We start from the raw sequence: 115,343 nt of genomic DNA on the forward strand, positions 1-115,343 counted from the left end.
TCACCTGGTTTTTCTGTTCCTTCACCTGGTTTTTCTGTTCCTTCACCTGGTTTTTCTGTTCCTTCACCTGGTTTTTCTGTTCCTTCACCTGGTTTTTCCGGACCTTTTTCTGTATCTTTTTTATTTGTAATTTGAAGCTTTACAACTTCAATTTTTTCATTAGAAATCGTAAATTTCATTTCCTTATCAGATAAAGTATATCCTTCTGGCGCTTGGATTTCTTTTAAAGTGTAATCTCCTGGTTCTAACTTCTTAGAAGTCGCTTTACCGCTCTTGTTTGTTGTTAATGTGTCGATTTTTGTTCCGTCTTTCCAAATTTCAAACACTGCGCCTGCTAATATTTTATTTGTATTATTAGCGTCTACCTTTGTAATTTCTAATTGACCTGTAATTTCTTCTTTCACTTTTTCATTCGTAACTTCTTGTTTTACTACTTCGTTCGCTACAACGTTTACTTCTACTGTTACTTCTAACGCCTTATAACCTTCTGGCGCTTTTGTTTCCTCTAACGTGTACTTTCCTGGCACTAAGTTTTCGAATTTCACAACACCTTCTTTATTCGTTGTTTTCGCTTCTCCAACTACTTGACCAGCTTCGTTCTTTAATTTAAATTCTGCACCTGCTAGAACTGTTCCACTCTCTGCATCCTTTTTGATTACTTGTAAGCTTCCTAGTTCTTTCGCATTTTCTATTTGTACTTCTACTAACTTGCTTGCTTCCACAACGACTTCAATTTCTTCTTTTAACAATTTATATCCTTGTGGTGCTTTCGTTTCTTTTAATGTATACTTTCCTGGTTCTAATTTCTGTGAAACTACTTTACCAGTTTTATCTGTTCGTAACGTATCTACTTTTTTACCATCTTTATACACTTCGAATTCTGCATCTGATAATACTTTCGTTTTATCTTCCGCATCTACTTTCACGATTTCAAATTGACCCGTTACTTTTTCGGAGATCTTTTTATTCACCACATCTACAGTCACTACTTTATTAGCCTCTACATCAACAGAAACTGAACTAGATGATAATTCATATCCTTTCGGTGCTTCTACTTCTTTTAATGTATAGCTTCCAACTGGAAGTTGTTTCGATAAGGCTTCACCTTTATCATCTGTAACAATTGTTTCCACAACTTTCCCATCTTTATCGATAACATCAAATTTTGCACCTGGTAGAAGTTGACCAGATTCACTATCTTTTTTCAATAATTTAAATTGGCCATTCTCTACTTTTCTCGTATTCTTCATAACAAGTTCAATTACGTTTGTATTATCAATTGTTACTTTGACTGGTGTATCAACTTTTATATATCCTTCTGGTGCATTTATTTCTTTTACAAAATAGTCACCAAGTGGTAAATCTTTAACTTCCGCAATACCCTTTTCGTTTGTTGTAACAGTAGCCACAACGTTATTATCTTTGTCTATAACATCAAATTTTGCGTCTTTTAAAACAATGTTTTCATCGTTTTCATCAACTTTTTTAATTTGTAAATGTCCTTTTTCAGTTGCTGGCTTATTCCACTTTGGCCAGTTAAATTTAAAGTTATGAACCTCAAAACCATCTCTTTGGTGTAATCCTCCAACATAGGCTTGTCCATTAATAGAACCACCTTTTGTTTCTACAACTGCATTAGGTGCAAACACACTACCTACTACACCATAACCTTTAGTTGTTATCTTTGTAGCATTAGGAAATACCCAAATTACCTTACTAGCTAACTCAGTAAAAGATGAATTAGGATCGTATGCTTGAGATGTATTAATTAAATCCGTCGCCATCCCAGTATTTCTTGTATCATACAAAATTGCACCGCCACCAAAACTCACTTCTTCTGCATCTGAATAAATAACAATAAAGTCTTTATTCTCTACATTCGGAAGAAAAACGTCTTTTACATCAAATGTTTTCTTTCCAGTTTGGCCTGAAGAGACATAAATATTAGGGTTATTTACATCTTCACCGATGCCAAAGCTCATATTAGGTTTTGGCTTATCAGTCTGTAGTTTACTTGCATCCCCGATTACACCATCAACGTCTTTTCTAAATTCTTTAAACTTAGCATCAATCTCCGCTTGCTCTTTATAAGAGATACGGTCATATGATGTTTTCATTGCGCCATCTGGGTCACCGTCTTTTGTCATCGCCACTGTTCCATCTTGAATAATTACTTGTCCTGCTCCCGCTTTCGTAAATTGACCGCCTAGTAATAATGATGGATATCCTTCATCTACCCAAGTTGCTCCAGCTAAGTTATTTGCTCCAGTTGCAGCCGCTACGACTGTATAACTTGATGCGTTCATATTTTTCTGAACAGCCATCGCACCTTCAATATCCGCACTCGTTGCACTATGATCTCCAAAAATGATGGCGTTGTAATAAGATACATCACCTAAACCTTTTAATTCTGTTGTAGCTGCCTCTGCTTTAAATGGTAAATGGATTAAAAAATTCATACATATTAGTAATACAACTATTAAACTACTACTTAACTTTTTAATTTTTTGATTAAATGATTTCCTCAAGAAATTCATTCCCCCTTTTAAACTTCCTAAAACCACAAAAAGAAGTACATATCATATGTACCAAACCTTACTCACATTAACTTAAAATAATCCATTTAAATAAAACAAAGAAACACTACAACTACTTAATAAGATTGCTACAATTCATTTTTGAAATAATACGTGAACTAAACTGTCATGCGGAAATACTTTTACGTATGGGAGCCCAATAAAATTAATCTGAAGAATATTTCATGTGGTGTAACTGTTTTGGCAACATCATCCACTTTACATTAGTTTTCTAAAGGATTCAAGTGAATTGTATAGATTTCATACACAATTCATATTTTAAAACGCTTTCACTGTTTTTAATAAGATAAACAAAAAAACGTAGCCAAAAAGCTACGTTTTTCTTTCATCGTTTCGGTGTATTTTTATGATTCTTCAAAAACGGAAGCGGGAATTGCTTACGGAAATGCTCTTTAATCATATACTCTACACCGTTTTCGCTATTTGAACGTGTAATCCAATCTGCTGCTTGCTTTAATTCTACAGGCGAGTTCCCCATCGCTACCCCAAGTCCCACGTTTTCAATAACCTCTAAATCTTCCATACTATCTCCAATCGCAACCATTTCATTTAGCGAAATATTTAAATGCTCTCCAAGCAATTGTAATCCACGTAATTTTGATACATTTTGCGGTAAAATTTCTATTCGTTTTGAATCACATTCAACATACTCTACATCTTGGAACGCTTTTCTTAATGTATTTAGCCCGCGTTCTTTTTCACCTTTAGTTTGGAAAAGAACATCAATTTTTGGCGCCGCTACCGGATGGTCACGAAGCGCGTCACCTAACGAATCTACAAATTGAACTGGATAAAATAACGGGTCTGCACTTGATAATACAGTGCGCGCAATTAAGTTTGGTGTATTTCTCTCACGATTTCCGATTGAAAACCGTTCATGAGAAATACGTACGTTACAATCAAAGTGCTCTAACACTTGCACAATGTTAAAAGTCTTCTCTTCAGATAATCTTCTTTGAACGTACGGCTTATCTAACGTTGCTGAAACGAAAGCACCACCATGTGTCACTAATATAGAATCTAATTTTAACGCCTTTGCTACTTTATGAGCGGATTGAAAATTACGACTCGTAAATAACGTAACGTATACATCTTTTCTTTTCACAAATTCAATTGTTTCTCTTAATCCTTTTGCAATTTTTCCATTGTTGTATAGTAGTGTCCCATCTATATTAAGAGCTAGTAAGCGATAAATCATGTCGCACTCCCCCTCTTCGCTGTTGTACTCTATCCATAATTTATGAAATAAACCCGATAAATAGAACGAGTTAGAATTACTACTGAAAATTTGGTTTACTATATACATATACACTTAGTAAAGGAGATAGTACAATGCAGGCACCTCCTTCCTTTTATGAAGGCGATACGTTAGAAGTCGCAAAAAAATTACTCGGGCAAAAACTTGTTCATATTGTAGACGGAATAAAGCGAAGCGGAATCATTGTAGAAGTAGAAGCATATAAAGGCCCAGATGATAAGGCCGCACATAGTTACGGAGGCAGACGAACAGATCGCACAGAAGTTATGTTTGGTGCACCAGGGCATGCTTACGTATATTTAATTTACGGTATGTATCATTGCTTTAACGTTATTACAGCGCCAGTGGGCACCCCGCAAGGTGTTCTCATTCGAGCTCTTGAGCCGGTAGATGGAATAGAAGAAATAAAACTAGCGCGCTACAATAAGAGCGAAATTACAAAAGCGCAGTACAAAAATTTAACGAACGGTCCTGGCAAACTATGCCGTGCCCTCGGAATTACTTTAGAAGAACGCGGTGTATCGTTACAAAGTGATACGTTACATATTGAATTAGTTCCAAAAGAAGAACACATATCATCACAATATAAAATAACAGCGGGACCTCGTATTAACATCGACTATGCAGAAGAAGCTGCACATTATCCGTGGCGTTTTTATTATGAGGGGCATCCGTTTGTTTCAAAGAAATAAACGATATCGACTTACCGACAAATAAAAGAAGACTGTTCCAAAGTGGAACAGTCTTCTCCTTTTACTCTGCACCTTCCGCAGTTGCAATATTATCCTCTAAGTTTTCTCTTGATAATTCAGCCGCCATAAAATCTGCTGTTTCTGGAAGTGCTAAATGCATATGAGCTTTTTGACAAATTTGGATCGTGCAGTTTTCTACAACATAGTCGAAAACATGTCCGCCTCCGCTTCTTTCATCATCAATGTAATGTAAGTGGAATCCAGCTACCCCAATACCTTGTGCGTAATCTGGTGTCCAAAATCCAGCAAGCGTACCTTCTGTATTTTCAAATGAAAAGATTGGCTGTGATTTCGTCACTTCAACGAGCGGTGTATACGGTTTTTCTTGTCTTGGAACAGTTCTCGTCCTTACTTCACGGAACGTACCGTCCATTCGAGTAGCGTAAAATAAGTTTTTACTTGGCATTAATTCATGTAATAACGCTTCAACTTCTTCACGATTCATCGGACGCTCTACCGTATAACTCATTTCTTTTTCAAAAAACGTTACAGTTGCAAATGGCGTTGTTTCTTCTGGCTCTACTTTTTCCGCTGAACCGTCTGAACGTAAATGATAAAATTCATTATCAAATGCAATCATTTCACCGTCTAATTGATCAAATGTGCCGATGCCAAAATCACCATGTTTTTTCAAATCTTCAAAGCTAATTACACCATCATATATACCATCTAATAGCGCAAGCATTGTAGATGTTTGATATACTTCATTACTCATTTTCGTTTTTTTTGCATCAATATCAATTAATTGCGCAACAGTCATCTCAAATCTGCCTCCATTAGTTTAATTGGTTTGGTAATAATTTTTCGCTTAATTTAATGTTGTCACGATAGTCAATTGGAATATCAATAATGACAGGGCCGTCTGCTGCTAATGCTTCTTTTAATACCCCTTCTAATTCATCAGGCGTGTTAACACGAAGACCTAACGCCCCGAAACTTTCCGCATATTTCACAAGATCAACATCGCCAAACTCTGTAGCGGATGTTCTGCCGTATTTCATCATTTGTTGGAATGCAACCATATCATATGTGCCGTCTCTCCAAACAAGATGGACGATTGGAGAATTTAAACGTACTGCCGTTTCTAACTCCATCGCTGAGAATAAGAAACCACCGTCACCTGATACGGAAACTACTTTTTTACCTGGTTCTACTAAAGTCGCTGCGATTGCCCAAGGAAGTGCAACACCTAACGTTTGCATACCGTTACTAAATAATAATCTACGTGGTTCATAAGAACGGAAACATCTCGCCATCCAAATAGAATGGGAACCGATGTCACATGTAACGGTTGTATCGTCACTAATTAAAGAACGAAGTGTACGAATCACTTGAAGTGGATGCGTAACACCTTCTGAAGGACGATTTGGAACTTCTGCTTGTTCTGATAATTTTGCGCGTAATCGTTCTAATACCGCTTCTGATTTCGTACTTAATACAAGTTTCGGTAATTTCTCCGCGATGCTATTTACCGTTAAGGCAATATCACCAATTAATTCACGCTCTGGTTGGTAATCATGGTCGATATCTGCTTGATGGTCGTCAAGATGAATAATCGTTCTGTCGCCAAGTTTATTCCAGAACTTTGGATCATACTCGATTGGATCATAACCGATAGAAATAACAAGGTCTGCTTCTTCTAGTAAAATATCACCTGGTTGGTTACGGAATAATCCAACGCGGCCGAAGAAATGATCTTCTAACTCACGTGAAATCGCACCAGCTGCTTGATATGTTTCAACGACAGGAAGTTCTGTATCCGCAATTAATTTACGAACAGCTTTCGTCACTTCATTTGTGCTCGCTCTCATACCGAGTAAAATAACTGGTAATTTCGCTGATTTTATTTTTTCTACTACATATGTAATATCATTTGTGGGAGCGATTCCAAGCTGTGGCTTAGAAAGCGCACCGATAGACTCTACAGTTGTTTCCGCAGTCATAACGTCTTGCGGAAGACTTACTAAAGTAGCTCCCGGATTTGTGGAAGTCGCACTTCGAAATGCATTACTAAGTGCTTCTGGCACATTATCAGGATGCTCTACTTCTACGCTATATTTTGTGATTGGTTCGAATAGTGCAGCATTATCCATAGATTGATGCGTACGTTTTAATCGATCCGTACGCGGTACTGCACCAGCTAAAGCAACAACGGGATCACTCTCCGCATTCGCAGTAACAAGACCTGTCGCTAAATTTGATGTCCCTGGTCCTGAAGTTACAAGACATACGCCCGGTTTCCCTGTTAATCTACCAATAGCAGCTGCCATAAATGCTGCATTTTGTTCATGACGACAAACAATTAACTCTGGTCCTCTTTCTTGCAATACATCAAATACAGAGTCAATCTTTGCTCCTGGAATACCGAAAACATGTGTAACACCTTGTTTAATTAAACAATCAACAACAAGATCTGCTCCTTTTGTTTTTGTCTTCACGTCGTTTGCTTTTACACCTGTACTCAAAACTAATCATCCCTTTATTTCATAATGTGTGTAATAAAGATTTTTAATTTCACCTAGTTAATTAATGTGGTGAAGTATCATTTATCATTATATTACAAATGCATTATTTTTCCAACAATATGAATTCGACATTATTTTGACAAGATTCAAAGAATGCGCTTACAACCTTTTGTTTATCTTAAAATAACATTTTTATATTTCTCCTAAAAATGCACAAAAACACTTCCATCTATTTATATTATTAACGATTTTATAGTACCTTGCAAAGAATAATAGTAAGTGATATATTTGTAAATAACAGAATAACCATTATTTGGAATTTTATTCACGATTAGTATATCGCCTTTCAAAAAGTAAATATAGATTGTGTGTGCTGTTTAGAAAAAAGATAGGATTTTCAGCCATAATTCATCATTTTATAAAGGAAAGTGATTGTTATGAACAAAAGTGAATTTTTAGAGCAACTTAGTTCCTCTCTGCAGAATATGCCTAATTCAGAAAAGGAAGATATTATCTCGGAGTACGAAACTCATTTTATTAGTGGTAAACAAGATGGAATATCTGAAGAGGAAATTTCTAAAAAACTAGGAAACCCTAAAACTATCGCTAAAGAACTTAACGTTTCATATGCAATAAGCAACGCTGACAATAGGCGCAGCCTAAAAAACATTATGACAGCACTGTTTTCTGTTATGAGCTTAAGTGTTTTAAACTTTATATTTATCATTATCGCCTTTTTCGTATTACTCTTTCTATTACCACTTCTTCTAGCACTTATAATTGCTACACCGTTATTAATTATTTCACCTATATTATTAATAGGGTTAGGATTCTTTAAAGGGTTTCATCAAATCAGTTATTCTGATGTTTACAATGTATTCATAGCTTTTTGCATCGGCTTACTAATATCCGTCATATGTTATCAAATGATAAAACATATATACTCACTTTTGGTTAAGTATTTAAAATGGAATTTAGCTATTTTACAAAGATACTAATGAATGTAAAAGGAGATTACTATGAAAAAGTATATTTTATATCCACTCATGTTACTTACAATTTTATTTCTATCAGCTTGTTCAAGCAGTGCACAACCTAAGGAAGATAACGATGTTACTATTAAAGTTCCAGAAAATATATTTAGTTCCTCAAAGAAAAATGAAACTATTAATGAAGACGAAATGAAACAAAATATAAAAAATTATATAGATTATAGTTGGGAGTTATCTGAAAATATTATCCCTCTCGCTTCAACAAATTCTGATAAGAGTTTCACAGAATCTGACCGAGAAAAATTACAAAAACTAATTGATTTAGCGAAGCAAAACGATATGAATTTCCATGAGTTTATTAGTAATAATAATTTACCTAATGATTATAAAAAACCTTCAAAAGAAATCTATGAATTTATGTCATCATCTACGGATATTTTCGTAGAGCTAGATCAAGAATTAGACAAACTCGCCCAAGATGGTAACTTATTCAAGGCCAATTTTTCTTTTACAAAGCGCTTTGAGAAAATAAATGGGAGGAAACAAAAAGAGATTGAAAAGTTTTTGAACGATAAAAATATTAAAACTTCAATTAACAGCAATAAAAAAAATTAACCGATGTGTTACATATCCCTTTCAAAATAATCAATAAGAAATGGCTATTTTGAAACGGAGTTTTTGTGATATAACTATTAAATTCCCTAAACAAAAAAGACGCTCCCCTAGGAGCGTCTTCCACTATTACGCTTGTTGTTGCGCGCTATATAATTCTTCAAGTGGCTTCATGATAATTTTGTTAACGTCACCGATTACAACGTTTAGGCGTTGCTCAGTTTCCATTAATTTTGTAATTTTAGCATCTTGTTGAATGCGAGCTACAACTTCTTGTGCTTGTTGGTTGTCTTCTTCAGTGATTTCTTGGCCTTGCATCATTTTTTGTTGTAGGCTAAGTTGCATTGTACGGAACTCATCGAATAAGTTCTTTGAAGCTGTGTCAGCTTGAACTGCTGCGTAGCTCTCTTTTAAAGTTTTGAAGTCATCGTTTTCAGCGATTGCTTTTTGTAATTCATATGCAACATCATGAATGTTCTTTGTCATTTTATTTTTCCTCCTTTAGAAGGCTAGCGCTTTTCATACGCACTGCCTTTTCAGTGCATTTACATACGCACCTCTTCTTACCATATCAAACTATGCAAGAGATGTGAAGAAATTTCACTTTTATTTCTATGTACTCACCTTATTATCTAAGAAACAATAGTAACAATCCTTGTACGAGCCCGATCATTCCGCCTAATAACGCTCCTAAATACGTAATCATTTTTAATTCATTTTTCGTAATAGACAGAACTAAGTCTTCTAATCTTTCTGTTGAGAATGTAGACACTTCTTGCTGGACAATTTCCGCAAGGTGTAGATTGTTTAGTATACTCTCTACGTTTTCTGTTCCCCACTTTAAGCCTTTCGTTACTACACTTGGAACCACTTTTTCAATAATTGTTTCTCGAACTGGTTCACATACTTGCTGAACAGATTGATTTAAAAACTTACTCACTGTTTCCTCTACTTTAACTGCTGACAGCACGGAGCTTACAATCATTTCTTTCTCTACAAATGCTTCTAATTCTTTTACATCTCTTCCTTTTAACTTTTCCCACTCTTTTTGCAGTACGTCAGTTAAAAGCTGCTTTGTAGCATCTTGCCCTAAAAACTTAATAACTTCTGGCTGCACACGATCCACAACACTTACATTTCCTAAAAACATCCCAACTAAGTTAAGTAGCGTTCCACGAGAAGCAAAGAAATCATCAATCATTTTTGAAAGACGCGCTTTCCCTTCTTCACTTTCAAAAAAGCTAATTCCTCGCTCTAAAATAAACGCCGAGGCATTCGGAATCGCATTCTCTATCTTTTCATGTACAGAATGAGGTAAAGCCTGTTCCCATGTATATGTATAATACTCTGCTAAAAATGCATGAATTTTTTCTGTAATCACATGTTCGATTTTTCGAGTCGCTTCTTCTTCTACATGTGCTACATTCCATTTTTCTAACATATATCGCAGTGATTGTTCATTCGTAATTACTTTATCCACTTCCACTTGCGCCCAGTGAATTAAACCTTTTTGAAACTCTTCATTTGTTAGCTTTTTTCCGATTCCTTCTGGTGTTAACAAATGTTCTACAACCATTTTTCCTAATTGAACAGCAAGTTCATCACGCCGCTTCGGAATTAACCCTGGTGTAAATGGAACTTGAAACTTTCCGATATAAATAGGACGATGAGGACGAAATAACATTTTTATCGCTAAATGATTCGTATATCCTCCAATAATTGCTCCGAGTCCTGTCGTCGTTAACATATTTAACCATATATTCATTACAATCAACCTTTCACTTCTCCAAAACTATAGCATATCATCATACGGACAAAAGTATAATGGTATAAAAACGTATTTGCAATATATAGCTTCGCCTATTATGCAAATAGTAGTAAAGGAGTGATTTCGTTGGTTCTCGGCCTTTTAACTTCTAAACTTCATTATGAGCAAACGTATTACACCGAAATCGCTAAACGCGCTCGGCTTTATCATAATGTCGTTGCCCAGTTTACGCCATTTTGTATTGATCCTAAAACAGACCTTGTTTCTGGTCTTATTTACGATACAGATACAGGAAAATGGAAAAAGCAAACATTCCCTATTCCTTCTTATATATATGATCGTTATTCTTTTCAAGAGGAAACAGACTTTGAAAAAGTAAAATCAATTATTCACTCTTTGCACAATCGTCCTTCCACTACCTTTTTAAATAACACACTTATTAATTCAAGTGAACTACATGATTTATTTCTCACTAATAAAAAACTGTCTCCTTATATACCAAAATTTGAAATTGCGACGATACAAAACATTTTCAAACTGTTGTTAAAAACTAAAGATATTATTATACGCCCCACTAATATACATTCTAAAGATAACTTATATCGAGTCGCTTACAAAAATAAAACGTTTCAGATCGATACAGTAAATGAAAAATACCATACTTCTATTCCACTCAAACGCACAGACGAATTTATATCTTGGTGTAAATCTAACATACGTTCATCACGTTACATAGCGCACACTATGCTACAACCACCAAATCAATTAACATATCCACTGCACATTCGAACCATTTTGCAAAAAAACAAAGAACAAACTTGGAATGTTATCGGTCAATTTATACAAAAAAGCTCATTTCCTAATCAGCTTTTACCCTCAACAACAGACGATGATTCATTACATTCATTTTCAAAAATTAAATACGTACTATCTAGTACAGGTGTGCAACTATTACACGACGCTTTACACGACATTATAAATGAAGTATTCCAAACACTAGATCAGTCTTATTCTTCGTTATTTGAACTAGAACTTTCCACAATTATGGATCAAAAAGGTGCAATCTGGCTTATGTATGTCAACACGATCCCTCCTTACGAACAATACATTCGTCATAGTGATTCATTAGCTGAAAAGATATTTCACGGACCACTTAAATTCAGTCGCTTTACACCATAATGAAAGGAGGTAAACCTATTTTGAAAGAACATATATATACATTAAACATTTCAGATGAACATCCAAATAGTATTACTTTACCTTACGTTTTTTCTATTACGCCACCTATTACATCCCTCTCCTTCGGCATACGTCATATAGCAAGTGAAGAAGTAAAAATTCATTATTCCTTTACTCGCGAAATTATTATTGGAAAACATATTGCCGATAAACTTTTACTACCTCAATCAACTACTATTCATGCATTCACACAAAACCAAACAATTATTTTCGGACCATTAATCGGCATTTTCACAACTGGCTTTAACGATGATTCTTCTAATCCTTTAGGAAATCGTTCAATTGCTCTCAGTGAGTTGTTAACACCACCATTCTCATTACGACCGTTCGTATTCGTCTTTGGCGTTCAACATATAAACTGGGAAGAAGAAACGATTGAAGGATATTTCTTTCGAGAGAAACAATGGATAAAGAAAAAGGTCCCTTTACCAAACGTCATTTACGATCGATTACCGAATCGACAAGCGGAAAATTATAAACCAATCGTCAGAGCAAAAAGAAAGTTAGAACAAGACTACTCCATTCCATGGTTTAACCCAGGTTTTTTCAACAAATGGGAAGTTCATCAACTTCTTATGAAAGACGAATCAATTAGACCCTTATTACCAAACACAGAAGCATTTCAGCATTTTGAACAAGTAGAACGGTTTCTTGGCACGTATAAATCTGTGTACATGAAACCAATACACGGGAGCTTCGGTAGAAATATTCATCAAATATTTTATTCTCAAACAGAGAATTGCTACTACTGTCGTTATCGCGAAAATGAAGAAAATAAACTAAGAAAGTATCAATCATTAGAAACTCTTCTAAACCACGTATTAAAAGGACATGATTTAAAAAAGTTTATCGTACAGCAAGGTATTTCGTTACTTCGCTTTGATGGTCAACCTGTTGATTTCCGCATTCATACAAATAAAAATCATTTCGGTAATTGGATAGTTAGTGCAATCGTCGCCAAAATCGCCGGCAAAGGCAGTTTAACAACTCATGTAAATAGCGGCGGTGATACAAAGTTGCTACAAGAGCTTTTTCCAGATTCAACGAAGCAAGTTCAAATTGAAAATAAATTAAAACAAACAGCTCTGCAAATAAGTTATGCACTCGACGAGCAAGTAACTGGAAACATCGGTGAGATTGGTTTCGATATCGGTTTAGACACAAAGGAAAATCCGTGGTTATTTGAAGCCAACTCTAAACCTGGGCGAACTGTATTCCAAGATGCCAAATTAAAAGAACAAAGTGAACTGACACGCCAGTTATTTTACGAATATGCCATCTACTTAACTGAACATTCTTTACGTGATACAAAAGAAAAAATGTCCCAAATAAAATCCGGGACTTCATCAAACACCGAATGTATCCCTTCTCCTATGATTCACTCACAAATGCAAAAACAAAAACTTCCACCTAGATAATAAGGTGGAAGTTTTCTATTTACACAAGTTTTACTACAACCTCAGTTTCCACATTACATACTCCGCAATAAAAAATATGATTGCAATATTCATTTGAATTATTATGCGTTAAACCATCTACTGCACTTAATAATTCTTGATCCATATAGGCACTATAATCGTCTATATAATCTACAGACTTCCCATAATCTTGGAGTATACTTTGGCAATTTTGACAAGAATATGTTTGTGATTCTAATGCGTTGCAAAGCGGGCAAATCCCCATCATGATTCCTCCATACTTTATCGTTTAAAGCCTCTCTTTTTTAGAGTGAAGAGAGCAACCTATCCAGACATAGGAGTGCCCACTCCATCCCTACTTAAAAATAGAACTATAAAGTTGCTACCGATTTCATTTTTATTTCAATAAATCATAAATAAGAAGCTAATAATTAGCCTACAAGTAGCAGGCTACAATGAGAAAATTATATTTAATATCCTCCTTAGTTTGGCCTGTTTTCTTAAAAATACAACGATTACTCTTATTTCATAATTTACGAAATCAATAAGTTTTTTTGACAAAATTTACAAATTATTATTTTGTATATCTTTCTAGGTAACATCCATACTATGAGTACAAACTTAATTACCGATGGATTAGCGCCAATCGGGGCGATAATCTGGTTCAACTCCAGCTAGTCCAACCAAAAAAACTTTTATAACTCTAAGGAGGATATATTCCTATGGCAAACCAAAATTCTTCAAATCAATTAGTAGTACCAGGTGCAACAGCTGCAATCGATCAAATGAAGTACGAAATCGCTCAAGAATTTGGTGTACAATTAGGAGCAGATTCTACGGCTCGCGCTAACGGTTCAGTTGGTGGAGAAATCACAAAACGTCTAGTTGCAATGGCTGAGCAAAGCCTTGGCGGATTCCACAAATAAATATATATGGCAAAAAGGTCTCAAGGCATATGCCTTGAGACCTTCCTTAATTTATTGCAACATTTGTAAAAACTTCTTCGTACGTTCTTCTTTTGGATTTGTAAATACTTCTTCTGGTGTACCTTGTTCGACAACGACACCGCCATCCATGAAAATAACGCGGTTTGCAATTTGATGTGCAAAGCGCATTTCGTGCGTTACAATTACCATCGTCATGCCTTCTTTAGCAAGTTCTTTCATTACTTTCAGAACTTCTTGAACGAGTTCAGGATCAAGCGCTGATGTCGGCTCATCAAATAGTAACACTTCCGGCTCCATCGCAAGCGCACGCGCAATTCCAACGCGCTGTTGTTGTCCGCCTGATAATTGGAACGGATATAAATCCACTTTATCTGCTAAACCAACTTTTTCAAGGAAATAGTGTGCTTTTTTCTTTGCTTCTTCTTTCCCCATCTTTTTCACTGTAACGAGCCCTTCCATTACATTTTGAAGTGCTGTTAAATGCGGGAATAAATTATGGTGCTGGAATACCATACCTGTTTGCGTACGAAGATTAACAATATCTTTCTTCGTTACTTTTTGAGAGAAGTTAAGCTCTTTATTACCGATACGAATATTACCAGCGTTTGGTGTTTCTAATACATTGAGACAACGTAAGAATGTCGTTTTACCAGATCCAGACGGCCCAATAATAACAACAACCTCGCCCTTCTCAACTGTTAAATCTATATGCTTTAGTACGGTATTATCTCCGAAACTTTTTTGTAAGTGCTGAATTGAAATCATAAAAACAAAAACTCCTTTTGTAAAAGGATTATTTTAATGTGTAGCGTTCTGAACGCTTTTCTAACATCTGTTGTACGATTGATAATAAGAAACAAATAACCCAATAAATAAGACCTGCTTCAAAATAAACAATTAAAAACTCGTAGTTCATCGCCGCAATTTCCTGCGCTTTTCGGAACATTTCTGTTACTAAAATTAACGATGCTAACGAAGTATCCTTCACTAAGCTAATAAATGTATTCGAAAGCGGCGGGATTGATACGCGCGTTGCTTGTGGTAAAATAACACGTTTTAATGCTTGTGGATATGTCATCCCAATTGTATAAGCTGCTTCCCACTGCCCTTTCGGAATGGAAAGGATAGAAGCACGAATAATTTCAGATGCATATGCACCGACATTTAATGAAAATCCAACAACTGCTGCTGTATATGGCTCAACTTCAATATTAAGAGTTGGAAGTCCATAGAAAATAATAAATAATTGTACAAGAAGTGGCGTTCCGCGAATGATAGATACATAGATACGAGCAATCCATTGTAAAATACGACTACCAGAAATACGTGCGAGCGCTGTTAACGTTGCCAGTATAATCCCGATAATAAATGTAATAAGCGTTAATGGAATTGTTGTAAAAACAGCTTCCTTCAGCATAGGCATGAAGGAAGTCTGCATAATATCTATCCAAGTAGACAATCGATCTGAAACTAATGCACTACTTAGATACATTTTCACCGAACCATTTTTTCGTTATTTTGTCATACGTACCGTCTTTTTTCATATCTTCTAACGCTTTATCTACTTCTTGTACAAGCTTAGTGCTACCTTTACGGAATAAGAATCCACTTTCTGAAGCTTCTTTTTCAGTATCTACAATTTTAATTTTTGCATCTTTTTTCGTTTCTAAATAATTTAATACTGATAACTTATCATTAATTGTAAAATCAACGCGTCCTGAAGCTAATAATTCTGCCGCTTGGCTAAATCCTTCTACACCAATAATTTCCGCACCGTTTTTCTTAGCAATATCTGCATAGTTACTCGTTAAAGATTGTGCTCCTTTTAAACCTTTTACATCAGCAAATGTAGCAGGCTTATCTTTATCTTTTGCAATAACTAATGCCGCTGAAGATGAAACGTACGGTTTAGAGAAATCATATTTCTTTTGACGGTCTTCACGAATACCAACTTCGTTTGCAACCATATCGAAACGTTTTGCATCTAAACCAGCAAGTAAGCTATCCCATTGTGTTTCTTTAAATACAGGTTTTACACCTAAACGTTTTGCAACTTCTTCTGATAGTTCAACGTCAAATCCAGTTAATTTATTGCTTGAATCATGGAATGTGAACGGTGCGTATGTACCTTCTGTTCCAATTACAAGTTCACCGCTTTGTTTTATCTTTTGTAACGCGTCTTGACTAGCTGTATCTTTTTTCTCTTCTTTACCGCAGCCGGCTACAATCCCGATCGCTAATGTAGTTACTGCAAGCACTGAAAATAATTTCTTCATGATAGTAATCCTCCAAGTATTCTGATAGGAATTTAAAAACTATATTGATTGTATGCAATCTTGAACAATTTTTCAATGAAAATGTTCTTATTTAGTTTATCCTTTTTCTTCATAATCAAACAAAAGGGAAAAATAACGCTACATACAAAAAATAAGTAACATTTTTTAATATAGCATTTATTGTACGAAAGGTAAAATAATACTTCTTATTTAACTGCCCTGATTCACTAAAAAAAGAACTTGTGAAAATCACAAGTTCTCTCCCATACCTATTAAGCGCTCTGGTTCCCTTCCATTTGCGTTTTGTACATATCATAATAACGCCCGCGCTTTTTCATTAGCTCATCATGAGACCCTTTTTCTAAAATGGTTCCTCTATCAAGCACAATAATTTGATCTGCGCTTTTAATTGTTGAAAGTCGGTGAGCGATAATAAATGTCGTTCTTCCTTTTTTCACAACTTCTAGCGCTTGTTGAATCATCGCCTCTGTTTCTGTATCGATACTAGATGTCGCTTCATCTAAAATTAAAATGGCTGGGTCAAAAGCGAGCGCCCTAGCAAACGATATAAGCTGACGTTCTCCAGTGGAAAGCGTACTTCCCTTTTCTGTAATTTCTTCATTTATATTGTTCGCAAATCTTTCAGCACCAACATCATGCAATGCTTTTATAATACGCTCTTTTGAAATTTTTTCGTTTTCTAAGCTTACATTGGAAGCGACCGTCCCGCTAAATAAAAACGGATCTTGCAGTACGATTCCCATATGTTCACGAGTTGCTTGTTTCGGCATCTCTTTTACATCATGACCATCAATCGTAAGCTTTCCTTTTTCAAACTCGTAAAACTGAAAGAGTACGTTCATAATAGAACTTTTTCCTGATCCAGTATGACCGACAAGTGCCACGGTCTCCCCTTGTTTCGCTTCAAAAGAAATATTTTTTAACACTTCATCTTTCCCATTATAAGAAAACGATACATTATCAAACTTCACATTTCCTTGTAAGCGAGGCATACGCTCTTCTTCTACTGCTTCTCCTTTTTCCTCTAACAATTCAAAAACACGCTCTGATGCAACACGCGATTGTTCTAAGTTAGCAAGCTGATTCACCATATTTGTAATCGGTGAGAACAATCGTGTTAAATAATCAACGAACGCATACAGTATCCCTAGAGAAATGACGCCTGTAGCACTTAATGAAGCGCCACCGAAATACCAAATCACACCTGTGAAAGCGATATTTCTTAATACGGATACTAAATTATGAGAAGTTGCTGCATTTAAATTCAAAATTTTATTTTGATACTTAAAATAATCGCCATTTAATTCTTCAAACTCTTTTTTCGTTTCACGCTCTTGACGGAACGCTTGAATAATTGGCATCCCTTGAATGGATTCATTTACTGTTCCGTTAATATCAGATAAACGAGAGCGCATTTTATGATTGTATACAGACGCGTATTTTCTATAAAGAATCGCCCAAACAATTAAAATTGGGATAATTAATAAACATAATGAAGCGAGCTTCACATCTAATAAAAATAGCGCAGCAAATATCCCAATAATATAGATGATACTAGAAACGAATGTTGCCAACACCGTTACATATAAATCACGAATGGCCTCTGTATCATTCGTCACACGCGAAACAATTTTCCCCGCCGGTAAATGATCAAAGTACCGAATTGGCAACGTTTGAATATGAGAAAAAACATCTTCCCTCATAATTTGAATAATTTTGTTCGCTGCCTTTTGCAAGAAGAACTGCTTTCCGTATGCAAATAATGATACGACTACTAATAAAGCAAAATAGCCACCACCAAGTAATAATAGACGGTTTATTTCTGGCTTATAAAATGCAAATACTTCTTCCTTTGTTAATGCTTTCGCTTTATAAACTTGCACCGCCTTACCATTTTGAACGGTAATCATATCCCCTTTTACAGTACGTGATCCTTCTACATTTACTTTATTCGGTACAAAATAATATTGAAAACCGACTTGCATCACGCGTACTTCTTTTCCTTTTTTCTCGCCTTGTTCAAAGCGATCACTTCGCTTATAAAAAGCCCCATTATACGAAACAGCATCTTCACTCTGTTCTGTTTCATACCAAGGTTTCTCTATCCCGACGATATGATCGTCAATCATCGTTTTAGCGACGAAAGGACCAGCAAGCTCTGCGATGACGAAAATAAATAACATTAACATCGCAGCAAAAATCGTCCCTTTCACTTTCATCGCGTATTGAAACAATCGTTTTGAAACGCTCATATTTTCACCCCACTATCTGCACTTTCACTTTCACCTTGTTGTCTTTCAAACTGTTCGGCATACCAGCCTCCCTTTTGGATAAGCTGAGCATGCGTACCTTCTTCTATAACTGCGCCTTCATCCATAACGAGAATCCAATCCGCATGTTGCACTGCTGATAAACGATGCGTCGTAATAATCGTCGTCTTTCCGCTTCTTTCCGTTCTTATATTTTCAATGATCGCTGCTTCCGTACGAGCATCTACAGCTGATAAAGAATCGTCCAAAATTAAAATTTCTGGATTTTGAATAACAGCTCTTGCAATCGAGATCCTTTGTTTTTGCCCTCCTGATAAAGAAACACCTTTCTCTCCAACGAGCGTTTCTAACCCTTCTGGTAAAAACTCTAAATCCTTTTTAAACGCAGCAATTTCAATTGCTTTCTCTAGTTCTTCTTCAGTCGCTTCCCTATTTCCGAATAAAATATTTTCTCGCGCTGTTTTTGAGAACAAAATATGCTCCTGCGGTACATAACCAATCCAGCCGAGTACATTTTCATTCGTCATTTTATCTAATGTCACATCAGAAACTGCAATATCTCCATCTCCAAGTGGATATTGACGAAGAAGCTGACGTACAAGCGTCGTTTTCCCGCTTCCTGTTTTTCCGACAACCCCAAGCGTCTCCCCTTGTTTTAAGGTAAACGAAACCTTTTTTAAATTTGTTTCAGTTGATGAAGGATATGAAAAGGTAACGTCATCAAACTGAATATAATCCGGCTCTTGCACAAGCTTTGGATGTTTCGGATCCTTTACATCTGGTTCATACGCTAACGTTTCATTCACACGGTCAAGCGAAGCATTTCCTCTTTGCATAACATTAATTAATTCACCAATTGCAAACATCGGCCAAATCATCATCCCTAAATACACGTTAAATGAAACAAGTTCACCAAGTGTTACCTTTGATTGAAATACAAGATATGCCCCGTACACTAAACCGATTAAATAACTAAGGCCAACAAGCATTTTCACAGTTGGTTGGAATAATGCGTCAATTCTCGCTACTTTCATATTTTTTTCGTAGACGTCATCTCCTAAGTGATGAAATCTTTCCTCATCTGCATTCTCTTGTACGTATGCACGAATAACACGCACACCAGCGATTGATTCAAGCACTTTATCGTTCATATCACCGAATGCATCTTGCGCAACGGTAAATCTTTCATGCAATTTCTTTCCATATATATTCATCGCATACGCCATAATTGGAAGCGGAATAAGCGCTGCAAATGTAAGCTCCCAACTAATTGTAAATCCCATCATAAAAACGATCGTAAGCATGTATAAACTAGAATCCACAAGCGTTAATATACCAAAACCAGCTGTCATAGCGATTGCTTTTAAATCATTCGTTGCCCTCGCCATTAAGTCGCCAGTACGATTTTTTTGATAAAAAGTCGGCGTCATCTTAAGTAAATGCCCCATAAATTTAGAGCGCATCGTTTTCTCAAGTACAAATGCACCTCCAAACAATTGATGTTGCCATACGAAAGTAAGACCATACCCAACGATTGTAACCCCTATTAAAATAAGAATAGATTGCATAATTGCTTCGTTCGATAACGTTCCTGTTTTTATATTATCTATCGTAACCCCTAACACTTTCGGGGGAATAACTTCAACTATATTCACAATTAAAAGAGCTCCAATGGCAATACTATATCTCTTCCAGTGCTCCCTAAAAAACCATTTTAACTTTAGTAATACTGATAACAATGTAACCTCTCCCTTCTCGTTCTCGTTTACCTCTCATTTCTTTATCCACTATCCAGACCCATCACATTTACATTTCGTAACCCATACAATCTCATCACATTTTTCCACCTTCCAAAGTTTTTTATCGGAACTAAACAAGGGAAAATAAACAAAAAAAAGCATACCGCCGCTTGACGATATGCACAGGAATGCATAAAAAGCGTACGTTACGATATACGCAACGTACGCTTTTTATAAGACAAAGATGCCCTATATATCCGTACGGGTTGCGTAATGATATGAATGTTTTCTGCCATTTAACAGAGCTAAGCCCATTACATTTACGATTACAATCATTACGCACACCCCCTTCATTTATTTTCCATTTATAATCTTACAACTTTATTGAGTATTCTGTCAATTATTTTTTCACACTTCAAATAAAAATATATGATACACCATTTTGAAATAAGGGAATGTTCTGTAAGAAAGGGCATACAAAATAAAAAAAGAATAAGAAATCGTTTTCACAAACATTTCATTTGAAAAATGTTATCAAACCCCCTACAATCACCTTATACTCACTCTTACAAGTTGCTATTTTAGGAGGACTAATCATGACAACTAGCAATACGTACAAATTTTATTTAAACGGAGAATGGAGAGAAAGCTCTTCAGGAGAAACAATCGAAATTCCATCTCCATACTTACACGAAGTAATTGGACAAGTACAAGCAATTACTCGCGGAGAAGTGGATGAAGCAATTGCATCTGCAAAAGAAGCTCAAAAATCATGGGCTGAAGCTTCCCTACAAGATCGCGCAAAATACTTATATAAATGGGCTGATGAGCTCGTAAATATGCAGGATGAAATTGCCGATATCATTATGAAAGAAGTCGGTAAAGGATATAAAGATGCGAAGAAAGAAGTTGTTCGTACAGCTGACTTCATTCGTTACACGATCGAAGAAGCTTTACATATGCACGGAGAAAGCATGATGGGCGATAGCTTCCCGGGCGGTACAAAATCTAAACTTGCGATTATCCAACGCGCACCACTTGGTGTTGTATTAGCAATCGCACCATTTAACTACCCAGTAAACTTATCTGCTGCAAAACTTGCACCAGCATTAATTATGGGTAACGCTGTTATTTTCAAACCAGCAACTCAAGGTGCAATTAGTGGTATTAAAATGGTTGAAGCACTTCACAAAGCTGGCCTTCCAAAAGGTCTTGTAAACGTAGCTACAGGACGCGGTTCTGTAATTGGTGACTACTTAGTAGAGCACGAAGGCATCAATATGGTATCGTTCACAGGTGGTACAAACACAGGTAAACATTTAGCGAAAAAAGCTTCAATGATTCCACTTGTATTAGAACTTGGTGGTAAAGATCCTGGTATCGTTCGTGAAGATGCTGACTTACAAGATGCTGCAAACCATATCGTAAGCGGTGCATTCTCTTACTCTGGTCAACGTTGTACAGCTATTAAACGTGTACTTGTACACGAAAACGTAGCGGACGAGCTTGTTAGCTTATTAAAAGCGCAAGTAGCTGAACTATCAGTTGGATCTCCAGAACAAGACAGCACAATCGTTCCATTAATTGACGACAAATCTGCTGACTTCGTTCAAGGTTTAGTTGACGACGCTGTTGAAAAAGGTGCTACGATCGTTATCGGTAACAAACGTGAGCGTAACTTAATTTACCCAACATTAATCGATCACGTAACAGAAGAGATGAAAGTTGCTTGGGAAGAGCCATTCGGTCCAATCCTTCCAATCATCCGTGTTTCTTCAGATGAACAGGCAATTGAAATTGCTAACAAATCAGAATTCGGTCTGCAAGCAAGTGTCTTCACTAAAGACATTAACAAAGCATTTGCAATTGCTAACAAAATCGAAACTGGTTCTGTACAAATTAACGGACGCACAGAGCGCGGCCCTGACCATTTCCCATTCATCGGTGTAAAAGGTTCAGGTATGGGCGCACAAGGTATTCGTAAGAGCCTTGAGTCTATGACACGTGAAAAAGTAACTGTATTAAACTTAGTTTAATCTTATAAAAAGAAGCTGATCTATAAATAGATCAGCTTCTTTTCTATATAAATACTTCCGAAAAACGGAGTATTTCGTTCTACTTCCGATTTGGTTTTCCAAATCGAACTAAAACATGCCATAATAATTTTAATTCCTGAAGCACTTCTTCATAAGTTCCACGATCACTCCAAGATAATGGATTGCGCTTCAAATCCACTACAGCAGAGCCAATTATATTTGCATCGATACAATGATTCCGTGCAATGCGTCTTGCTAAAGATGGCATTTTTGAACCTCTAAAATCCATTGGAACTTCGTCTACCATAAGTACAAAACCGATGTGCCAATACAAATCAATCGCATACTTCAGGCAAATTTCTTCTAAAACTTTTCCTACATCCGTACCCTTAAATGAAGGATCTGCAACAAGCGCCTCCACGTCTTCTTTAAGAGAAATCTCTCCATGAATCTGCGCTTCAATATAATGATTAAGATTACGGGCTGGCTCTTTGCTTACTAAATCTATAAACGGCCTTTTCAGGTTAGCTAGTAAATGATTAATTAATATTGTTGGCGTCAAATTCCCTTCACCAATTGCAAAATCTCTTACGAATGTCTCTTCCAAAAGAGCAGCTAAAATCATATCAAACTCCTCATAAGTCCCCTTTTCTTTCGGATCTTGATGCGAATCTAAATATGTATATGTAGAGCGCGAAGAAACTTTTGGAGATAAGAGAAAATAACATGAACCAAAACGCGGAGCCGGCCCATCTGGATGTAACATTAAATTTAGCGCTCCGTATTTTGGCCGTTGATCATTCGTTACGCCTTCTAATTGATATGCCCCTCCAAATATTCTCTTTTCCCAAAGGTCACGTTCACCACCAGGATAAGCAGATACGCTTCCATTAGATAGCAATGTTTCAAACTGACTTTTATATACTCCTTGCTCAAACAGTGCTTCAGCAACACTTTTCATATTCGAATCTAGTCTGTCTGGATGAAAATGTAAAGCAATCCTTGCATGAGATTTTAAATTAGCGACAGCTTCTTCAAATATTTCATCTGTAATATTAGACATTTTAAGTATATGATTAATCGTTGCTTTAGCCCCACGTTTTTCGTTCTCTGCATATTTTGAAATATACTCTAAAGCAAATAATTGAGATCTTAATAATTCCATAATCCAATCTCCCCTTTAATTGAACTGCCCTTAAACACTTCAATTAAAAGCTTATTCTTTCCTTCTTATGAAACGAACCTCATTTATTTAAAAAAGTAATTTACTAAATCTTAATTATGTATACACGCATTTTTCATAGGCAAATGTACACATTCTACAGAAATTTGATACCCTAGCCATCGCTCAGCAATATGTTCAAATGATAAAACAGATCCCGTTGTAAAAAAGCGATGCTTCAAATTCAGATTGTCAGACAAAATTCCTTTGTGCTGTAAAATGGTACTTAACTCTATCGCTGTTTCTTCTGCAGAACTAATAATCGTTACAGCCTCTCCTAACTCACTTTTAATCACAAACTCTTCTCTATAATCTGATTATTACTATATCCATTGACGTATAAAAATTCATTTGTTACTCTTAAAGACGTTAATTTAATATTTAAATCCTCATTCGTATCTCGGTGAGGTAGAGGTTGCAATCATTAAGAGTATCATTTCAGGAGATGTAGTGGCATTGATGAAGGAATGAGAAAGGAATGGTTGCCGAAGTAAGTCGTGTCCACCATGCACGCTTGCTGGGTCTGCATTTAATAAGTGCAGAACTGTCACAAACGTTTCGTTTGTGGAGAGCTATCGAGAGGTATGTCGTGGGTTTCTTATAAGATAGAAAGCATGTAGCGGCAGATTACGTGCTTTTTTTGTTTTGTTTGGGACTTCTCTTCCTGACTCAGGAAGACATACATATCTCCTCGCTTGACTTGGTTATACTAACTTTGGAGGTATTTTTCTATGCAACAAAAAAAATGGGGCTTTTGGGTACTAACAGCTTTCGTTGTCGGTAACATGGTTGGCGCTGGTATTTTCATGGTACCAAGTACGTTGGCACAAACAGCAAGCCCACTCGGTGTCACTTTAGCTTGGTTAACTACAGGGTTTGGTGTTTTAATGCTAGCTCTTGTTTTCGGTAATTTAGCAATTCGTCGTCCTGATTTAACGACAGGGCCACAAAGTCATGCATATGCTTTATTCTCAACACCAAAAAAGAAAAAAATGGCTGGCTTCAGTATGGTATGGGGATATTGGGTTGCAAACTGGGCAAGTAACGTTGCCATCATTACATCATTTGCGGGATATTTATCACTCTTCTTCCCAATTATGAAAGATACGCGACTACTATTTTCAATCGGCTCGTTTAACGTAGAAGTCGGAAAACTAATTACATTTACGATTTGTTCCATCTTACTTTGGGGAACTCATATTATATTAACAAACGGTGTAAGCGGAGCTGGAAAACTAAACTTCTTAGCAACAACAACGAAAGTAACTGGATTCCTTTTATTCATCGTCGTTACGTTATTTGCATTCGAAGCTTCTAAGTTTGGACAATGGTACACACCGATGATTGATAAATCAGGTGCATCACATGGTCTTCTTTCACAAGTAAATTTAGCTGCTCTTACAACGCTTTGGGCGTTTATCGGAATTGAATCAGCCGTTCTTTTATCAAACCGTGCTGTTTCTCCAAAAACGGTAAAACGTGCAACAGTTGCGGGATTACTTATTACAGTTGCGATTTACTTAGGAATTACAATTTTAACAATGGGTGTACTTCACGTTGATAAATTACATGCTTCTGAACGTCCATTAGCAGATGCACTAAATGCTGCAATGGGTCACGGCGGCGGGAAACTGATGGCATTACTTGCTCTTACTTCCCTGTTCGGTTCTATCTTAGGCTGGATTTTATTAAGCTCAGAAGTACCTTATCAAGCAGCAAAAGAAGGTTTCTTCCCTTCCTTCTTCACGAAAACAAATAAAAAAGGAAGTCCAATTTACTCATTACGATTAACAAACATTATGTCGCAAGTATTCCTATTCTCAACATTATCAGGAACCATTGCGGAAGCTTATACATTCGTTATTACCGTATCAACACTGGCCTACCTCATTCCATATCTCGTTTCACCAATCTTCCAGTTAAAACTAGTCGCAACTGGTGAAACATATAAAAATGAAATGCGGGCAAGAATTACAGATGGCATAGTCGCAGTTATCGCACTTTGCTACGCACTATGGGTTATTAAAACTGGCGCATCCGATATAAAAACGTTCCTTCTCGGAATTGGTTTATTCGTAATTGGATTTGCTTTCTATCCATTAATGAATCGTGATCAGAAAAAAAATAACAAAAAGAAAAACGGGCAAGTTGCATAACGCAATTTGCTCGTTTTTTCTTTTGTAAAACATATATAATAGAACAAAGAGGTGAAAAACATGTCAATCGAATCGCTATGGAGCAGTCGCTTCCAACAACATATTCAAAATATCATTACATACTTTGCACGTATGATTAACGGTTTACTATATAGCTTTATCTTTATTTCATGCGTTGGTGCATATTATTATGCTCAGTTTCTAAAAGCATCTCCTTCTAAAGGAATATCTTTAATAATTATAACGATTGTACTTACATTCATTATAACGAGATGCCCTATCCGTACATTTATTCAAAAACCTGATGCTGTCTATTTACTAGCACTAGAAGAGAAACTAACATCTTATTTCAAAAAATCTCTTCTATACAATTACATCATTCAGCTTTTCCCATTGTTATTTACGTTCCTTATTCTCGTTCCACTTGCTATGCAATCATTACAATTAACTGTACCTTTTTTATGTACAATCTTTATCGTGTTAATGATTACGAAAGCCTGGAACATGTACATACATTGGATATGGCGTGATAGTCACGAAAAAAATATATGGCTGATCATTCGTATTACTTGTAACGCCCTAATCATTTACATGCTGTTTTATTCCGCAAATGTTCTCATATTGGGCGGACTACTCTTACTACTTGCTTTCCTACTTCTATATACGAAAAAACAGCCTACAAAACGAATACCGTGGGATTACATAATTGAGCAAGAAGAAAAAATGAACGTTCGTTTTTATCAATTTGCTAGCATTTTCACCGATGTTCCGCAACTGAATAAACAAGTAAATAAAAGAAAATGGCTTACAAATTGGATTGAACCTTTATTACATAAAAAACGAGCAACTTTCTTCTACTTACATACACTAGCATTTTTACGTGGAAATGATTATTTCGGTATATATATTCGCTTAGGATTGATCGGTGCTTTCGCCTTATATTTCATACCAAATATATACGTAAAAAGTGCTATCACTTACATCGTTCTATATATGATCTCTATGCAGCTTCGTTCACTATGGAAATATTTTTCGGGAAATATTATTGCAGCATTATATCCAATCCATACTGAAGAAAGAATGAAACAATTTCTTAGCTTAATCTTTATATTGCTAAGTATTCAACTCATTGTATTTTCGAGTGTTATACTCATTGCTACAGGTCAATTTTTACATAGCCTTATCATTATGATTGTCGGGTTACTCTGGATCAAATTTATTATTGTACCAAAAACGAAGCAACGCGTTTCTTCGTTTTAACGAAAAGAAATATCTTAAACTCCAAGGAGAAAATAAATTATCCTTGGCTTTTTTATTTTGCTTCCTCAAACAAGAATCACTGAAACAACCGATATTTATGATTTTTACATACAAAAACGATAATACATGTTTACGACCTAATAAAAAGGGTATCTATTAATTAACAGAGTAAAGGAGGGGCCTATATTGTGAATAAAAAAACGGAACAATTGAAGCATCACGTTACTGACAATCAATGCAAACATGCTTTAACAACAAATCAAGGGGTAAAAATAGCTGAAGATGAATTTTCTTTAAAGATGGGCTTAAGAGGCCCAACCTTAATGGAGGATTTTCACTTTCGTGAGAAAATGACCCATTTTGATCACGAACGAATTCCCGAAAGGATTGTTCATGCACGCGGGGTTGGCGCTCATGGTTATTTTCAGCTTTATGAATCTTTAGAAACATATACGAAAGCAGATTTTCTTACTAATCCTTCAAAGAAAACACCTGTATTTGTACGGTTCTCAACCGTTCAAGGTTCTAAAGGATCCAACGACACAGTAAGAGATGTACGCGGATTCGCCACAAAATTTTATACAGATGAAGGAAACTATGATTTAGTGGGTAATAATATGCCGGTATTCTTTATCCAAGATGCTATTAAATTTCCTGATTTTGTCCATGCAGTTAAACCAGAACCACATAATGATATTCCTCAAGGAGCTAGCGCTCATGATACCTTTTGGGACTTTGTTGCGCATAATCCTGAGTCCACTCATATGGTCATGTGGCAAATGAGCGACCGAGCTATTCCGCGTAGTTTACGAATGATGGAAGGTTTTGGAGTTCACACATTTCGACTCATTAACGCAGAAGGAAAAGCCCATTTCGTAAAGTTTCACTGGAAACCTACCCTCGGGGTTCATTCATTAGTATGGGATGAAGCTCAAAAGATTGCCGGGAAAAATCCTGATTTTCATCGTCAAGATTTATACGAAGCAATTGAAAAAGGGGATTATCCTGAATGGGAGCTTGGATTACAGCTAATTCCAGAAGAAGATGAACATAAATTTGATTTTGATATTTTAGATCCAACGAAATTATGGCCAGAAGAAGAAGTTCCCGTAAAATTAGTTGGTAAAATGACACTGAACAAAAATGTTGATAACTTCTTTGCTGAAACAGAGCAGGTAGCTTTTCACCCTGGTCATGTCGTACCAGGTATTGATTTTTCAAATGACCCTCTTCTGCAAGGAAGATTATTCTCCTATACAGATACACAATTATCTCGTTTAGGGGGCCCTAATTTCCATCAAATCCCTATCAATCAGCCCGTATGTCCTTTTCATAATAATCAACGTGATGGTATGCATCAAATGCAGATTCATCGCGGTCAAACAAGCTATCATCCTAATGGATTAAATAACAATCAACCTGCAACCGTCCAAGCCGAACAAGGAGGATATGAACATTATCAAGAAAAGATTGATGGGCATAAAATTAGAGGTCGCAGTAAAAGCTTTCTTAACTTCTATTCTCAGGCTAAACTTTTCTACAATAGTATGAGCCCTATTGAAAAGCAGCACATAAAAGAAGCTTTTTGCTTTGAAGTTGGGAAGTGTAAATCAGACATGGTGAAGGCAAATGTAATTGCTCTTCTAAACCACGTCGATCGTCAATTAGCACAAGAAGTCGCTAACATTATTGGAGCTCCTTTACCTAAGGAAAATCACGAAGTAAATTCAGATGCAAAATCACCTGCACTAAGTATGTCCAATACTATTTTTAAATCTGATTCCAAAAATGTTGCAATTCTATTAAATGGTGACCCAAGCGTCTCACTTCTGTCCGAATGGATTCAAGCTTTTGTACAACACCGAATTAACTATAGCATCATAGATAATAAAATTTATCAGTTCAATGATTCCATTAAAGTAACTGATACTTATACAACAACAGACTCCTCCCTTTTTGATGCAGTATTAGTGTTTAGTAGTGAGTCTGTCATTCAACCCCCTGTTTTAGAATTTGCAGAAACTACTTTTAAACATTTTAAACCGATAGCTCATGTCCTTAGTAATCCTCATGCTTTGGACCATAGTAAGATTAAACTGGATGGAGCAGGAGTTTACAACTTAACAAATACTTCAATTGAATCATTTATAGAAGGCATTGCCCAAGGAAGATTCTGGAGCCGATAATATAATATAAGGAGCGGATTAGAATGAGTAAAAAAATTGCTATTTTAATAACGGATTATTTCGAGGATACAGAATACACAGCGCCAGTAGAAGCTTTTAAACAAAAGGGATATGAATTCACAACTATTGAAATGGAAAAAGGGAAAACGGTACACGGTAAGCAAGGGAAAAGTGAAGTCGTGATTGATAAAAGTATTGATGATGTTTCTCCAGAGAATTTTGATGCCCTCTTCATACCAGGTGGATTTTCTCCAGATATACTTCGTGCCGATGAACGTTTTGTTCGCTTTAGTAAAGCATTTATGGATGCGGAAAAACCTGTTTTCGCTATTTGTCACGGACCTCAGCTACTCATCACTGCACAAACACTTGAAGGACGCGATGTAACTGGATATAAATCTATTGAAGTCGATTTAAAAAATGCCGGCGGGAACTTTCATGACAAAGAGGTTGTCGTATGTCAAAATCAGCTAGTAACAAGTAGACAGCCAGAGGACATCCCAGCGTTTATTGAAGAATCGTTGCGTATATTAGGATAACTACTTTGGTTAACTAACCTCCTTGTATTTACATGAAAATAATTAATTAGCCCTCACCAACTGGTCGTTTACAGGAAAACCGACCACCACAAATAGCAAGATAAATAAAAAGAGGGGAATCCAAAAGTTCAGTTTTAATAATCTTTTGGATTCCCCTCTTTTCTCGCCCAAAAATTCCTTATCACTTTTCATAGGCAGTTCTCATATAGTGAAAATGACTATATAATTCCTATCCATAAGTTAAATAATGATTTCGCACATATATAAATACAAAAGATGGGAGCCCTATTTATGAATAACAATCCACCTTCAACGCCCCAAGACAACTCCGAAAACAATAGCCGTGATATCACACTGCAAACATTAAGGGTCATCGGACTCGTCGTCCTTATTAGTGGTTATATCCTCGTTGCGCTCTCTGAAGTAGGTGAGCTGAAAGTCTTATTAACAAACCCAAATAGCAATCCTGATTTAGCTGAAGTTGATCCGTTTTAAAAGCCATATGAAAAGCGATTTCTAGCATCGCTTTTCATATCGTTTTATCCAATCTGAGAAACCTCCCCCTCATACTGCTCTTTCCCTATCGCCTTCATAAATAATAAAATACTGCTCATACCAACGATAAAGTACAGAGCACTCATACCCCAAGATGCAATAAATGAACCTAGCATAACACCTAATGCCCCGTTCATTTTTGCCACTTGAAAGACCATTCCGTTAATCGCCATATAAGAACCTCTTGCCTCATTTGGCACCATATCTGCCATAATAGATTGACGCACTGGCACATACATCATCTCGCCTACTGTTTGGAAAAGCCCTGCAATTAATAAAATCCATAAGCTATTGCTCGTTCCGAGTATTGTAAATCCAATCGTGTAAATAAATAAGCCTACATATAAGATTTTCAAATCGTTGAAGTTTTTCAGCATTTTAATAAGAAGTGCTGAACATAACACAACTAAAATTGTATTCTCTGCAGAAATCCAGCTCAACATGCGAATCCCTGTTAAATCAAACGTAAAACCATTCCCGAATAAAAAGTGCACCGTTTCAAATTCCTTCTGCAAGCGAACACCTAAATAATTATTAATTTGAAACTCTAAAGACAATGTACATATACTTGCTGCACAAAAAATTAAAAAAGCTCTATCTTTCATTACAACTTTATAACTATCCGTCATATCTTTTAATACATTTTTCTTCTCTACTGTTTTTCTAGCCACATACACCTCTTCCATATATACTGCCATTACATATAGAGTAATAATCGCAACAAGAGTTAATACGATAAACAATTGTAATCTATAGTTTTCAAATAGTAATCCACCAAATATCGCTCCAATTGCAATGGATAAGTTAATAGCCCAGTAATTAATGCTGTACATCACTTTTCGATTTTCAGGTGTACTCACATCAATTAACATCGCCTCTGTCGCAGGATTCATAAGTCCAGACCCTAAACTATTCACTAACATAAACACAAATGTTAGCCATGGTGAGTCAACGTAATCCGAATTCGCAACTCCCATACAAGCAATGGAAATGACTTGTATACTTTGACCGATAATCATAACCTTTTTACGCCCAAGCCGGTCTCCAACATATCCACCGTATAAACCAATTACTAATGAAGCTATGACATTAATAAGTAGTAACGCACCAGCAATCGCACTACCTAACTTTATGGAAAAATAAATCGCCATAAATGGAAAAATCATCGTAGACACAGTACGTGTTAAAAACGATGTTATAATTCTAATTTTTATATTTCGATGCATACTCCAAAATCCCATTGTTTCCCCTCCTTATGCTTACTTATTTTACTTTGAAAAAAAGGAAGAAAAAGGTTAGAATATTCTAAAGAGTTTCCCCTTTTATGATAGAAGGAAGTGTATATATGAAAATTATGGACTATTACATTAGACTAAGACTACATGCACAAGATCAACAACATATGCGAAATAGCTTACAAGAATTAGCGGATGTTTTATATTGCAGTACGAAAAACGTAAAGATTTTATTAAAGAAAATGAGCGAGGAGCAATTAATTAGCTGGACTCCAGGGCGAGGCCGCGGAAATAAAACGGAAATTCTATTTATACATAATTTCGTAGAAGCGATTGAGTCCTATACAGATGAACTGTTAGCGCAAGAAAAATTAAAAGATATCTTTCTTCTTTTAAAAGAACCCCTCCCCCTCGCACTTCAAAAAAAGATAGAAAATAAACTACATCATCATTTTGGATACGAACCTTCAAATGATATGTACGACGTATTAAAGATTCCTATATCGAGAAAGATATTCCCATTAGATCCGGCTTTTGTGGCTGTAACTACAGAGAGTCATCTTACGAGTCAAATTTTTGATACATTAGTTGTCTATAACGATGTTACTGAAAAAATGGAGCCTCACATTGCGCATACGTGGGAATTAAGTGAAGATGGACTTACGTGGACTTTTTATTTACGAAAGGATGTATATTTTCATAACGAAACAGTTTTAACTTCTAAAGATGTACAATTTTCATTTGAAAGACTAAAGCAAGTTCAATCCCCTTTCGAATGGTTAACAGAAGAAATTGTTCAAATTGAAACACCATCACCACTGCAAATTCGATTCCATTTAGCAAAACCAAATTTATTTTTCTTACACTATGTAAGTTCAATGCAGCTCGCAATTTTACCGCGTGATACGAGTATTCAAAATCATCATTATATAGGTACTGGACCTTTCAAACTTGCTCATTACTCTGAAGATAATATCGTACTCGAAGCGTTCACCCATTATTTTAAAGAGCGCGCGTTATTAGACCGTATTGAATTTTGGGGTATTCCTGACCATGTGCAAATAGATGCTGATTATGAACTACCAAACGAAGAAGAAAATGAAAGGCATGATATACAAATAGAAGAAATAGGTTGTATTTATGCTAGCTTCAACTTTACAAAACCTGGTCCTCATCACGACATTTACTTTCGAAAAGCTTGGAGAGAACTATATGATGTTGAAATGATACTTCGTAACATAGAGGGTAGACGGACAATTGCTGCATCAAGCTTTTTCCCTGATAGAAGCCGCCTTGCAACAAGAAGATCCTACTCTTTAGAAAAGGCAAAAGAGTATTTGAAAAAGAGTACATATAATGGAGAAACGATACATATTTACTTCTTCGCATTTAAAGATAGTGCAAATGATGCATATTTCTTAAAAGAACGATGTGAAAGTTTAGGTATACAAGTAGAGCTTCACCCATTTCCCATTTCAGATTATATGAATCGCTCTATTGATAAACATGCTGATATTATTTTCATGGGAGAAGTATTTGCTGCCAATCATGAAATTGCATTCTTAAATGTATTTAAAAATAAAAGTTGCTTCGTAAATCGATTCATGGACCCGCACTACGAAAAACAAATTAACTGTTTACTAGATACATTTTTACTAGAAGAAAATAAAGAAAAGCGCTATGAACTCATGTATGAGATTGAAGAGTTTTTACAAGCAGAACACATCATTTTATTTAACTATCACGTTCTAAAAAGAAAAACATACCCTTCTTCTTTAAAAAACGTAACAATTGATTCATTCGGTTGGGCAAATTTTGCGAAGTTATGGATACAGCCATCCATGTCTTAAAATATGAGTCATTATAAAAGGAGAAGGTACTACATCCTTAGTAGTACCTTCTTCACATACTATTATTTAATTACTCCATCTAAGTGATCTTTCAAGTTCACTAAAAACTTCTCTATATCCGGATTCTTCACCACATCATAACAAGCAAAACTCTTTAACGGACTCATACCGAGAAACTTTTGCACGCGATGTAAATGACTAAGCGCTGATTCTAAACTTTCTCCTTCAAAGAACTTTGTCTTATCTCCAAATGCTTTTTCAGGTGCATTCCAAGTTGTAGAGAACATATACTCTTTCTCTTTTAATAAACCACCTGTTCCATATTCATCTGCACCTTTAAAGAACAAACCGTATTCATATACTTCATCCATATACGTTTTAAATAAGCCTGGAACACTAAACCAGTAAATTGGTGTTTGATAAATCACAACATCAGCCCATAAAAACTTATCTTGTTCTTCTTTAATATTGTAACCATCTTGAATCGTTGTTGTTTTCACATGATGATTCTCGTCTAATACAGTAACCATATAATCTACTAACGTTTTATTTAATCGTCCTTCCTTTGTACCGTATTTTTCATGTCCATTTATAATAAATATATTTTTCATCGTTTTTCTCTCCCCTATATGATCTACTCTTCAGCTATTAAGCCGAGTTGCTGCTGTAGTGTAAGATTATCTTCTAAATGCCAATCTTCTGTTATCTTTCCGTCTTTCACATGTAAAATATCAATTGCAAAAAAATTAATTTTCTTACCATTATGCGTTCCTGTAAAAGAAAGACGGGCTGTTACTTTATCACCAACAACTAATAAGTCTTCAATCTCACAATGTATATCAGGCACAACTTTACGAAAATTTTGCGCTGCAAACTTTAATCCTTCAATGCCTTGTGGTCGCCCTTTCGGCAATGTATTATCGAAGAAATCTTTAGTAACAGTCTGCGGAATAAGTTCCTCCTTACCTGTATCCCAAAATGCATAAAAACGCTGCGCCGCATGAACCATTTCTGTCGCTTCTTTTTTACTTAGTGAGGGATCAATTGTCATTACTTTTGGCTTTGGCATTTCTTTTAATAACTGAACTTCAGTTTTTTGTTCCACACCACATGCTACAAGCACAATACAAATAACAAACAAACTAAGAAATCCAAATAACTTTTTTATCCCCATGGAAATCACCACCTCCTTATATAAATCCTTTTTGTTTCGTATTGCTATTGTATATGCACTAACTTCCTTTATGGAAGTAGTGATATTTTTTTCATATAGTTACCAAAAGTATAGTTTTGTGATACTATAAAGCAAATTCATCCAAAAAAATTTTATGGAGGCTAGTTCCATGAACGATATAAATCCAGTTGAATTAACGAAAGGTTTACCGGGCATACCTTGTCCTATCGCTAAAACGCTTGATGTAATTAGTACAAAATGGACGTTTTTAATCATTCGTGATCTTCTTATCGAAGGAACATTACGCTTTAGTGATTTACAAAAATCAATGGATGGTATTAGTCCAAAAACATTATCGCTTCGACTAAAAGAATTAGAGTCTCAAGGCATTATAACGAGAAAAGTATATCCAGAAGTTCCGCCTCGTGTAGAGTACACATTAACGGATAAAGGAAAGCAATTAGAGGGGATTTTTATTGAATTAAAACGTTTTGGGTTAAGTTTATAAAATGAAACTTTAATCAGGATAAAACAAAAACCCCTTACCGTCGTAAGGGGTTTTATTACTTCGCAAAACTTTCAGCCAACTGTTTCTCTCTCCACATAAATGTAATGCCGAGACCAACTATTAAAACAACGCCTGAAAATGCATATGGATAATGAATATTCATATCAAATAATATTCCGCCCATCGCTGGTCCTGCGATATTTCCTAAACTCGTATAAGTCGAGTTCATACCAGCGACGAATCCTTGCTCTTTTCCGGCTGCTTTTGATAAAAATGTCGTTAAAGCTGGACGAAGTAAATCAAATGCTAAGAAAATGAAGCAAGTAACGAGAAGTACAATCCAATAATTAAAGACTACAGTTGAGACGAATGCTAATACTGCACCTACAATTAAACATATTTGAATTAACACTTTCTCACCGAACATGTCTACCAATTTGCCAAACATAAATACTTGCACAACTACCCCAAAGATTGAACTAATTGTAATAATTGCTGCGATATCTTTCGGCGAGAAGCCAAATTTATGATCAGAGAACAAGCTAAACACTGTTTCATACGCTGATAATCCGAATGCGAGTACAAATACGATAATAAATGCAATTGCATACATTGGATGTAATGATTTCTTTAAATCACCAATAAAACTTGATTCCTTCGTATTAGAAGAAATCTCTGCAAGTTCTTCTTTCGTTAACGGTTCTTTTAAAATAAAGATCGAAATCACACATGCTATAAAAGCAATTACTGCTGCAACGAAAAACGGCACACGTATACCGTATTCTGCAATAAATCCGCCGATTCCAGGACCTATAATGAATCCAGTACTAATAGCCGCAGATAAGTATCCCATCGCCTTTGGACGTTCCTGAATAGATGTAATATCCGCAACATATGCCGTAACACCAGGCATAATAAAAGCAGCACTAATTCCGCCTAATACCCTTGCTACATAAAGCATCCATACATCTTTTCCTAATCCAAAAAGAAGCTCTGAAACACCAAAAATAAATAATCCAATGATTATCATTTTCTTTCTACCGTAAAGATCAACCCACCGGCCTGTAATAGGTGAAGTAATGAGCTGTGCCATTGCAAACACTGCAACGAGATATCCCATCGTCTTCCCTGTTAAATGCATATCATTCATAAAGGACGGCATAACCGGAATGATTAATCCAATCCCTAGAAAAGCGATAAATATATTACTCAAAAGAATGACCAATACCATCTTTTGTTCTTTTATCGGTTTCTTCACTTTTTAACACCTCTTCCCGTAAGTTCCTCTCAAAAAATAATGCTCAAGAAGCTTTTTCTTTATCCTTCTATTTGTGGGCTGGTCATGAGTAGAGATGCCCCCTACTCGTTAGAATTTCACACTATCCTTCCACACATACATACGCATTAGGTGAATGACTATCATTCAGTTTTCCTCAAAAATGAACCTACCTTTTCAGACAGGTTCATCTCACTATTTCTTTATATGTAGTGCATGTGTTAAAAAATCTAGTACTTCTGCCTTTTGCAAATCGACTTGCTCATCATCTTTATGATCATATAAATACACTTGTTCCGCTGCTGATTCAACTAGAGCGATAAATAACTTCGCTGTTCGCTCTGCGTGAACCGAATCACGAATTTCACCGGCTTCTTTTGCCTCATTTAAAAATTCACTTAGCCACATATAAAGGGGCTCATACACAGCTTCCCATTCTTTTATATGTTCTGTAGATGCAAGACCAGCATACATTAAAGCTTGTATTTCACGATATTCAGCTATAAAGTGAAACACCGCATCTATTACTTGCGTCACTTTACTTAAGAAAGGCGCATCGTTTTGCACTTTTTCTTTCACTGCAAGTATCATCTTTTCAACCATCACTTCTGCTATTGCAGGCATAACAGATAACTTAGAAGGAAAATATAAATAGAAAGTTCCTTGCGCAATGCCAGCTAATTTCACGATATCAGAAATCTTCGTTTTTTCGACGCCCTTTTCCTGAAACACTTCAATAGCTGCATAGACAATTTTCTCTTTTTTATTCATCATCTAAACCCTTTCACACGCATATTGAATGACTGTCACTCATTTTATAAGATAATCGATTGTACTGTCAATGATAGTGAACTCTAAGAGGAAATCATTTTTTTATAATAAAATCTCCTAATAAACAATTAGGAGATAAAAATACAATATATCTTTAAGAAAGTGCCTTTAATCCTGTCACTCCACATACAATAAGAAACACACTAATGATACGCGCTTTACTTTTCGACTCACCAAACAAGAACATGTTTAACAAAACTGCACCTGCTGTTCCGATACCAATCCAAACCGCATACGCGACACTTACTTGTAAAAATAAGAAGGAAGTATACAAAAATGCGAAGGATGTAGCAAACCCACCTATATAAATCGCACCATTGGCTAATGTCTTATCTTTACTATACATTTTAAGTCCTATCACACCGACTATTTCACTAATTGCAGCACAAAATACGAAAAACCAACCCATTTTTAAGCAACTCCTTCCACAGTTTCTTCTTTATTGTCAGCTAACTTTAAACCGATAACGCCGGCTACTACCATAAGAATGAAGAATAGTTTGCCTGCGCTGAAACTTCCACCGAAAAGAAATACATCCATTAAGAAAGTACCTACCGTACCAGCTCCAGCGAAAATAGCATATACAGTTCCTGTTGCAAGATGTTCACACGCTTTAGAAAGGAAGTGAAAATCAACAGCAATAACTCCTAAAATAATAATCCAATGCCACCAAGTATCGGCCGTATTAAAACCAAACACCCAAAAAATTTCAAAGATACATGTTAATATGACATATAACCAAGCTCTATTTTTCATACCTCTCACCCTTCATGACTGACTATCAGTCATTTTTATTTTAAAAAAATATACTCTTTCATCAATACTATATAAAAACAACTATCATCCTCATTTACCATTGTATTTGTTCCATTTCTAAGCTAACTGCATCCTGTCACACGAAAATGACTGAATGTCATTCATATATATTGTACATGAACATTTTAAAAATTGTCAATGCCGAAAGTTTATTTAAAATTTCTTTCATCCTATTTGTATATTTCCTAATAATCTGTCAATAATGCTAGTAACATAATATTTTCTCCACTCCCCCTTGGAGAGATCCCTTGAATGGAGCAGTTAGCTTTTGCTAGCTGCTCTTTTTTATTTATCCATACACTATGATGAAATACTCATAGATCAAATCCATTTTTCATCACATAACAACCATCTATTTATTTTCCAATGAGCCTTTGTATGCACGAATTTTATTCTCAAGCATCTTCTCTGTAACCTCTAAGTTTTCTCTTTGAATCTGAATAGATTTCCTATGATCTTCTAGGAGCTGTAAACGAGCTTCTGTTGTATGCGCCCCTTCTGTATATAATCTAGCGTATTCTCTTATTTTCGCTATTGGCATTTGCGTTTGTTTTAATTTCATTACAAACTGCAACCACTTTATATGTGACTCTTCGTAAAGTCGATTTCCATTTGTATCACGATTTGCAATCAATATATTTTCCTTTTCATAATAACGTAGTGTATGTGTGCTCAATCCTAATAATTTTGCTACCTCACTAATTGTATACATACTAAACTCCCTCCACATGCTTATCCTTATATATTTTATGAACGTATCAAATTTATAAAAAACATTTGACTTAGAGTATACTCTAACAAATACAATCTAACCATAAATAAATTTGAATTTAGGGGGATTTTATATGAAATACACTGTTATTACTGGTGCAAGTTCCGGAATTGGTTATGAAGCAGCTTTAGCATTTGCATCTCGCGGGAAAAATTTAGTACTTGTAGCTCGAAGACAAGAAGAATTAGATGGATTAAAATTGAAAATTAACGAAATGCATCCAGAGTTAGATGTTGTCATTCGACGAACTGATTTATCTGTTACTGAAGATGTTTATAAACTTTATGAAAGCCTACAAGCTTTTCAAATTGAAACGTGGATTAATAACGCAGGTTTTGGTAATTTCGCCTCAATTGCCGAACAAAATTTAAATAAAATCGAGACGATGTTGCATGTCAATATAGAAGCACTAACAATACTCTCTTCTCTTTTCGTTCGAGATTATTCAATGGTTGACGGAACACAGCTTATTAACGTTTCATCGGGCGGCGGATACACGATTGTTGCTGATGCTGTTACGTATTGCGCTACAAAATTTTATGTAAGTGCCTTTACAGAAGGGCTGTCTCACGAACTGAAAGAACAAGGCGCAAAACTGCAAGCAAAGGTTTTAGCACCTGGGGCAACTGAAACAGAATTTGCAAAACGTTCATTTGGTATTGATGAGTTCGAATACGATAATGTTGTACCGAAATTCCACACTGCAAAACAAATGGCACAATTTATGCTCGACCTTTATGATAATGATAAAGTTGTAGGAATTGTCGACGGTTTAACGTATAACTATGAACTTAAAGATCCACTTTATAATTTTGCCGTAAGACAAACGAATTCAAATTCTTAATAACCTGTCCATTTCTTATGTAAATATATGTTCCCACTATATCTGTAAATAATAGTGGGAACTTTTTCTCTATAAATTTTTTATCCAACATACCGAACCATCGCCACTTCATCACAATAATCCATCTTTGGACAATGTCTACAATCAATCCATACTTTCTCTGGCAACGCTTCTTTATTTATAAAATCAAATCCACACTTTTGAAAAAATACTGTTTCATATGTTAAGGAAATTACTCTTCTTACATTTATTTTCGTAGCTTCCTCCATTACATGATTTACGAGCATACGTCCTATCCCTTTCCCTGCATATGTATGCGAAACTACTAACGATCGTATTTCTGCAAGATCTTCTCCTAACACATGCAATCCAGCAACTCCAACAATTCTCTCGTCTTCTTTCATAACATATAAACATTGCAAATATTGATAAAGAGACAAAAGAGAACGTGGTAAAACAACTCCCTCTTTTGCATAAACCTCAATAAGACTATAAATTTCTTTCACATCACTGGTCACCGCATTACAGATTTTCATATTACATCCCCTTGCCCCTCAATATTAATATTTATAACTTTAAATGAATTTTAATTCATAATTTCATATAATAATACAGCTCTCTTTTCTCCTCGTCAATCACTTTATACAAACAAAAAACCAAGCAATCTAATCGATGCTCGGTTCCTCATCTCGTATCGGTAATACTGTTGAATATTTAATTTCACGAAGTGCCAAACTCGTCTGTATACGTGTAATACCAAGCTTATTCAGCTTTCTAATAAACTGCTCTAGTTCTTTACGATCACGATTTGCAACCTTTAATAAATAATCGTACTCTCCTGTTAAACAGTGACATTCTAACACTTCCGGCATCGATTCTAATTCTTTCTCCAACACTTCTAACTTGTCAAATTGATGAATATTCGTACTCATAAAAATAAAGCATAATAAATCAAACCCAAGCTTTTCTTGATTTAAAATCGCAACTTGCTTATCGATGAAACCTTCCCCATCTAACCTTTTTATTCTTGCATGCATCGCAGCCGGTGATAAATTAACGCGACGTGCCAGCTCTGCATTACTTACTTGTGAATCCTTCTGCAATATATCTAAAATTTGTACATCCAAATCATCCAACACTTTAATAACAGACGACTCCATTACAATTCCTCCTTTTTTCTTACCGATGATTATTCGAAAAAACAACTTATAATTTATATAAAACTGAATATCTTTCTGTAAATATCATTTTAAACTAAAGATTTTATCGAGTTTTCACCATTATACAAAATAATGTATTACACAATAAAGAAAAATGCTAAAATTATTTACAATTCGTATTGATTACAAAAAAGGGGATTTTATCATGCCTTATTTTTACGTCTTTTTACTATTACTAACGAGCTTATTATGGGGAGGAAATTTCGTCGTTGGAAAATCACTCGTCGATCATGCATCACCGATGACATTGACAAATTTAAGATGGATGATTGCGATTGTTTGTTTATTACCAATGGTATGGCTTAAAGAAAAGAAAATCCTTCCACCACGTACCGCAATAATTCCGTTAATATTAATGGGAATTTCAGGAGTCGCTCTTTTTAACATCTTTCAATTTTTAGCATTAGAAAAAACATCCGCTACGAATGTAGGGCTTATTTCTACATTGAATGCAATTTCAATCGCATTATTTTCAGTATTATTTCTAAAAGAAAAAGTAAATACACTTCAAATCCTATCCATGATTCTTTCATTCTTCGGGGTCATCCTCGTCCTATTAAAAGGTGATTTCTCGCTTTTATTTTCACTACATTTTAATAGCGGTGATTTATGGATGATTGCAGCGGTTTGTATTTGGGGAATCTATTCTGTTTGTAGTAAATGGGCAACAAAAACAACTACACCACTTATGGCAACGTTGTACTCTGGTATTTTCGGCGTTATTTTATTACTACCGTTTAACATAGGTAGCTTCACTGTTTCAAATATAAATACTTCTTTCATCACATCACTTTTATATACTGGGCTTATTTCGACAGTTCTTTGTATGGTATTTTGGAATATTGGCGTACAAAAATTAGGCGCAACTACATCAGGTATTTTTCTAAACTTCAATCCAATTTTCACAGCCATTTTAGCATTCATATTTCTCGGAGAAGAATTAACGTGGATACAAATTTTAGGGACAATTGTCGTTGTAACAGGATGTTATTTATTTTCTCATTTCAAAACTGTTGCCGTTCAGCCAACTAGACCTTTAATACGAAAACATTCTTAATGAAAAAACATCGTCATCTAGGTTGGCGATGTTTTTATTTACTCTTCATTTCTCTTATATACTGCTTTTCCTCTTCTGGCGATAAACGTTCCGTCGCCTTGCCAGTATCTCCACCTTGAAGGCTCCATAAAAAGTTATGCTCCTCAACAGTTTGAGAAAAATCTCCTTTTTCCCACCTATTTATAATAGAAAATAACTTCATTTTATATTGAAAACCTGTACTATTTTCAATATCTCTTTTTACATTAGAAATTTCCTTTTTTGTCATCTCTACAAATCCCCATTTTTCAGAGGATTTTACCTTTTGGTGCACCATTTTATGCATAGTAGAAATAATTTCACCTTCACTAATTTGCGGAGCTTCTTCTGCAGCTTTTTTCTCTTTTTCGTTTGCCGCTCGCTCGGTTTGAATATTTTTATTTTCTTTTTCCACATATGCAAGCAATTTCTTTCCGCCAACTATAGACGAGAAAATTACTATAATTGTAATGCATATACCTACGATCCATTTAAAAAGCATTAGCTCTTCATTGCTTCCTTAACAATATAACTATCTACATACTGCTTAAACTTCACGATTTTTCCGTTCTCCAGTTGCCATACATGAACAAATTCTGCTTCAAATGATTTTCCTGTTTCTTTATAAACTCCAGAATACATACCTTCAGCAATAATTACATCTTTTCCGCTTACTTCATGATACATATTTACACTTGCTTTATAATCATCCCATTCTGATCCTAAACGGCTAAATACATTTTTCATTATAGCTTCTACGCCTTTATATGTTCCGCCGTACGGGAAACCTTCTGCCTCTGTCCATTCCACTTTTTCAGAGAGGGCTTCTGCTAAATGCTTTGCATTTGAAGAAGCTGATCCTTCATACGTGCTTTTAATAATTTCTAAATTTGATTTAGGCATATTACTTCCTCCCGTTTATTTTTACACAAGATGTAACACACGTAGTTACATCTCGTGTAAAAAAATATTTAAATTGTTTTACTCTTAATCTATTAGTTGTAATCATTATAGTTACAATATTTCTTCAAGTCAACATTTATAAATAAAATTTACTTCGTTTTCATTACTTTCTCTTTTAAGAAACGATCTACATATCCTTCTGCTTTTACTACGAATAAATACGCACCCATTGATAATAATGCAAGATCTAATTCATATCCTGGATTCTTTCCATCTCCTAATAAACCTGCTGCTCCATTTACCTTTACGATAGCTCCAGCTAAAATAAGAGCGAATAACAATCCTACATATCGTACACCTAAACCGATAATTAATAATATACCACCAACTAATTCTACAGTTGCTACGCCATATGCAAGGCCACCTGGTAAACCGATGCTTGTAAACCATCCTGCTACGTTATCGATACCTGATTGAAACTTTGCTAAACCGTGTGCAAAGAACGTAACTCCTAACACGATACGAATAATTAAATTCCCAATATATTGATTCATTTTGAACTCTCCTTTTTGTTTTGTTATGGTGAACTTTTATTTACAAGTCAAAACAATACGGTATTTTATTTCATTCGTCAAATACTTTTTTAAAGAAAACAAAAAACATTATCCGTTTTACGGATAATGTTTTCTTACAAAATAGCGCTAATTCAAGCTTTTATTCTATCGCATAAAAAAAGTTGAAACATTTTTCCAGCGCCAATATAAGGCAGTAAAGACACGTCCTCTTCTACAACCATTCCAACAACATTCACTTTCTCATCTACAGATAAATCATTTATGGCAACTTGCATCTCCCCTGCATATCTACCATACAATTCATTATCAATTGTAATACTCCCTTTCTTTCTTACAATTGTATGCATCGGCTTTATCACCACTCTATTTCCTTCCCTTGATTCTACAGATCGAATAACATCACGAGCCGGATCTAGTCTATTTGTATGCACTTGCTCTACCAATTTTAATACTTCTTTATCAGTTATAAATGATTTGTAACGCAATGGAATAATCCCTCTACTTGCACTAGCTACTTCTTGCATACTTTTTAAACTTGCGCTTATATCTCCAATCAATACTTTATCAACACCACAATCTTGAACAAGTTCTAAGTACGCTTCAAGTGGGCGCATATTGCGATGTTTTTCTAACGTTGGTAACCCTTCATATAACGGCCCTCGTTTTTCACCATCTCCTGGAATAAATGCCATTGTCTTTATTCCGCACTTCTGTAAATATTGATTTTGTTTTTGTAAGAAAGACTTTGCTAGTCCTGTCTCTGGGCGCGGGTAAAAATTATGCCATGCTTCTACATTCTCTACTCTTATATGTTCTGCAAGTAATTCTTTCCAAAATGATTTTGTAATCGTACTCGCATTTAAAGCTACTTTCATCTTATGAGATACGCTTGCAATTTCTTTTGGCGCAATGCCGTAATCCATTCTTAAACCGGTAATGCCCCAGTTCAATAACTCTTCCACATTTTCATATGTTAGCCCTAAATGGTGTAACGATTTTGGAGAAACATCAACCATTAGCTCCATTTCATGTGCAAGAGCTTGTCTCCCTAATATTTGAATTAACTCTTTATACGTATTTGGATCATCTTCTGGAATGTGCAGTGATGTAAAAATAGATGTAAACCCATTTTCCTTCGCTACTTTTAACCACTCTTCTTGTTTCTCTACTCGTTCTTTTGAAAGATAAATGGAAACTCCGATCATATAAATCTCCCCTTCTATTAATAGAAAAAGAGAAAGGAATCCCTTTCTCTATATGTTTTCTGCCATTTCTTCTTTAAATCCGAAGAAGTACGTAAAGATAAATCCGAAAGCATATGCAATTACTAAACCTAAGAAATATAGTAAATATTTATTGTCAGCAATTAACGGAATTAAAGATAGCCCTGATACGCCAATTCCAAGAGAAGCTGTTTGCATAACTGCTTGGAATGCACCACCGACAGCCGCTCCTAAACAAGCAGTAATAAACGGTTTCCCAAGTGGTAATGTAACCCCGTATAATAGCGGCTCACCAATTCCTAAAAAGCCAACTGGCAATCCACCTTTAATTACATTTCGAAGTCGTTTGTTTTTTGTTTTCACATAAATCGCAATTGCTGCGCCCACTTGGCCAGCACCAGCCATTGCTAGTACTGGTAATAAAGGTGTTACGTGTGTTTGATTAATAAATTCCATATGAATTGGTGTTAAACCGTGATGCAATCCGACCATAACGAGAGGTAAAAATGTTCCCGCAAGTACTGCGCCAGCAAATGCTCCGCCAATATTTAAAATCGCATTAATTCCGCTCGTAATACCATCTGATAAGAAACCTGCTAATGGCTGAATTGCTAACATCGTTACGATACTTACAACTAATACAGTAATGAGTGGTGTCACGATTATATCAACTGCATTCGGCACTGCTTTTCGAACTTGTCTTTCCACTACAACCATAAGCCATGCTGCAAAAATAACTGCGAATAATCCGCCCCGTCCGGGCACTAATGCTTCACCAAACAATTTTACGTTTGCCATCGCCGGGTTGAAAATTAAAATGCCAGCAATTGCCCCAAGAACCGGTGTCCCGCCGAACTCTTTCGCTGTATTCCAACCAACTAAAATTCCTAAGAATGTAAAGATACCGCCGCCAATGAGTAGTAACATTTGTAACCACGTTGCATTTGGATCAGCACCAGCGTTTTTCGCAAAGTTAGCAACCCCGTTTATAATTCCTGACGCAACAAGTCCTGGAATTAACGGAATGAAAATACTTCCTATTTTTCGTAAAAAGTTTTTCACTGGTGTATTATTTTTCTTCTTAATCTCTGATTTCATCTCTTGCCCAATATCTTCAAGGTGATGATCTGCTATCTCACCAATTCGTAGTCCTGTTAAGCCTTCCATTTCAGCTGCTACTTTATTTACTGTTCCTGGACCAACGACAACTTGAAGCGTCTCATCTTCTATAACACCCATAACGCCTTCAACTTTTTTTAAAAGGTCCATATTTACTTTACTTTCATCATGAAGCGTTAATCGTAGTCTCGTCATACAATGAGCAATACTACGAATATTTTTTATTCCTCCAAGTTGCTCCGAAATTTCCTTGGCCATTCTCTCTTCTTTCTTCATAATAGAATCCCCCTCCCTATTATTTTATAGTGCTTTCTTCACAAACCCTTTTGCGCATTTTAGTTTCTCCAGTGCTTCCCCATATTCGCACTGCAACAACACCATAACAATTGCAGCTTTTACGTTACGTTCTGCCTTTTCATAATACTCTGTCGCTACTTCATAACTAGCGCCTGTTGCTTCCACAATAATTCGTTTTGACCGTTCTACTAACTTTTCATTTGTGGATTGAACATCTACCATTAAGTTTTTATATACTTTTCCTACACCAATCATCGAAGCTGTTGAAATCATATTCAACACTAATTTTTGTGCTGTACCAGCTTTTAAACGCGTTGATCCTGTTAATATTTCTGCACCTGTCTCTACTTCCACATTTAACTTTGCATATTTACTTATTTCAGCATTTTTATTACAAGAAATACTCGCTGTACTCGCTCCTACGCTCTGTGCGTATTTCAAGCCGCCAATTACGTAAGGAGTTCTGCCACTTGCAGCAATTCCAATCACTGTATCTTTCTCATTTAATCCAATACTTTTTAAATCTTCTTCTGCTAACTCTTCGCGATCTTCGGCACCTTCCACCGCTTTAGTAAACGCTTTCAATCCACCTGCTATAAATCCTTGCACCATTTTATCATCCGTGCCAAATGTCGGCGGACATTCCACTGCATCTAGAATACCTAAACGACCACTCGTACCAGCACCAATGTAAATTAAACGTCCCTCTTCTTCAAAAGATTTAATAACAGTCTGTACAACCTTTTCAATTTGTTCTATCTCTTTTTCAACTGCTAACGCAACAGTTCGATCTTCTTCATTCATACTTTGCAACACTTCTTTTATGCTCATCTCATCCAAATTCATTGTTTTCTCATTACGATGTTCTGTCGATAAATTTTCTAACATATTGCCACCCTCTTTGAAATTATATTTCACACTTTTATTATAACTTTAAGAAACTAAAAATCAATTACTCTTTCTTATTTTATGAAATAAAATTTCACGACATGACATATTTTTGTCAAAGATCATAAAGTGAAACTTTAATCAGTGTGGGTTTTGTTCATCCCCACTGATTATTAGCCCGCACCAATCGGGCATTTACGGGCAGTTGATCCCCACCTAACTTTCTTTGCTTCCGCTGAATTTTGAAGTGAGGGTCTTACTGCACGGCAAATAGGGGGATAAAAAAAGATGAGTCTCCTCATCTTTTCTTCTACTTTAACTTCCGTAACCGCAACGCTTCTTCTCGCGTCTCCATAAATTGATTCAATACTTTATTACCAATTCGATTGAAAGTAATCACATATAAAGCATCGATCATATTCAATTGCGTCATTCTCGAAGCAATACTCGCAATACGATGATCTTGTTCTACATCTGGCATACAAAGGCGAATATCCGCTTCTTTATATAACGGTGATGATTGATCTAGTTTCGTAATTCCAATAACAGTTGCACCTTGTCTCTTTGCATACTGCGCCATTTCAAGCACATCTTTCGTTCGACCAGATGTTGAAATCGCAACAAATATATCGCCTTCTTTTAAATTCGTCACAAGCGGCAACATCATATGAAAATCAGATAGCATCATCGCTGTAAATCCGAGCCTTGTAAATTTATAAGCTCCGTCCATCGCCGGAGTAGCTGATCCGCCTACTCCATAAAAGATAATTTTATCGGCATTTACAATACGATCTGCAGCTTTTTCAAGTTCTTTTTTATCTATCGCCGTCACGCTCGCCTCAATTGCAGCTTTATTCACATAAGTAACTTTATTAAATAAATCATACGGTCCATCTTCTGTATTCATCACTGAAAAATCGTTAATATTATAATCAGCAATCGTTAATTCACGAACGAGTGCTATCTTAAATGCTTTAAAACTTCCGATTCCAATCGATTTACAAAAGCGAACGACACTCGCTTCACTTGCGCCTGCATTCGTTGACACTTCTTTCGTCGTTAAATTCGGTACAATCTCTGCATTCTCCATTATGTACATGGCAACCTTCTTCTCAGCTGGTGAAAATTGATCCATATTACTTTCAATTTTAAATAGTAATGTTGAAGCTTTCACTATTTAACCTCCACTTCTTACGGTTGCGTTCACTTATTTTCTCTTGCTTCAATAAGGTAAAAACCATCATCGCCAGGAGGATGAAACACATTTACAATGCGATTCCCTTTTTGATAAACAGTTCTTTCCCCTTCTGTCCACTTCTTTTCCCAACCGTTCATCCAAATCGCAACATCAGGTAAAAAAGCAGTATATTTCAGCTTCTGACCGTACTCACCATCTGCTTCTTCCGAAAAAATAGAAACCGGAAAATCTTTCACTTTTGATTCTTTCCATGCAGTAAATGGTATACATACTGCAATAAGTACGATTACACCAATAACCTTCTCCTTCGTAATCTTCACACTTCCCTCTCCTTGTCATATCACATACATAGATTTTACCATAATTACAAACCCTTCATGCTATATGATCATTGCTTTTGGGAATAAAAAAAGAGCTTACCTACATCAGATAAGCCCTTCCTCTCTATACAAAATATTTCTTCAAAAGTGGCGGTGTAATAATCGTCGTCAATATAACAACAATAACAATCGCTGTGAAATTTTCTTTCGCTAATAAATTCGCCGTAAGTCCATTTGCAGCGATGATAAGCGCTACTTCACCACGTGATACCATCCCCGCGCCAATACTAATAGAAGATTGGAGATTAAATCCTGTCAGTCTCGCTCCTAAACCTGATCCGATTAACTTTGTGAAAATTGCAATGAGAGTCATAATAATAATGAACCAAAGCTGGCTTCCAATGCCTTGAAATGTAATTTCCATTCCGATACTTACGAAGAATACTGGAACAAATATTGCATAAGCAATCGGTTCAATTTTATGTTCCACCTCATGCTTATACTCTGTTTGAGAAATAGCAATTCCTGCTGCAAATGCTCCAATAATGCCTGCAATTCCCATCATTTCACTGTAATAAGAAAAAGAGAAGCAAATAATAAGAGCCGCGCTAATTACCGCTTCTGTTACACGAAGCGGTACAAGCATTTTCATAATCCAAGGAACGACTTTCCAAGCAATAAAAACAATACTTACAAAGAAAATAATTTTCTTTACAATGACAAGTGTTATATTCACATCTTGTGTTCCTAAAAAACTCATTACAAATGCCAATAAAATAACGACAATGACATCATCAAATACGGCAGCACCTAAAATTGTTGTACTTTCTCTCGTATTCATTTTTCCTAGATCACGTAGCGTCTGGACCGTAATACTAACCGATGTTGCGCAAAGTAATAACCCTAAAAAAATGGCATGGGACTGTATTAATCCAAACAGCAATCCTGTTACATAACCACCGATGAAAGGAAAAATAATTCCACCAGCCGCTACTGCAAATGACGATTTCAAATTCCGATTTAACTCTTCTAAATCCGTTTCAAGTCCCGCCATAAACATAAGCAACAAAACACCAATCTCACTCAGTTCATCAATCAGTTCAGAACTATTAATAATACCGAGTACAGCCGGACCGATAATAATACCGACAATTAACTTACCAAGTACAGAAGGCTGACCAAGTCTTACACTAATGTCACCAGCTAATTTCGTACAAAGTAAAATGACGACAAGTTCAAAATAAAATAACATAGCATCTGCTCCTACTTTAACTTTAATCAGTGGGTCGTTAACCCCCGTCCATTTCTGCAAGTAGTTTCCCCTATTGATCCGCATTTTATTTGTCATATTTTTATTTGACAAAATATTCTGAATTATATTAAGATTAATCCAGCAATTTTAAAAACTATATACCATAACTGCACCTCCACTTCCTTACTTACTCTTTTTTAATGGGCTCATACTATAGTCGCAGTTATGGAAATGAAAAAACGGGGGGAGAGTCCAAAGTGAAGTCATTATTACGAAAAAAAGCGCTTAGTACTGAATCACCAAAGCAGCTAGCTAGAACATTAACTGCACTCGATTTAACGTTTTTAGGAATCGGCGCCGTAATTGGGACAGGGATCTTTGTATTAACAGGTATTGTTGCAGCAAAACATTCTGGTCCTGGTATTATGCTATCATTCCTTATTGCTGCATTTACTTGTGCTTGTGTAGCCTTTTGTTACGCTGAATTTGCTTCTTCTATTCCTGTCTCAGGAAGTGTGTATACTTACGCATACATGACAGTCGGAGAAGTCGTCGCCTTCATCGTCGGATGGTGTTTAATGCTCGAATATTTACTTGCCGTTGCAGCAGTAGCTGTCGGTTGGTCTGGTTATTTGCAATCATTACTACAAGGGTTCAATATACACCTGCCCGCCATAATCGCCTCGGCCCCCGGCGTAGGAAAAGGTGGTCTCATCGATTTACCTGCTGTCTGTATTTTACTTCTTATTACTGGTCTTTTAAGTTTCGGTATACGCGAAAGCGCTCGCATTAATAATATTATGGTTCTTATCAAGCTAGCAGTTATTATCGCTTTTATCGTAGCAGGCGCAAAATATGTAAAACCTGAAAACTGGACACCGTTCATTCCATTCGGATACGACGGTATTATTACTGGGGCTGCCACTGTGTTCTTCGCCTTCTTAGGATTTGATGCAATCGCAACCGCTGCAGAAGAAACGAAAAAACCGCAGCGTGATTTACCAATTGGTATTATCGGTTCTCTTCTTATTTGTACTGTTTTATATATGATTGTATCTTTCGTTTTAACAGGTATGGTTCCTTATACGCAATTAGACGTTTCTGATCCAGTTGCATTTGCATTGCATTTCGTTGGTGAGGATACAATTGCAGGACTACTCGCTGTTGGAGCGATGACTGGAATGACAACCGTCCTCTTAGTCGTTATGTATGGACAAGTTCGCGTTTCGTATGCAATGAGCCGTGACGGTCTACTTCCAAAAGCGTTAGCACGTGTAAATAAAAGAGTAAAAATCCCTTTATTAAATACGTGGATTACTGGCGTTGTTGCTGCTTTATTAGCAGGCCTTTTAGACTTACATTTGCTAGCGAATTTAGTAAACATCGGCACGTTAACAGCCTTTACATTCGTTTGCTGCGCAGTACTTATTTTACGAAAAACACACCCTGACTTAAAACGCGGATTCCGCACACCTTTCGTACCTGTACTACCAGTTGTCGCGATTCTTTGCTGCTTATATTTAATGATCAATTTGTCTAAAACAACATGGATTAGCTTTGCAGTTTGGCTTATAGTCGGCTTATGCTTCTATTTCTTCTACTCTAGAAAGCATAGTCATTTAGCTATTGAAAAAACAAATGATGAACAGAAAAAAGCATAACAAAATAGCTCGCCGATAAAATGGCGAGCTATCTTTCTGTACTATTATATTTTTTCGTTAACGATTGTAAAATGAAAAATATGCCGATGCAAGCTGTAAACCATGCCCAATTTCCTATTGGTGTCGAGTATTTGATCATTCCAATACCCACAAGCACTAAGAAAATAATCACCTGATATATGAGCTTCCACTTTTGCATATATTCCCTCCTTTACTTCGTCCCCTTCTTTTTCTTCTTCCAGGCATTCAAACTATCAAAGAAGAAGTTAATAAATAACGTTCCTAATCCTGCTAATAAAAACGTCATTAAGAATAAAACCCAAATACTTTTATCTTTTAATAAATAATATCCTACAAGGAGCACAACCGCGATCCATACATATTCAAGAATTCTTTTTAGCTTTTTCTGTTCCAACTTATTCGCTCCCTCTTTCTATGCTACTTTTAGTATAACAAAAAAGAAGCCTATCATGATAAGCTTCTTTTCTTCTCTCTTATTTGTTCATACTTTTTTCAACAAGTGAAATCGCATACTCTAATGTACGATTCATCGTTTCTACCTGTTCATCTTTTACTTGCACATCTTGTAATACAGCTTCTGCAACTGTAATTTTTTGTTGTAATGATTTCACTGAACCATCTGTTACATTTACAGCTTGCGCTTTCTTCACTACTGCTTTTGCAGATTCAATATTGATTTGTAATTTTTCTTTCGTTGTTTTTGGTTGTTCTTCTGCCACTTTTGATTGTACGAATGTTACATTAGCTGATTTTAATTCGTTATATGTTTGAATAATTTGTTCCCCAGTACTTCCTACATTTTCAAATGCTTGCTTTGCAATGTTATAGCTTTTCTCTAGTTCTTGAAATGCTTCCTTTGAATATTGACCTGGCTTATTACCAAATTCATACGTACCCGCTAACACTTCTTTTACTTTTCCAAGCTCTTCAAATAACGCAGTTACTTGCTCTAACTTCGTACGGTTAAAAAACTCATTGTACGCTGCTAATACTTCTGAAGAACTTAACGCTTTACTATATAATTTCGCAAGCACGATTTGTCCATTTAACGGAATACCACCATTTCCGTTACTATCAGGATCCGCTCCAAATGCAAATGGTACGTTCGGATGATACACTTTCCCAGTAGCTGGCTGACTATTTACTTTTTTACCATCTACGTAAATTGCCACTTCGCTTCCGTTATACGTTCCTGTTAAATGATACGTTTTATTCGCTTCTAATTGAACTCCAACACGTTTATAGCTACCTCCAATGTGAGCCCATAATTCAACATATCCACTTCCTGTAGACTCAAATCCAATTCCGCCGCTCTCTGTATTTTGCAAGATGCCTTGTCCACGAATTTCATTCATTGAAAATACAGTTTCTAACGTAAACGTATTTGCTACTTTTTCTTTTTGTGCTGCTGAAAATGGAAGATATCCAAATGTATTTGCTTTTCCGTTTAACTTCATAACATTCTTCTTCAATGCTTTATCATATTCAATAGTCACATTGCCCTTCACATCACCTTTTGTACCAAATGGTGAATTGTCTTTAAATGTACCATCTGCAAAGTTTACATCGAAAACATCAGCTTTTGGTACTTTCACATTCGGGTCAATATTATCTTTTTTCGTAGTAATTTCCGCAGTTAACGGCTGCGCGGTTTCATTGCCGAATGAATCAATCGCAACTACTTCAAGTGTATATGCTTTCCCGCCATCTAATCCCGCAAGTGTAAATGTAAGATCTTTCGGCACTGGATCACGATAAAACTCTGAGAATGCTAACAAATTATTTTTTATTTCACCCGTTTGCTTATCTCTAGCCTGCACACGGTAAGAGTGAACAAGGAGGTTGTCCAATGCTTGCGGGAATGTTACTGTTGCCGCATTTTCTGTTACATTTGATACAGCAAGCTTTGCATCTTTAGCAAAGTAAGGCTTTTCTTTATCACGATCTTCTACATGTGTAAATGTTTCTTTCTTTGCTGGTAATTTAATTTTCCAAGGCTCGCCTGTCCAAGAATTCGTATGGAAATCACGGCGATTAATCGTCACTTCTTCTTCATCTACTTCTACTAATAAACCTTGGCTTAACGTACTAGCTCCTGGCGGGATATTCCCTTGTACTTTACCACCTTCAACTTCCATATAACTTACTGAAGATGTACCAACTGATGTAAAGTCTTTTTGATGTATCGATCTCGGATCATCTAACGGATAATGTGAATGACCTGAAAACGTAATAACTTGTGGATATTCTTTTAACACTGCATTAATTTTTGCGCTATCTTGTGTTCCCCATTCCTGACTACCGTACACTGTATCTTTAATATGTTGATGTAAAAATACAAAAATCGGTTTTTCTGGATCATCTTTTTGTGCTTTTGCCATTTCTTCTTTTAACCAATTAATTTGCTTGTCCGAATAATAACCATGTGTTGTTCCATTCTCTGGAGACATAACAAGGAAGTGATAACCTTTTACCACTTTATGATAATAAATTGATTCCATACCTGTTTTTTCTAAGAAACGCTTCTGTGCACCCTCTACGGATAAACCGTTCCAATAATCATGGTTACCGAGAGAATTCATTCGCACTGCATCTTTATTTGCATTTTCATTATACACTTGCATGAAACGATCATATTGCTGCACTGATCCTGTATCTGTGAAATCACCTACAATAACAAACGCATCTTGTTTCGGTGCTAATGTATTAAACTGTTCAATCGCTCTTTTCCAGCGAAACGTATCATCCGTTCCACTATTTTTAATATGCACATCACTTACAACTGGAAAAACTATCTTCTTCTCACTTGATGCCTTTTCTTGCTTTTTCTCTTCCGCCTTGACTGATGTACTCCACGGAAATGATACGAATGCTAATACAAAAACCATTAATAATCCAATAAGGCCTTTTACTTTTCGTAAATCAGTTCTGTCCACGTAAATCCTCCTCATATAATGAATTAATTACAATGGTTATTGTATCGAACACATATTAACTTCGTTTAAAGTGAAAATGAAATTTATTTAACTTTTGTAAATATACAGTCATTTTTCTGTAACATCCAACATTACTTGTATTATCTTATACAAGTACCTTGTGTCTAACAGACTCTTATTCATTATTATGATTTGGAAGCCTATTAAACAAACTTTCCTGAAATTTTTCGCCCCTTTATTAACACAACTATCGTTTTCCAACATTTAATAGTAATAAAAAGAAAGTATGAAGGGAGGAGCTACTAATGGCTTGTAAAAAAAATATCGGCTGTTATGCCCCTCTATCTATCATCTGCCCTCCCTATGATCCACCTAATCCACCAGAACCACCAGGCTGTGAATTAATTACAAATGAATTTGCCGGTAATTTTCTTATAACAAAAGAAATTCCACCACCTTCTGAAAATCCTACATTAATCTTATGGGAAGGAGATGGTGTAGTTAAAATATCTGGTACCATTTCTGTGTATAATAGTACTAGTAGTACTGCAGGAATTACCGTTCAAATTATCGGAAAGGTGACAAATACTTTTACAGTCTATCCTGGCAACACAATGTCATATACAGGTCAATCCTTACAATCTGTGGCTATCATTGATATTCCAAATAACCCAACCCGATATATGGAAGGAAAATATTGTTGTCAATTCTCATTTTGCTTATAAATTTCTTCACCACCTTAACTTACAAACTATATAAAAAAGCATACCACTTGGTATGCTTTTGCTTATGAAATTGGATAACGTACTGTCAGACATAATTGTCCTTGGCTTACTCCCGTTCCTGTTGTTACAATTTGAATTGTAGTAAAGTATCTTACTGTAAATGATCCACTGCTTTGTGGTTGTACAGTAATTGTATTCACCACTGTCGCTCCTACTAAAAAATTCACCGTAATTGGAGCTGTACCTACATCATATTTCACATAACCTGATGCATATAAATCTTGCGTAATATTATTCGTATACACTGTTTCAGTTACCGCACCAGTAGCAGCCCAATCTATACATACCTGATCTTGAACAAGTGTTTTACTGGAACAGCATGATAAGTTAGAATTGTACATCTTAGCCCTCTCCTTTTCTATTATGAAAGTGGATAACGTGTAGTTATACAAAACTCCCCTTGATATGTTCCAGCTGTTGCAGCAGGTAAAGTTACTTCAATTGTTACGAAACGACGGTACGTAAAAGCTATACTTGTTCCTGGGTTTAATGTTTGTGTATCAATTGTAGCGCCTGCTGCATCTAAAACTGTCAGTGTGATCGGAGCCGGTCCGACGTCATATCGAACAAACCCTGTTCCAATCATATTTTGATTAATATTATTGTTGTACAGTACATTCGTAATAGTAGTCGCCACTACAGTTCCTGACCACGGACTACACACTTTATCTTGCACATAATTTTTATCTGGACAACAAGTTAATGCTGACCCTGAGCACTCACAAGACATAGTTGTTTCCCCTCTCTCTTTTATATTCCCTATATGTGTATGTCCCCCAGAGTCTTTTGCCTGTACTATTCATCTATTTTCAAAAAATATTCAAATGACTAGATAGATTCCGTTTTGTTTCTTTTTTTCATATATTTATAGACAAAGATACTAGCAACAATAAGAATAACGCCTCCTAATATCGGTAGCATATATTGTCCAACAACATCCGCTGCTTTTTCCCAATGTGGACCTAATTTCATTCCAAAATAAACATACAAAGTCGTTAACGGGAACATTGCTACAAATGTATAAATACTAAATTTCCATATGTTCATTTTTGCCATACCACATGGAACAGAAATAAGCGTTCGCACTCCAGGTACAAAGCGTCCAACAAATGCTACAACTGGTCCATATTTCTCAAAGAAATCATCTGCTTTTTGAATTTGTTCTTCTTTAATAAAGAAGTATTTTCCGTATTTTATTAATAGCGGACGACCACCGTAATAACCGAGTGCATATAACGTTAAAGGTCCTGTCGTTCCACCAAGTGTCCCTGCTAATACAGCCAACCAAAAATTCATATCTCCCTCGTATACCCAATACCCAACCATAGGCAACACTACTTCTGCCGGAATAAATTCAAACGTTAATGCTAACACAACTCCAAAATAAGAAAACTGCTTTAAAAACTCGATTATATCTAAAATAATTTGCTCCATATTTTTAACTCCTATCCTACGTTTACGTTATGCTTTTCTTGTAATTGAACTGGCGCCATTTTTACAATTCGGTTCAAAATAAATAACACAACTCCAATATCATCTAAAATACCGATAAACGGTAGGAAGTCTGGAATTAAATCGAGCGGCATCGCTACATACCCAACTAAAAAAGCAACAGATAAAATTTTCTTCTTTATTGAAACCTCTTTTGAAGTAAAAAAGTCAAATAGGAATGGAACAAATCGGCGAACATGAAATACAACTCTTAATCTACTAATAAGTTTTTTCATTTTTATATCTCCTCTCTTTGTATACGAAAAGGACCCTACCAAATATGGTAAGGGTCCTCAAAAAGACAGAAAGGGGCCTTTACCATTGCTGGTAAAGGTCTCACTAACAACGAAACGTTGCCAATAAAGCCGAGGGTTTCTCCCTGTAATGACGACTTTATTGTAATAAGTTACTCCCCTTTATACACAATTTTATACACTCACATTAAAATATTTCAGAGGGCTTGTCAATATATTTTATATTCCAATCCCTTCCGTAAAAAACAAAAAACGTATAGGAAATTTCTTACTATCTCATAATATACATAACCATTTTTGAACGAAGGGAGATGTTTCATTTGCATACCGTCTGGAAAGGCGCACTTTCACTTGGACTATTAAATATAGGAATTAAACTATACAGTGCCGTAGAAGAAAACGACATAAAATTTTTAAGTCTCCATAAAGAATGCTTAACACCTATTAAATATAAAAAGTTCGCTCCCGATTGTACGGATGAAGAAATTGATGATAACGATATTGTAAAAGCCTATGAATACGCACCTCATAAATATATTATTATGGATGAAAAAGAATTAGCTGAATTACAACAAGCTCATGAACCACGATCCATTCGTATTATATCTTTTGTCCAAAATAACGAAATTGATTCTGTTCTTTATGATCGCTCTTATTTTATAGGACCTACCCCAGGACATGAAAAATCCTATTTATTATTAAAAGAAGCTCTTGAACGTACAAATAAACTTGGGCTTATTCATATTTCTATTAGAAAAAAACAACATTTAGCTATTATCCGTAACTTTGAAGATGGACTAATGTTACAAACCATCCACTACCCTAATGAAATTCGCGCTATAACAAATACACCTAACTTACCAAGTAACGAAAATTATCCTATACAAAAACAAGAACTCACCGCAGCAATTAATTTAATCCACCACCTTACAAATCCTTTTGAACAAGAAATGTATACAGATGAATATAAAGAAGCCCTTACCGAATTAATCGAGAATAAAATTGAACAACAGGAAAAAACTGAAACAATCTCTCCAACTCCGAACATCATTAATATTATGGAGACATTACAGGCAAGCATTGAACAAGCAAAAATAAAAATAGACAATAAAACAGAAAAAGAGGCCAAATAAAATTGACCTCTTTTTCTTTAAAGCGGATTACATTTCGGCATTTCAAGTCCAGACGATTGAGCTAGTTTTAATAAGTAGTAACATTCCTCTCTTGCCATATGATCTGCCATTCTAGCCGATAATACACTTAATACTTCATTCGATAACTCGAGCTCTTCCACTTCATGTAAAAAATGCGAAAATAATTTCAATTCAAGTGAAACATCTTTCGTAAACTTCTTTAATGCTGGAAAATGATGAAGCTCCGTTCGTAAATACCCTGTCATTTCAACTGCCTTTAAGTAAAATTGTTCAAAATGCTTCGTAAATTCTTCGCTTTTCTCTTTTAATCTTTTTTCAACAAGATCTAATCCACCAGAAATAGAGCCTGCGTGACCAGCCGCATCCGTTAACCAAACGAGATGATAATGTAATTCATGAAAAACAGGCGGAACTTCCCCTTTCTTCAAAAACTCTAAAACTGCTATATACTCTTCCACTTCGTTTACCATATGATTAATAAAAGTTGGCGTAAAATGAATCGTAATTTTCCCTTCCAACTGCTTCTGTATAATATTTAATTTAAACGCCCGAATCTCCTTAGCGGCTTGTTCTGCCTCTTTTGAAAATGCCATCAGATTCACATTCCGAACTTTATTTAACAAATTCGTAAATGTTTCAACAAAGTAAGTAGCTTTTTTTATATCCTCTTTTTCCTTCGGAGCTAATGCATCCAGTAAAAATTGTGCATGATCAGTAAGTACTTTTAACCAAAATTGATGCTCAAACAACGCACTTTCTTCATAATTTCTCTCCACTAAATCCCCTCCGTCTATTCATCCTTCTCTATCACTTGAAGTTTATATCCATCCGGGTCTTGTACCACAATACTCTTCTCACTTTTGTTTTCTGTGTATGCGATTTTATAAAATACTAACCTCTTCTTTACATTCTCTATGTTAGAAATTGAAAACGTTAGAACATCAACTGAGTCCGTAACACTCTTCTCACGCCCGCCCAAACTGCGCTTCATAATAAAACTAATTCTCGTTGAGTCAGCATCATACCAAACCCCTGTTACATCTAATTGAGGTCTTTCTAAACTAGGTTTAATTCCTAAAATCCCTTCGTAAAAATACAAAGTTTCCTTTAAGTTTTTCACTTCCAATACAATGAATTGTTTCACATTCTCCACATTCATTCCCCCCGTACCTATTACTTTTTTATATGTGTCATAAATGCCTATTATGTCTGAATACAATACGTAGTAATGAACACTTAAGGAGGTTTATTCGTGAATAAATATATGAGATCATTCGTGCCCTATCATAGTCCTCTCGATCCTTGTCCTCCTATTGGAAAAAAATATTATTCTACTCCTCCTAATTTATTTTTAGGCTTTCAACCGCCAAACTTACCACAATTCACACCAAAAGAAGCACTACAAAAAGGGACTTTATGGCCTGTTTTTTATGACTATTATGAAAATCCTTATAAAAAAGGGCGGTGACTACTGTCGTGAATCAATCGCTACCAGAAGAATACTATAAACTTTTACTGGAGCTTCAAGAACTGGACTTTGTACTAGTTGAACTCACTCTTTATTTAGATACACATCCAGATGACACCGCTGCGATTAATCAATTTAATGACTTTTCCTATAAACGGAGAGTATTAAAACAAAAGATGGAAGAAAAATACGGACCACTCCAACAGTTTGGAAACAGCTATTCTAATGCCCCTTGGGAATGGAGCAAAGGTCCTTGGCCATGGCAAATATAAAGGAGAGAAACTATGTGGATTTATGAAAAGAAATTACAATACCCAGTTAAAGTGGGAACTTGCAATCCCGCACTTGCAAAATTATTAATCGAGCAATACGGTGGTGCAGATGGAGAATTAGCTGCTGCACTACGTTACTTAAATCAACGTTATACAATTCCTGATAAAGTCATTGGCCTACTTACTGATATTGGTACAGAAGAATTTGCTCACCTTGAAATGATTGCTACGATGGTTTATAAGCTGACGAAAGATGCGACCCCTGAACAAATGAAAGCTGCTGGTCTTGACCCTCATTACGCTGATCATGACAGTGCTCTTCATTACCATAACGCTGCTGGTGTTCCATTTACTGCAACCTATATACAGGCTAAAGGTGATCCAATTGCCGATCTATACGAGGATATTGCAGCTGAAGAAAAAGCACGAGCAACATATCAATGGCTCATTAACTTATCCGATGATCCAGATATAAATGATAGTCTACGCTTCTTACGTGAACGTGAAATCGTTCATTCACAACGTTTCCGAGAAGCGGTTGAAATTTTAAAAGAAGAACGCGATAGAAAAATATATTTTTAATACACGTATCCTAGCGATATGTGTTTTTTTACGTTAAAAGTTAAATCCTTCCTATTAAACATATAAATAGTATATTTATTCGATTTAATGCATTATTTTTTAATATTTTCAAAATTCCCTATTGCTTTCTAGTCATCAGACCTTTAAAATAATAACAGTTACTCGACAAATTGTTTGAATTTTCGACAAAAACACTCATTAGGAGGATTTTCTTTATATGCATACAACTTTAAAACCAGCGCAAATACTTTCGATTAGTTTATTACTATTCGCAGTTTTCTTCGGTGCTGGTAATATGATTTTCCCGCCCCTTCTCGGTCTTTCTTCCGGAGAAAATATGTGGGTTTCCATTACAGGTTTTATTATTACAGACGTCGGTTTATCTTTACTTGCTATCGTTGCTGTTGCCCTTGCTGGTGGTAGTTTTAACACTTTAGCGAGCCGTGTTCATCCAAAATTCGCAGCAGTATTCGCTATCATTATTTATCTTTCAATCGGCCCACTATTTGTTATTCCACGAACTGGATCTGTATCTTATGAAATCGGGATTGCACCACTTTTCCCAGATCAATGGTATTCTATGTTAGTTTTTAGTGCGATTTTCTTTACAGTCGTTTACTTTTTATCATTAAATCCATCCAAGCTAGTAGATCATATCGGTAAAATATTAACGCCAATTTTACTTGTAATTATTGCAATTATGGCAACAAAAGCGATTCTTTCACCAGGGACGTTTGCAGAACCTATCGGTGACTATAAAGACATCCCGTTTTTCAAAGGATTTCTTGAAGGATTTTTAACGTTAGATGCAATTGGGGCTCTCGTACTATCAACAATTGTTGTAAATGCAATTCGTCAAAATGGTATACAAGAGAAGAAATCTATCGCAAAATATACAATCATTTGCGGAAGTATCGCTGCTCTATTCTTAACAATTGTTTACTTCTTACTCGGTTATATTGGAGCTTCAAACGGAAACTTAGGACAATTCGAAAACGGTGGGCAGCTATTAGCTACTGTTATGTATCAATTCTTTGGGACAAGCGGTAATATTTTATTAAGTATCGCCATTATCTTCGCTTGTTTAACAACGGCAATTGGTGTTGTGAGTGCATTTGCAAATTACTTCACAACAGTGCTAACAAATGTTTCATACAAAAAGCTTGTACTATACGTTTGTATCTTTAGTTTCGTTATTTCAAACTTAGGATTAAGCTTATTAATTAAAATTACTTTACCTGTATTAATTATTTTGTACCCAATTACGATCATTTTAGTTTTCGTATCATTTATCGATAAATATACGAAACGTAAACCTTCTGTCTACATTGGAGCGATGATCGCAGCGTTTATTATTAGCTGTATTCATGCACTTGATAATGTGGAAATGATACCAGATTTTATCGCTAATATCGTACACACCATTCCTTTTTATAACTTAGGAATTGGCTGGATCATTCCAGCAATAATCGGTGGTATAATTGGATACTTTATTCCGCAAACAGAAGCTGCAGGTGAAGTTTCTACAAAATAAAGAAAAGAAGCAAGCATGAAATCCATGCTTGCTTCTTCTTTCTCTTCACATCGTATGTTTAAAAGTAAATAACTCTTCTTTTGACTGCACAACAGGCTGTTCCTCTTCTACATCTTTCCTCTTTCTCTCCCCTCCTAACCTTACTTTCAACATTGCCTCTTCTATACTTTTCACAATCATATTTCCTGAAAAAATAGTTAGCCCGAAAAATGTAATCGGGACGAGAGGAATCCATGGATGCACTGTTAATGATCTAAAGTATACTCCAATTAAACCTGACCATTCATGCGTATAAGATTCCACCTCTTTTATAGGTCCACCAAACGTAACAGTCCCACCAAAGAACACTTCAAGTAATCCTAAGTGCAGTAAAATAGTAAGACTCTGCGTAAACTGTTGAAGAAATACGAGTATAAAAGTCATATAGAGATGCGGAAAAAGATGTTTTATAACAATACGTCTTCTCGATCCGCCTAATATGCGCGCGGCATCAACAAATTCTTCCGTTCGCAATTTACGAACTTCCTTCGCAACATACAGTGCAATAACTGGCATTACAAGCAGTACAAGTAATACCACTTGAAACGAAGCCCTTTCAAAAAAGGTTGTTGTCTCCTCTCCGCTTCCAAATGCATTTGCAGATTGAAGAAAAAAATACGCAATCATAACTGTCGGAATAACTGTAAAACTATCAAAGAAAGCCTCAATTTTTGAAAATCCTCTTTTTATATACGTTCCGAGTACGAAACCGAAAAACACACCTATTACCATTCTAAGTGCCGCAATTAAAATAGATATACCAATCGTCCACTTCGCGCCTTCAATGACTAAATGTAACAGGTCATACCCTTTCCGGTCTGTCCCGAGTAAAAATTGTAATGAAGGTGGAAACGGTGGCACTTGTGGATTTTCATCCACATCATATTGCAATGTAACTTGTCTAATATGTCCATCATTCCATAACGTATTTCCGATGCTCAAAAGAACTAATAGGAGAAGAAACCCAATGCTTATCCAAAATCTTTTATCACGTTTTATATACGTCCACATATTATAATCTCTCCTTCATCGCAGCCGGAATGAGATAATGAAACAATTTAAATAAAATAAAAATCGGAATATATATAAGAAGCACACTAACGATGAAAACCTCAACTCTAATACCGAAATACGATTTCAAAAACATAAAAATACCACCCGTATTAAAAATCCATTCTATAATATATAAATTAGATAACATAAAAAAGATATTCGTTTTCGCAAAGAATAATGTACTAAGCAACACATTTCGTAAAATATGACGATTTAAAATATGAAAGCGCCCCAGCCCTTTCGCCTTAGCAAATAGTACATAATCTTTTTCTAGTTCATTTTCAAAACGAAGCACGACCATTTTTACAAACATAATCGTAGTCGGGATGCTCAAACACAATATTGGTAACCCTCTAATCGACTCGCCTCCAATTGACGCAATTTGAAAAGGTAAAAAACCTGTTTGTTTAAAAAACCATACAACTAAAATTTGTGATACTAAAATAAGAAGAATATCTGGAATGGATTCTAGGAAGATAAGAAATGATTTAATTCGATGTTGTATACGCGTTGAACTACTCATAATGACATAAACAATGCAAAATGCTATAAATAATGAAATGAAAAAAGCAGCTAAAAAAATAATAATCGTTTCTTTATAATGGACGAACAGCTGTGGAAATAAAAATTTACCTTTCACATATTGCAAATTGGAAATATCCATTAAGTTCACAAACACTTCTTTTAAACTCTGTATGTACTCTGATGCATGCAGCTCAAATCCATAAAATAATTTCGGCAGTGCTCCTAAACAAATAATCCCCAAAATCGAAATAAGAAATTGAATCGTCACTTCCATCCCATTCAAAAATACCTTTTTGACCATTTTCGCCCTTCTCTCTCTATAATTTACCTCTTAATTTTATTCTTAATTTTCTGAATTGTAAATATTTTAAAAACAAAAAATCACTAGGCTATGATCCTAGTGATTCTTTATGCGCATGCCTTTCTCTTTTCGCAAACGGCATATACAAAATGAAACATCCAATAAGCGCAGCTATTTCTAATGAAATAATATAGTAAGGATGCGGCCCTAACATATCGAGTAATGAAGCTGTTTCTGGCTTATGAGCTAAAAACATATAATTACCACCTGTTTTGTAATTCACAAACGAAACAAGCGGAATCAATATGTTTAAAAGTATCATCGTACGCTTAATAGATTGCAAGGTCGGTCTATAGCCTTCCACCCAAGTCATAAAGAGTGGTGCCCAAATAAGCAATACATGCGCGATAAAATATTCAATGAAACGAAAATGCGGAAAAGCATATTGCAAATTTGGTGTTAAAATGGCTTGTGATGCACCAATAATTCCCGTAAAAAATACAATCTCATATATTCGATAACTTTTCGTTACAATCATAATCGACGCTAACAATAAACTAATTGTACATAACTCAAACGGTAATGAAGTAGCTAGCTCAAAAATCCCCGCTTTCCACTCCCACATATGAAGCCCAATTTCACTACCTATAAATAAAAATGCAATCGCATATCGAACCGTTATATTCCACTCATTTTGACGTAATAAATCTTGGTATTGATACAGAAAAAATATCCCCACCAACATAATAAATAATATAATGGCATGTTGCCTTGAGTATGGAATAAACGGTTTTAATGGATGCGCACTAAAATAAGCTTCCATCTTCCTTCCTCCTCTCCTTCATACAATATTATTGTAAGAAAGAAACAACGAGTCAATTCATTTGCTTACAATAGGACAACCTCTACCTTACATTTACATATTCATACCTTACATTTACATATTCATACCTTACAAAACTGTAAGGTTATTGTAAGCTAAAACGATTTGTCAGATTCTTCACCTCTTCTATACTTAATGTAGATACTAAAACGAACGAAAAGGTGATAAATAGATGAAAAAGAAAAATAAGGTGTTAATTACTAGTGTAGTAGCAATCGGAATTGCAGCTGGATCATACTTTGCATTTGCTGGGGGCGGTTCAGAAGTAGCAATGGCATATAGCGGATATAAAGTAACTGAAAAACAAATCCAAAACGCGCAAAAATTTGGTGGCGAAGTTATTCCAAATGGAATTGAAACTATTTCATTCGATCCAACAAAAGGAACATATGAATTAGCTGTTAAAAAAGGCGATGAAGTGAAAAAAGGTCAGCTTCTATTTAAATACAATGATCCGACTGCGAAACAAGGTATAACAGAAGCAGAAATGCAAAAGAAAATCGCACAAAAAGAAGTAACGTTGTTCCAAAAACAAATTGATGCGGCGAAACAAAAATTACAAAAAGATAAAAATGCAGGCCTTCCTGCTGAAGCATTAAAAGCATCAGAAGTTGAAGTTGGGCAATTAGAATCACAACTTGAAATGAAAAAGTTTGAAGTTGAAAAAGCTGATGAAATGATTAAAGCAGCAAAAGAGAAAGTAAACACTCTTTCTGTAACAAGTCCTGCTGATGGCGTAATTGATGATATCGTAAAAACTGCTGACGAAAAAACAGGTATGAGCGGAATTACTCTTCGTCACGCTGGTCAATTTAAAGTAAAAGGTCAACTTTCTGAATATGAGCTTGCTAGTATGAAAGTTGGGCAAGAAGTAACTGTTTCATCAAAAACTGTCGCTGGTAAGACTTGGACAGGAAAAGTAACAGAAATCGGTTCTACACCATTAAAGAGCATGGATGAAAATAAAACTGTTTCTAACTATCAATTCACTGTCACATTAGATAATAGTGACGAATTACAAAACGGCTTCCACGTTTACGTAACAAGTAAATCTGGCGAAGCAACTGGTACAATTGTTCCGAAAAGCAGTATCGTGAAAAAAGGTGACAAAAATGTTGTCTTCGTTGTAAAAGACGGTAAGGCGAAAGAACAAGCAGTTACTGTTGAATTCGAGACTGATAGCGAAGCAAAAGTTTCTGGAGTGAAAAAAGGAGAGGAAATTATCTCTAAACCTGAAAAAGACTTAAAAGATGGTATGGAGGTTGTCGCCCAGTGATTAACTTAAAAGGCATCACGAAATCCTTCCAAAATGGTGCAGAATCCGTTCAAATATTACACGGAATTGACGTAACACTGAACCAAGGAGAATTCACTTCTATTATGGGACCTTCTGGTTCTGGTAAATCAACATTAATGAACATTATCGGTTGCTTAGATAAACCGACGACAGGTACGTACGAACTAGCCGGTCAAAATATTTCAAACATGACTGAAACAGAACTTGCACACGTACGTAATAAAGAGATCGGATTCGTATTCCAAAACTTCATGTTATTACCGAGACTTACAGCGCTTCAAAATGTAGAACTACCTCTTATTTACGCTGGAGTCGATAAAAAAGAAAGACGCGAGCGCTCATTAGCTGCTTTAACAAAAGTCGGTTTAGCTGATCGCGCTACTCACTTACCGAACGAATTATCAGGTGGACAAAAGCAGCGTGTCGCTGTTGCACGTGCAATCGTAAATAACCCAAAATTCATTTTAGCCGATGAACCGACGGGAGCACTTGATACAAAAACAAGCACACAAATTATGGACCTCTTTTACGAATTAAATAAACAAGGCTCAACAATCATTATGATTACCCATGACCGTGAAATCGGGGAAGCTGCAGCACGTCAAATTGTAATTCGTGACGGAAATATCGTCCAAGATTGGAGAGGTTAATTTTGAATACGAGTGAAAATATACGCATGGCCCTTTCCTCTATCTTTGCTCATAAAATGCGTTCTATTTTAACGATGTTAGGTATTATTATCGGTATTAGTGCCATTATTACTATCATTTCAATGGGTGATGGTACAAACGCAAAGTTTAAAAAAGAATTAGGCCAAGGAAAAGATAACGAAGTAACGATTTACTACAACAATCCTGATTACGGAACAGATAGTGCCAAAATCACACCTGATATGCTAAACCGTCTGCAAACTGTACCAGGCGTTAAAGATGTGTATCCAGACGTAAGTATGAAAGTAAAAGCATCTGCTGGTTCAAAAGATGTAAATCTTGATTTAAAAGGTGGAACAGGCGCCTTTATGACAGATTCGAAAATAAAATTAGTTCACGGTCGTGAATTAAATGACAGTGAACTAAACCAAGCAATCCCTGCTGTTATATTAAATGAAGAAGCTTTCAACAAATTATTTAGTAGTGGTTGGGAATCAAATCAATACACAGATATAAAAGGAAAGCCGTATAAAATAGTTGGTGTATACGAAACGAAAAACGACTTTGGAATGCCTATGCCTGAAGGTTATACATCACTTGAAAATGCGCCTGTCATTTCAGGAGTAAATGAGTATGACTCTGTAAGATTAACAATGACCTCTCCGACAGAACGTAAAAGTGTAGAAAAACAAGCCGTTTCTGTCTTAAACGAAATGAAAGCTCCTAAATTTGAGCACAAATTCGAAGCACAAGACTTAGGTGAATTTACGAAACAACTAGACGAATCAATTGGTATGATGAAAATGGTATTTGGTGGTATTGCTGCTATCTCCTTACTTGTTGGTGGTATCGGTGTAATGAACATCATGCTCGTATCTGTAACAGAACGTACACGGGAGATTGGTATTCGTAAAGCACTTGGTGCAACACGTGGTAAAGTATTAACACAATTCTTAATCGAATCTTGTATTTTAACAGGACTTGGTGGTTTCATCGGATTCATGCTGGGTATTTTCTTCGCTTGGATTGTCTCAATCTTTGCTGGATGGCCACTCGTTGTCTCAAAAGAACTTGGACTTCTTGCAGTAGGTATCTCAATGTTAATCGGTATTATATTCGGTTTACTACCAGCTAACAAAGCTGCCAAACTGGATCCAATTGAATGTTTACGATATGAATAAACAAAAACGTAGGAGTTTACACTCCTACGTTTTTTATTTATCTACTAAATTGAGTTTCTTCTATTATATATGTTTCACGTTACAACTATCATTCTAATACTCTTCATTATTTATAGGTACTAAGGCTATTATCTAATTCTATTATTGCAAAAATACTATGTAATAGACGAAAATCAAGGCGTAATTTTTTCCATACTTCGACTGATTTTGTAACAATTATATCGATATTTTATTAAATTTCACCTCATTTATATATTTTCACACCTAAAAATATTATCGTTTTATAACTAAATTTCCATTCAAACAGTAAAATACGCTACTTTCGTAACGCTATAGATATCACCTAGAAATATTACTGTAATATTATTAACGTTACAGTAATTGAAATACTACTCATTTTGTGTTTCATATGCCCTGATACGCCAAAAAACAACAAGGAAGCGCTATCAGGATATTTATGGAATTGTTACAGAATATTAATGCCCCGTTACGAAAGCTTTGTAATTTTATGTTTTTCGCAAATAAGAAAATAATGGTTGCTATAATGAGGTCAACGAAAACAAATGCAATGGAGGCTATTATGAAAAAATTTATGGGTATAGCAACAGCAGCGGTTTTTGGTCTTGGGATTTTCACAACATCTGCTAAAGCAGAAACAATCGTAACGACTGACGTACTAAACGTACGAGAAAACCCAACTACTGAATCAAAAGTTGTAGGAAAATTATTAGATGGATATAAAGTAAATGTTTTACATACAGAAAATGGTTGGTCAAAAGTTCAATTGAATAGCGGTAAAGAAGCTTTCATAAACGCTGACTATACAAAAGACACTTACTACGTAACAGCAAACGTATTAAACGTACGTGCTAGTGCAAACACAGACTCAGAGATTCTTGGTAAGTTGAAAAAAGATGATGTAATTGAAACAGCACACCAAGTACAGAATGATTGGATTCAATTTGAATATAACGGAAAAACAGCTTATGTTCATGTTCCTTACTTAACGGGTAAAGCACCAGTTAAAGTTCAACCAGTAGCTAAAGTTGAAAAAACGACTACAGTTCAAGATACAGCTAAAGTTCGTGAAGCTGCTAAAGCTCAGGAAGTAGCTGAAACTCAAGCAAAAGCTAAAGCTCAAGAAGCAACTAAAGCTCGCGAAGCAGCTGAAGCTCAAGCAGAAGTTAAAGCTCAAGAAGCGGCTAAAGCTCGTGAAGCTGCTAAGGCTCAAGAAGCAGCTAAAGCCCAGGCAGATGCTGAAGCTCAAGCAGAAGTTAAAGCTCAAGAGGCGGCTAAAGCTCGTGAAGCTGCTAAAGCTCAAGAAGCTAAGGCTCAAGAAGCAGCTGAAGCTCGTGAAGCTGCTAAAGCTCAAAAACCAGCTACACAACAACCTGTTGCAAAAGAAACTGAAACAAGTGCACCATCATCTTCTCGTGAGTTACGTGTTGTAGCAACAGCTTACACAGCAGATCCACTTGAAAATGGTTATAAAGCAGGCGACCAAGTAAAATCAGCTTTAGGTCATAACTTAACAGCTAATCCAAACATGAAACTTATTGCAGTTGATCCAAGTGTAATTCCATTAGGTTCAAAAGTATGGGTTGAAGGTTACGGAGTAGCAATCGCTGGTGATACTGGTGGAGCTATTAAAGGTAATAAAATCGACGTTTTAATGCCAGATAAAGGTACATCAAGTAGCTGGGGACGTAAAACAGTTACAGTTAAAGTATTAAACTAGTTAGTAAAAAAGAGTCAGTCTCATCGTTGAGGCTGGCTCTTTTTTATGATTCTTACATTCTTTCTTTCTCTTGAAAGTAAGTAATGTTATCTCGAAGCCACTTCCTCTCCGACATAAACAAGTTTCCACGTTTTTTGTACACTTTATCAAATATCTTTAAAACTTCTTCATGATTAGCAAACTTATGTAAGAAACGAAGAGCAATGATAATCTCTGCTTCATCCGTAGGCTCTACTTCATTTTTACGTCTTCTAGCAACAATTTTATTCACACGTTCGCAAATTGGTCTCATTGCCATTTCGTCGCCATACGTATAAATAGCTCGAACAGCTTCATATTTCACCATCACATTTCTATCCTGTAAAGCTTCAATATAAACTATTTGTAAGTCCGATCCCCCTATTTTTGCTAACACCTCAATAACAGTTGAACGAACATAGGCACTATTACTATATAAAAGCTTTGTTAACGGCAGAATCGATTGATTTGTTCCAATCTCAAGCAAGGTATAACAAATATTTGTAATCTCATCTTTATTTTCTTGAGTATCCAGCAACTTTAGTAAAGCACTCTCCGCTTCTAATGATTTACATAACTTTAAGGAAGAAACTGCCCAAAAACGAACACTATCGTTTTTATGGTAAATATACGGAATAATTTTATTTGTATCACTTACTTCTGGCAATGTATAAATATTACTAAGCAGTTCACTTAACAAAGTCGGGTTTTGTTCACATTCCAAACAATCTATAAGATAATCAGCAATACTGATCTCTTTCGTATTAATAGCAAGTTTCGTCATTACATAATACATATCTTTCTTCATTGCTATTTTTTTTGCTTTGGTTACCTTCTGCTGTAAATAAGGAAACGTTAATAGGTCATCTAGCTCTTTTGCTTCATCATAAGCACGATGCCTAACCTCTGTATCTTCATCAGCCATCCGCCTTAATAAACCATCTATATACTCTTCCATCTCCTTCGCTCCCGTCAAAATCAAATCTATCTCTTTGCATTCTATATACGATAGACTACTATATCAACAGAAAAAAGAGAATGCCACAGCATCCTCTCCTTCTCTTCCCTATTCCACACAAGTAAACTGCGTCCAAGCTCCTACATAATCTAGTAAGAATAACTCCTCTTCCGCAATTGTACCGACGATATTTTTCCGTTCATCTATCGGCATTTCTTTCAGAATGATTTGCAGTTCACCTTTATACTTACCAAATGAATTGTTTCCAATTACAACTTGCCCTCTTTCCTGCAGCACACTTTCACGCACTGGGAAGTCATAATCTTTGTACTTTTTACGTACTTCTGTAGAACGTATCATATACTCTGTTATGTCGCCGCGTCTTACGTGTAACTCTTGCAGCGTCGCTTTCTTCTCTACTTCAGTCGCTTCGTCTACAAAATGTACCTTTAGCTGTAACATGTAACGATTTAAGTTTCCTAGTTTTTCTAACTCTTCCTCACTCGCATAAGCATTTCCGATAATGACATCATCGATTAGCCCTGTTGCCCATAAATGCTTCGCTTGTACTTCAATTGGTAAATTACGATGCTCTTCTAACGTACATAATCCGTCGTTAATATCCCATGGACCGATGTTTGCGGCATGTGATGTAATAAAAGCTGCACTGCGAATACCATGCTTTTTAAAGCGTTCACTGCAGCGAATGAAATAATCGTACGGAAGACCAGTGAATTTTTGCGGATAAAAATTATGGCAACCAATTAAAGCTGATTTATTCGCTTGATGCGAAAGAATATTTTCTAAGTACGCAATATCGTTACTTACATTTAACTCAATTTTTAAACCGTACGGATTATTCGTCATTTTCGCTTCAGTTAACCCGTCGAAGCCTACATCTAAACGAATACCGTCTGCGCCTAACTCCGCGAAGAATGATAAATCGCTATAACTAATACCAAGCTGATCAAACACAGCCGGAGCTACATCTAAAATAACTTCCATATTGTTATCTTTTGCGTGATTGATAATCTCTTTAAATTCAGCTACAATTTCTTCTTTCGGACGATTCACAGATAACAAACAAGTAAATATTCTTGAAAAACCGTGTCGTGCCGCTGCGGAAATATAAGCCATATCTTTTTCTTTCGTTGAATGTTCTGGATAAAGTGAAATTCCTAATTTACGCTCCATGCTTTTGCATCTCCTTCACACGTTGTATTAATGCCATGCTCGTAAATCTATATTTTGCAGATAAACACGTTGCACATAAAATTGTCGGTACAATAATTACGTACGGTGATTGCAATCCTAACATTACATATGCACCCATTGAACAACCGATAAATAAAACTGATACTAGTAGTAACACTAATAAAGATTTACTTTGTACCCATTTCGAATAATGGGCAATACACTGTCCGACCACGAATGTAATTAAGATGATAATTGCTCCGAGCATTCTGTTTTCTCCTCTCCTGCTAATTGTTGTTTCTCATACATTTTGAAGAATGGATAGTAAATAACGAACGAGATAACAAAGTTAACAAGTACAAGTACACCAGCCATAATTGTCCAGTCCGTACTAATCACCGCTGCAATTGGTGCTAACATCGTAAATGGCAGTTTCGCCATCATGAGTGGAATCATACCTGAAACAACTGCGAAATATGATACTGTCGTTGTCACTAACGGTGTAATAACGAACGGAATAATTAAGATTGGGTTCATTACAATTGGTGCACCGAAAATAATTGGTTCGTTAATATTGAATAAACCTGGTACGAATGATAATCTACCTAACTCTTTTAGGAACTTAGATTTAGAGAACATAAACATAATTACTAAAGCTAACGTTGAGCCTGATCCGCCAATCCATACGAACCATTGAATGAATTGCTCTGTAAATAAGTTTGGTAACTGATGTGCATTTCCTGTAGCCGTGAATACTTCCATATTTTCAAGAATTGCTGAATCCCACATCGGACGAATAATTGGTCCTAAAATCGCTGGTCCATGTATACCGAATGACCAGAAAAATACGATTAAGAATACTGTTAATAAACCGCCGAATAAATTATTTCCTACTAATACTGATTTTAGTGGTGCGATTAAGTATGTAATTGTTGTATTTACATCAAATTTCAAACCGTAGCGAATGCCCCAGAATAAAAGAATAACTGCTAATGTTGGAATTAATGCTGCAAACGAATTTGAAACTGCTGGTGGTACACTATCTGGTAATTTAATCGAGATATTATGCTTAATCATAAAATGATAAATTTCTACTGCAATTAATGCTGTAACAATTGCGCCGAATAAAGACGTTGCACTTAATGTTCCTACTGAAATATATCTCCCTGCATCAATAACACCTGGTACAGCTTTCGTAATTTGAATTGGTTCAACTGATGCTAGTAAAAAGGCGAGTACAGATAATAACCCTGCACTTAACTGATTGAGCTGATAAAAGTTCGCGAGCGAAGCCCCTACTCCAAATGCTGCGTATAATGCCATTAGTCCTACTGTAAATCGAAATGGAATATCTAGAATATGGCGAAACGGTGCAATCCATTCCATATATGCATCAATTGGTAAATTTAAAAAGATAACGAAAAATGATCCGACGATCGTTAACGGTAATGTAGAAATAACCCCGTTTCGAATTGCTAATAAATGTCGTTGTCCTGCAATTTTTTGCGTTGTTGGCATAATCTTTTGTTCCATAAAACTCATAAACCCATTCATCAATAGCCCTCCTCTTTCTCTCTACTATAAAAGAATGAAATAAACTTTATAACATTATAATGTTTATATTTAAAAAGATATAATTATGCTAAAACTAATTGTTCTGCTTGCTTAAGCACTTTCAAACCATCACACATACCATAATCTCGTTGGTCTATAATCGCAACTGGTATGTTGTATGAATTTGCAAGAAACTCTACAGCTGGAAATAAATATTTCACCTGTGGGCCAATTAAAACGACATCGGCTTCCTTAATTTCAAGCTTCACTAGTTCTGAATCAACCGCCTTAATTTTACAATTCTTCCCCTGTTTCTTTGCCTCTTCTTGCATTTTTCTTACGACCATACTCGTTGACATACCTGCTGCACAACATAATAAAATGTACATCTTATACGGTCACTTTCTCTTCTACTCGTTTATGAAGAGCAATAAATTCTTCAGCCAGTTCTTTCACTGTAATTGCATTCATTAAATGATCTTGTGCGTGCACTAACAGTAAACTAATTTCTGCATGATTTCCTCTTGCCTCTTCTTGAATTAAATCCGTTTGAATACGGTGCGCTGCTGAAATTTCCTCACTAGCAAGTTTCATCTTTTCACCGGCATTCCCGAAATCTCCTTGTCTTGCAAAAGCAATTGCTTCAAGCGCCGCGCTTCTCGCATTGCCACCATGTAAAATTAACGCAAATGGAGTTTGCATATCAGCCATTTTAAATTCCCCCAAGCTATATGTTTTCTATATTTTTATCTTATTATGAAAACGCATACAATTAAACATAAAAAACTTCCGTTATGTAACGGAAGTTTTTATATACTTTTTCAAAATGATAATAAAATCTCTTGAAAATCTTCAATTACCTCGGTCTGAGTAAGTTTCTCTATCGTAGTTTGACTAGACATAATATCATATAAAAAATCATAAAGCCTTTGCAAATCTTCATTATTATTGCGCTTTACACTAAATAAAATAATTACTTGTACTTTTTTATCTCCCCAATCAACAGCCTTTTCAAGTGTGCAAAACATCAAAAAAGTTTCCTCACTTAATAACTGCATCGGATGCGGGATTGCAACTGAATTCCCAACCGCTGTCGGAGACGTATTTTCTCTCTCCATAACAGAAGCATAAAAGTTTTTTGGTACATAGCGTTTCTCAGCAGCTTTTTCACATAAAAACTGAATAACATCCTCTTTCGTAGAAGCATTATGATTTAAAAAGATTAAATCTTCCTTAATATAAGGCTGCACACTAGTATTCACATGCGTAAACAACCGCTGACCAATCGATTTAATCTCTTTATCATCAAATATTGAATTCACTTTTATAACTGGAACAGGCAAGCCACTCGGTATATGAATCGTACTAATAATACAATCTATTTTTTCTTTATAAAGATCTTCTACTTTCAATTGATAATAGCCTGTAATACCTACAATCTCTAATTTATCTCGGAACTGTGATAAAATTTTATATTTTAATAGTTGTGCACTTCCTTGACCAGTCGCACAAACTAATAAGCATCTTTTCTTTTGATTTTGCTCCTGCAAACGGCTCATCGCTCCGCCGAAGTGAATTGCAATATAACCAATTTCACTTTCAGGAATCGATTCACCCGTATATTCACCAATGATATCTCCAACAAGAACCGCAATTTCAAAAGCATACGGATAATTCTTTTTCACTTCTGCCAAAAGAGGATTTCTCGTATTTAACTTATACTTCAAACGATTTAATAACGTTTTTAAATGAATACCAAATCCAAATAATAATTCTTCATCATAATAAAAAATAAGATTCCGTTCTTCCGCTACTTTAAAAAGAATATGTTGCATAAATGCATATATATCTTTCCCTAATAGCTCTTCTACATTTTCATAGCGATCTCTCGTTGTAACAGCAGTACTTAATAAATGCATCGTCACATATAATACTTCTTCTTCTGGAAATGAAAATTTCAACTCTTTCTCTAAATCTCCTAAAATCTGCTTCGCAATTGTATATTCTTTCTTTAGTATAAGTTCTGATTGCTCCGCATGCAGTCCTTTCATATAATGTTGACTTTGACAACGCTTTAATGCGATTGCAATATGAATGACTAAATTATCAATTTCTATATCAGATAAATATATTGTTCCGCCTTCAATATACTTTAATATAATTGAACGAATGAGTGATATATGAGGTAGCGATAAATATGTCTCCGTCTGCTCAAATTGCTCATGAAACGGAGTATGATCATAACGCGGTAAACCATATTGTGATAAACAAGAACGAATATTAAATTCCTCTCCAACAATACGTATACCATAATACGGTCTCTTCTCAATTTGTAATTCATAGCAACCACATATATCTGTAACATCTTTCATAATTAAATTGACCGTTGATTTGCTCACATACATCTCTTCCGCTAATTCTGAAAGCTTCACATATCCCTCTGTCATTAAAACACGCTGCAGAATGTACGCTATTCTTTCTTCATAAGAAGTTGGGATCTTTTCCGTCTGTTTTTGAAATAGACTCACACAAAAGTCTTCAAATTTCTTCTTTTGTATAATTTCTAATTCGTACCCATTCCCTCTTTGCGATTCGATTTTCGCTCCGTTTTCTTCCAATATATCATTTAATAATTTTATATCCTTTTGAATCGTCTTCGTTGATACATGTAAACGGCCTGCTAAAAAAGCTCGATTTAACATCGATTTCTCTTCTAAAAATTCCTCTAAAATAGAAATTAATCGCTGATGCACCTTTGTCATAGCTCTTCCTCTCGCTCTTTATATATAAAGGGGGAAAAGCTGCTGAAATCAGTAGTTTTTCCCCTTTATATTCTCTCTATTTCTTTAATGTAAATCCGAATTTATCCCATGCTTGTAAATAGTCTAGTAAGAAAATCTCTTCTTCTACAATTCGACCAACTACATTTGTTTTTCCTGTATTCACCATATCTTTTAATGCAATTTGTAATTCGCCTTTATACTGGCCATATTGTTCATTATCAATTAATAAATCTCCACGCTTAATTTCGCGCGTATTATGAGGTTTAAATTCTTCTTTTTTATATTTCACACGACTTTGTGTAGAACGAATCATATATTCAGATACATCTCCGCGATAAAAATGTGGTTCGTCTAATACGATAATTCTTTCTAGTTCTGTCGTTGTATCATATATTTCTATATCAAATGTTTGTTTCTCTTTATTTAATGCACCTAGTGCTTGTAATTCTTCTTCTGACGCATATGCGTTTGCAATAATAACATCATCAATTAATTCAGTCGCGAATAAATGCTTCGCCTGTGTTGTCATCGGTAATTCACGATGCTGCTCTAATGTACATAACCCTTCTGTTACTGGCCAAGGTCCGTATGTTGCATCAAATGATGAAATAAAAGCTGCCGTTCTCATACCGTAATCTTTAAATTGTTTCGAGCATTTAATGAAATGATCGTATGATAATCCTGAATAACGATGCGGATAAAAATTATGACAACCAATTAAATTTTCACGATTTGGTCTATGACTCATAATGTTATCTACATACTTCGTACCATTACTCATATTAATCTCAATTTTCAAACCATACGGATTATAAGTCATAATTGATTCTTCTAATCCTGAGAAACCGACATCTAAACGAATACCGTACGCACCTAATTCATGGAAGAATGATAAATCATTATACGAAATACCTAATTGTTCAAAAACAGATGGACTAATATCAACTAATACTTGGAACCCTAATGCATTCGCATGAGAGATCGTTTCTTTAAATTCTTCTATAATTTTCTCTTTTTCTCCATCCACAGATAATAAACATGTGAACACACGTGTAAATCCATATTTACTTGCTAATGTTAAATACTCCTTATCTTTCTCTACTGTTGAATGTTCTGGATAAATAGAAATACCTAATCGTCTCATATGTACACGCCTCTTTCTTCATCATATTGTAAACCTTTTCAAATATATGTAGTGAAAAAGTATATATCCCCTTCTTGTTCACTACTCTTTTGAATCCGCTTTCTTTAAAGAAAAAACAATTTCTATCATTCTTAACACCTACAAGTCTATACATCTATACTTTACATCTTTTTTTCATAGTTGTGTAGCTTTTACACAAATTTGTCAGTTTTTCATCTTAAAAATTGTTATCCGTTTTCAAGACACCTTCCTTGACTGTTGCATTGGCAAATACATATACTCGAAAGAAAAGAGAAAACTTTATATAGGGGATGAATATATGGGAGAAGCAATACTCGTAAAACGAGAACCGTTATGGACGAAAGAGTTTGTTGCTTTAATTTTTGCAAACTTATGTATGTTTTTAGGGTTTCAAATGTTAATTCCAACCTTACCTGTTTATGTGAAAGAAATTGGTGGCACAAGTTCCAATATCGGATTTGTTGTCGGCATGTTTACCGTTGCGGCACTTTTTGTTAGACCGCTAACTGGGAACGCCTTGCAAAAATTCAATAAAAAAATCATTTTAATGATCGGCACTGCTATCTGTTTACTCGCTATGGGCAGTTACCTTTTCGCCTCAACTATCTTTCTCTTGCTTGCTGTTCGTATTTTACACGGAGCTGGTTTCGGTATTACAACGACTACATATGGAACTGTCGTTTCTGATTTAATTCCCTCAGCTCGCCGCGGAGAAGGCATGGGATATTTTGGCCTTTCTGGAACAATTGCAATGGCCCTCGGTCCACTTATCGGACTATGGCTTATGCAAACATATAACTTCACAATTCTTTTTTTATGTGCATTATCGTGCACAATTGTTTCATTAATATTAACGAAACTACTTCAAATCCAAAAATCGAAACAGCCTCCACAACAATCATCTAGTACTTTTCTCGATGGATTTATTGAGCGTAAAGCTTTACTTCCTTCATTATTAATATTATGTATTACATTAATGTACGGAGGAATCGGAAGTTTTATCACTCTATTTGCTACAGAAGTCGGCATAGCTGATATTAGTCTCTTCTTTTTATGTAACGCACTAGCAATCGCTGTAACTCGTCCATTCTCTGGAAAGCTATATGATGCGAAAGGCCATACATTCGTCATCATTCCGGGAGTTATTATAACTTTTACAGGCATTATTTTATTGTCGTATACGACGACAATTCCGAGCTTAATTATTGCTGCAGCATGTTACGGAAGTGGTTTTGGAGCGATCCAACCTGCACTACAAGCATGGATGATTGACCGCGTAGCACCGCATCGACGCGGCGTAGCAACGGCTACATTCTTCTCCGCATTTGACCTTGGAATCGGCGCTGGAGCGATTATATTTGGATTTATTGCTCATTTTACAAACTATGCAACTGTATATCGTTACTCCTCTCTATTACTTATTGCTTTTCTCTTCATTTACATTACAAGCATAAGAAAACAAAAGCATGGCGATAAAAACACGGAAAAAGCTGCTGGATAATTCAGTGGCTTTTTTATCGTGTTAAAAGAATTATTTCCCCTCGTTTTGCTGTTATAAAACTACATGCATTTTCCTACATATTTTTTTAACTTTCATCAAAAAATATACGATGAACTCGCAGACGCTTTCCTTAATATTCGACTGAACAATATTATTCTAAAAAGTGTGATTTCTTTACAAAATTAAGATTTATACAAGATGAAAACCAATAGAACACAGCTGTTTCTTTAAGGGATTGTAAACTTTTCTTCTCTTTGTAAATTTAGTGTAAATTTTACTAGCAAACCGTTTACAGTGCCTCAAGGTTCAGTTAATAATTACATCGTACATGAAATTTAAGGAGTGGAATGCGTGGAATATAATGTTCAAGATATGATCTTCCAGTTCATTGGTGGATTAGGTATTTTCTTATTCGGGATTAAATACATGGGCGATGGACTGCAACAAGCAGCTGGAGATCGTCTTCGCGATATTCTAGATCGTTTTACAACAAACCCACTTATGGGTGTACTAGCAGGTATGTTAGTTACGGTATTAATCCAATCCAGTTCAGGAACAACTGCTTTAACAGTCGGACTTGTAAGTGCCGGATTTATGACATTAAGACAAGCAATCGGTGTTATTATGGGTGCAAACATCGGTACGACAGTTACTGCATTTATTATCGGAATTAAAATCGGAGAATATGCTCTCCCAGTTATGGCAATTGGAGCAATCTTACTATTCTTCTTTAAAAATAAAAAAGTACATTCTGTAGGTCAAGTTGTATTCGGTTTTGGTATGTTATTCTTCGGTTTAGAATTAATGAGTGCAGGTATGAAACCTCTTCGTTCTTTAGAATCATTCCAAGAATTAACAGTTAGCATGAGTGATAATCCAATTTTAGGAATTGTTGTCGGTACAGTCTTTACTTTAATTGTACAAAGCTCAAGTGCAACTATCGGTATTTTACAAGAACTATTTGGTCAAGGTGCAATCGATTTACAAGCAGCTCTTCCTGTATTATTCGGTGATAACATCGGTACAACAATTACAGCTGTATTAGCAGCAATCGGTACTTCTATTGCCGCAAGACGTGCAGCATTAGTTCACGTTATCTTTAATATTATCGGTACAATTATCTTTACAATTTTATTAGTACCATTTACAAGTTTAATTCAATATTTCCAAACATCATTAAACTTGAACCCAGAAATGACTATTGCATTTGCACACGGAACATTTAACGTAACAAATACAATCATTCAATTCCCGTTCATTGCAGTGTTAGCATGGATCGTAACAAAAATTATTCGTGGTGAAGATGCAGCGATTGACTTCAAACCACAACATTTAAATCCAATCTTTATTGAACAATCTCCAGCCATCGCTTTAACTGAAGCTCAAAAAGAGATTATCCGTATGGCTGAGTTCTCATTACATGGATTAAAAGAAGCAAATCAATTTTTAAATACACAAGACAAAAAACACGCAAACATGGCTACTCAATTAGAAGGAGCTATTAACAATTTAGATAAAAAAATTACCGAGTATTTAGTTTTACTATCAGAAAAGCCACTTTCACCTACGGATTCTGAAAAACATTCTGTTTTAGCAGGTGTTGTTGGAGATATTGAACGTGTCGGTGATCATGTAGAAAACCTTGTAGAACTTGTAGATTTCCAAATTTCAAACCGTGTTTCACTATCAGATGAAGCATTAGCTGAATTAAACGAAATGCTTGAGTTAACAATTTCAACACTGCAAGACTCAGTTGAAGCTTTAACAAACTTCGATACTGAACTAGCTCAAACTGTTATTGCAAAAGAACGCAAAATCGACCAAATGGAACGTGTTCTTCGTAAACGTCACGTATTACGTCTAAACGAACGCAGCTGTTCAGGTGATGCAAGTATCATCTTCGTCGATATGGTAAGTAACTTAGAGCGCATTGGCGATCACGCTGTAAATATCGCTGACGGTGTTTTAGGTGAACAAGGAAAAATCAATTTAAAACAATCATTATAATAAGAAAGAGACGCTAATGTAAGCGTCTCTTTCTTATTATATTTTAACAACTGTTCTTCCTTTTAACTTTCCTTGCAATATAAGTGTAAACTTCTCCTCTAATTCTTCTAATGTACATTCTCCTGTATAAGATCTTAACTCTTTATTACTCCATTCATTTGCTAAGAGCGTCCACACATCACTTCTCACATCTGCTGGACATTGCACAGAATCTATCCCTAAAAGGCTTATGCCTCGTAAAATAAACGGATATACCGTTGTTTGTAATTCCTGGCCTGCCACATTACCGCATGTCGTTACACAACCACCATACTTTACTGTTTTTAAAGCTGTTTCTAACATACGTCCACCTACAGTATCAATAACTCCGGCGTATATCCCTTTTAACATCGGTCTTCCTGATTCATCATTCAATTCCGCGCGATGAATCACTTTTTTCGCTCCTAGACGTAGTAGCATATCTTTCTCTTCCATTTTTCCTGTCGCTCCTACTACGTTAAACCCTAACTTACTTAATATACTAACAGCTACACTGCCTACGCCGCCTGTAGCACCCGTTACTAAAACATCTCCCATATTAGGCTTGATTCCTGCCCCAATAAGCTTATATACCGACAACGCCGCAGTAAAACCTGCTGTCCCATACATCATACTTTCCTTTAATGACATTCCTTCTGGTAAAGGCACGACCCAAGATGATGGCACGCGAATATATTCTCCGAAACCACCAGAGGTATTCATACCTAAATCATATCCCGTTACAATAACTTGATCTCCTGCTTTAATGGTAGCATCTTCACTACTCACAACTACTCCTGCAGCATCAATTCCTGGCGTATGAGGATATGTTCTCGTAACACCTTTATTACCAGTAGCTGAAAGAGCATCTTTATAATTTAATGAAGAATAATGAACTTGTATGAATACGTCTCCCTCAGGTAAACTACTTACTTCTCTCTCAACAACTTTTCTTACAAACTGATGATTTTCCTTTTCGTTCACAACGATTGCTCGGAATGATGTATGATTCATTATGCTCTCTCCTTTATCCGTCAAATTCTTCTTTATTATATAGAAGAAATAAGTAAGCTTACTCATTTCTTCTTGGCTATATTTCAACAAATCTTACTTCCCTATCACTTTCTCATAATATATATTTTCATTTCTACTAAAAGCCCTTATACTTATTCTACATCTGACAAATAATATATAGAAAATCTGACTTTTTATAAATATATTGAATTTTTACGAAATGTAAATGTTTTGTAATGTTTTTTTTCGCTAAATTTCATTATAATAAGTGGATATGAGTGTCGTATTTCAATCCAAATGAAGGAGTACAGGAAATGGAGCAAAACCCATCTTTGCAAGAAAATACACGCAATAAACCGAAAAAAAATAAGAAAAAAATAAAAATTATTATAAGCGCTATACTATTCGTTTTATTAATAGGCGGCGGTTATACTTGGTTTTTAGTAAATAAAGCATCTTCTGCTGTTCGAAATGCCGCACACGATTTAGCACGCGGTGATAAATCTGATTTACGTGATAAGGCTGTAAAACCTATTACAAACAATGTCTCTGTTTTAATAATGGGTGTCGATGAAAGCGATGTCCGTGGAAAAGAATATGGTGAAGCTATAAGAACAGACGCGCTTTTACTTGCAACATTTAATAAAGATAGCAAAACTGTTAAACTATTAAGTATCCCACGTGACACATATACTTATATTCCAATAGAAAAGAAAAAAGATAAAATTACACACGCTCATGCATTCGGTTCTGCTAAAAACGGAAAAAATGGTGGACCACAAGCAAGCATTGATGCAGTTGAAAAATTAATGAATGTTCCTGTCGATTATTTTGTAAAATTCAACTTTAAATCATTTATAAAAATCGTCGATGACTTGGGCGGTGTTGAAGTTGATGTACCAGTTGAATTTACTGAGCAAGATAGCAATGATAATGCTGAGGCTATTCATCTAGAAAAAGGTGTTCAAAAGCTAAATGGCGAAGAAGCTCTTGCTCTTGCTAGAACAAGGCACATCGATAGTGATGCAATGCGTGGACAACGTCAACAACTCGTTATCGAGGCTATTTTAAAGAAACTAACAAGTGTTGGTTCTGTAACAAAAGTTGGCAACATCATTGATGATATTAACGGACAATTCGTTACAAACTTAACATTTGATGATATGCTTTCATTCTATAAATATGGATCGGATTCGGAAATTGAGAAATTACAAATCCAAGGTGATGATTGCTATATGGCAAAAGGTGACGATACTTGTAGCAAATCTGCTGGTGGTGGTCGAACTTACTACTACAATCCAGATAAAAAAGAATTAGCTAATGTTACAAATGAACTTCGTACTCATCTTGGGCTACCTGCATATACAAAGTCTGACTCAAACTCTGATTCGAAAAAGACAAAAGAATCTAAGTCTGAAAATTCAAGTGAACGCGAATCAAATAACAATGAAGTGAAAAATAAGAACAAAAATAGCAGTGAAGATACAGAAACATCGTCTAATGACAATGAATAATATAGAAGCGGTTCTCTATGGAGGTAGAGAACCGCTTCTTTTTATTCTTCCAAATATAAAAATCAGAACTTTCTAACTATCTTTTTTAATATTTTTAAATTATAATAAATAGTAGCAATCTATTCCAATTATCAGGGGGCTCATACATATGAAAGCTGCAGTAAAACATAACATCTCAGATTTTAAAGACTACTTAAAATCTAACGATATATATATGGAAGAAAATATAGATGAAAATGATGGCTCTGTTCATTTTTCAGTAGGATTAGAGACTGAAGCTGGCGCAAAGATTCAACTTATCGCTGCTTTCCAAAACGAACATCCTACGGTGGATATATACTGCTTCAATGTTGCTCACGTGCCTGATGCAACATCAACAAATGATATTTTACATGTCATCAATGAATTAAATACATCTTATCGCTTTGCAAAATTCACATTAAATAAGCAAAATGCAATTGATATTTCAACATCTCTTGCATTCTCAGAACCAAACTTTAATCCAGCACTTGTCTTTGAACATACGAGAATGCTATATAAATTAGCAAATGACGAATATAAAAACTTAATGAAAGTTATTTGGGCATAAAGTAAAACTATAATCCGTTAGGTTTACGGGCAATAAATAAAAGGATGGGCTGTAAGCAGCACCATCCTTTTATTTTGATATCATATCGATCCACATTTTAACAGCAGTGCCTACAATTAAAGTGGACAATACATATTGCAGTACTTTTTGATTTAGCCTCTTCCCGACTCGTGCTCCAAGTGGCGCAGCAAATATACTGGCAACCGCAATAATTAGAGCTGGAATGATAACTACTTGCCCAGTAACCATTTTTCCTGTAGTAATCCCTATTGAGGAAATAAACGTAATAGCGATAGATGTTGCGATCGTCATGCGCAGTGGTAATTTTAAAATAACTAGCATAATGGGAACTAAAAGGAACGAACCTCCAGCTCCTATAATGCCTGAAGCTCCCCCTACAACGAACGCTAACAAGCTTGCTAACCATTTATTATACTTCACATCTCCACTATTATTTTGTTTCGGTACAAACATCATAATAGCTGCAATTGTAGCTAATGCTGCATAAACAACATTGACTGTATGTTCCTCTAATATGTTAGCACCGAAACTCCCTATGAAGCTTCCTATTAATATACTAGCTCCCATATACATAACTAACGTTTTATTCATGTCATTACTTTTCCGGTATGCCCAAGCGCCTGCAAAAGTTGCAAAGAATACTTGTACCGCTGTAATACCGCTCACTTCATGTGATGTATAGCCAGAAAATCCCAGCAATACCGGGATGTATAAGATCATCGGATAATTAATAATCGCACCGCCAATTCCAACCATTCCTGATATAAACGATCCTATAAATCCAATTATAAAAAGTAATACGACTAAGCTCATCTTACATCCCCTCCCTTCTAGAAAGAAGATGAATTAAATGAATAAGTTTACATTCCCATCCGAAGCATCTGCTAAATAAGCTCCTACTCCTGCAAACTCTACCCCTTCCATAATCTCTTCCTCTTTTAACCCTAATAAATCTACTGTCATTTGACAAGCGACAAGTTTAATCCCCTGTTCTTTCGCCAAATCGATTAAATCTGGTAAAGGCATCGCATTATGTTTTTTCATAATACCTTTAATCATCTTTGGTCCCATACCTGCAAAATTCATTTTTGATAATCCCATCTTATCCGCACCGCGTGGCATCATTTTTCCAAACACTTTTTCTATAAAAGTTTTCTTTACCTTCACATGCTCATCTTTCCTTAAAGCATTTAATCCCCAAAAAGTATGAAAAATAGTTACCTCTTGATCATACGCCGCTGCACCATTTGCAATAATATAAGCAGCCATTGCTTTATCATAATCTCCGCTAAATAAAACGATTGTTGTTTTCTTCTGTTGTTCCATGTTGTTCTCCCTCCGATTACCTATAGGGGTATTTTATCATTTATAAAAAGGCTCAAATCATGTATCTCTGTACTATACGACTTTACCTTCCCATGCTAACATACCACCTACCATATTAATTGCTTGAAAACCGTAGCTCTCTAAAAACTGAACTGCTCGTGCACTTCTTCCGCCAGAACGACAAACGATAATATACTCTTTCTTTTTATCCAACTCATGCATACGAAACTCTAATAGTCCTAGTGGAATATTACACGCTTCTGGAATTTTCCCTTCGGCTACTTCTTCTACTTCACGTACGTCCACGATATTTACTGCTTCTTTACGTAACAATTTTTCTTCCAATTCTTTTACTGTCATTTCTTTCATTTTAAATTCCCTCCTCACAAACCATTCATACCGCCTGAAACATTGATAACGTGCTGAAATCCTAATTTCTTTAATACCTTTGCTGCTTGCTTACTTCTCATTCCACTTTGGCAAATAACGATTACTTCCTTATTCTTATCTAATTGATTCGCCTTACTTGCTAGATCATTTAGGGGGATATTTTGAAAGCCTTTCATATGATTCCCTCTATATTCACCTACTGTACGGACATCAATAAAATACTTCCCCTTTTTCCCCACTATACTTTTCAATTCTTTGCCATTTATATTTTGAACACCTTTCACTGGTAAAAATCGTGAAATAACAAACCATGCAGCAAGTACAATGAAAAGCGTACTTAATATTGTGCTCATATAACCAACCTCTCTATATTTACAAAACTATTGCTTCACTACGCCTTCCTAATCCAAAACTTCAGCACATCGCCTTCTTCTTCAAGCTTTACGATGTCATGGCCACATTTATTTGCCCACGCTGGAATATCCTTAACTGACCCTTTATCCGTTACATGTATTTCTAACACTTCTCCAGTTTGTAGAGCATCCATTGCTCTCTTTGTTCTTACAATCGGCATTGGACATGCTAAACCTTTCGCATCTAACACTTGTTTTATATTCATCATCAATTCCTCCATTTTTTATTTATTTCATTATTCGTGCACTGCACAACGATTTGGACCAATCTCCATTTCACGCTCTTTATCCACACTTGGGTGAATTTTACCCATATTGGTTTGACGAATTTCTTCATATGCATTTGGCTGAGGTGGTAAGTTTTCTGTTACAACTTTACGGAACTCTCCCTCATCCTCAATATTTAATCCTGCATTATGCTCAAATAAATCTTTTAATTTTGCACTAACGATACCACTTTCGTTCATTTCACTTATTTTTGAATAATGAGCCGGTAACACAACTAAATTTTGAGATAGCTCTTTATATCGGCTATACAAAGTATTACGTAAATCACTCACCCAATCTTCAGCCTTACCAGCAAGATCAGGACGCCCAATTGAATCTACAAATAAAATATCGCCTGATAATAAATAAGAATCATCTACAATGAATGACGTACTTCCAATCGTATGCCCTGGTGAGTATAATGCGTCAATTACAATTTTAGTACCCCCCACCGTAATAACAGATCCTTCAACAAGCGGTTCGTATGAGAAAACAACTTCCTCTGCATCTTTTGGTGGTAACCAATACGTACCACCTACCTTTTCCGCTAACTTACGTCCTCCGGAAATATGGTCTGCATGTAAATGTGTATCCATTACATTCGTAATCGTAACGCCATGCTCTTTCGCAAATTCTTCATATGCTTCAACTGTTCTTACTGCATCAATAACTGCTGCTTCACCATTTGAAACGACCATATAAGATAAACAGCCTTTTCCAAGGCGGTTAAACTGATACATACTTCCACCATTTTTTAAATCTCCAACTTTTATAGGCTTTACATATTCACTCCAAGCCTTCATGCCACCAGCTAAATAATAAATATTTTCTAATCCAGCCTCTGTTAATTGCTCTGCTACAAATATAGAAGACCCTTCTTTTGCACATACTACTAAAACATCTTTATCTTTAGGTAATTCACTTACAATATGATCTACACCATCTAACAAGTCAAAGTAAGGTCTATTAATAGAAGAAACTTGTTTCCCTTCAATTTTCCAATCTTCATAATCCGCCTCATTACGAACATCTAAAATGAATAACTCTCCGAATAACACTTTCTCTGCCACATCTTTTGCTTGTAACGGTTTAACACTCACTCTATTACCCCCATAGGTATATTTTTATTCGAAAAAATTTATTTCTCTATATTCCCTTGCCACTCTAACATACCTGGAATGACATTTTTCACATTTGAATAACCTTTCTCTTTCAACATTTGGCAAGCTATATCACTGCGATTACCAGTTCGGCAAATAACATAAATTTGCTTCGTCTTATCTAATACTGCGCTGTCTAATTCACCTAATGGTACCGAAATGGCGGATGGAATATGACCAAAAGCAAATTCCGCTGCTTCGCGAACATCTAATACAATGCTCTCTTCTCCATGAGACAATATAGACTGTAATTCTGCATTCGTAATTGTATGAGGATATTTCACAATTTCATTCACTTCATGCTCGTTTGCTTTCCTAACATAATGCACCAATACATCATCCTCGTGTTTCGTCCCGATATATTGATGTCCTACTTTACCCGCCCAACTTTTTATATCTACCGTAGAACCTTTATCTGTTGCCTGAACTTCAATCACTTGCCCTGGTACTAATCCTTCTATCGCCTTCTTCGTTTTCACAATCGGCATCGGACAAGCCAACCCTTTACAATCTAAACTCATATCCACTTTTATACTCATAATTGATTCCTCCACAACTCATATACATATACCGGCAGGGGTATATTAAAATGTTTTTGAAAATCTGTCAACAATTATGTTTGACAGATTATCGGCTTTTTACAAGTAATTGAACAGCTTCTTTAATTAACTCTTCATTTGAACCATTACCACTTTCAAACTGTTCACGCAAACATTGCTCTAAATTAGTCCCAACAACGAGCCCAATTGTACGATCAAGGGCAGAACGAGATGCCGTTAACTGTGTAATAACCTCTCGGCAATCTTTTCCTTCTTCCATCATACGAAGCACACCACGAACTTGACCTTCAATACGTTTCAATCTATTTTTCATATCTTGATTATATTCCATCCTATAATCACCTCATTACCATTATGTCACTATTTATAACCTATGACAATATATTATACCCTATAGGGTATTTTGTAAACCCCTATTTTTAATATTTATCTTATATGTTCACAAAACAAGAAGTGAAACCTTACTATATAGGCTTTCATTTTCCACCAAATTTTGAAGTGGAAGATGAAAAAATATTAATATACAACACATTCTGGTACTACTGTTCCGTATAATTTAAAGCCACCATCTAAGTTCTTTACCTTATATCCTTTTTCCATTAACATACGCGCTGCAACATACCCTCTCATACCAAGTTGGCAAGTGATATATATTTCTTTGTCCATTGGCACTTCATCCAATCGATCACGTAATTCATCTAACGGAATATTAATAGAGTCTTTAATCATTCCCTGTTTTAGTTCATTAGGCTCTCGAACATCAATAAGATATCCACCATTTTTAACAATGTGATCTATTTCATGCCATTGCACTGTGTCCACAAAACCATCTACTATATTACTTGCCGCATACCCCACCATGCTTACTGGGTCTTTTGCAGAAGAATAGGGCGGGGCATATGATAATTCTAAATCCGGCAAATCGATTACAGTTAAGTTTGCCTTCATTGCCGTTGCAATAACATCAATACGCTTATCTACACCATCACGCCCTAACGCCTGCGCTCCATAAATTTTTCCGCTTTCTTTATTAAAAATTAATTTTATTAGCACAGGCGTAGCATTCGGATAATATCCCGCATGAGAATTTGCCTGTACATGTACTACCTCATAGGGTATATTTAGTCGTTTTAATATTTTCTCATTCACTCCAGTCGAAGCAACTGTTAAATCAAAAACTTTAGCCACAGAAGTTCCCATCGTACCTTTATATAAAGAATCCGTATGACCATGAATAATATCTGCTAACATGCGACCTTGACGATTAGCTGGCCATGCTAAAGGAATCATCGTTTCTATTTCTGTAACAAAATCTTTCACTTCAATCGCATCACCAATTGCATATACATATGGGTCAGATGTTTGAAATTTCTCATTTACCTTTATCGTTCCTCTAACTCCCAATGCTAATCCTGCCTCTTTCGCTAAACTACTCTCTGGTTGTACACCAATTGCTAAAATAATCATATCTGTTTTTATAACTGAGCCACTTTTTAAACGTACAATAGCCCCGTCTTCTTCTAACGCATCTACACCATCTTCTAAAACAAGCTCAACATTGTGATTTCTCATATGTTCATGTACGTATGCTGCCATTTCATAATCGATTGGTGGCATTACTTGATTCGCCATCTCTACAAGAGTAACATCAATCCCGCGTTCTCTTAAATTCTCAACCATTTCCACTCCAATAAATCCTCCACCAATAACCGTCGCATGACGTGGTTTCTTCTCATCAATATACGCTTTTATACGATCTGTATCAGGTACATTTCGTAACGTAAACAACGCCTTCGCTTCTTCAATGCCCGGAATAGGTGGAACAATTGGTTTCGCCCCTGGTGAAAGAATCAAAACATCATATTCCTCGTTATATGTTTCATCTGTAGTTACATTCTTTATCGTAATTGTTTTCTCTTCTTTATTAATCTTTACAACTTCACTCAATACACGTATATCTAAATTAAAACGTTTTGACATCCTTTCAACAGTTTGTACTAATAACTTTTGTCTTTCTGTAATGACACCGCCAATATAATATGGCAATCCACAGTTTGCGAACGAAATGTATTCACCGCGTTCAACCATAATAATTTCATCTTCCTCACTTAAACGACGAAGCCTTGCAGCTACTGATGCCCCGCCAGCAACTCCGCCTACTACAACAATTTTTCTAGACATATTTCAAACCTCCATGTTATTTATTATTTAATTTTTTCATGAATCACACAAAAACCTATACCTGTATGGGTATATAATAGGGTATAAAAAATTTAATTTCAATCAATATGTCTTTCTTTCACAAATTTGAAACAAAAAAGAACTTAGATATTTCCAAGTTCTTTTTCATATAGTTCTGTTCTATAACTTTCTTTACTATTACATCAATACCTAAAGATGGTGTAGTATGAGGGAATACTTGTTTTAGATAACTGAACTACACCTACATTTAAATTTCCAAACTCAATAGTTTCACTTGAAGTTGAATATATTTCGCTTAAAATTCTTAAATACCACAATCTAAGAAAATGACTCCAAATGGATTTACTATATTTATTCAGACCATCTTTTAATATTATTAAACACATTGTCTGTTATCCGATTTCCAAAATTCATATTTTTATTTCCTCTTGTATGAATGGCTATTATTTTGATACCTGTATCAAAATAATGATATACAGGTGATCCACTTTGCCCTTCATAAGTATCAATCTTGTATGTTAGTCTGCTAGGATTAACACCTTCAATTGGACCATAATCTCTCCACATTGTGTAACGTTCATTTCCTATTTTATCAGCTGGATATCCAGGAATCACCGCAAGTAAACCTTTTGGTGATTCTACATAGGTAGTTCTATATCCAAACCAACCCGTATAATCTCCTGGAGACCCATTTAATTTAATCGTTCCATAATCATAATTTGAATTTTCGTTATCAGTCCATCCACTTACCGAGTAAAGTTTTGTTCCTTTATAAGGTAAATACGGTGCTTGTCCTCCATTACGTCCTGGAGTTACAATAACATTTGTCGCCCATCCACCAATTTCTTTATTGTAAATACAATGTCCAGCTGTCAGCACTGTATCTTTACTAATTAGTGCTCCTGTACATCCATAAATTTCTCCACTATTATACTGAGTTGCTATATGGACTACAGCACTATACGGATATGAAGTTGTATCATTAACCCGTATTCGATCATCTATTCCTATAACAGAATAGGTAAGAATGTTAGGTGAATAATTTAACTTCGTATTTTCTAAGAAGGCTCCCCAATCTTCCCCACCATGTTTACGCCCTTCAAATGAAGGTGAAACAAGATCTTCTCCCCTTCGATCATTACTATACAAAGATTGTTCTTGAAAAAGTACACGTTCTCCCTCATTTGAAACTGATGTCCACGGTACATCTTCTGCATACACCTTCTGATTCACCAAAAATACTGTACAAAAAAAGATAAAAAGAACACCAAAACTATAAAGAGCCAACCTACATCTTATAGAAATAAAGCTATCCAACATAACTTACCTCCTATACAAATGATAGCGAACAATTGAAGATCCCTTTATAAATTCTAGTTTTTCTTTTTTTAGAAGTCAATGTAATTAATAATGATTATCATTATTAATTACATTGACTTAACAAAATCAAACAATGAGTCATATTCTTTACTCTGCGTTCAAAAACCTGTCTCATTAAAGTTTCACCATATTACATAAATCCATAACCTTTTTCACAATCAACTCCGCAGTATTCTCTCCCGGTGGCATTAACAAATTTGTAACTGTTCCATACACAATAGGACTTAATTCTACTTCATATCCGCCATATGCATATTCGTCTTTTGTCGGTAAATAACCAAGATATCCGTTCATATATCCACCAAAGAAAGCCAATTCATTTTGAAGGCTCTCTTTCATTGCTAAGGCAGTTTCTGAAAAAGGTTCCATCGGTATACCTGAAAACATACCATCATTAACTTGAAACAGTTGAACTTCTAAATCTATACGTAACTTCCGAATACCTTGCCTATATTTCTCTAATACGATAGCAACCCATTCATCCGTATTCACGCCCCACTGCTTCTCGGCTAATCGAGCCATGCTTCGTATCTCATCAATTTCAGGAATATCATTCAACTTCATTTGCATCATACTTGAAACTGTCCTTAAATTTACAATTGGACTATATGTAACTGTTGGTAACATCGTTAATATATGTCCACTAAGTATGTAAGCCATTTGTTTTAAGGCTTCACTTGAACCGCGATACTTCGCATTCACATTTCCAGCGGCACCTTGAACGATAATAACAGGGCAGTTCACTATCTGCTCTAGAATCTCTCTCGTTATTCCAGGATAATCTGCTGATAATTCATCGCTATCACCTTTTAAAACATTCGGATGCGCCGTACAAAATACTATAATCCCAGATAGCTCCTTCGTTTCAGCATCTCTTATTGCCAACATGCCAATTCGCTTATCTACAACACCTTCTATATTTGTTCCCATCTTTGCTTTTCCATCAGATGTTCTCTCTCGTCGGTTTACACCAATATCACCTGTCGTAACACCCCATCCAACTTCGCATCGCTTTAAATTGTTATTTGCAGTAACAGCACCATGTACTACATTATTTACTAAAATCATTTTATACGACTGCACTAGCGGATCATCACCGACTGTCTCTGGACCGGAATGCGTATGAGTATAAACAACAGTTATTCGCTCAACTGGCACATGAACCTCACTCGCTACTCGTTCACGAATCATATTCGTATCTTCTACTAACATACCGATATTATCAATGCTTATAAACACAGTCTTCATTTCATCTTTTTCAAATACAAAAACTGTCCCGTAAATACGTTCTTCAACATTATTTATGCCTGCCTCTCTATGATATCCGACAAAATCAATACCTACAGGCGGCGTAATATCAACCTTACATACCCCTATTTTGCTCATTTGAATCGCTCCATTTCTCTATGTAACTCCCTTTTTTAAAGAATAGCATATTTGACCTTGTTCCAAATAAAAAAGAACGGACACAGTATCCTATGTCCGTTCTTCCCCTCACACATACTTCCGATGCACCATCTTTCCATCATAAGAAAACACAACACCCTTACTCTCCACAATGGACTCCATATGCACCGTTCTTCCCCATAGTTGATGAAGATATGGTAATACTTTTTCTAAGTATTTTAAATCGAGCTCGATTCCTTCGTAACTATGTTTAATGTACAATTCTCCGTTCTTTAAGTAGTCTCCGTCTTCTACTACTAAGTACGGGAAGCCGCCATTTGTACGCATATTTACGAGTTGATCACGCACATGTTCCCACTCTTTATCTATTACTTTATACTCTTTTCCTTGGCGCTGGAATAAGTACATATCTTCTCGCATAACGAGATCTTTATTTAAGTAGTTTCTTAAGAACGATACATCCCATTCAATTTCGCGTACTTCAAAGATTTTGTCACGACCAGACCCAGGTTTTACACCACGGCGTTTCATTTCTTCTGTTGGGTTGTTGTAACGTTCTTCAATATCTTCAAACATTTTAATACCTAGGTAGTATGGATTAATACTTGTTTTTGATGGCTGTACAACACCTGCATTTAATTTCGCAAATTCAATTGCTTCATCAGATGTTAAGTCCATTTCACGAAGTATGCGTTGATGCCAGTAGGACGCCCAGCCTTCGTTCATGATTTTCGTTTCAAGCTGCGGCCAAAAATACAACATTTCTTCGCGCATCATCGTTAATATATCACGCTGCCAATCTTCTAACTCACGGCTATATTCTTCAATAAAGAGAAGTAAATCCTTCTCTGGTTGCGGTGGGATTTTCTTCTTTTTACGTATATTGGATCGTTCTCTCTTTTTGTTTCGATCATCTAAATTCCATAGATCATCGTATTGTGATACCTTTTTCTTTTCTACTTCTTCTTCTAAATCATCAATACTCCACGCAAGTTTGGGACGCATGAGCGACGGGTCAATGTGCTCTTGAATGGCAAGTACGGCATCTAAAAATGTTTCTACTTCTTCTTTTCCGTACTTATGCTCATATGCTTTCACCCGTTCAGCTGTCGCTGACATACTTTCTACCATATCTCGCTTCGTATTTGAAAAACGAATATTATTTTTAAAGAAATCACAGTGCGCTAAAACGTGCGCTACGATTAATTTATTTTGAATTAACGAGTTCGTATCTAATAAAAAGGCATAACATGGATCAGAGTTAATAACGAGTTCGTATATTTTACTAAGTCCTAAATCGTATTGTAATTTCATTCTGAAAAATTGTTTTCCAAAACTCCAATGTGAAAACCTTGTCGGCATCCCATATGCACCAAATGTATAAATAATTTCCGCTGGACATATTTCATAACGCATCGGATAAAAATCAAGCCCAAATCCAGTCGCAATTTCCGTAATTTCCGCAATCGCATATTGCAGTGCTTTATCGTCACTTGCTCTCATTATTTTCCCTCCTTACACTTTCCCTTAAGAAAGTGTATGATGAAAAACAAGCTTTCATGAGGATTGATTGCATAATAAAAAGACACCCCCGCAAAAACGAGAATGTCTCATCTATTAACCTTCAATAATCTCCATCTTCTCCGTAATCGGAGTACGAGCTTTTCCTTCTGGCGCTTTATCGAAATAGCCGATATGAAGAATTCCAACGATACGTTGGCCTCTTGTTAAACCGATTCCTTCTATAAATAATGGATTGTAGTTTAATCCGCCTGATTTCCAAACGCAACCTAATCCGCGTTCCCAAGCAAGAAGTTGGAAGTTTTGCATAAATGCACATGTTGCAGCGTAATCTTCATCACGTTGAATTTGACGCGGATCTTCATTTATATATACAACGATTTGTGCAGGCGTGCTTAAGAAACGATCTGATAAAATTTTACCGCGTTTCGCTCTTTCTTCTTCTGTGAAAGAGCTTAATACTGCATCTACTAATTTCTTGCGGCCTTCTCCGATGTATAGTTTACAATTCCATGGTTCACGGTGCTTATGATTTGGTGCCCATGTTGCATCGTTTAATAGTTCAATTAATAAATCTTTTTCTACTGCTTTGTCTGTAAATGTACGAACAGAGCGCCTTTCTTTAATCACATTAGCGATGGAAGTATATGTAGTCATATTTATCTCTCCCTTATTTTTATCTATATGTATAAGTTTATTGTTGGTATTGATATTGATTTTCAATTTCGATTATACCTTAGTTTTTTACTATTAATCAATGTTTTATGTTGGAAAACTTCTAAAAACGTCATTTCATACTGTGAATAAAAAAACTTAACTTGTTCACAAATATTTCACATTTTATGGAAATGATATGTGTACAGTTTTCTACATTATCCATCTAGGAGGAGTTTACATGTACAAAAAAATCGCAGTAAGTATGACTATGGCAGCATTATTATGCGGGATATCCACCTTCCCTACGTCCGCTGCCACACCGAAAGAAGTAACAATGCATCACCATAAACCAATTTCAGAAGAAGAAATGCAGTCGCTAGAAAAGCTCGGCTATAACAAACATGAAATTTGGAAAGCTGCTCATATTGCAAGGATTAGTAATAAAGAAATAAAAGACGTTTTAGCTTACTATAAGCAAAATAAATCTTGGGAGAAAACAGCCGAGCATTTCGGTGTAGATCCAAGTAAGCTGAAAAAGCATCATATGAATAAAGAAACAAAGCAAGCACTGCTACAACAGTTAGCAACTATGCAAAAATCCACACCGGATCAGCTAAAGCAAAAAATGAAAGAATATAACATCAAATTGCGTCACCTTACTGTGTTAACAATCATCTCTCAAAAAAGCAATACCCCTCTTGATGATGTATTAAAAATGAAAAAAGATGGAATGGACATTAAACAAATTGCCGAAAAATTAAATGTAAAAAGAGAAGATATACGAGCGGAAATGATGAAATTAGTGAAGTCTATTAAAGAACAAAAAACAAATTAAAATGCTAAAAAGGAAGAGGCTTTCACTACTCTTCCTTTTCTTTATGAACTTTCAATTTTTAAGTATAAATTCCCGTCTTTCCCAAAAACTAACACAAGTAAATGATGTAAGTTAGGGGTGAGAAAATGTTCGGTTTATCATCTAAGAAATCAAAAAAGACTAATACAAAAACACTTTGTTCTATCCCAGAATTTATACAAACCATGAAAGAATCAAGCGATTTTGTCTCTTATAACATACTTAAAGATGAAACGTTGTGCTTGTTTTATTATAAATCTGTCGTGGAAGCACTTATTATTAAACAATTCATTTTAACTCCTATAAAAAAGGAATCGGAACAAATCCAAAACATCTCTGATTTATGTAATATTATCTCTATTGAAGACATTATTACCTCCCCTTCTAATGATGATATTCGTGAAAAATTATTAGGTGGATATATTTTAATACGCTTAAAAAACAATTCGAATCCTGATCAATATGCTTTAATTCGTGCCGAAAGTACTGTTTTAGGAAAACGATTATATAACGATACAGAAAATGAGTATAGCGTAATCGGGCCTAAAATCGGTTTCGTTGAAAACCTTGATACAAATATCCACTTATTACGCCGAAATATCGTAACGGAGCAACTCATTTTTAAAGAAGTTACCGTCGGATCTATATCAAAAACGAAAGTAGCAGTTGCTTATATAGAAGGAATTACAAATGAACAATTTGTCAACACCGCACTTCAACGGCTAGAAGACATTGACTTTGATGTCCCATTTGATTCAACTATGATTGAGCAATTTATTAGTGATAATAGCAATTCACCTTTTCCTGTTCTATTACCTACAGAACGATTAGATCGAGCTGTATTTGCATTAATTAACGGGGAAGTTTTAATTTTAACAGATGGCTCTCCATATGCTTTATCAGGACCAACAACGTTACTGGATTTTTTCATTTCACCAGAAGATTATTATTTACCGTGGATGATTGGATCGTTCTTTCGTATTATTCGCTTTTTCGGAGCTATATTTTCTCTTTTTTCCTCCGCTATTTATACAGCGGCTTTAACATATCATTATCAAATGATTCCTGCCGATTTACTAGGTCCTATTATTTTCTCGAGAGCTAACGTACCTTTCCCTCCTATTCTAGAAGCACTCTTTTTAGAAATTACAATTGAATTGCTTCGTGAAGCTGGAGCGCGTTTACCGACAAAAGTCGGACAAACGATTGGGATTGTTGGGGGGATTGTAATTGGCCAAGCATCCGTGGAGGCAGCTTTGACAAGTACAATTTTATTAATTGCAGTTGCTTTATCCGCTCTTGCATCTTTCACAACACCAACCGTAAAGATGTCTTCTACTATCCGGTTGTTACGCTTTCCGCTTATCCTTTTAGCCGGTGCATTCGGAGGATTAGGCCTTATTGTCGGATTTGTATTTATTTTAGCTCATTTAATTAAATTAAAATCACTTGGATCACCTTATTTATTACCTTTATATCCATTTCGTGGTTTAGGTACAGCAGAAGGTTTTCTTCGATTACCATTTAGTCAAACGGCACAAAGACCTTCTTTTCTTAGACCAAAATCAAAATGGCGCTACAATCCAAACAAATCGAAGCAAAAACGTGATGGTGAGAATGAATGAAAAAAATTTTATTGCACCTTATCATTATCTTCTTCGTTTTACAAACTGGCTGTACACAAACGTATATAGTGGATGCACAGCGTATTATTCATATTGCTGGATTTGACATCACAAAAAACAAAAAATTCCAAGGAACTATTCTATTCCCAGAGTACACACATGGTGTAAAGTCTAAACCAGAGACGCAAACAACATCTGCCCGTTCACTTGAAACAATTGCTTCACGATTAAATGCGAAATCTCCTCACAATGTTGTTGTAGGTCAAATGCGTGTCGTCCTATTTGGAAAGGCTCTAGGGGAACGCGGAATGGGAGAGATTATTACTAACTTACAACGTGACCCAAATATCGGGCGTGATGTACAACTAGCAATTGTAGATGGATCGGCTGAAGAGCTTTTAAATTACGGAAAAAAAAATGGGTCTTTATATATTGCTGATTTACTCGAGCAAAATATAAGAAATGAGAACATTCCACAAACTGAATTAAACATTTTTTTATATAATTATTACTCTTCTGTATGTGATGCCTATGTTCCTTATATTAAAATGGACGATAATCATTCTGTCGCTGTCAAAGGACTTGCCTTTTTAAAAGGCGATAAAGTCGTCATGTATACGGATAAAAGACATTCTGTTTTAGCAAAATTACTTATTAATCCTACGAAAAATGGACGTTACGAAGCAGCAATAAAAAAGGATAAACATGAAGGTATGGTTGTTATACAAAACTTAGCTGGGGAAAATAAGTATGATATAGATCAAACTGGCGACATACCAAAAGTAAAAATCCATTTAAAACTAAATGGATTAATTAAAAACTCTCCTAATTGGATTGATCTAAGAAAAAAAACAAATATCAACTATATAAAAAAACAAATTGAACGAAATGTCGAAAAAGACTGTGAAGATTTAATAAAACAATTTCAAGAAAAAGAAATTGATCCTTTAGGAATACGAGATGAAATTAGAAGCCATACGAGAAAATGGAATATAAAACAACTTCGAAATATGTATAAAAATATAGCGGTAGATATAAATTTAGATCTTAATATTGTACAATCTGGAATCGGAGAATAGTGAGGTGAAATAAGCAATGAATACAATGAATAAAACAAAGACCGTATCTCCATATTTTGCATTTATTTTATTGCATTCTCTCCAGGTTGGTATAGGAATTCTCGGATATCAACGTGTAATTTTGAAAAATGCAGGTTATGATGCTTGGATTTCTCTTATTATTGCAGGTATTGCAACTCATATTGTACTGTTTTGTATGTTAAAAATGCTTGAAAAAGACGGAGATTTAATTAGTATTCATACAACAACCTTTGGAAAATGGGTTGGCTCTATATTTTCTGTAATTTTCACTCTTTATTGCTTATTATTTTGCCTTACTGTTCTTCGTACATATATAGAAGTGATACAAGTTTGGATTTTCCCTACCATTAAGTTATGGAAACTTACGCTTATGTTTTTATTAGTCACTTACTACATTATAAAAGGTGGCTTCCGTTCTGTGACAGGGATATGTTTTTGGGGTATTGTTCTTCCTATGTTCGTTGTATTCTTTTTAGTCTATCCGATGAAGTATGCACATTTTCGTAATATTTTACCTATTTTTACACATTCACCCTTTGACATGCTTATATCTGCAAAACACTCTGCATTGGAATTTCTAGGGTTTGAAACAATTCTTATCTTTTATCCCTTTATTGAAAAAGGAAAATCTTTAAAAAGATGGGCCCATGCTGGAATTGCTTTTAGCACCTTAATTTATGTAGTTTTAGCTATCGTATCTTTTATGTATTACAGCGAGGGACAATTAAACCGTACTATTTGGCCTACTTTAACGATGTTAAAAATAATTAAAGTTCCTTTTATTCAGCGCTTTGAATATATTATTATTTTCGTTTGGTTTTTAATTATTTTACCAAACCTTTGCTTAACCATTTGGTCATCATGTCAAACGATGAAGCGTTCCTTTCATATTTCATTTAAATTTACATTACCGTTTTTTATTTTCATCATATTTTCAGCTTCTCTGTTCTTCACAAACCGTGAAAGTATCAACACATTAAATACCGTACTATCTCAAGCGGGTTTATATATTGTATACACTTATATCCCGATTTTATTTCTATTCCATTCGCTAAGATGGCGCTTCAAAAATCAGTCAAAAAAATCTTCAACCGATACACCGTAATCTCTGATACAATTTGATTAATACATTTGTAAAGGGGACAAGCGAATGAAAAAGTATGTATTTTCTTTACTTGCAGTACTAAGCTTAATTCTTGCTGGATGCGGAAGTACTGGTACAAATGACCAAAAATCTTCTGAATCAAAACAAGAAGAACATGACCACGCATCGCACACTCAGCAAGCTGACATTCAAGAGAAAACAAAAGGAGTCGACACACTTCCAACCTTCCTAGATAAGCTTGATCCACAAATGAAAGATATCTACACCGTCGCTGGACAAAATGCAGAGCTATTAGATTGGATTCCATGCTATTGTGGTTGCGGTGAAAGTGTAGGACATAAAAATAATAAAAACTGCTTTATTCGTGAAATTAAAAAGAATGGTGAAGTTGTTTGGGACTCCCATGCAACGACTTGCGTCAATTGTCTAGAAATTGCAGTTGAATCTGCTTCCATGAAACAAAAAGGAAAATCAACGCTTGAAATTCGTAACTATATCGATAATAAATACAAAGAAGGCTATGGCAAACCAACACCTACGCCAATGCCAAAAGCTTAAAAAACGAGGGAATTCCTCGTTTTTTCTTTTCATTCTCATTTTTTCTTAACAAATTCTTTCAAGTGTATTTCTCCTTACTTATCACACACTATATATAACTCTCGGTAAGGAGGGTACACAGTGCAAACATATAACGACTATGATAAAGCTCTCTATTACACGTATTGCTGTAATTGGGATAAATTACTCGTTCTCATGGTTCAAACGAACGATCAATTATTTTCTAAGCGTATTGAGCATTTTTTACACGCTTATCAATACAGCAAGGAACTGCCAGAAGTTGATAAACAATTGCAGCTCCTATTTCAATATATTGACCACGCATCCCAAAAGTCGCATGTAGAAGAAGTAGAACAAATTCAAATGTAAACTATAGCGCTATTCTCTTCCGGAGAATGGCGCTTTTTTTTAATTTTTATATCAATAAAAGTTTCTCCTCATAAAACTTTTATTGATAAACATATTTTTTCTTTCTTTTCCATACCACTTCATACTATAATTTAGTATGTAACTATTATAAGAGAGGTATAAAATATGGGACGAGAAAAAAAGCAAGAATATGCTTTACTTACCGCATGGGGAGCTTCTTTTATCGCTACACTGGGAAGTCTTTATTTTTCCGAAATCATGAAATTTGAGCCTTGTGTACTTTGTTGGTATCAACGTATTTTTATGTATCCATTCGTTTTATGGCTCGGTATCGCTGTAGCAAAAAAAGATTATCGCATCGCAAGTTATTCTTTACCAATTGCAAGTATTGGTGCTTGTATTTCTTTATATCACTATGCAATTCAAAAAGTCCCAGCGTTTTCAGCTGCTGGAGCAGCTTGCGGTCGTGTACCCTGCACCGGAGAATTTATAAACTGGTTTGGTTTTATTACAATCCCGTTTTTAGCACTTATCGGCTTTATTACAATCGCTGTTTGTAGCTTTATTGTCATCAAAAACAAATAAGGAGATGAAAGAATGAAAAAAATGCTTATATTTGGTGGTATTATTATCGCCTTGTTCGTAGCAATTTTCGCTGTCACACAAATGGAAGAAAAAAATGCTACTAGCCAAAAGATTGATAATCCTACTGAAAGTAAGACAAACGGTCCTGACTACTACACAAATAAAATCTCTCTTTCAGATCTTCAAAAGAACTTAAAAGAGAAAAAAGAAGAAACAGTATACTTTTATCAAACATCTTGCGTTCATTGCCAAAAATTATCTCCTGTCCTAGTGCCAATGGCTAAAGACTTAAACGTTGATATGAAAGTTATGGATATTGAAAAATTAGATGCTCCTTGGGATGAATATAAAATTCAAGGAACACCAACAATCATTCATTTTAAAGATGGCAAAGAAGTGAGCCGTATTAGCGGTGAACAGCCGAAAGATAAATTAAAAGAATGGCTTGAGCAAACGAAAAAGTAACTAGAAAAGGAAACTCCTTCTACACATGAAATGGGTGTAAAATCCCACACTAATGTATAAGGAGGGGGTTTTATGCCAGAAGTAAGATGTTCTGTTTCCAACTGTTCTTTTTGGGGACAAGGTAACTTTTGTCAAGCAAGTGCGATCATCGTTCAGCCTGATGCAGATGAAACTGGTCAAACTGAAAATGATTCATATACAGCTGCTGTTTTAACAAACGAGACGCTAGAAAGTCCTGTAGCAACGAGTGTAGAAACTTGTTGTCATACATTTAAGCCTAAATATTAAACAAAAAAAGCATGCGATTAATCGTATGCTTTTTACATTCCCCTCCAAAAATCATGCATAATAAAAAAGTACAAAATAACGAGAACGGCCGTCCCGCATAAGGTAATGCGCCGATATACACTCTTCTCTCCTTCCCTCGCTTTCACAAACGCCCAAATAAATCCGAAGAACAATATTAAATCAACATATGGAACATAAAAAGAAAAGACGAGAAACGCATATAAATACACGATAAATAAACAGGTCGTTACTAAAAAAACTTTAAACGCAAATTCACTTTTCATAATATAACCGCCCCCTATCTGTACTGTATTATATTCAGCAAAATATAATAGTTGCAGTTAAACTCCAAGTATAAATAAGCTACCGTCTATAAAACGGTAGCCATTACGGAACATTGTATTTCCGTTTATATATATTACTTAAAATTGAAGAAGGAATTTGCTCGTAACGAATTTTCTCTCCTGTTTCATCTATAATATACAAATTGTTTCCTATATAATATATTCCATCTTTTCGTTTTGAGTACACTGGATATCTTTCATTTGGCAATACCGTTTTCACTTTTGTTAACTGTCCATTTGGTTCTTGCCAATATATATCCGCGCGGTCTACTAGCGTAAGTACTCCAATTTGTTCTTCTTCTATTTTCCGACTATTCCAGCTCACAACGCGATAACCAAGCTTATTCGCTTCATATTCGGGGCTCGTATGAAAACGAGAAATGATTACTTTTGTTTGTAATTGTACTCTGTCATATAACCATTGTATATCCCTGTCATGCATGCGAATACAACCATTTGATTCCCTACTTCCAATCGTCCATTCCCGATTTGTCCCGTGAATCGCATATTCATTCTTATCTAGTCCAAGCCACCTCGTACCGAGAGGATTATTCGGTGCACCCCCAGGTATTTTTTTTCGATGGTATTCTTTATTTTTAAATTTAGTTATAATACAAAAGTTACCTTCAGGCGTAGGTGTACGATCTCTTCCAGTCGTTACTGGAAATGTTTTTGTATAATTTCCATTCTCAAAAAAAGACAACTGATTTGTCGTAAGATTCACTAATATTAAATGATCTGTATTAGCAAAAGCACTAACCGGTAGGATGAAAAATAATAGTATGACGAAACATAACTTTTTCAGCTATATCCCCCCTAGCGCTCACTATAATAAGTGGAATTAACATTACTTTGCTCTTATAAATGAAAACTATCCATTTACAATAATGCCCCCATTTACATGTATCATTTGTCCAGTAACATAAGAAGAATCACCAGACGCTAAATATACGTATGCCGGCGCTAACTCATATGGTTGACCAGGCCTTTGCATTGGGACATTGCTCCCAAACTGAGAGACTTTCTTCTCATCAAAGCTCGATGGAATAAGCGGTGTCCAAATCGGTCCTGGTGCAACACCATTTACCCGAATCCCTTTTTGCACTAACGATTGAGAAAGTGATCTTGTAAAAGCTACGATTGCTCCTTTCGTCGCGGAATAATCAATTAACGTTTCATTTCCTTCATATGCAACGATAGATGCCGTATTTATAATGACATCCCCTTTCTTCAAATGAGAAAGGGCTGCTTTCGCAACGTGAAAATAAGAAAAAATATTAATACGAAAAGTCTTTTCTAGCTGTTCTGCTGTAATATACTCTAGTCCTTGCTGCGGATATTGCTGCGCGACATTATTTACTAAAACCTGTAAACTACCTAGCTGCTGGACGGTCTCTTGAACAACATCTTTACAATGCTGTTCATCACTTAAATCACCCGGCAACAATACACACTTTACACCTTCTTTCTCAACATATTGCTTCGTCTCATTAGCATCTTCTTCCTCATCTAAATAAGCAATCGCAACATTTGCTCCTTCTTTTGCAAAAGCGATGGAAACTGCTCGTCCAATTCCGCTATCTCCCCCTGTAATTAATACATTCTTTCCTTTTAACTTTTCGCTACCTTTATAATTGGGATCTTCAAACTGTGGTAGAGGATTCATTAATGATTCAATACCAGGCTGCTTATTTTGATGTTGCGCAGGCATTGTTATAAAGTTTTTTTGCTGTGGCATAGCTGCTTTCAACTCCTTTTCCTTAGCATGTGCACAATAAAAAGCTGAAATTCACACATCGGTTTACGATTAATATTCGAATTTAAGACACAAAATATGAATTGTTATAAACTTTTTATGCAAAACTATTGCAAAATAGATAAAAAACGAATATTATATATAACTGTTGTGAAAATTATTCGTAAACAGAAAGGATGTTTATATGTTTAACCTTTCAAAACATAAAACTTCTATTAAAACTGAAATTATGGCAGGTATTATTACCTTCTTAACAATGGCATATATCATTGTCGTAAACCCTGTTATCCTTGGAGATGCAGGTGTTCCATTTGAACAAGCATTTACAGCAACAATTATTGCTGCTGTTGTCGGAACATTATTTATGGCAATCTTTACAAACTTACCAATCGCAATCGCGCCAGGTATGGGATTAAATGCTTACTTCTCTTACTCTGTTGTAAAAGCGCATGAAGGCATGACTTTCGCAATTGCATTCTCTGCTGTATTCGTAGCAGGTATGATTTTAATTTTGCTATCATTTACATCTTTCCGTACAAAATTAATGGAAGCAATTCCTGAAAACTTAAAACATGCAATTACTGCTGGTATCGGGTTATTTATCGCCTTTATCGGTTTACGATTAACTGGTATCGTTACAAAAAATGATGCAAACTTAGTTGGACTTGGTGATCTTCACTCTGCTCCAGTTCTACTAGCATTAGCTGGACTTGGAATTACTATTATCCTTATGTCTTTAAATGTAAATGGCGCACTATTTATCGGTATGCTATTAACTGGTATTATCGCTTTCTTCACAGGACAATTAACATTCTCAAACGGTGTTACATCAATGCCTGGATTACCAGAAGGAATTATCGTTTCAAATCCAATTACTGCTGTATCTGACGTAATTAACTACGGATTATACGGCGTTGTATTTTCATTCTTCCTTGTTACATTATTTGATACAACAGGTACATTACTTGGGGTAGCTCAACAAGGTGGATTTATGAAAGACGGAAAACTCCCAAAAGCTGGACGAGCTCTTCTATCTGACTCATTCTCAGCAACTATTGGTTCTATGTTCGGAACGACACCATCAACAGCTTACATTGAATCATCTGCTGGTGTTGCAGCTGGTGGTCGTACTGGTTTAACAACTGTTACAGTAGCTGTTCTATTCGCACTAGCAGCATTCTTCGGACCATTAGTAAGTGCTGTCTCTGGTGTATCAGCTATTACTGCTCCATCATTAATTATCGTTGGTAGTCTTATGATGGGTTCAGTTCGCCACATCGATTGGGACGCATTTGATGAAGCATTCCCAGCATTTTTAGTAATCTTAAGCATGCCTCTTACATCAAGTATCGCAACAGGTATCGCACTTGGATTTATTTCATATCCACTTATGAAAGTGGCAAAAGGTAAATTCCGTGCTGTTCACCCACTTGTATATGTATTTGGAATTTTGTTTGCTTATCAATTGATATTCTTACCACATTAAAAAAGTAGAGCATCGAAATCCGATGCTCTACTTTTCTTTTACAACAATCATTCAAACTATAAAGGCACCTCCAAAATATGAAGAAGGTTATAACCTTTTAATACTTCTCTTCTACCTTTAATTCTTTACTATACTTTTGAATGAAAACTGATGAAATAACCATTACTATGCCCACACTAAAACCAATAAGTTGATCTATTAACATTTCATCATGAATAAACCAGCGAAGTAAAAATACGCTACCAAAAATAAACATCATAATAAACCCAGTATGCCTAAGTCCTTTATAGACATTTTCCATATGTATCACCTCTTCACATAATATTACACCATACAACCATCGAGTAACCGTATCGTCCTCTGACAATATGCAGCTACCTTTTGATCATGTGTAACAACTAGCACTGTTTTTCCTTCTTTATTAATCTCTTGTAAAATACTCATAATTTTCTCCCCATTTTCTTGATCAAGAGCACCAGTCGGTTCATCAGCAAGTATAATTTTTGTATCTTGTGCTAAAGCCCTTGCTATTGCTGTTCTTTGCTGTTCTCCTCCTGATAACTCGTAAGGATATTTGTTAATATGCCTCTCAAGCCCTACCATTTTCAGCATTTCTTTTGATATTTGCATACGTTTCTTATGAGAAATTCTTCTATATATAAGCGGAAGCATTACATTTTCAACAACTGTATAATCATCTAATAGCGAAAAGTTCTGAAACACAAATCCAACTTCCGTGTTTCTATACTTATGATAATTTGACTTGAATGTACTCGTATCCATTCCATCTAAAAAATACTTTCCAGTAGAGGGGCTATCAATTAAGCCAATAATGTTAAGCAAGGTTGATTTCCCAGAACCAGATGGTCCCATAATGGCTATCATTTCGCCTTTTTCTATTGTAAGATTAATATCTTGTAAAGCACTAAAATTACTCTTTCCGTATCCCTTAGCCACATTTGCGAGCTGAATCATCTATAACACCTCTTTCATATATGTATTTTTTATTTTTAGTACATTGAAATAAATGATTGCATATATAACGAGGATCATTACAAGTGATAAAGCACCTATAACAACCAATGATTCTATAGAGACTTTTAACGTTCCAAAGAAAGATACTATACTATTTTCTAGCCCTTTCTGAATTTCAATTACTCCGCTATTCTCCCATTGAAAATACATTATGCCTATACATATCGCTAAAACGAATAGCAACATATACTCAATAATAAATGGAAGACATATTTGAAAAGTGCTTGCACCTAACGCTGATCTAATAGAAATATTTTTACGCTCCATATAAAGTGCTGCCATTGATGTTAATACAATAGATAGAAATGAAAAAAATAAGACTGTACCGCTTAATAATAAGGGGTATGACATATTATCAATACCTTGTTTTTCGTTTTCTAACAATTTATTCGGATTTGTAACATAATACGAATAACCCTTACCTTCTGTTACCTTTAATACTTTCTTTTGAAGTTCATTTATATTTATCTTATCATTTGTTTCTATAATTAACCCATTGTATAAAAGTTCTACACTATAGAACTCTATTTCTTCTGTTCCAATTGGTAAAATCGCCATGTCATCTAATAATGTAATACGATTATCCGATATTTCACCACTTCGAGGATATGTAAATGGTGAATTTTTTTCTAAAAAACCAATTACTTTTAGCTTCATTTTTCCAGATGGTATAACATCACCAATAGATACCTTTTCTATATAATTAGCCCCTAATATAACAGGTCTAATATCAAATACTGATTTATGAAATTCCGATTCCTCAAAATATCTTCCTTGTGAAATTCGTATACGAAAGTACTTATTAATATCTTTATCAACAATAAGAGTCTTTATCGTTCCATTTTCTTTTTTTAAACTAAGTGAATAGTTACGGAACAGATAATTAGTTTTATTTGTTATTGGTATCATATTAGATAACCCTTGCATGAAATGTTGATAATCATTTTTCGCTTTTTCTTCGCTAAACAAGGTTATATCTTGCGTCGCATAAAGTTCATAGAAATTTTTATGAGTCGATAAATTATTTGCTACCGTCATCATTTTTCGATATCCCGAAAGATTACTAACAAATTCTATTGCTGAAGAAAATGCAATAATTAAAGAAATTACTATAATCAAACTTGGTAACAACCGTTTTTTCACAGACCGTATAGAATCAAATATAAAAAACATGACGACCTCCTACGTTCTTAAATGTTTTCCGGGATATATATTTATAATGTGCTTGATTGGAATTACAGTAACAAAAATTGTAAGAAAAATTATAAAAATAACATTGCATATCAATACATATAGTGTTAACGGTTTTACTAAGTATGTCTGAAAATAAGTATGAATTGTTCCCGAAAATATTTCTAACGTAATAAAAACTAAGAACATCGCTGCTAGAGAAATAAACAAAATTTGAATATATAGTTCGCAGTAGATAGATATATTAGAAGCACCTACTGCTTTTTTTAATGAAATCTCTCTTTCTTTTTTATAAATCCAAAATAAAACCGCAGAAATGCCAGAAACAATTGCAACAAGAATAAATTTATAATAATACTTATTTGCTGGATCTATATGTGTCACATGTAGTTCTTGAAGATCTCGTTTATTCAGCATTTGAACATCTCCCGAAAGCACTTCTTTACTCCTACCCATAAACTTTTTTATTTCGTTATGAATAGATGATGTAGGATTAACAACTGTTAATTGTAATTGTTTACTCTCGATAATACCTTTTTTAGATATAGTAGGTAAGTTTTGAAGTGGAACGTATATGCCTGCTACACCGACGTCACTGTCTTTTCTTGATATAGTTCCTATTTTTTTATATGTATTATCAAATTCATATAACTCCTCTACATTCGTTTGATCGCCAACAACCATATCGTTTACATTTTCACGATGAAAATATTGTCCTTCAGAAATATATGGCTTCCAATAATAATCATCTTTTAAATTCACAGCTATGATCTTTGTTGCCCCTGAACTATTTAATGCTTTTAAATGCTCTACATAAATATCACTTTTAACAAAAGTATCTTGTATGAAAGGAATTATCTCTTCCAATTCAGTTGCATTCGCTATCGGAACAGTTAAAACTTGGTTCTTCTCTGGAAAACCGATTTGAAAAGCCGATATAAAGTTTCGTTTAGACTCTGTTAAAAGTGCGGCTATTGATATAGAAAGAAAAGAAATAAAAAATGACATAAGGAGAATTAAGAAAAACAGTTTATTGCTTTTTATATTTTTAAAAGCTAGGTACATGTCTGTGCTCCTTTTAAATAAGAAGGAGATGATGAACATCCCCTTCTCCTTATCTAAATATTTATAAAGACAACTGTTTAATGCTTTTTACCACTGCAATCGTAAGTTACCATTACTATCAAAAGTACCTTTGTGTGTATCTTCTTGATAGTCATTATTCTCATTTGCATAATGCTCCGAGTATAGTCCTTTTGCACCAAAGGCGTTATATGCACCATTACTCACAGTTGCGTTTAATGCTCTTCCAGATTCATGGGATCCTAATTTGTCTGAAGCGCTTTCAATATATGAATTATTTCCATTTGATTTAATAAAAGAAATTGCTACTGAACAACGAGATGCATTTTGATTCGTAGTAGTTTGAGCTCTGTAAGATAGTAGGTTACCGCTTTTGTGACCGCTTAGAGTTGGATAGAATGCACTTGTTGGATGTTGCTAATAATACTAAAGTCGTAATTGAAAAAACTTTTCCTTTCATTAACAATCACCTCATAAATTTAATAGTTTAGTAGCGCTACATCATCATAATATCCTTCAAATAAATTCTCCTCAACAAGAAACCCCGGTGTTTTACAAACTCTTTAAACACTTAAACATTCATACATTTTTAAAAAGTAACGGATAAGCAAGCAATACAAAAAAGGCTGCAGAGAATTTCTTCTCCGCAGCCTAATACTTATTTTTGCAAGAACGCCTTTAAATCTGCAAACTGTCTCTTTGCATCTTCATAGCCTTGCTCGTATAAATTTTGTAGTTTTGCTGTATCTTTTTCCATACGATCTACTTGAAGCGGCACTTCTGGGCGAATAACAAATAAATTACCAGCTTGCTCTTCTTTTTCAATATAGTGAAGTGTTTCATTATACACTTCATAACGATTGAGCATCGTGTTAACAAGATTCGGATATTTTTTATAAGCTTTCGCAGCAACCCACCCAAATCTTGATTTTTTCTTTGCGTAACCGTGATTTCTTGTTAAAATTACGACTGATTTTTTAAATCCATCTTCCTGTGCTTTACGAACTGGAATCGGATCTGAAATCCCACCATCTAATAATTGCTTACCACGGTAATTTACTACCGGTGCAATGAAAGGCAATGAACTAGACGCTTGTAATAAATTTAGCGCATCATCATTCGTTCCTTCTTTTTCAAAATAAACAGATTGCCCAGTTTCACAATCCGTCGTTCCTACAAGGAAACGTTCTGGGCTATTAAAGTATGTTTCAAAATCAAACGGAACATGCTTTTCTGGGATTTCATGAAAAATGAAATCCATATCAAATAGTTGACGTTTTCTCCATAAGTTTTTATACGATAAATATTTCGGATGTGATGCATAATCAATATTGACCGTTTTATTTCTATTTCTTTGTCTGGAAAGATACGACGCTGCATGACAAGCACCAGCTGATACACCGATTACATATGGAAAATATAAATCTTGTTCCATAAAGTATTCTAATATCCCGCCCGTGTACACACCAAGCATACCGCCGCCTTCTAATACTAACCCCGTATTTTCAAGCATGTTACTCTCTCCTCTATATATATTGACTCTTTAATTATTCACCATGTTAAGTATCTTTTTCTATTATATATGAGTTCTTTCAGAAATTATATTTAAAAGACTTGAGAAAAAGGAGTTTTTTCTTCCAATTATATTTCCAAATGATCGGAGACATCCTTTATAAACCTTTGGATAAAGTCTTGCTCTTCTTTCGTATATCCATCTAAAAGTAACAACCACTTTTCTTCAGCTTGCTTATGCAATTTTTCATGAGCTTTATATATTTCATTCCCACTCTCCGTTAAGCTGAAGAAGATTTCTTTTTGATTATCTAACATTTGCATCTTCTCAACGAATTGCTTTTGAAACAACTTTGTACAAATTTTAGAGATTGCTCCCTTCGTCATGCCCATTTCTGTCGTAATTGCCGTTACATTCATCAAACCATTTTTTCCGATACATTCGATTACATGTAACTCAGATAAAGACATACTACTTACGCCTGTCTCACGAAGAAACTTCTCATTTTGTCGTTTTAAATATTCTTCTTTTTTATGCAAAAGTGTACGAATGTCCGAAAGTATTTCCATTTGCTTCGTTGCATGCTTCAATCCGTTCGCCTCCTAAGTTTCCAAAGAAACAATTTAACTATATACCATTTTAAAAACATTTTTTCATCTTTACAAGTAAGAAAATCATGTTAAAATAAATTTAGTTTCCAAGGAAACCAAATCACAAGGAGGTTAACATGATGAAAAAATCTAAACTAACTCTTATTTTATATGTTGTCTGTATTAGTGCCTTATTCGGTTCCTTCGCGCAAAATATTTACACACCTATCTTACCGATGATTCAAAATTCTTTTCACACTTCTCTTTATCTTGTAAATGTAACAGTTTCACTTTTCACATTCGTTCTTGCAATTATGCAGCTCGTATATGGACCTTTAATTGATACAAAAGGAAGAAAATCTGTCCTTATTCCTAGTTTAGTCATTAGTACAATTGGTTCAATCGGATGTGCTTTTTCGGCAAACATTTATTTATTTCTCTTTTTTAGAGCTGTTCAAGCTATAGGAATAGCGGCTATACCTGTAGTTTCAGCAACGATTATCGGCGATTTATTTGAAGGAAAAGAACGCGGAGAAGCGATGAGCCTATACCAAATGTTACTTGCCCTCGCACCTGCAATGGCTCCACTCATAGGTGGTTATCTTGGCAGTATACATGGTCACTTATCTGTATTTCTCTTTTTATCTACACTTGGCATTATCTTATTAATTATAAACATTTCACTACTTCCAGAAACAAAGCCAAATGTAATTAAGCGATCTAAAGCACAAAAGAATTACTCTCTTATCTTAAAAAATAAAACTGGATTTTCTATTACTCTTATTGGCTTCATTCAATTTTGTATTTACTTTTGCTTTCTCGTTTTTTTACCGAGTATTTTAACAAATTCATTTCATTTAACTGTAAATAAAATTGGTCTTATGTTTGTACCAATGTCTCTTTCTATCATGCTAGGAAGTTTTTGCTACAAGTTTTTGCAAAAACGCCTCACAACAAAGCAAGCTTTATTTATTACGAGTTTCTTCAATATTATATGTGTCGTTTTATTCTCTTTCACATATAGCATCAATATCCCCTTCATCATTATCGTTACATCTTTGTACGGTTTTAGTATGGGACTTTCTATGCCAACTCACACTACTTTATTAACAGAAGAATTCGTACAAGAACGCGCAACAGCTATCGGTATGTACAACTTCATCCGCTATCTTGGTATGAGCACAGGACCACTTATAGGTGGATTTCTTTTATTTAACCAAAATTACTTTTGGATTTTCTTCCTAGGCGCAATTATATTTTTACTTGTAATCTTATATGCAATGAAAATGCTAAGTTTTCATGCTGTACAAAAATTAAAATAGAGCCCCAAAAATGTCGGCTCTATTTTACCCTCTTTGATCCGCAACAATATGAATATCAATATACTTTGTCTGTCTCATAATTTCATTTACAATAGAGCCTTTTCGTATTTCTTCCCACCTTGTTCTTGCAGATTGTCCAAGTAAAATTTGCGTCACTTGTAATCTTCTTGCGACTTCAATAATAACATCCGCTGGTTTTCTCCCTTTCGCCTCTTCTAATACAAAACTCGCATCAAATTGATTGGTTAACGATTTCCACTCTTCAATCGTCTGCTTTTTTCCAGCTGAAATGGAATCTATATTTTCCCTCTCAACGTTTAATACGTACAATTCAGCATTTAACCGATCAGCCATGCGCCATCCCCGTCTTATTAATTTCTCCGCTGTTGAACTGTATTGTACACAAACGAGAATTTTTTCTTTTACGCCAATCGGTTCTATTACTGTTTGGCTAATTTTCTCGTCCATATCATCTGCAACTTCTCGAAGTGATAATTCCCTAAGCGCTCCTAAATTATTAAGTGTAAAAAAGTTTTGTAAGCTTTGCTGAATTTTTTCTTCTTTATATATCTTTCCGTCTATTAGTCTCTTCCTTAATACCTCAGGCGTTGCATCAACGAGCTGAATTTCATTTGCTTTTTGTAAAATAAAATCTGGAATTCGTTCTCTTACTTTTACATTCGTAATTTGAGCTACAATATCATGAACACTTTCTAAATGTTGAATATTAAAAGCTGATAATACCGATATACCAGCCTCTAACAATTCCTGCACATCCATATAACGTTTCTTATATTTAGAACCAGGAACATTACTATGCGCAAGTTCATCCACTACGACTACTTGCGGCGCGCGTTTTTTTATTCCTTCCACATCAAGCTCATAAAATACCTTTCCTTTATACTGTATTTCTTTCAAAGGAACTTTTTCTAAATCAGCAATTGCTTCTTCCGTCTCTTTTCTTCCATGCGTTTCAATTAAACCAATTACAATATCAATTCCATCTTTTTTCATTTCCCTTGCATCAAAAAGCATTTTATAACTTTTTCCTACGCCTGGAGCTGCTCCTACATATAGCTTTAACTTTCCGCGATTTTGCTGACGAATATATTCTAAATATTCCTCTGGCGTTCGCCTTTGAAACTTCGGTTCATAATCATCTGCATACAAAATAAACACTACCTTTCATTCGAAACAACGCTACCTCAATCCGTTAGATTGAGGTAGCACTGTTACTATTTCATTAATTTCTGTAATGCCAAATTTAGCTTTAAGACGTTCACTCGATCTTCTCCAAATAAACCAAGCGCAGCGCCTTCCGTTTGATCCTTAATTAATTGATTAAGCTTTTTTTTTGGAATATTCGTTAATTTCGAGATGCGATCTACCTGTACGGAAGCCGCCTTCGGACTAATGTCAGGGTCAAGTCCTGAACCTGAATTCGTCACTAAATCTATCGGTACTTCTGTAACTGGCACACTTGGATTTTGTACCTTCCAATCTGCAATACTTTTCTCTACTCGTTTCGCTAAATCTGGATCAGACGGTGCATAGTTATTAGACCCTGATGCTTCTGCTTTATATTCTATACTAGAGACACGCCCTTGAAAATAACGTGGATCCGTGAAGTTTTGACCAATTAATTTAGAACCAATCACTTCATTTTTATCATTATATATTAGACTTCCATCCGCATTATCCTTCATCACTGCTTGTGCAATACCAGTAACAATAAGTGGATATACAAGTCCACACAATACTAGAAATGTAAAAGTAATACGGATAATTGGTGATAGTATACTTTGTTTCTTCTCCATCTTTTTCCCCTCTTCCTTATATAAACAAGCCGACAATCATATCAATTACCTTAATTCCAATGAACGGAACGATAACTCCACCAAGCCCATAAATAAGTAAGTTTCGGCTAAGCAATGCATTAGAACTCATCGGTTTATATGCAATACCTTTCATCGCTAACGGAATGAGTAATGGAATAATAACAGCGTTAAATATTAATGCTGATAAAATCGCTGACAGTGGTGATGTTAATTTCATAATGTTCAATGCCTCCATTTGCGGAATCGCAAGTGTAAACATTGCTGGAATGATTGCAAAATATTTCGCTATATCATTCGCAATACTAAACGTCGTTAAAGCACCTCGCGTCATTAACAATTGCTTACCGATTCCTACAACCTCAATAATTTTCGTTGGATTCGAGTCTAGATCAATCATGTTGGCCGCTTCTTTCGCTGCTGTCGTACCACTATTCATTGCTAATCCAACGTCCGCCTGTGCTAATGCTGGAGCATCATTTGTACCATCACCTGTCATCGCTACAAGTTTCCCTTTATCTTGCTCTGCTTTAATAACAGCAATTTTATCTTCCGGTTTACACTCGGCAACGAATTCATCTACTCCAGCTTCTTTTGCAATCGTTGCTGCCGTTAACGGATTATCACCTGTACACATAACCGTTTTAATCCCCATTTGGCGTAACTGTTCAAAACGCTCACGCATACCCGGTTTTACTGTATCCTTTAAATAAATTAAACCGTAAATACGATTATCTACTGCAACTACAAGTGGTGTTCCACCCTCTTTTGAAATTAAGTCTGCTTTTTGATTTACATCTTTCGGAATTATTCCGCCTTGTGACTCAACCCATTCAATAACGGCACCTACAGCACCTTTTCTCACTTTCGTTCCGTCTTGTAAATCAACACCACTCATTCTCGTTTCTGCTTTAAACGGAACAAACTCACCTTGTTCTGCAAGTTCTCTATTGTATGATATAGATTTTCCCTGCACATACTCGATAACAGATCGACCTTCTGGTGTTTCATCTAAAACAGAACTAATAGCGGCCCACTTTCCAACTTGCTCAATCGTTTCATTTCCTACAGGCAATAATGTATGAGCCATCCGGTTCCCAAAAGTAATTGTA

Annotated in this window: 121 protein-coding genes, 2 pseudogenes and 1 riboswitch (1 of these 124 cut by a window edge); of the genes and pseudogenes, 42 read left to right on the plus strand and 81 right to left on the minus strand. The window is 35.4% G+C overall.

The window, feature by feature from the left end; genetic code table 11:
- Together AB6801_RS23580 and AB6801_RS23585 are read right to left on the minus strand one after the other, a co-directional pair.
- Positions 1 to 2,537 (minus strand): MSCRAMM family protein (locus tag AB6801_RS23580; protein ID WP_370941183.1); only part of this gene is annotated, 2,537 nt, incomplete at its 3' end.
- Between the two features lie 385 nt (positions 2,538 to 2,922).
- Positions 2,923 to 3,795, minus strand: coding sequence for a Cof-type HAD-IIB family hydrolase (locus AB6801_RS23585; RefSeq protein ID WP_000640431.1), 873 nt, complete (start codon positions 3,793 to 3,795; stop codon positions 2,923 to 2,925).
- A gap of 134 nt (positions 3,796 to 3,929) precedes the next feature.
- Here AB6801_RS23585 and AB6801_RS23590 point away from each other — a divergent pair, with 134 nt between their 5' ends.
- A complete protein-coding gene (locus AB6801_RS23590; protein ID WP_097998853.1) occupies positions 3,930 to 4,547 on the plus strand; it encodes a DNA-3-methyladenine glycosylase in 618 nt (205 codons plus the stop codon).
- A 61-nt stretch (positions 4,548 to 4,608) separates the two neighbouring features.
- On the opposite strand, the gene alsD is transcribed toward AB6801_RS23590, so the two are convergent.
- Together alsD and alsS are read right to left on the minus strand one after the other, a co-directional pair.
- A complete protein-coding gene (gene alsD / locus AB6801_RS23595) occupies positions 4,609 to 5,367 on the minus strand; it encodes an alpha-acetolactate decarboxylase (protein ID WP_097998854.1) in 759 nt (252 codons plus the stop codon).
- A 16-nt stretch (positions 5,368 to 5,383) separates the two neighbouring features.
- Positions 5,384 to 7,072 carry an acetolactate synthase AlsS gene (alsS, locus tag AB6801_RS23600; protein ID WP_086391569.1) on the minus strand — a complete coding sequence of 563 codons (1,689 nt, stop codon included), beginning with the start codon at positions 7,070 to 7,072 and terminating at the stop codon, positions 5,384 to 5,386.
- A gap of 437 nt (positions 7,073 to 7,509) precedes the next feature.
- Between alsS and AB6801_RS23605 the strand changes: the two genes are divergently transcribed.
- Positions 7,510 to 8,070, plus strand: coding sequence for an HAAS signaling domain-containing protein (locus tag AB6801_RS23605; RefSeq protein WP_097998855.1), 561 nt, complete (start codon positions 7,510 to 7,512; stop codon positions 8,068 to 8,070).
- 21 nt (positions 8,071 to 8,091) lie between these two features.
- The gene (locus tag AB6801_RS23610; protein ID WP_097998856.1) at positions 8,092 to 8,679 is read left to right on the plus strand and encodes an NDxxF motif lipoprotein; all 588 of its coding nucleotides are present in this window, start codon (positions 8,092 to 8,094) and stop codon (positions 8,677 to 8,679) included.
- 126 nt (positions 8,680 to 8,805) lie between these two features.
- Here the strand turns inward: AB6801_RS23610 and AB6801_RS23615 are convergent, their stop codons facing one another.
- Together AB6801_RS23615 and AB6801_RS23620 are read right to left on the minus strand one after the other, a co-directional pair.
- Positions 8,806 to 9,162: a YlbF/YmcA family competence regulator gene (locus AB6801_RS23615; protein ID WP_000164610.1), complete on the minus strand. Its 357-nt coding sequence runs from the start codon at positions 9,160 to 9,162 to the stop codon at positions 8,806 to 8,808.
- Positions 9,163 to 9,304: 142 nt separating this feature from the next.
- Positions 9,305 to 10,441 carry a DUF445 domain-containing protein gene (locus AB6801_RS23620; protein WP_135238610.1) on the minus strand — a complete coding sequence of 379 codons (1,137 nt, stop codon included), beginning with the start codon at positions 10,439 to 10,441 and terminating at the stop codon, positions 9,305 to 9,307.
- 129 nt (positions 10,442 to 10,570) lie between these two features.
- Between AB6801_RS23620 and AB6801_RS23625 the strand changes: the two genes are divergently transcribed.
- Positions 10,571 to 11,623 carry a YheC/YheD family endospore coat-associated protein gene (locus AB6801_RS23625; RefSeq protein ID WP_000242814.1) on the plus strand — a complete coding sequence of 351 codons (1,053 nt, stop codon included), beginning with the start codon at positions 10,571 to 10,573 and terminating at the stop codon, positions 11,621 to 11,623.
- A 20-nt stretch (positions 11,624 to 11,643) separates the two neighbouring features.
- Positions 11,644 to 13,101 carry a YheC/YheD family endospore coat-associated protein gene (locus AB6801_RS23630; protein ID WP_048567846.1) on the plus strand — a complete coding sequence of 486 codons (1,458 nt, stop codon included), beginning with the start codon at positions 11,644 to 11,646 and terminating at the stop codon, positions 13,099 to 13,101.
- Between the two features lie 19 nt (positions 13,102 to 13,120).
- On the opposite strand, the gene AB6801_RS23635 is transcribed toward AB6801_RS23630, so the two are convergent.
- Positions 13,121 to 13,366, minus strand: a complete 246-nt coding sequence (locus AB6801_RS23635) for a hypothetical protein (protein ID WP_000510474.1) — start codon at positions 13,364 to 13,366, stop codon at positions 13,121 to 13,123.
- 457 nt (positions 13,367 to 13,823) lie between these two features.
- Here AB6801_RS23635 and sasP point away from each other — a divergent pair, with 457 nt between their 5' ends.
- Positions 13,824 to 14,027, plus strand: coding sequence for a small acid-soluble spore protein, SasP family (sasP, locus tag AB6801_RS23640; protein WP_000013338.1), 204 nt, complete (start codon positions 13,824 to 13,826; stop codon positions 14,025 to 14,027).
- A 51-nt stretch (positions 14,028 to 14,078) separates the two neighbouring features.
- Here sasP and AB6801_RS23645 read toward each other — a convergent pair whose 3' ends face one another.
- From AB6801_RS23645 to AB6801_RS23665, 5 genes are all read right to left on the minus strand, one after another.
- Entirely contained in the window at positions 14,079 to 14,813 is a 735-nt protein-coding gene (locus AB6801_RS23645) for an amino acid ABC transporter ATP-binding protein (RefSeq protein WP_000623608.1), read from the minus strand.
- A 28-nt stretch (positions 14,814 to 14,841) separates the two neighbouring features.
- The gene (locus AB6801_RS23650) at positions 14,842 to 15,540 is read right to left on the minus strand and encodes an amino acid ABC transporter permease (RefSeq protein WP_000281499.1); all 699 of its coding nucleotides are present in this window, start codon (positions 15,538 to 15,540) and stop codon (positions 14,842 to 14,844) included.
- Positions 15,527 to 16,324 carry an amino acid ABC transporter substrate-binding protein gene (locus AB6801_RS23655; protein WP_000732836.1) on the minus strand — a complete coding sequence of 266 codons (798 nt, stop codon included), beginning with the start codon at positions 16,322 to 16,324 and terminating at the stop codon, positions 15,527 to 15,529. The genes AB6801_RS23650 and AB6801_RS23655 overlap by 14 nt, the downstream gene beginning before the upstream one ends.
- 272 nt (positions 16,325 to 16,596) lie before the next feature.
- A complete protein-coding gene (locus AB6801_RS23660; protein WP_000116647.1) occupies positions 16,597 to 18,597 on the minus strand; it encodes an ABC transporter ATP-binding protein in 2,001 nt (666 codons plus the stop codon).
- Positions 18,594 to 20,354 (minus strand): ABC transporter ATP-binding protein, encoded by a 1,761-nt coding sequence (locus tag AB6801_RS23665; protein ID WP_000953785.1) that lies wholly within the window; start codon positions 20,352 to 20,354, stop codon positions 18,594 to 18,596. The genes AB6801_RS23660 and AB6801_RS23665 overlap by 4 nt, the downstream gene beginning before the upstream one ends.
- Before the next feature lie 596 nt (positions 20,355 to 20,950).
- Here AB6801_RS23665 and gapN point away from each other — a divergent pair.
- The gene (gapN, locus tag AB6801_RS23670; protein WP_000213634.1) at positions 20,951 to 22,390 is read left to right on the plus strand and encodes an NADP-dependent glyceraldehyde-3-phosphate dehydrogenase; all 1,440 of its coding nucleotides are present in this window, start codon (positions 20,951 to 20,953) and stop codon (positions 22,388 to 22,390) included.
- Between the two features lie 79 nt (positions 22,391 to 22,469).
- On the opposite strand, the gene AB6801_RS23675 is transcribed toward gapN, so the two are convergent.
- Together AB6801_RS23675 and AB6801_RS23680 are read right to left on the minus strand one after the other, a co-directional pair.
- Complete coding sequence (locus AB6801_RS23675; protein ID WP_016117244.1) at positions 22,470 to 23,555, minus strand: DUF3626 domain-containing protein; 1,086 nt, start codon at positions 23,553 to 23,555, stop codon at positions 22,470 to 22,472.
- A gap of 110 nt (positions 23,556 to 23,665) precedes the next feature.
- Positions 23,666 to 23,914, minus strand: a pseudogene (locus AB6801_RS23680) (glutamate racemase); the annotation flags it as partial.
- Between the two features lie 99 nt (positions 23,915 to 24,013).
- Positions 24,014 to 24,195, plus strand: a riboswitch (Lysine riboswitch).
- A gap of 148 nt (positions 24,196 to 24,343) precedes the next feature.
- Between AB6801_RS23680 and AB6801_RS23685 the strand changes: the two are divergent.
- The 4 genes from AB6801_RS23685 (at position 24,344) to AB6801_RS23700 (ending at position 29,753) form a co-directional block, all read left to right on the plus strand.
- Complete coding sequence (locus tag AB6801_RS23685; protein WP_370941184.1) at positions 24,344 to 25,768, plus strand: amino acid permease; 1,425 nt, start codon at positions 24,344 to 24,346, stop codon at positions 25,766 to 25,768.
- Between the two features lie 60 nt (positions 25,769 to 25,828).
- Positions 25,829 to 27,028, plus strand: a complete 1,200-nt coding sequence (locus AB6801_RS23690; protein ID WP_097998857.1) for an ABC transporter permease — start codon at positions 25,829 to 25,831, stop codon at positions 27,026 to 27,028.
- 188 nt (positions 27,029 to 27,216) lie between these two features.
- Entirely contained in the window at positions 27,217 to 29,214 is a 1,998-nt protein-coding gene (locus AB6801_RS23695; protein ID WP_001036536.1) for a catalase, read from the plus strand.
- Positions 29,215 to 29,237: 23 nt separating this feature from the next.
- Positions 29,238 to 29,753, plus strand: a complete 516-nt coding sequence (locus AB6801_RS23700; protein ID WP_097998858.1) for a type 1 glutamine amidotransferase domain-containing protein — start codon at positions 29,238 to 29,240, stop codon at positions 29,751 to 29,753.
- 42 nt (positions 29,754 to 29,795) lie between these two features.
- Here the strand turns inward: AB6801_RS23700 and AB6801_RS23705 are convergent, their stop codons facing one another.
- Entirely contained in the window at positions 29,796 to 29,945 is a 150-nt protein-coding gene (locus tag AB6801_RS23705; RefSeq protein WP_168369332.1) for a hypothetical protein, read from the minus strand.
- A 99-nt stretch (positions 29,946 to 30,044) separates the two neighbouring features.
- On the opposite strand from AB6801_RS23705, the gene AB6801_RS23710 reads away from it, so the two are divergent.
- Entirely contained in the window at positions 30,045 to 30,248 is a 204-nt protein-coding gene (locus AB6801_RS23710) for a hypothetical protein (protein ID WP_001063872.1), read from the plus strand.
- Between the two features lie 44 nt (positions 30,249 to 30,292).
- Here AB6801_RS23710 and AB6801_RS23715 read toward each other — a convergent pair whose 3' ends face one another.
- Positions 30,293 to 31,549 (minus strand): MDR family MFS transporter, encoded by a 1,257-nt coding sequence (locus AB6801_RS23715; RefSeq protein WP_370941185.1) that lies wholly within the window; start codon positions 31,547 to 31,549, stop codon positions 30,293 to 30,295.
- A gap of 83 nt (positions 31,550 to 31,632) precedes the next feature.
- On the opposite strand from AB6801_RS23715, the gene AB6801_RS23720 reads away from it, so the two are divergent.
- Positions 31,633 to 33,393: an SgrR family transcriptional regulator gene (locus tag AB6801_RS23720; RefSeq protein ID WP_141530658.1), complete on the plus strand. Its 1,761-nt coding sequence runs from the start codon at positions 31,633 to 31,635 to the stop codon at positions 33,391 to 33,393.
- Between the two features lie 62 nt (positions 33,394 to 33,455).
- On the opposite strand, the gene AB6801_RS23725 is transcribed toward AB6801_RS23720, so the two are convergent.
- Both AB6801_RS23725 and AB6801_RS23730 read right to left on the minus strand, forming a co-directional pair.
- Positions 33,456 to 34,004, minus strand: coding sequence for an NAD(P)H-dependent oxidoreductase (locus AB6801_RS23725; protein ID WP_000789176.1), 549 nt, complete (start codon positions 34,002 to 34,004; stop codon positions 33,456 to 33,458).
- A 23-nt stretch (positions 34,005 to 34,027) separates the two neighbouring features.
- Positions 34,028 to 34,567 (minus strand): ester cyclase, encoded by a 540-nt coding sequence (locus AB6801_RS23730; protein ID WP_097998859.1) that lies wholly within the window; start codon positions 34,565 to 34,567, stop codon positions 34,028 to 34,030.
- A gap of 169 nt (positions 34,568 to 34,736) precedes the next feature.
- Between AB6801_RS23730 and AB6801_RS23735 the strand changes: the two genes are divergently transcribed.
- A complete protein-coding gene (locus tag AB6801_RS23735) occupies positions 34,737 to 35,075 on the plus strand; it encodes a winged helix-turn-helix transcriptional regulator (protein ID WP_000997917.1) in 339 nt (112 codons plus the stop codon).
- A gap of 55 nt (positions 35,076 to 35,130) precedes the next feature.
- On the opposite strand, the gene AB6801_RS23740 is transcribed toward AB6801_RS23735, so the two are convergent.
- The 5 genes from AB6801_RS23740 to AB6801_RS23760 all read right to left on the minus strand — a co-directional run bounded on the left by AB6801_RS23740 (position 35,131) and on the right by AB6801_RS23760 (position 38,710).
- Positions 35,131 to 36,333, minus strand: a complete 1,203-nt coding sequence (locus AB6801_RS23740; RefSeq protein ID WP_000742956.1) for an MFS transporter — start codon at positions 36,331 to 36,333, stop codon at positions 35,131 to 35,133.
- Positions 36,334 to 36,546: 213 nt separating this feature from the next.
- A complete protein-coding gene (locus tag AB6801_RS23745; protein WP_002196232.1) occupies positions 36,547 to 37,125 on the minus strand; it encodes a TetR/AcrR family transcriptional regulator in 579 nt (192 codons plus the stop codon).
- Positions 37,126 to 37,276: 151 nt separating this feature from the next.
- Positions 37,277 to 37,591 carry a DMT family transporter gene (locus tag AB6801_RS23750; RefSeq protein WP_000539671.1) on the minus strand — a complete coding sequence of 105 codons (315 nt, stop codon included), beginning with the start codon at positions 37,589 to 37,591 and terminating at the stop codon, positions 37,277 to 37,279.
- A gap of 2 nt (positions 37,592 to 37,593) precedes the next feature.
- Complete coding sequence (locus AB6801_RS23755) at positions 37,594 to 37,938, minus strand: DMT family transporter (RefSeq protein WP_000796011.1); 345 nt, start codon at positions 37,936 to 37,938, stop codon at positions 37,594 to 37,596.
- Positions 37,939 to 38,350: 412 nt separating this feature from the next.
- Positions 38,351 to 38,710: a MerR family transcriptional regulator gene (locus AB6801_RS23760; protein ID WP_000288059.1), complete on the minus strand. Its 360-nt coding sequence runs from the start codon at positions 38,708 to 38,710 to the stop codon at positions 38,351 to 38,353.
- 133 nt (positions 38,711 to 38,843) lie between these two features.
- Here AB6801_RS23760 and AB6801_RS23765 point away from each other — a divergent pair, with 133 nt between their 5' ends.
- Positions 38,844 to 39,614: an SDR family NAD(P)-dependent oxidoreductase gene (locus tag AB6801_RS23765; protein WP_000878073.1), complete on the plus strand. Its 771-nt coding sequence runs from the start codon at positions 38,844 to 38,846 to the stop codon at positions 39,612 to 39,614.
- An 80-nt stretch (positions 39,615 to 39,694) separates the two neighbouring features.
- Here the strand turns inward: AB6801_RS23765 and AB6801_RS23770 are convergent, their stop codons facing one another.
- Together AB6801_RS23770 and AB6801_RS23775 are read right to left on the minus strand one after the other, a co-directional pair.
- A complete protein-coding gene (locus AB6801_RS23770; RefSeq protein ID WP_000686662.1) occupies positions 39,695 to 40,150 on the minus strand; it encodes an N-acetyltransferase in 456 nt (151 codons plus the stop codon).
- A gap of 129 nt (positions 40,151 to 40,279) precedes the next feature.
- The gene (locus AB6801_RS23775; protein WP_000446088.1) at positions 40,280 to 40,774 is read right to left on the minus strand and encodes an Lrp/AsnC family transcriptional regulator; all 495 of its coding nucleotides are present in this window, start codon (positions 40,772 to 40,774) and stop codon (positions 40,280 to 40,282) included.
- Between the two features lie 205 nt (positions 40,775 to 40,979).
- Between AB6801_RS23775 and AB6801_RS23780 the strand changes: the two genes are divergently transcribed.
- Positions 40,980 to 41,891: a DMT family transporter gene (locus AB6801_RS23780; protein ID WP_048567866.1), complete on the plus strand. Its 912-nt coding sequence runs from the start codon at positions 40,980 to 40,982 to the stop codon at positions 41,889 to 41,891.
- A 34-nt stretch (positions 41,892 to 41,925) separates the two neighbouring features.
- Here the strand turns inward: AB6801_RS23780 and AB6801_RS23785 are convergent, their stop codons facing one another.
- From AB6801_RS23785 to AB6801_RS23825, 9 genes are all read right to left on the minus strand, one after another.
- A complete protein-coding gene (locus AB6801_RS23785) occupies positions 41,926 to 42,411 on the minus strand; it encodes a PRK06770 family protein (RefSeq protein ID WP_000897980.1) in 486 nt (161 codons plus the stop codon).
- Positions 42,411 to 42,812 (minus strand): nuclear transport factor 2 family protein, encoded by a 402-nt coding sequence (locus AB6801_RS23790; RefSeq protein WP_001126691.1) that lies wholly within the window; start codon positions 42,810 to 42,812, stop codon positions 42,411 to 42,413. The genes AB6801_RS23785 and AB6801_RS23790 overlap by 1 nt, the downstream gene beginning before the upstream one ends.
- 149 nt (positions 42,813 to 42,961) lie before the next feature.
- Positions 42,962 to 43,366: a DoxX family protein gene (locus AB6801_RS23795; protein WP_001077751.1), complete on the minus strand. Its 405-nt coding sequence runs from the start codon at positions 43,364 to 43,366 to the stop codon at positions 42,962 to 42,964.
- A 152-nt stretch (positions 43,367 to 43,518) separates the two neighbouring features.
- A complete protein-coding gene (locus AB6801_RS23800) occupies positions 43,519 to 44,592 on the minus strand; it encodes a DUF871 domain-containing protein (protein WP_046392376.1) in 1,074 nt (357 codons plus the stop codon).
- 48 nt (positions 44,593 to 44,640) lie between these two features.
- Positions 44,641 to 46,005, minus strand: coding sequence for a PTS transporter subunit EIIC (locus tag AB6801_RS23805; RefSeq protein WP_000711291.1), 1,365 nt, complete (start codon positions 46,003 to 46,005; stop codon positions 44,641 to 44,643).
- A 24-nt stretch (positions 46,006 to 46,029) separates the two neighbouring features.
- Positions 46,030 to 46,914: an N-acetylmuramic acid 6-phosphate etherase gene (murQ, locus tag AB6801_RS23810; protein WP_000892347.1), complete on the minus strand. Its 885-nt coding sequence runs from the start codon at positions 46,912 to 46,914 to the stop codon at positions 46,030 to 46,032.
- Between the two features lie 310 nt (positions 46,915 to 47,224).
- Positions 47,225 to 48,088 (minus strand): MurR/RpiR family transcriptional regulator, encoded by an 864-nt coding sequence (locus AB6801_RS23815; protein WP_000648164.1) that lies wholly within the window; start codon positions 48,086 to 48,088, stop codon positions 47,225 to 47,227.
- A 29-nt stretch (positions 48,089 to 48,117) separates the two neighbouring features.
- Complete coding sequence (locus AB6801_RS23820; RefSeq protein ID WP_000704957.1) at positions 48,118 to 48,432, minus strand: hypothetical protein; 315 nt, start codon at positions 48,430 to 48,432, stop codon at positions 48,118 to 48,120.
- Positions 48,433 to 48,556: 124 nt separating this feature from the next.
- The gene (locus tag AB6801_RS23825) at positions 48,557 to 49,780 is read right to left on the minus strand and encodes a cation:proton antiporter (RefSeq protein ID WP_065704818.1); all 1,224 of its coding nucleotides are present in this window, start codon (positions 49,778 to 49,780) and stop codon (positions 48,557 to 48,559) included.
- Positions 49,781 to 49,941: 161 nt separating this feature from the next.
- Here AB6801_RS23825 and bcaP point away from each other — a divergent pair, with 161 nt between their 5' ends.
- Positions 49,942 to 51,345 (plus strand): branched-chain amino acid transporter BcaP, encoded by a 1,404-nt coding sequence (gene bcaP, locus AB6801_RS23830; RefSeq protein WP_084065439.1) that lies wholly within the window; start codon positions 49,942 to 49,944, stop codon positions 51,343 to 51,345.
- A gap of 28 nt (positions 51,346 to 51,373) precedes the next feature.
- Here the strand turns inward: bcaP and AB6801_RS23835 are convergent, their stop codons facing one another.
- From AB6801_RS23835 to AB6801_RS23845, 3 genes are all read right to left on the minus strand, one after another.
- Positions 51,374 to 51,544, minus strand: coding sequence for a hypothetical protein (locus AB6801_RS23835; RefSeq protein WP_001174850.1), 171 nt, complete (start codon positions 51,542 to 51,544; stop codon positions 51,374 to 51,376).
- A 12-nt stretch (positions 51,545 to 51,556) separates the two neighbouring features.
- The gene (locus AB6801_RS23840) at positions 51,557 to 51,760 is read right to left on the minus strand and encodes a hypothetical protein (RefSeq protein WP_000435800.1); all 204 of its coding nucleotides are present in this window, start codon (positions 51,758 to 51,760) and stop codon (positions 51,557 to 51,559) included.
- A gap of 79 nt (positions 51,761 to 51,839) precedes the next feature.
- A complete protein-coding gene (locus AB6801_RS23845) occupies positions 51,840 to 54,302 on the minus strand; it encodes a LamG-like jellyroll fold domain-containing protein (protein ID WP_061654733.1) in 2,463 nt (820 codons plus the stop codon).
- Between the two features lie 305 nt (positions 54,303 to 54,607).
- Between AB6801_RS23845 and AB6801_RS23850 the strand changes: the two genes are divergently transcribed.
- Positions 54,608 to 55,027 carry an S-Ena type endospore appendage gene (locus tag AB6801_RS23850; protein ID WP_000752308.1) on the plus strand — a complete coding sequence of 140 codons (420 nt, stop codon included), beginning with the start codon at positions 54,608 to 54,610 and terminating at the stop codon, positions 55,025 to 55,027.
- A gap of 62 nt (positions 55,028 to 55,089) precedes the next feature.
- On the opposite strand, the gene AB6801_RS23855 is transcribed toward AB6801_RS23850, so the two are convergent.
- The 4 genes from AB6801_RS23855 to AB6801_RS23870 all read right to left on the minus strand — a co-directional run bounded on the left by AB6801_RS23855 (position 55,090) and on the right by AB6801_RS23870 (position 56,814).
- Positions 55,090 to 55,428, minus strand: a complete 339-nt coding sequence (locus AB6801_RS23855) for a DUF3992 domain-containing protein (RefSeq protein WP_000282809.1) — start codon at positions 55,426 to 55,428, stop codon at positions 55,090 to 55,092.
- A gap of 20 nt (positions 55,429 to 55,448) precedes the next feature.
- Positions 55,449 to 55,817 carry a DUF3992 domain-containing protein gene (locus AB6801_RS23860; protein ID WP_097998769.1) on the minus strand — a complete coding sequence of 123 codons (369 nt, stop codon included), beginning with the start codon at positions 55,815 to 55,817 and terminating at the stop codon, positions 55,449 to 55,451.
- A 98-nt stretch (positions 55,818 to 55,915) separates the two neighbouring features.
- Positions 55,916 to 56,521: a DedA family protein gene (locus AB6801_RS23865; protein WP_000435017.1), complete on the minus strand. Its 606-nt coding sequence runs from the start codon at positions 56,519 to 56,521 to the stop codon at positions 55,916 to 55,918.
- A gap of 11 nt (positions 56,522 to 56,532) precedes the next feature.
- Positions 56,533 to 56,814 carry a YkvA family protein gene (locus tag AB6801_RS23870; RefSeq protein WP_000733854.1) on the minus strand — a complete coding sequence of 94 codons (282 nt, stop codon included), beginning with the start codon at positions 56,812 to 56,814 and terminating at the stop codon, positions 56,533 to 56,535.
- Between the two features lie 338 nt (positions 56,815 to 57,152).
- Here AB6801_RS23870 and ku point away from each other — a divergent pair, with 338 nt between their 5' ends.
- Positions 57,153 to 57,965 (plus strand): non-homologous end joining protein Ku, encoded by an 813-nt coding sequence (ku, locus tag AB6801_RS23875; protein WP_097998770.1) that lies wholly within the window; start codon positions 57,153 to 57,155, stop codon positions 57,963 to 57,965.
- Positions 57,966 to 57,982: 17 nt separating this feature from the next.
- On the opposite strand, the gene AB6801_RS23880 is transcribed toward ku, so the two are convergent.
- Positions 57,983 to 58,762, minus strand: coding sequence for a DUF2935 domain-containing protein (locus tag AB6801_RS23880; protein ID WP_000440974.1), 780 nt, complete (start codon positions 58,760 to 58,762; stop codon positions 57,983 to 57,985).
- A gap of 14 nt (positions 58,763 to 58,776) precedes the next feature.
- A complete protein-coding gene (locus AB6801_RS23885) occupies positions 58,777 to 59,145 on the minus strand; it encodes a VOC family protein (RefSeq protein ID WP_044129442.1) in 369 nt (122 codons plus the stop codon).
- Between the two features lie 93 nt (positions 59,146 to 59,238).
- Between AB6801_RS23885 and AB6801_RS23890 the strand changes: the two genes are divergently transcribed.
- The 4 genes from AB6801_RS23890 to brnQ2 all read left to right on the plus strand — a co-directional run bounded on the left by AB6801_RS23890 (position 59,239) and on the right by brnQ2 (position 61,842).
- Positions 59,239 to 59,454, plus strand: a complete 216-nt coding sequence (locus tag AB6801_RS23890; RefSeq protein WP_001046257.1) for a spore coat associated protein CotJA — start codon at positions 59,239 to 59,241, stop codon at positions 59,452 to 59,454.
- Between the two features lie 8 nt (positions 59,455 to 59,462).
- Entirely contained in the window at positions 59,463 to 59,726 is a 264-nt protein-coding gene (locus AB6801_RS23895; protein ID WP_001076509.1) for a spore coat protein CotJB, read from the plus strand.
- Between the two features lie 12 nt (positions 59,727 to 59,738).
- A complete protein-coding gene (gene cotJC, locus AB6801_RS23900) occupies positions 59,739 to 60,308 on the plus strand; it encodes a spore coat protein CotJC (protein ID WP_000265274.1) in 570 nt (189 codons plus the stop codon).
- A 217-nt stretch (positions 60,309 to 60,525) separates the two neighbouring features.
- Positions 60,526 to 61,842, plus strand: coding sequence for a branched-chain amino acid transport system II carrier protein BrnQ2 (gene brnQ2 / locus AB6801_RS23905; protein WP_000557553.1), 1,317 nt, complete (start codon positions 60,526 to 60,528; stop codon positions 61,840 to 61,842).
- 45 nt (positions 61,843 to 61,887) lie between these two features.
- Here the strand turns inward: brnQ2 and AB6801_RS23910 are convergent, their stop codons facing one another.
- From AB6801_RS23910 to AB6801_RS23920, 3 genes are all read right to left on the minus strand, one after another.
- Positions 61,888 to 62,892 carry an ABC transporter permease gene (locus tag AB6801_RS23910; RefSeq protein ID WP_000269983.1) on the minus strand — a complete coding sequence of 335 codons (1,005 nt, stop codon included), beginning with the start codon at positions 62,890 to 62,892 and terminating at the stop codon, positions 61,888 to 61,890.
- A 1-nt stretch (position 62,893) separates the two neighbouring features.
- Positions 62,894 to 63,760, minus strand: coding sequence for an ABC transporter permease subunit (locus AB6801_RS23915; protein WP_000239674.1), 867 nt, complete (start codon positions 63,758 to 63,760; stop codon positions 62,894 to 62,896).
- 88 nt (positions 63,761 to 63,848) lie between these two features.
- The gene (locus tag AB6801_RS23920) at positions 63,849 to 64,583 is read right to left on the minus strand and encodes a YwaF family protein (RefSeq protein WP_000388680.1); all 735 of its coding nucleotides are present in this window, start codon (positions 64,581 to 64,583) and stop codon (positions 63,849 to 63,851) included.
- Between the two features lie 232 nt (positions 64,584 to 64,815).
- Between AB6801_RS23920 and AB6801_RS23925 the strand changes: the two genes are divergently transcribed.
- From AB6801_RS23925 to entC, 4 genes are all read left to right on the plus strand, one after another.
- Positions 64,816 to 65,919 (plus strand): efflux RND transporter periplasmic adaptor subunit, encoded by a 1,104-nt coding sequence (locus tag AB6801_RS23925; protein ID WP_000728827.1) that lies wholly within the window; start codon positions 64,816 to 64,818, stop codon positions 65,917 to 65,919.
- Positions 65,916 to 66,590, plus strand: coding sequence for an ABC transporter ATP-binding protein (locus tag AB6801_RS23930; protein ID WP_000609104.1), 675 nt, complete (start codon positions 65,916 to 65,918; stop codon positions 66,588 to 66,590). Before AB6801_RS23925 ends, AB6801_RS23930 begins: the two co-directional genes overlap by 4 nt.
- Before the next feature lie 26 nt (positions 66,591 to 66,616).
- A complete protein-coding gene (locus tag AB6801_RS23935) occupies positions 66,617 to 67,771 on the plus strand; it encodes an ABC transporter permease (RefSeq protein ID WP_001986269.1) in 1,155 nt (384 codons plus the stop codon).
- Positions 67,772 to 68,228: 457 nt separating this feature from the next.
- On the plus strand, positions 68,229 to 69,509 hold the full coding sequence (entC, locus tag AB6801_RS23940; protein ID WP_370941186.1) for a cell wall-binding protein EntC: 1,281 nt from the start codon (positions 68,229 to 68,231) through the stop codon (positions 69,507 to 69,509).
- Positions 69,510 to 69,561: 52 nt separating this feature from the next.
- Here entC and AB6801_RS23945 read toward each other — a convergent pair whose 3' ends face one another.
- The 8 genes from AB6801_RS23945 to AB6801_RS23980 form a co-directional block, all read right to left on the minus strand.
- On the minus strand, positions 69,562 to 70,485 hold the full coding sequence (locus AB6801_RS23945; RefSeq protein ID WP_000393388.1) for a HEAT repeat domain-containing protein: 924 nt from the start codon (positions 70,483 to 70,485) through the stop codon (positions 69,562 to 69,564).
- A gap of 108 nt (positions 70,486 to 70,593) precedes the next feature.
- Positions 70,594 to 71,679 carry a DUF871 domain-containing protein gene (locus AB6801_RS23950; protein WP_000440048.1) on the minus strand — a complete coding sequence of 362 codons (1,086 nt, stop codon included), beginning with the start codon at positions 71,677 to 71,679 and terminating at the stop codon, positions 70,594 to 70,596.
- On the minus strand, positions 71,669 to 71,947 hold the full coding sequence (locus tag AB6801_RS23955) for a hypothetical protein (protein WP_000900048.1): 279 nt from the start codon (positions 71,945 to 71,947) through the stop codon (positions 71,669 to 71,671). The genes AB6801_RS23950 and AB6801_RS23955 overlap by 11 nt, the downstream gene beginning before the upstream one ends.
- On the minus strand, positions 71,923 to 73,233 hold the full coding sequence (locus AB6801_RS23960; RefSeq protein ID WP_001013053.1) for a PTS sugar transporter subunit IIC: 1,311 nt from the start codon (positions 73,231 to 73,233) through the stop codon (positions 71,923 to 71,925). Before AB6801_RS23960 ends, AB6801_RS23955 begins: the two co-directional genes overlap by 25 nt.
- A gap of 83 nt (positions 73,234 to 73,316) precedes the next feature.
- Entirely contained in the window at positions 73,317 to 73,622 is a 306-nt protein-coding gene (locus AB6801_RS23965; protein ID WP_097998771.1) for a PTS sugar transporter subunit IIB, read from the minus strand.
- 1 nt (position 73,623) lies between these two features.
- The gene (locus AB6801_RS23970; RefSeq protein WP_000774631.1) at positions 73,624 to 73,944 is read right to left on the minus strand and encodes a PTS lactose/cellobiose transporter subunit IIA; all 321 of its coding nucleotides are present in this window, start codon (positions 73,942 to 73,944) and stop codon (positions 73,624 to 73,626) included.
- 110 nt (positions 73,945 to 74,054) lie between these two features.
- Positions 74,055 to 75,995 carry a BglG family transcription antiterminator gene (locus AB6801_RS23975; protein ID WP_087947998.1) on the minus strand — a complete coding sequence of 647 codons (1,941 nt, stop codon included), beginning with the start codon at positions 75,993 to 75,995 and terminating at the stop codon, positions 74,055 to 74,057.
- Positions 75,996 to 76,071: 76 nt separating this feature from the next.
- The gene (locus AB6801_RS23980) at positions 76,072 to 77,160 is read right to left on the minus strand and encodes a DUF871 domain-containing protein (RefSeq protein WP_001253348.1); all 1,089 of its coding nucleotides are present in this window, start codon (positions 77,158 to 77,160) and stop codon (positions 76,072 to 76,074) included.
- Positions 77,161 to 77,479: 319 nt separating this feature from the next.
- Here AB6801_RS23980 and AB6801_RS23985 point away from each other — a divergent pair, with 319 nt between their 5' ends.
- Complete coding sequence (locus AB6801_RS23985; protein ID WP_000503237.1) at positions 77,480 to 78,682, plus strand: MFS transporter; 1,203 nt, start codon at positions 77,480 to 77,482, stop codon at positions 78,680 to 78,682.
- A 351-nt stretch (positions 78,683 to 79,033) separates the two neighbouring features.
- Positions 79,034 to 80,689: a Na/Pi cotransporter family protein gene (locus tag AB6801_RS23990; protein WP_000456270.1), complete on the plus strand. Its 1,656-nt coding sequence runs from the start codon at positions 79,034 to 79,036 to the stop codon at positions 80,687 to 80,689.
- 36 nt (positions 80,690 to 80,725) lie between these two features.
- On the opposite strand, the gene AB6801_RS23995 is transcribed toward AB6801_RS23990, so the two are convergent.
- Positions 80,726 to 81,721, minus strand: a complete 996-nt coding sequence (locus tag AB6801_RS23995) for a YhdH/YhfP family quinone oxidoreductase (protein WP_001016957.1) — start codon at positions 81,719 to 81,721, stop codon at positions 80,726 to 80,728.
- A 314-nt stretch (positions 81,722 to 82,035) separates the two neighbouring features.
- On the opposite strand from AB6801_RS23995, the gene AB6801_RS24000 reads away from it, so the two are divergent.
- Both AB6801_RS24000 and AB6801_RS24005 read left to right on the plus strand, forming a co-directional pair.
- On the plus strand, positions 82,036 to 83,235 hold the full coding sequence (locus AB6801_RS24000; RefSeq protein WP_000437392.1) for an LCP family protein: 1,200 nt from the start codon (positions 82,036 to 82,038) through the stop codon (positions 83,233 to 83,235).
- A gap of 148 nt (positions 83,236 to 83,383) precedes the next feature.
- Complete coding sequence (locus AB6801_RS24005; RefSeq protein WP_000642362.1) at positions 83,384 to 83,824, plus strand: hypothetical protein; 441 nt, start codon at positions 83,384 to 83,386, stop codon at positions 83,822 to 83,824.
- Positions 83,825 to 83,893: 69 nt separating this feature from the next.
- Here AB6801_RS24005 and AB6801_RS24010 read toward each other — a convergent pair whose 3' ends face one another.
- The 13 genes from AB6801_RS24010 to AB6801_RS24070 all read right to left on the minus strand — a co-directional run bounded on the left by AB6801_RS24010 (position 83,894) and on the right by AB6801_RS24070 (position 95,128).
- Positions 83,894 to 84,658: a sulfite exporter TauE/SafE family protein gene (locus AB6801_RS24010; protein ID WP_000060715.1), complete on the minus strand. Its 765-nt coding sequence runs from the start codon at positions 84,656 to 84,658 to the stop codon at positions 83,894 to 83,896.
- Positions 84,659 to 84,691: 33 nt separating this feature from the next.
- Positions 84,692 to 85,171, minus strand: coding sequence for a DsrE/DsrF/DrsH-like family protein (locus tag AB6801_RS24015; RefSeq protein WP_000437728.1), 480 nt, complete (start codon positions 85,169 to 85,171; stop codon positions 84,692 to 84,694).
- Between the two features lie 72 nt (positions 85,172 to 85,243).
- Positions 85,244 to 85,540: a rhodanese-like domain-containing protein gene (locus AB6801_RS24020; protein WP_000661816.1), complete on the minus strand. Its 297-nt coding sequence runs from the start codon at positions 85,538 to 85,540 to the stop codon at positions 85,244 to 85,246.
- A gap of 14 nt (positions 85,541 to 85,554) precedes the next feature.
- Positions 85,555 to 85,914 carry a rhodanese-like domain-containing protein gene (locus AB6801_RS24025; RefSeq protein WP_103652814.1) on the minus strand — a complete coding sequence of 120 codons (360 nt, stop codon included), beginning with the start codon at positions 85,912 to 85,914 and terminating at the stop codon, positions 85,555 to 85,557.
- Positions 85,915 to 85,952: 38 nt separating this feature from the next.
- Positions 85,953 to 86,183: a sulfurtransferase TusA family protein gene (locus tag AB6801_RS24030; RefSeq protein WP_002093886.1), complete on the minus strand. Its 231-nt coding sequence runs from the start codon at positions 86,181 to 86,183 to the stop codon at positions 85,953 to 85,955.
- Between the two features lie 27 nt (positions 86,184 to 86,210).
- On the minus strand, positions 86,211 to 87,341 hold the full coding sequence (locus AB6801_RS24035; RefSeq protein ID WP_000114056.1) for an MBL fold metallo-hydrolase: 1,131 nt from the start codon (positions 87,339 to 87,341) through the stop codon (positions 86,211 to 86,213).
- 38 nt (positions 87,342 to 87,379) lie between these two features.
- Complete coding sequence (locus tag AB6801_RS24040; protein WP_000023978.1) at positions 87,380 to 87,940, minus strand: sulfurtransferase TusA family protein; 561 nt, start codon at positions 87,938 to 87,940, stop codon at positions 87,380 to 87,382.
- 88 nt (positions 87,941 to 88,028) lie between these two features.
- Positions 88,029 to 88,292, minus strand: a complete 264-nt coding sequence (locus tag AB6801_RS24045; protein ID WP_000456206.1) for a metal-sensitive transcriptional regulator — start codon at positions 88,290 to 88,292, stop codon at positions 88,029 to 88,031.
- A 185-nt stretch (positions 88,293 to 88,477) separates the two neighbouring features.
- A complete protein-coding gene (cdr, locus tag AB6801_RS24050; RefSeq protein WP_097998772.1) occupies positions 88,478 to 90,142 on the minus strand; it encodes a CoA-disulfide reductase in 1,665 nt (554 codons plus the stop codon).
- Between the two features lie 372 nt (positions 90,143 to 90,514).
- A complete protein-coding gene (locus tag AB6801_RS24055) occupies positions 90,515 to 91,483 on the minus strand; it encodes a trypsin-like serine peptidase (protein WP_000887279.1) in 969 nt (322 codons plus the stop codon).
- 174 nt (positions 91,484 to 91,657) lie between these two features.
- Positions 91,658 to 92,929, minus strand: a complete 1,272-nt coding sequence (locus AB6801_RS24060; RefSeq protein WP_097998146.1) for a neutral/alkaline non-lysosomal ceramidase N-terminal domain-containing protein — start codon at positions 92,927 to 92,929, stop codon at positions 91,658 to 91,660.
- A gap of 108 nt (positions 92,930 to 93,037) precedes the next feature.
- Entirely contained in the window at positions 93,038 to 94,453 is a 1,416-nt protein-coding gene (gene spoVR / locus AB6801_RS24065) for a stage V sporulation protein SpoVR (RefSeq protein WP_001202717.1), read from the minus strand.
- A 114-nt stretch (positions 94,454 to 94,567) separates the two neighbouring features.
- Entirely contained in the window at positions 94,568 to 95,128 is a 561-nt protein-coding gene (locus AB6801_RS24070; protein ID WP_000214823.1) for a nitroreductase family protein, read from the minus strand.
- A gap of 238 nt (positions 95,129 to 95,366) precedes the next feature.
- Between AB6801_RS24070 and AB6801_RS24075 the strand changes: the two genes are divergently transcribed.
- The 9 genes from AB6801_RS24075 to AB6801_RS24115 all read left to right on the plus strand — a co-directional run bounded on the left by AB6801_RS24075 (position 95,367) and on the right by AB6801_RS24115 (position 102,076).
- Positions 95,367 to 95,963: a hypothetical protein gene (locus tag AB6801_RS24075; protein WP_000276983.1), complete on the plus strand. Its 597-nt coding sequence runs from the start codon at positions 95,367 to 95,369 to the stop codon at positions 95,961 to 95,963.
- A 125-nt stretch (positions 95,964 to 96,088) separates the two neighbouring features.
- A complete protein-coding gene (locus tag AB6801_RS24080; RefSeq protein WP_097998774.1) occupies positions 96,089 to 97,606 on the plus strand; it encodes a spore germination protein in 1,518 nt (505 codons plus the stop codon).
- A complete protein-coding gene (locus AB6801_RS24085; protein ID WP_000722244.1) occupies positions 97,603 to 98,685 on the plus strand; it encodes a Ger(x)C family spore germination protein in 1,083 nt (360 codons plus the stop codon). The genes AB6801_RS24080 and AB6801_RS24085 overlap by 4 nt, the downstream gene beginning before the upstream one ends.
- A gap of 16 nt (positions 98,686 to 98,701) precedes the next feature.
- The gene (locus AB6801_RS24090; RefSeq protein ID WP_001095043.1) at positions 98,702 to 99,811 is read left to right on the plus strand and encodes a GerAB/ArcD/ProY family transporter; all 1,110 of its coding nucleotides are present in this window, start codon (positions 98,702 to 98,704) and stop codon (positions 99,809 to 99,811) included.
- Positions 99,812 to 99,856: 45 nt separating this feature from the next.
- Positions 99,857 to 100,369 (plus strand): PCYCGC domain-containing protein, encoded by a 513-nt coding sequence (locus tag AB6801_RS24095; protein ID WP_000761029.1) that lies wholly within the window; start codon positions 99,857 to 99,859, stop codon positions 100,367 to 100,369.
- 120 nt (positions 100,370 to 100,489) lie between these two features.
- Positions 100,490 to 100,738, plus strand: coding sequence for a YhdB family protein (locus tag AB6801_RS24100; RefSeq protein WP_001195459.1), 249 nt, complete (start codon positions 100,490 to 100,492; stop codon positions 100,736 to 100,738).
- Positions 100,739 to 100,903: 165 nt separating this feature from the next.
- Positions 100,904 to 101,323 carry a disulfide formation protein C gene (locus tag AB6801_RS24105; RefSeq protein ID WP_000532264.1) on the plus strand — a complete coding sequence of 140 codons (420 nt, stop codon included), beginning with the start codon at positions 100,904 to 100,906 and terminating at the stop codon, positions 101,321 to 101,323.
- Between the two features lie 12 nt (positions 101,324 to 101,335).
- Positions 101,336 to 101,788: a thioredoxin family protein gene (locus AB6801_RS24110; protein ID WP_000738450.1), complete on the plus strand. Its 453-nt coding sequence runs from the start codon at positions 101,336 to 101,338 to the stop codon at positions 101,786 to 101,788.
- 72 nt (positions 101,789 to 101,860) lie between these two features.
- Positions 101,861 to 102,076: a DUF1540 domain-containing protein gene (locus AB6801_RS24115; RefSeq protein WP_001115480.1), complete on the plus strand. Its 216-nt coding sequence runs from the start codon at positions 101,861 to 101,863 to the stop codon at positions 102,074 to 102,076.
- 32 nt (positions 102,077 to 102,108) lie between these two features.
- Here the strand turns inward: AB6801_RS24115 and AB6801_RS24120 are convergent, their stop codons facing one another.
- The 3 genes from AB6801_RS24120 to AB6801_RS24130 all read right to left on the minus strand — a co-directional run bounded on the left by AB6801_RS24120 (position 102,109) and on the right by AB6801_RS24130 (position 104,158).
- On the minus strand, positions 102,109 to 102,360 hold the full coding sequence (locus AB6801_RS24120; RefSeq protein ID WP_000834198.1) for a hypothetical protein: 252 nt from the start codon (positions 102,358 to 102,360) through the stop codon (positions 102,109 to 102,111).
- Positions 102,361 to 102,463: 103 nt separating this feature from the next.
- Positions 102,464 to 103,225: a L,D-transpeptidase gene (locus AB6801_RS24125; RefSeq protein WP_025118307.1), complete on the minus strand. Its 762-nt coding sequence runs from the start codon at positions 103,223 to 103,225 to the stop codon at positions 102,464 to 102,466.
- Between the two features lie 66 nt (positions 103,226 to 103,291).
- On the minus strand, positions 103,292 to 104,158 hold the full coding sequence (locus AB6801_RS24130; RefSeq protein WP_097998775.1) for an SDR family oxidoreductase: 867 nt from the start codon (positions 104,156 to 104,158) through the stop codon (positions 103,292 to 103,294).
- A gap of 202 nt (positions 104,159 to 104,360) precedes the next feature.
- On the opposite strand from AB6801_RS24130, the gene AB6801_RS24135 reads away from it, so the two are divergent.
- Positions 104,361 to 105,662 (plus strand): NCS2 family permease, encoded by a 1,302-nt coding sequence (locus AB6801_RS24135; protein ID WP_000482710.1) that lies wholly within the window; start codon positions 104,361 to 104,363, stop codon positions 105,660 to 105,662.
- Between the two features lie 97 nt (positions 105,663 to 105,759).
- Here AB6801_RS24135 and AB6801_RS24140 read toward each other — a convergent pair whose 3' ends face one another.
- From AB6801_RS24140 to AB6801_RS24170, 7 genes and pseudogenes are all read right to left on the minus strand, one after another.
- A complete protein-coding gene (locus AB6801_RS24140) occupies positions 105,760 to 105,963 on the minus strand; it encodes a hypothetical protein (protein ID WP_000432806.1) in 204 nt (67 codons plus the stop codon).
- A 23-nt stretch (positions 105,964 to 105,986) separates the two neighbouring features.
- Positions 105,987 to 106,637, minus strand: a complete 651-nt coding sequence (locus AB6801_RS24145; RefSeq protein WP_000615295.1) for an ABC transporter ATP-binding protein — start codon at positions 106,635 to 106,637, stop codon at positions 105,987 to 105,989.
- A complete protein-coding gene (locus AB6801_RS24150; RefSeq protein WP_000465073.1) occupies positions 106,638 to 107,870 on the minus strand; it encodes an ABC transporter permease in 1,233 nt (410 codons plus the stop codon).
- Between the two features lie 9 nt (positions 107,871 to 107,879).
- Complete coding sequence (locus tag AB6801_RS24155; protein WP_097998776.1) at positions 107,880 to 108,953, minus strand: ABC transporter permease; 1,074 nt, start codon at positions 108,951 to 108,953, stop codon at positions 107,880 to 107,882.
- A gap of 87 nt (positions 108,954 to 109,040) precedes the next feature.
- A pseudogene (locus AB6801_RS24160) lies at positions 109,041 to 109,431 on the minus strand (hypothetical protein).
- Between the two features lie 198 nt (positions 109,432 to 109,629).
- A complete protein-coding gene (locus AB6801_RS24165) occupies positions 109,630 to 110,484 on the minus strand; it encodes a patatin-like phospholipase family protein (protein WP_370941187.1) in 855 nt (284 codons plus the stop codon).
- A gap of 128 nt (positions 110,485 to 110,612) precedes the next feature.
- Complete coding sequence (locus AB6801_RS24170) at positions 110,613 to 111,074, minus strand: MarR family transcriptional regulator (protein ID WP_000679683.1); 462 nt, start codon at positions 111,072 to 111,074, stop codon at positions 110,613 to 110,615.
- Positions 111,075 to 111,214: 140 nt separating this feature from the next.
- Here AB6801_RS24170 and AB6801_RS24175 point away from each other — a divergent pair, with 140 nt between their 5' ends.
- Positions 111,215 to 112,396, plus strand: coding sequence for an MFS transporter (locus AB6801_RS24175; protein ID WP_097998778.1), 1,182 nt, complete (start codon positions 111,215 to 111,217; stop codon positions 112,394 to 112,396).
- Positions 112,397 to 112,420: 24 nt separating this feature from the next.
- On the opposite strand, the gene kdpDN is transcribed toward AB6801_RS24175, so the two are convergent.
- The 3 genes in view from kdpDN to kdpB are tightly spaced (at most 56 nt apart) and all read right to left on the minus strand, a layout consistent with a single transcriptional unit that may run on beyond the window.
- Positions 112,421 to 113,575: a KdpD-like non-kinase potassium sensor gene (gene kdpDN, locus AB6801_RS24180; protein ID WP_001999108.1), complete on the minus strand. Its 1,155-nt coding sequence runs from the start codon at positions 113,573 to 113,575 to the stop codon at positions 112,421 to 112,423.
- Between the two features lie 56 nt (positions 113,576 to 113,631).
- Positions 113,632 to 114,213, minus strand: coding sequence for a K(+)-transporting ATPase subunit C (gene kdpC / locus AB6801_RS24185; protein WP_097998779.1), 582 nt, complete (start codon positions 114,211 to 114,213; stop codon positions 113,632 to 113,634).
- Positions 114,214 to 114,229: 16 nt separating this feature from the next.
- Positions 114,230 to 115,343, minus strand: partial view of a potassium-transporting ATPase subunit KdpB gene (kdpB, locus tag AB6801_RS24190; protein WP_001247992.1) — the 3' portion only. 977 nt of this gene lie beyond the right edge of the window; the window shows 1,114 of its 2,091 coding nt (coding positions 978-2,091); the start codon falls outside the window, past its right edge — the gene reads right to left on this strand; its stop codon occupies positions 114,230 to 114,232.

The sequence above is a fragment of the Bacillus sp. RCC_6_1 genome (assembly GCF_041360755.1).
GTDB classification, from domain to species: Bacteria; Bacillota; Bacilli; order Bacillales; family Bacillaceae_G; genus Bacillus_A; species Bacillus_A cereus.

Bases quoted from the DNA above. Each gene is read 5' to 3' on its own strand.
- AB6801_RS23585 (WP_000640431.1), bottom strand. From the start codon at position 3,795: ATGATTTATCGCTTACTAGCTCTTAATATAGATGGGACACTACTATAC.
- AB6801_RS23590 (WP_097998853.1), top strand. From the start codon at position 3,930: ATGCAGGCACCTCCTTCCTTTTATGAAGGCGATACGTTAGAAGTCGCA.
- alsD (WP_097998854.1), bottom strand. From the start codon at position 5,367: ATGACTGTTGCGCAATTAATTGATATTGATGCAAAAAAAACGAAAATG.
- AB6801_RS23605 (WP_097998855.1), top strand. From the start codon at position 7,510: ATGAACAAAAGTGAATTTTTAGAGCAACTTAGTTCCTCTCTGCAGAAT.
- AB6801_RS23610 (WP_097998856.1), top strand. From the start codon at position 8,092: ATGAAAAAGTATATTTTATATCCACTCATGTTACTTACAATTTTATTT.
- AB6801_RS23615 (WP_000164610.1), bottom strand. From the start codon at position 9,162: ATGACAAAGAACATTCATGATGTTGCATATGAATTACAAAAAGCAATC.
- AB6801_RS23620 (WP_135238610.1), bottom strand. From the start codon at position 10,441: ATGAATATATGGTTAAATATGTTAACGACGACAGGACTCGGAGCAATT.
- AB6801_RS23635 (WP_000510474.1), bottom strand. From the start codon at position 13,366: ATGGGGATTTGCCCGCTTTGCAACGCATTAGAATCACAAACATATTCT.
- sasP (WP_000013338.1), top strand. From the start codon at position 13,824: ATGGCAAACCAAAATTCTTCAAATCAATTAGTAGTACCAGGTGCAACA.
- AB6801_RS23645 (WP_000623608.1), bottom strand. From the start codon at position 14,813: ATGATTTCAATTCAGCACTTACAAAAAAGTTTCGGAGATAATACCGTA.
- AB6801_RS23650 (WP_000281499.1), bottom strand. From the start codon at position 15,540: ATGTATCTAAGTAGTGCATTAGTTTCAGATCGATTGTCTACTTGGATA.
- AB6801_RS23655 (WP_000732836.1), bottom strand. From the start codon at position 16,324: ATGAAGAAATTATTTTCAGTGCTTGCAGTAACTACATTAGCGATCGGG.
- AB6801_RS23660 (WP_000116647.1), bottom strand. From the start codon at position 18,597: ATGAGCGTTTCAAAACGATTGTTTCAATACGCGATGAAAGTGAAAGGG.
- gapN (WP_000213634.1), top strand. From the start codon at position 20,951: ATGACAACTAGCAATACGTACAAATTTTATTTAAACGGAGAATGGAGA.
- AB6801_RS23675 (WP_016117244.1), bottom strand. From the start codon at position 23,555: ATGGAATTATTAAGATCTCAATTATTTGCTTTAGAGTATATTTCAAAA.
- AB6801_RS23685 (WP_370941184.1), top strand. From the start codon at position 24,344: ATGCAACAAAAAAAATGGGGCTTTTGGGTACTAACAGCTTTCGTTGTC.
- AB6801_RS23690 (WP_097998857.1), top strand. From the start codon at position 25,829: ATGTCAATCGAATCGCTATGGAGCAGTCGCTTCCAACAACATATTCAA.
- AB6801_RS23700 (WP_097998858.1), top strand. From the start codon at position 29,238: ATGAGTAAAAAAATTGCTATTTTAATAACGGATTATTTCGAGGATACA.
- AB6801_RS23705 (WP_168369332.1), bottom strand. From the start codon at position 29,945: ATGAAAAGTGATAAGGAATTTTTGGGCGAGAAAAGAGGGGAATCCAAA.
- AB6801_RS23710 (WP_001063872.1), top strand. From the start codon at position 30,045: ATGAATAACAATCCACCTTCAACGCCCCAAGACAACTCCGAAAACAAT.
- AB6801_RS23715 (WP_370941185.1), bottom strand. From the start codon at position 31,549: ATGGGATTTTGGAGTATGCATCGAAATATAAAAATTAGAATTATAACA.
- AB6801_RS23720 (WP_141530658.1), top strand. From the start codon at position 31,633: ATGATAGAAGGAAGTGTATATATGAAAATTATGGACTATTACATTAGA.
- AB6801_RS23725 (WP_000789176.1), bottom strand. From the start codon at position 34,004: ATGAAAAATATATTTATTATAAATGGACATGAAAAATACGGTACAAAG.
- AB6801_RS23730 (WP_097998859.1), bottom strand. From the start codon at position 34,567: ATGGGGATAAAAAAGTTATTTGGATTTCTTAGTTTGTTTGTTATTTGT.
- AB6801_RS23735 (WP_000997917.1), top strand. From the start codon at position 34,737: ATGAACGATATAAATCCAGTTGAATTAACGAAAGGTTTACCGGGCATA.
- AB6801_RS23745 (WP_002196232.1), bottom strand. From the start codon at position 37,125: ATGATGAATAAAAAAGAGAAAATTGTCTATGCAGCTATTGAAGTGTTT.
- AB6801_RS23750 (WP_000539671.1), bottom strand. From the start codon at position 37,591: ATGGGTTGGTTTTTCGTATTTTGTGCTGCAATTAGTGAAATAGTCGGT.
- AB6801_RS23755 (WP_000796011.1), bottom strand. From the start codon at position 37,938: ATGAAAAATAGAGCTTGGTTATATGTCATATTAACATGTATCTTTGAA.
- AB6801_RS23760 (WP_000288059.1), bottom strand. From the start codon at position 38,710: ATGTATACAATTAGTGAGGTAGCAAAATTATTAGGATTGAGCACACAT.
- AB6801_RS23765 (WP_000878073.1), top strand. From the start codon at position 38,844: ATGAAATACACTGTTATTACTGGTGCAAGTTCCGGAATTGGTTATGAA.
- AB6801_RS23770 (WP_000686662.1), bottom strand. From the start codon at position 40,150: ATGAAAATCTGTAATGCGGTGACCAGTGATGTGAAAGAAATTTATAGT.
- AB6801_RS23775 (WP_000446088.1), bottom strand. From the start codon at position 40,774: ATGGAGTCGTCTGTTATTAAAGTGTTGGATGATTTGGATGTACAAATT.
- AB6801_RS23780 (WP_048567866.1), top strand. From the start codon at position 40,980: ATGCCTTATTTTTACGTCTTTTTACTATTACTAACGAGCTTATTATGG.
- AB6801_RS23785 (WP_000897980.1), bottom strand. From the start codon at position 42,411: ATGCTTTTTAAATGGATCGTAGGTATATGCATTACAATTATAGTAATT.
- AB6801_RS23790 (WP_001126691.1), bottom strand. From the start codon at position 42,812: ATGCCTAAATCAAATTTAGAAATTATTAAAAGCACGTATGAAGGATCA.
- AB6801_RS23795 (WP_001077751.1), bottom strand. From the start codon at position 43,366: ATGAATCAATATATTGGGAATTTAATTATTCGTATCGTGTTAGGAGTT.
- AB6801_RS23800 (WP_046392376.1), bottom strand. From the start codon at position 44,592: ATGATCGGAGTTTCCATTTATCTTTCAAAAGAACGAGTAGAGAAACAA.
- AB6801_RS23805 (WP_000711291.1), bottom strand. From the start codon at position 46,005: ATGAAGAAAGAAGAGAGAATGGCCAAGGAAATTTCGGAGCAACTTGGA.
- murQ (WP_000892347.1), bottom strand. From the start codon at position 46,914: ATGTTAGAAAATTTATCGACAGAACATCGTAATGAGAAAACAATGAAT.
- AB6801_RS23825 (WP_065704818.1), bottom strand. From the start codon at position 49,780: ATGACAAATAAAATGCGGATCAATAGGGGAAACTACTTGCAGAAATGG.
- AB6801_RS23835 (WP_001174850.1), bottom strand. From the start codon at position 51,544: ATGCAAAAGTGGAAGCTCATATATCAGGTGATTATTTTCTTAGTGCTT.
- AB6801_RS23850 (WP_000752308.1), top strand. From the start codon at position 54,608: ATGGCTTGTAAAAAAAATATCGGCTGTTATGCCCCTCTATCTATCATC.
- AB6801_RS23855 (WP_000282809.1), bottom strand. From the start codon at position 55,428: ATGTACAATTCTAACTTATCATGCTGTTCCAGTAAAACACTTGTTCAA.
- AB6801_RS23860 (WP_097998769.1), bottom strand. From the start codon at position 55,817: ATGTCTTGTGAGTGCTCAGGGTCAGCATTAACTTGTTGTCCAGATAAA.
- AB6801_RS23865 (WP_000435017.1), bottom strand. From the start codon at position 56,521: ATGGAGCAAATTATTTTAGATATAATCGAGTTTTTAAAGCAGTTTTCT.
- AB6801_RS23870 (WP_000733854.1), bottom strand. From the start codon at position 56,814: ATGAAAAAACTTATTAGTAGATTAAGAGTTGTATTTCATGTTCGCCGA.
- AB6801_RS23885 (WP_044129442.1), bottom strand. From the start codon at position 59,145: ATGAATGTGGAGAATGTGAAACAATTCATTGTATTGGAAGTGAAAAAC.
- cotJC (WP_000265274.1), top strand. From the start codon at position 59,739: ATGTGGATTTATGAAAAGAAATTACAATACCCAGTTAAAGTGGGAACT.
- brnQ2 (WP_000557553.1), top strand. From the start codon at position 60,526: ATGCATACAACTTTAAAACCAGCGCAAATACTTTCGATTAGTTTATTA.
- AB6801_RS23910 (WP_000269983.1), bottom strand. From the start codon at position 62,892: ATGTGGACGTATATAAAACGTGATAAAAGATTTTGGATAAGCATTGGG.
- AB6801_RS23915 (WP_000239674.1), bottom strand. From the start codon at position 63,760: ATGGTCAAAAAGGTATTTTTGAATGGGATGGAAGTGACGATTCAATTT.
- AB6801_RS23920 (WP_000388680.1), bottom strand. From the start codon at position 64,583: ATGGAAGCTTATTTTAGTGCGCATCCATTAAAACCGTTTATTCCATAC.
- AB6801_RS23925 (WP_000728827.1), top strand. From the start codon at position 64,816: ATGAAAAAGAAAAATAAGGTGTTAATTACTAGTGTAGTAGCAATCGGA.
- AB6801_RS23935 (WP_001986269.1), top strand. From the start codon at position 66,617: ATGGCCCTTTCCTCTATCTTTGCTCATAAAATGCGTTCTATTTTAACG.
- entC (WP_370941186.1), top strand. From the start codon at position 68,229: ATGGAATTGTTACAGAATATTAATGCCCCGTTACGAAAGCTTTGTAAT.
- AB6801_RS23945 (WP_000393388.1), bottom strand. From the start codon at position 70,485: ATGGAAGAGTATATAGATGGTTTATTAAGGCGGATGGCTGATGAAGAT.
- AB6801_RS23950 (WP_000440048.1), bottom strand. From the start codon at position 71,679: ATGGAGCGTAAATTAGGAATTTCACTTTATCCAGAACATTCAACGAAA.
- AB6801_RS23955 (WP_000900048.1), bottom strand. From the start codon at position 71,947: ATGCTCGGAGCAATTATCATCTTAATTACATTCGTGGTCGGACAGTGT.
- AB6801_RS23960 (WP_001013053.1), bottom strand. From the start codon at position 73,233: ATGAATGGGTTTATGAGTTTTATGGAACAAAAGATTATGCCAACAACG.
- AB6801_RS23965 (WP_097998771.1), bottom strand. From the start codon at position 73,622: ATGTACATTTTATTATGTTGTGCAGCAGGTATGTCAACGAGTATGGTC.
- AB6801_RS23970 (WP_000774631.1), bottom strand. From the start codon at position 73,944: ATGGCTGATATGCAAACTCCATTTGCGTTAATTTTACATGGTGGCAAT.
- AB6801_RS23975 (WP_087947998.1), bottom strand. From the start codon at position 75,995: ATGACAAAGGTGCATCAGCGATTAATTTCTATTTTAGAGGAATTTTTA.
- AB6801_RS23980 (WP_001253348.1), bottom strand. From the start codon at position 77,160: ATGAGACGATTAGGTATTTCTATTTATCCAGAACATTCAACAGTAGAG.
- AB6801_RS23985 (WP_000503237.1), top strand. From the start codon at position 77,480: ATGGGAGAAGCAATACTCGTAAAACGAGAACCGTTATGGACGAAAGAG.
- AB6801_RS23995 (WP_001016957.1), bottom strand. From the start codon at position 81,721: ATGAATCATACATCATTCCGAGCAATCGTTGTGAACGAAAAGGAAAAT.
- AB6801_RS24000 (WP_000437392.1), top strand. From the start codon at position 82,036: ATGGAGCAAAACCCATCTTTGCAAGAAAATACACGCAATAAACCGAAA.
- AB6801_RS24005 (WP_000642362.1), top strand. From the start codon at position 83,384: ATGAAAGCTGCAGTAAAACATAACATCTCAGATTTTAAAGACTACTTA.
- AB6801_RS24010 (WP_000060715.1), bottom strand. From the start codon at position 84,658: ATGAGCTTAGTCGTATTACTTTTTATAATTGGATTTATAGGATCGTTT.
- AB6801_RS24015 (WP_000437728.1), bottom strand. From the start codon at position 85,171: ATGGAACAACAGAAGAAAACAACAATCGTTTTATTTAGCGGAGATTAT.
- AB6801_RS24020 (WP_000661816.1), bottom strand. From the start codon at position 85,540: ATGAAAGAAATGACAGTAAAAGAATTGGAAGAAAAATTGTTACGTAAA.
- AB6801_RS24025 (WP_103652814.1), bottom strand. From the start codon at position 85,914: ATGAGCACAATATTAAGTACGCTTTTCATTGTACTTGCTGCATGGTTT.
- AB6801_RS24030 (WP_002093886.1), bottom strand. From the start codon at position 86,183: ATGATGAATATAAAACAAGTGTTAGATGCGAAAGGTTTAGCATGTCCA.
- AB6801_RS24040 (WP_000023978.1), bottom strand. From the start codon at position 87,940: ATGAGTATAAAAGTGGATATGAGTTTAGATTGTAAAGGGTTGGCTTGT.
- AB6801_RS24045 (WP_000456206.1), bottom strand. From the start codon at position 88,292: ATGGAATATAATCAAGATATGAAAAATAGATTGAAACGTATTGAAGGT.
- cdr (WP_097998772.1), bottom strand. From the start codon at position 90,142: ATGTCTAGAAAAATTGTTGTAGTAGGCGGAGTTGCTGGCGGGGCATCA.
- AB6801_RS24055 (WP_000887279.1), bottom strand. From the start codon at position 91,483: ATGTTGGATAGCTTTATTTCTATAAGATGTAGGTTGGCTCTTTATAGT.
- AB6801_RS24060 (WP_097998146.1), bottom strand. From the start codon at position 92,929: ATGAGCAAAATAGGGGTATGTAAGGTTGATATTACGCCGCCTGTAGGT.
- spoVR (WP_001202717.1), bottom strand. From the start codon at position 94,453: ATGAGAGCAAGTGACGATAAAGCACTGCAATATGCGATTGCGGAAATT.
- AB6801_RS24070 (WP_000214823.1), bottom strand. From the start codon at position 95,128: ATGACTACATATACTTCCATCGCTAATGTGATTAAAGAAAGGCGCTCT.
- AB6801_RS24075 (WP_000276983.1), top strand. From the start codon at position 95,367: ATGTACAAAAAAATCGCAGTAAGTATGACTATGGCAGCATTATTATGC.
- AB6801_RS24080 (WP_097998774.1), top strand. From the start codon at position 96,089: ATGTTCGGTTTATCATCTAAGAAATCAAAAAAGACTAATACAAAAACA.
- AB6801_RS24085 (WP_000722244.1), top strand. From the start codon at position 97,603: ATGAAAAAAATTTTATTGCACCTTATCATTATCTTCTTCGTTTTACAA.
- AB6801_RS24090 (WP_001095043.1), top strand. From the start codon at position 98,702: ATGAATACAATGAATAAAACAAAGACCGTATCTCCATATTTTGCATTT.
- AB6801_RS24095 (WP_000761029.1), top strand. From the start codon at position 99,857: ATGAAAAAGTATGTATTTTCTTTACTTGCAGTACTAAGCTTAATTCTT.
- AB6801_RS24105 (WP_000532264.1), top strand. From the start codon at position 100,904: ATGGGACGAGAAAAAAAGCAAGAATATGCTTTACTTACCGCATGGGGA.
- AB6801_RS24110 (WP_000738450.1), top strand. From the start codon at position 101,336: ATGAAAAAAATGCTTATATTTGGTGGTATTATTATCGCCTTGTTCGTA.
- AB6801_RS24115 (WP_001115480.1), top strand. From the start codon at position 101,861: ATGCCAGAAGTAAGATGTTCTGTTTCCAACTGTTCTTTTTGGGGACAA.
- AB6801_RS24120 (WP_000834198.1), bottom strand. From the start codon at position 102,360: ATGAAAAGTGAATTTGCGTTTAAAGTTTTTTTAGTAACGACCTGTTTA.
- AB6801_RS24130 (WP_097998775.1), bottom strand. From the start codon at position 104,158: ATGCCACAGCAAAAAAACTTTATAACAATGCCTGCGCAACATCAAAAT.
- AB6801_RS24135 (WP_000482710.1), top strand. From the start codon at position 104,361: ATGTTTAACCTTTCAAAACATAAAACTTCTATTAAAACTGAAATTATG.
- AB6801_RS24140 (WP_000432806.1), bottom strand. From the start codon at position 105,963: ATGGAAAATGTCTATAAAGGACTTAGGCATACTGGGTTTATTATGATG.
- AB6801_RS24145 (WP_000615295.1), bottom strand. From the start codon at position 106,637: ATGATTCAGCTCGCAAATGTGGCTAAGGGATACGGAAAGAGTAATTTT.
- AB6801_RS24150 (WP_000465073.1), bottom strand. From the start codon at position 107,870: ATGTTTTTTATATTTGATTCTATACGGTCTGTGAAAAAACGGTTGTTA.
- AB6801_RS24155 (WP_097998776.1), bottom strand. From the start codon at position 108,953: ATGTACCTAGCTTTTAAAAATATAAAAAGCAATAAACTGTTTTTCTTA.
- AB6801_RS24165 (WP_370941187.1), bottom strand. From the start codon at position 110,484: ATGCTTGAAAATACGGGGTTAGTATTAGAAGGCGGCGGTATGCTTGGT.
- AB6801_RS24175 (WP_097998778.1), top strand. From the start codon at position 111,215: ATGAAAAAATCTAAACTAACTCTTATTTTATATGTTGTCTGTATTAGT.
- kdpC (WP_097998779.1), bottom strand. From the start codon at position 114,213: ATGGAGAAGAAACAAAGTATACTATCACCAATTATCCGTATTACTTTT.